Raw genomic sequence first — 93,917 nt, 5'->3', positions numbered from 1 at the left:
GTGGATACGGCGTGTTCGTCGTCGTTGGTGGCGATGCATTCCGCCGTGCAGGCGCTGCGGTCGGGTGAGTGTTCGCTGGCGCTGGCCGGTGGTGTCGCGGTGATGGCGACGCCGGGCAGTTTCGTCGAGTTTTCGCGGCAGCGTGGTCTTGCTCCGGATGGTCGGTGCAAGTCGTTCGCGGCGGGTGCGGACGGTACGGCGTGGGCCGAGGGCGTCGGGCTGTTGCTGCTGGAGCGTTTGTCGGACGCGCGGGCGAATGGGCACCAGGTCCTGGCCGTGGTTCGCGGTGTCGCGGTGAATCAGGACGGTGCGTCGAACGGCATCACGGCGCCGAACGGACCGTCGCAGCAGCGAGTGATCCGCCAGGCCCTCGCCAGCGCGGGTGTGTCGGCCGCCGATGTGGACGTGGTGGAGGCGCATGGCACCGGTACGTCGCTGGGCGACCCGATCGAGGCTCAGGCGCTGCTGGCCACGTACGGGCAGGAGCGTGCGGCGGATCGTCCGTTGTGGTTGGGGTCGTTGAAGTCGAACATCGGGCATGCGCAAGCGGCTGCGGGCGTGGCCGGTGTGATCAAGATGGTGGAGTCGATGCGGCACGGTGTGCTGCCCAAGACCCTCCACGTCGATACGCCGTCGCCGAAGGTCGACTGGTCCGCCGGTGCGGTGGAGCTGCTGACTGAGGCGCGTGAATGGCCGGAGCTGGACCGGCCCCGACGTGCGGCGGTGTCCTCGTTCGGCATCAGCGGGACCAACGCGCATGTGATTCTCGAATCCGTCGAGGACGAGGCTGCTGAGCCTGCGGTGTCCGATGGTCCCGTGCCGTTGGTGGTGTCGGCGAAGACTGCGGACGCGCTGGGAGCACAGGCGGAACGGCTGGCGTCGTATCTGGACTCCGACCGCGAAGTGAGCCTTGCTGATCTGGGCTTTGCACTGGCCACGTCACGGGCACAGCTTGATCACCGTGCGGTGGTCGTGGCGGAGTCCGCCGACGAGGCGCGGGACGCGCTGTCCGCCATGCGCGGTGAGGAAGTGGTCGCTGGCCGACTGGGTGTGCTGTTCACGGGTCAGGGTTCGCAGCGGATCGGGATGGGGCGCGGGCTGTACGCGTCGTATCCGGTGTTCGCAGAGGCGTTCGACGAGGTCTGTGCGGCCGTGGATGGTCTGCTGGAGCGGTCGTTGAAGGAGGTGGTGTTCGGCGAGTCCGAGCTGTTGGATCAGACGGGGTTCGCCCAGCCTGCCTTGTTCGCCGTCGAGGTGGCGCTGTTCCGGTTGGTCGAGTCGTGGGGTGTGCGGCCGGACTTCGTTGCCGGGCATTCGATCGGTGAGGTCGCGGCGGCGTTCGTAGCGGGTGTGTGGTCGTTGGAGGATGCGGCCGCGCTGGTGGTGGCGCGGGGCCGGTTGATGCAGGCCCTGCCCGAAGGCGGTGTGATGGTGGCCGTCGAGGCCACCGAGGATGAGGTCGCCTCGCTGCTGACCGAGGGCGTGAGCATTGCGGCGATCAACGGATCGACCTCGCTGGTGGTGTCGGGTACGGAAGACGCCGTTCTCGCCCTGACGGGGCGCTTTGAGGGACGCCGGGTCAAGAAGCTGCGGGTATCGCACGCCTTCCACTCGCCGCTGATGGACGGGATGCTGGACGACTTCCGCCAGGTCGTGGCCGGTCTGAGCTACGCCACGCCGCGACTGCCGGTGGTGTCGAACCTGACGGGTGAGCTGGCCGAGCCCGAGCGGCTGTGTTCGCCGGAGTACTGGGTCGAGCACGTACGTGGCACGGTCCGGTTCGCCGACGGCGTGGAGACCCTGCGAGGGCAGGGCGTGGCCACGTTCCTGGAGCTGGGCCCGGACGGCGTCCTGACCGCGATGGCGGGCGAGGGCGGCGTACCCACCCTGCGCCGCGATGTGGCCGATGAGCGCCGGGCGCTGCTCACCGCCGTAGGACGGCTGCACACGCGCGGCATCACGGTCGACTGGACGCAGGTGTTCGCGGGCGCGGGCGCGGGCGCGAGCGCGGGCGCCCGCCGCGTCGATCTGCCGACGTACGCCTTCCAGCGCCAGCGCTACTGGCTCGAAGGCGAAGCCGACACGGAACCCCACACCACCGACTCCGACACCGAGTTCTGGGAGGTTGTCGAGCGCGGCGACACCCACGCCCTGGCGCAGACGCTCAACGTCGAGACGGCGGCGCTGGATGAGGTTCTGCCCGCCTTGTCCTCGTGGCGCAGCCGTCGACAGGAACAGTCGATGGTGGACGGGTGGCGCTATCGCATCGCGTGGCAGCCGATCGCCGCGCCCGCGGCAGCCACCAGCACAGGCACCTGGCTTCTGGTGGTGCCCGCCGGATACGACGACCCGCTGGTGAAGTCCGTCGACGGCGCGTTGGCCGAGAGCGGCGGCCAGGTGCTGCGCGTAACGGTGGACCAGGAGGAGCGTCAGGCACTGGCCGATCTCATCGGTGCGGAACTCGCCACCGTGGCGGGCGGCCTGTCGGGGGTGGTGTCCCTGCTGGCCCTGGACGATCGTCAGTATCACCCGCACCCCACCCTGTCGGCCGGACTCGCCGCGACCGTGACGCTCGTGCAGGCGCTCGGCGACCGGGACATCACGGCGCCGCTGTGGTGTGTGACGGCGGGTGCGGTGGCCGTCAGGGACGACGGCGAGCTGACGAGCCCGTATCGGCACATGATGTGGGGCCTGGGCACGGTGCTCTCCCTCGACCACCCACAGACGTGGGGCGGTCTCGTCGACCTGCCCGCCGAGCCCGATCAGCGGGCGCTGGAACACCTGGTCGCGATGGTGTCCGGGGCGGACGGCGCGGACGTCGCGGACCGCGTGGACGGCGAGGACCAGGTGGCGATCCGCCCGGAGGGCGTGTTCGCGCGCCGGTTGGAACGGGCCAAGGCCGGTGCGGACGTGGTGCCGTCGTCGCCATGGACGCCGCGCGGTACGGTCCTCATCACGGGCGGTACGGGCGGTATCGGTGCCCATGTCGCGCGCTGGGCCGCCGGTCGGGGCGCCGAACATCTGCTGCTGCTCAGCCGTCGCGGGCGGGACGCCGAGGGCGCGGCCGCACTTGAGGCGGAGCTGACCGCGCTCGGCGCACGCGTCACCATCGAGACCTGCGACGTGTCCGATCGCGCGGCGCTGGCCGGGCTGATCGCCGATGTGCCGGACGGCCACCCCGTGACCGCCGTGTTCCACGCGGCCGGGGTCGCGCAGGAACCGCGGCGGCTCGCCGACACCACCATCGAGCGGTTCGCCGGGGTGGGCCTGGCGAAGGTGGCCGGTGCGGCGCATCTGGACGAGTTGCTGGCCGACCATGAACTCGATGCCTTCGTGGTGTTCTCCTCCGGCGCCGCCGTGTGGGGCGCCGCCGGGCAGAGCGCCTATGCTTCCGCGAACGCGTTCGTGGAGGCGCTCGTCCGCCGCCGCCGGGCGGCTGGGCGCCCCGCCACCGCCGTGGCCTGGGGCGGCTGGGCCGGTGGGGGCATGGTCGACGCGTCCGTGGCGGGCGAGTTCACCGACGCCGGAGTGGGGCTCATGGCGCCCCGGCCCGCCGTATCGGCCCTGGCCCAGGCGATGGACGCGGACGAAGGCCACCTGGTGGTGGCGGACATCGACTGGACCCGGTTCGCGCCCTCCTATCTGGTCGCACGTGACCGGCCGCTGCTGCGTGGTCTGCCCGAGGTGGCCGCGCTCACGGCGGCGGAGCCTGCCGGATCGGAGGAACGCGAGCGGGACGCCTCGGAGTTGCTGTCCCGGCTGATGGGGCTGCCCGCGCCGGAACAACACCGGACGCTGGTCGAGGTGGTGTGCGCCGAGGCCGCGAGCGTGCTGGGACACGCGCAACGGGACCTGGTGCGTGATGGTGTCGCCCTGCTGGACATCGGGTTCGACTCGCTGACCGGGCTGGAGCTGCGCAACCGGCTGAACCAGCTGTCCGGGCTGGAGCTGCCACCCGGATTGATCTTCGATCAGCCCACCGCGGGCATGATCGCCGACACCATGCTGGAAGCGCTGCAGCCCGGTCTCGCCGTCACACCGGCGTCCGTGGCGGAGGAGCTGGACAAGCTGGAATCCGCCATGTCGAGGGCCGCGCAGGACGACGACATGATGCGCGAACTCGTGGTCACGCGGCTGCGCGAACTGCTGGTCAAGTGGGACGACGTGACCGCGTGACGATCCAAGGGAAAAGAGAAAACCGCATGTTCGAGGTCGACACCTATCTGCGCCGCATCGGCTTCACGGGGGAGCCCGAGCCCACCATCGAGACCTTACGGGCGCTGCACAAGGGACACCTCATGTCGGTGGCGTACGACAGCAGCCACTTCATCAACAGCTTCACCGGCTTCCGGAACGTGGTCGACTTCGACGTCGACCAGGCGTTCACCGACATCGTGGTGAACGGCAACGGGGGAGTGTGCCATGACCTCAACGGCCTCTTCCGCCGACTGCTCGCGGACTTGGGCTACGAGGTCGAGCTGCTGGCCGCATCGCAGCGGTGGCCGAACGGCCGGTTCGGCCCCGACCTGGAGCACACCTTCGGCTGTGTGCGGCTCGACGGTGACATCTGGCTGGTCGACGTGGGCTTCGCCGGGCCGTCGTACCTGGAGCCGCTGCGGGTGTCCGACGAGGTCAGCCACCAGTACGGATGCGACTACCGGCTGACCGGACAAGGCGCCTACCACGTCCTGGAACGCAAGGACCGGACCGGGGAGTGGCGGCCGGTCTACCGCTTCGAACTCCGGCCCCGCGAGGTCGCCGAGTGGGACAGCCCGGAGGCCACGGGCGTGGGCGAGGTCGTCAGCGACTCGCTGTTCGCGGGCACCGCGCTGCGCGGACGCGCACTGCCCAACGGCCAGCTGGTGCTGACCGGGAAGCGGCTGCTGCGGGTCGAGGACGGCCACGAGAAGATCCGCACCCTGATCGATCCGGCCGAGTACGACAGCGTCGTCAAGGACATCCTGGCCGGGAACGGCTGAGGGCCGGGCGAGATGGAGACGACGATGCGACCCGACTCCGACGTGGCCGTCATCGGCTACGGGCCGGTCGGCCAGGTGCTGTCGATCATGCTGGCCCAGCGCGGCTGGCGGGTGACGGTCATCGAGCGCTGGCCCGAGCCCTACCCCATGCCACGCGCCGTCGGCTTCGACGACGAGGCCGCCCGGATCCTCGCCACCACGGGGATCGGGCAGTTTCTGGACAAGGTGGGGGAGAACTCCCGGGACTACGGCTGGCGCAACGCGGCGGGCGAAACGCTGGTCTACATGGAGAGCGCGGCGGACGGCCACTGCGGCTGGCCCCAGGCCACGGCGATGTATCAGCCCGGGCTGGAGTCGACCCTCATCACCCGGGGCGAGGACTTCCCCAACCTCCAGCTGATCCGCGGCCATGAGGTGGTGGAGCTGGAGGACCACGGGGATCACGTCGGCATCGTCGCGGAGGACACCGACGCGAACGAGCGCACCCTCACCGCACGCTGGGTCATCGGATGCGACGGCGCGAACAGCTTCGTGCGCGAGTGCATGGACACCTCGCTGACCGACCTGGGGTTCTTCTACGACTGGCTGATCTGCGATGTGGTGCTGCACGAGCCACGCGCGTTCCAGCCGAACAACCTGCAGATCTGCGACCCGGCCCGGCCCCGGACCGCGGTGTCCGCCGGACCGGGACACCGCCGCTTCGAGTTCATGCGGCTGCCCGGCGAGAGCATCGACGAGCTGAAGAAGACCGAGACCCTCTGGCGCATGCTCGCGATGTTCGACATTGGCCCCGAGGACGCGACACTGGAACGCCACGCCGTCTACACCTTCCAGGCGCGGTGGGCCGGGCAGTGGCGCGCCGGACGGCTGCTGCTCGCCGGGGACTCCGCCCACCTCATGCCCCCGTTCGCCGGGCAGGGCATGTGCTCGGGATTCCGGGACGTGGCCAACCTGTCCTGGAAACTCGACCTCGTGCTGCGCGGGCTCGCGGACGAGCGGCTGCTGGACACCTACACCGCCGAACGGCGCGCGCACGTCCAGAACGCCATCACCACCTCGGTGAAACTGGGCAAGGTCATCTGTGTCACCGACCCCGTCGCGGCCGCCGACCGTGACGCGATCATGCTTGCCGGGCGGGAGCGCAGCGGTGTGACGGCCCTGCCCATGTCGACGCCGATCCCGCTGTCCGAGGGGCTGCTGCACCGCACGGCGGAGGGCACGCCGATCCGCCCGGCCGGTGCCCTGACCCCCCAGGCCCGGGTGGCGAGCGGGGACCGGACCGGCCCGTTCGACGAGGTGATCGGGCTCGGCTTCGTGCTGCTGGCATCGGTTGACCCGAGGCCCCATCTCGACACCGGACAGCGGGAGTTCCTCGAAAGCCTCGGCACCCGGATCGTCCATGTGCTGCCCCACGGCACCGCGCCGGAGGGCCTGGACGCCGACACCGTGGTCGATATCGAGGACCGCTATCTGCCCTATCTGGCCGGGGCCGGTGTGACGGCCCTTCTGATACGCCCGGATTTCAACGCCTTCGGCGCGGCGGAGCACGCCGATGAACTGGGCCCGCTGGTCGACGAACTCCGCCGCCAGCTCCGGGACCAGGCGCCCGCCCCCACCGAGTAAACACAGCAAGAAGTAAACACAGCAAGAGAGGAAGACCATGGGTACACGCGAGGATATGTACGGACTGTTCACGAGCGTCAACGAGATCAACCTGAACGGTGAACGGAACCGGGGGGACGCCAAGGACGGGAAGCTCAAGAACAACATCGCCACCAGCTACGACCTGCAGGCGCAGATGTCGAAGAAGGGAATCCTGTGGAACTGGGGATTTCATGACGACCAGATCGCCAAGGAGATGAACGCGAGGATCCCGGATTTCCTGAACTACGACACCGACGGGTTCTCCGAAGAGCTCTACTTCTTCGCGCTCAAGCAGGTACCCTTCGATCTGGACGACTTCGCGGACAAGTCCGTGCTGGAGGTCGGCTGTGGTCTGGGCGAAGGGCTGAACTTCCTCTCCCGCGTCACCAAAGCGGCCGGAATGGTCGGCCTCGACCTGTCGGAGCAAGCCGTCAAGCGGGCCAATGCCTCGCTCTCCAGGGACGGGCTGAGCTACGTCCAGGGCGACGCGGAGAACCTTCCCTTCGAGGACGGGGAGTTCGATGTCGTCCTCAACATCGAGAGCGCGCACAACTATCCCAACCTGGAAAAGTTCCTCGCCGAGGTCGCGCGGGTTCTCAAGCCGGGCGGCTACTTCTCGCACGTCGATCTGTTCACCACCCAACGGCATGCGCACATGCAGGAGTTGAAGGAGAAGGACCTCGGTCTGGAATGGATCCACGAGCGTGATATCTCGGAGGAGGTCAGGGCCGCGGTTCACCGGCGGCTGGCTCCCGACGGCTCCTTCTACAAGGCGCTGCGGGGGCAGCGGATGGGTGTGGTCCAGCGTCATATGGCCAAGCGTGTGGGGCCGGAGGCCGTCGGCGGTTCCTTCGCCGGTTACTACGACAGCCGCTCCACCAAGCTGCTGAAGAAGATGGGCCTCCTGCCGGCGCAGTTCATGCCGCCGGTCGACAGCTACCGGCACATCGTGGCCAAGAAGCGATGAGGACCCCGAATCTGGCCACGATGGACCTGAATCTGCTGGTGCCGCTGCAGGCGCTCCTCGTCGAGCGAAGCGTGACGAAGGCCGCGGAGCGGCTTTCCGTGGGCCAGCCGACGATGAGTACCGCGCTGGCCAAGCTGCGTCGCGTCTTCGATGACCCGCTGTTGCTCAGGGACGGCCGCGAATGGGCTCTCAGCCCCCTGGCGGAATCCCTGGAGAAGCAGCTCGAAGAAGTCCTGTCACAGATCGGGTATTTGCTGGGCGGCACGGCGAGTTTCGACCCCGCCTCCGCCCGGCGGACCTTCACCGTGGTCGCCGACGACTATTCGGCGGTCCTCTTGATGGGACCGCTGCTGGAAGAGGCGGCCGACCTGGCGCCGCAGGTGCGGATCAATCTGATCTGGCAGCAGGACGGGCACCTGGACATGCTGCGCACGAAGAAGTGCGACCTCGTACTGCGGCAGCAGGCAGCGGATTCCGACGGAACCTCCGCCTTTCCCGGCGCCGTGCTGCTCTGCGACGACTTCGTCGGAGTGGTCACCGATGACCATCCCGACGTCGGTGAGCGGCTGTCCGCCGAGCACATGGCGCGCCTGCCGTATGTGCGGGTGACCGGATCCGCCATGGATCAGGCCGAGACGGGTTTCCCGAAGAACGCGCTGGCGGGAAACCCGGTGGCCACGACGGAAACCTTGACCTCTGCCCTGCATATGCTGCCGGGCACCCGGATGTTCACCATCACACAGCGGCGGCTGTTCGAGAGGTTCGGCCGGGCGCTCGGGCTTCGCGCGGCCGAGATCGAGGCGCCGACGCCCACCGTGACCGAAGTAATGTACTGGCATCCACAGTCCGCGGCGGATCCCGCGCAGCAGTGGCTTCGCTCGACACTCCGGCGAATCGCTGCGGAAGTCTCCGCATTCGATGTGTTCCGGCCTCAGGTATCGATGACAGTGATGTCAGCCATGGGAAAGTCATCGTTTTCAAACTGACTCGCGGGGCGCTACCGTAATCTTCGGTACCTGATCGATGAATTCGAGGTAGGTAGCAGCTCTTTCTCCGCAGCTCTTTCTCTGCGGAAGCGATGCAAATCCTTTATGAACCAGTGGATTTGGAGACTGGAATTGCGGCTATTAGTGAAGCGGTTGTCCGATCGGGTTACGGGACAACTCGCCGTTCCTACCTCGAAATATCATGCGCACCGGGCCCTGATCCTGGCGTCCCTCGCCCCGGGGGTCAGCCGGATCGTGGGGCTGTCGGACGCCGGCCATGTGCGGCACACCCTCACCGCGCTGCGGAGCCTCGGTACGCGGATCGAGGTGGACGGCGACGCCTTCGTCGTGCACGGCGGTCCGTACCGCCCGCGGCAGTCCGAGGTCTCGGTGGGAAGTTCGGGAACGACGCTCTACTTCCTCGCCGGACTCGCCTGCCTGGCGGAGTCGCCGGTGACCGTCGTGGGGCAGAAGTACTTCCAGCGGCGTCCGATCGGCCCGCTGCTGCGTGCGCTGTCCGACCTCGGCGTCGACCTTGACTCGCCCACCGGCTGCCCGCCGATCTCCGTACGGCCGAGCCGTCCGAAGGGCGGTCACGCGCGGATCCAGGGCACACTCTCGCAGTGGATATCGGGGCTGCTGCTGGTGGCGCCGTTCGCGACGGGGCCGAGTGTGATCACGGTCGAGGGCGAGTTCAACGAGCGGTCCTATGTGGACCTGACGGTCCGGATGATGAAGCAGTTCGGCCTGTACGTGGAGGTGTCCGAGGACGGGCGGCGGTTCGAGATCGCCCCGGACCAGCAGCCCACCCCGGCCACGGTGGTCCTGCCCCCGGACGTCGGTTCGGCGGCGTTCGGGCTGGCCGCGGCGGCGCTGCACCCGGCCGACGTACTGTTCCGGGGCCTGCCCGCCGTACCCGCGCACGAGGTGGACCACCCCGAGGCGGACGTGCTGCAGATCCTCGCCGACATGGGCGTGCGGATGACGTCCGACCCCGAGACCGGCATGGTGCGGGTCCGCCACGAGGGCACGCGGCTGAACCCCGTACGGATCGACTGCCGGGCCGTACCCGACATGCTGCCCATGCTGTCCGTGCTCGGGTCGGTGGCCGATGGCACCACCGTGTTCGACAACATCGGCCACGTCCGGCTCAAGGAGTCCGACAGAGTCGCGGCGATGACGCAGCTCAACAAGATGGGCGCCCGGATCGAACAGCGCGGCGAGCAGCTGCTCTGCCACGGTGTGGAGCGGCTGACCGGGGCGGATCTCTCCTCGTACAACGACCACCGGGTGCTCATGTCGCTGGCCGTCGCGGGCTCGGCGGCCGCCGGTGAGACCCGGCTGACCTACCCGAACGCCTACCGCATCTCCTACCCGCGCTTCCTCGACGACATGAACCGCATCGGGCTGGACGTGTCGGTGGAGAAGGGCGAGAAGGCCGAGAAGGCCCGTACGCCTCGCCAAGCGGATGCCCGCCAGACGGACTCCGGTCCGGCCGGATTCACCGCGCCCGCCCGCGCCGCCACCGTCCCCATCGGGGACCACCTGCGCCGATGGGCCGACACCCGTCCCGATGACCCCGCCGTGTTCGACCCGGGCACCGACGGGCGGCGGGAGCTGGGCTGGACCTGGCGGGACCTCGACCAGCAGGTCGACCGGATCGCCACGCTCCTGCTCGACCTCGGCGTACAGCCCGGCGAGCCGGTCGCCTACCAGCTGCCGAACCAGGCCGAGTTCGTCGCCCTCGCCCTGGCCGTGGCCCGTATCGGCGCGGTCAGCTGCCCGCTGATGCCGATGCTGCGGCAGCGGGAGACGGCCTTCATGCTGCGCCGCTCCCGGGCCCGGGTGCTGGTGGTCCCGGCGAGCTTCCGTGGCCGCGACTACCCGGGCGAAGTGGCGGAGCTGCTCCGCATGGACGAACCTCCCGCCGTGGAACACGTCCTGGTGATCGGCGGAAAGTCGGTGCCACCGAAGACGCCGGAGACGGCCGGGACGAGCTGGTACGACTTCGCCGAGGCCGTACGCCGCGCCCCGGACCGCGACCGGCTCGACGCCCGGCGCCCGGAGCCCGCCGCCCCGGCCCAGCTGCTGTTCACCTCCGGCACCTCCGGCGAGCCCAAGGGCGTACTGCACCGGATGGACGCGCTGACCAGGGCAGCGGCCATGGAGATCCACCACCTCGGACTGACCGGCGAGGACCGGGTCTTCGTCCCGTCGCCACTGGCGCACCAGACCGGCTTCCTCTACGGCATGTGGCTCGCGGTCCTGCGGGGTGTGCCGCTGATCCTGCAGCCGGTGTGGGACGGCAAGGCCGCCCTCGGCCTGCTGCGCCGGTACGAGGGCACCTTCGTCCAGGCCGCGACGCCGTTCCTCGGCGACCTCGTGGAGGCGGTCGAGGAGAGCGGGGAGCCCCCGGCCGCGCTACGGATCTTCGTCGCCACCGGGGCGGCGGTGCCACGCGCGCTGGCCGAGCGGGCGACCGAGGTGCTGGGCACGTCGGTGTGCGGCGCCTGGGGGACGACCGAGACGTGCCTCGGCTCGCTGTCCGCGCCCAGCGACGAACCCACGAAGATGTGGGGCACGGACGGCCGGGCCCTGGAAGGCATCCGGCTGCGCGTCACGGACGACGAGGGTGCCGTGCTGCCCGCCGGGCAGGAAGGCAACTTCGAGATCTCCGGCCCGTGCATGTTCGAAGGCTACTTCGACCGTCCCGAGTGGACGGCCGAGGCGCTGACCGCCGACGGCTGGTTCCGCAGTGGCGATCTCGCCGTCATCGACGAGTCCGGCTACGTGCGCATCAGCGGGCGGGTGAAGGACGTCGTCAACCGTGGCGGCGAGAAGGTACCCGTGGGGGAGATCGAGCAGCTGCTGCACACCCACCCCGCGGTGCGCGATGTCGCGATCGTGGCGATGCCCGATCCGCGGCTCGGGGAGCGGGCCTGCGCCTTCGTGGTGGCCGACGGGGACTTCGGCTTCGCCGAGATGCGCCACTTCCTGGACGAGCGCCAGGTCGCCAAGCCGTACTGGCCCGAGCGGCTGGAGTTCATGGACCGGCTGCCCCGCAACCCTGCGGGCAAGGTGCAGAAGTTCCTTCTGCGCGAACACATTCAGAAGCTGATGAGGAGCGGGGCGTGAGCATGGACGAGAAGGACTTCCAGCAACTGGCGGCGGACATCGAGGACTTCGTCCGCGGGCCCGGCGAGCGGTACGCGGCGGAGATCGAAGCCACGCACCGGGTGCCCGACGCGCTCAAGCAGGACCTGCGGGACCGCGGGTACCTGCGGCTGGCAGCGCCCCAGGAGTACGGCGGCCTGGGCATCGAGTTCCCGAGGTTCCTGGAGCTGATGGAACTGTTCTCGATGTCGCACGCGTCGCTGCGCATGCTCGTGCACGTCCACAACGGGGTGTGGCGGGCGATCGACCAGTTCGCCACCGACGAGCAGCGCAAGCAGTTCGTGCTGCCCCAGGTGTCCACCGACATCTCCGTCGCGTTCACGCTCACAGAGCCCACCGCGGGCACCGGCGCGGACCTGCGGTGCAGCGTCGTGCAGGAGGGCGACACGTACTTCCTGTCCGGGGAGAAGCACCTCATCACCTTCGGCGTCGAATGCGACTACTGGCTGCTGTTCGCCCGGCTGGAGGGCACCACCGGCAAGGACGGGACCGTCGCGCTGATGGTGCCGCGCGACACGACCGGCGTCACCGTCGACCCCATGTCGAGGACCATGGGCGTACGGGGGACCGACCACGCGCATCTGCGCTTCGACCGGGCACCGGTGCCGGTCGCCAACCGCCTCGGCGAGGTCGGCCGGGGCCTGGAGGTGGCGCTGGGCGGCTTCCTCACGCCCAGCCGGATCTCGGTCGCCATGACGTGCGTCGGCCTCGCCCGGCGCGCCCAGGAGCTGGCCGTCGACCACGCGAAGGGGCGTACGACGTTCGGCAAGCCCCTGGCCGCGCGGCAGGCGATCTCCTTCTCCCTCGCCGAGAACGCCACCGACATCGAGGCCGCCCGCCAGCTCACCCTGCACGCGGCGCGGCAGTGGCAGGCCGGGGACGCGGCGTCCTCCCGGCTGTCCTCCATGGCCAAGCTGAACGCCGTCGACATGCTCACCCGGGTCACGGACAAGGCGCTCCAGGTGCACGGCGGCATCGGCTACTGGGAGTCCAGCCCGATCGAGCGCGTGTACCGCGACGCCCGGGCGCAGCGGTTCGAAGAGGGCACCAACGAGATCCAGAAGACCGTCATCGCACGCGACGTGCTGGGAGAGGTTCGATGAGCGACGCCAAGGTCACCCTGATCACCGGAGCCTCGCGGGGCATCGGCCGCGCCCTGGCGGTACGCCTCGGGCGCGACGGCGGCAGCGTCGTCGTCAACTACAAGAAGAACGCCGAGCTGGCCGAGGAGACCCGCAAGCTGGTCGAGCAGGCGGGCGGGCAGGCCATCACCGTGGCCGCCGATGTCGAGAACCCCGAGGACATCGACCGGCTCTTCGACGCCGTCGGCGAGGAGTACGGCCGCCTCGACCACTTCGTGTCCAACGCGGCGGCCAGCGCGTTCAAGTCGATCATGGACCTGAAGCTGCACCACATCGACCGCTCCTACGCGATGAACGTCCGCGCCTTCCTGCTCGGAGCGCAGCGCGCGGTGCCGCTCATGCCGCAGGGGGGCCGGATCGTCACACTGTCGAGCTACGGCAGCACCCACGCCTATCCGACGTACGCCGCGCTGGGGTCGGCCAAGGCGGCCACCGAGGCCCTGGTCAGGTACATGGCCGTCGAGTTCGCCGGGCGGGGCATCAACGTCAACGGTGTCAGCGGCGGGCTCATCCAGTCCGACTCGCTCGACTACTTCTACGGCGTGCCCGGCATGGCCCCGATCTCCAGCGTGCTGTCGAAGATCCCCCAGGGGCGTCCCGGCACCTTGGAGGAGATGGCGGAGACGGTGGCGTTCCTGCTGTCCCCGGGGGCGGGGTACATCACCGGACAGACCCTCGTCGTCGACGGCGGCCTGTCCGTGGTGGCGCCACCGTTCACCGAAGACCTGACGGCGCCGCTCGCGCCGTGACGACCGAGCGATTGGGCCATGTCTTCCGGCCGTTCCGGATCGGCACGCTCACGTTGCCCCACCGCATCGTCATGGGCCCCATGCACCTGGGTCTTGAGGCCCGTGACGACGGCGGCGCCGCGCTGAGCGCGTTCTACACCGAGCGGGTGCGGGGCGGCGCCGGGCTGATCGTCACCGGCGGCGCCGCGGTCAGCCGGGTGGGCGCGGGCGGGGCCGGTTACGGCGTGCTGAGCGACCCCGCCTTCCGCACCCGGCTGGGCAGGGTCGCCGACGCCGTACACGAAGCGGGCGGACTGATCGCCCTGCAGCTGTTCCACGCGGGCCGGTATGCGAGCCCGGGCGCCTTCGGGCTGCACCCGGTGGCGCCGTCGGCGGTGTACAGCCGGGTCTCCCGGTGTACGCCGCGGGCGCTGAGCGAGGCCGAGATCGAGGCCACGCTCACCGACTTCGCGGAGGCTGCCGGGCACGCCCGCCGCCTGGGGTTCGACGGCGTCGAGGTGATGGGCTCTGAGGGGTATCTGGTCGACCAGTTCCTCTCGCCGCTGACCAACCACCGCGACGACGGCTGGGGCGGCGACGCCGAGCGGCGCACCCGGTTCGGCGCGGAGCTGACGGGCCGGGTCCGCGCCGCCGTGGGGCCGGACTTCCCGGTAATCGTGCGGCTCACCGGGGCCGACCTGCTCGACGGCGGCAGCGGCCCTGACGACGTCGCCCGGTTCGCGCGGAAGCTGGTCGCCGCGGGTGCCGACGCGCTCAACGTCGGCGTGGGCTGGCACGAATCGCCGGTGCCGACCGTGCAGGCTGTGGTGCCGCCCGGGGTGTGGACACCGGTGGCCGAGGCCCTTGCCCGCGCCGTGGCTCCTGTTCCCGTCATCACCGGCAACCGGGTCAACCGCCTTGAGCAGGCCGAGGCGATCCTGGCCACCGGGCAGGTGCAGTTGGTGTCGATGTCCCGGCCGTTCCTGGCCGACCCGGAGCTGGTGGCCAGGGCCCGGGACAACCGGTCGAGTGGCATCTGCATCGGCTGCAACCAGGCGTGCATCGACCGTTCCCTGTCCGACGCCGAGGTGAGTTGCCTGGTCAACCCGCGGGCCGCGCGGGAGCTGGAGTTCCCGCGCCTCCGCCCGCCACATCTGCCGCGTCCGCCGCGTGCCCCGAGGCGGCTGGCGGTGGTCGGCGGCGGACCGGCCGGTCTCCAAGCCGCGCGCACCCTCGCCGAGTCGGGGTGCCGGGTCGATCTATACGAGGCGGAAGCCGAGCTGGGCGGCCAGTTCCGGTTCGCCTGTCGGGTCCCCGGCAAGACCGACTACGCGGCCGCCATCGACCACCTCGGCGAGGAACTGCGCCACCTCGGTGTCACCGTGCGCCTGGGACGCCGTATCGCGGTTGCGGATCTGGACCTCCTGCGGTCGTACGACGGGGTGCTCATCGCCACCGGGGTCCGTCCGCGCGAAGTGTCGATTCCCGGGGCCGAACTGCCCCATGTCCTGTCCTACCCGCAGGCGTTCGCCCCCGGCGCGCTCGGCGAACGAGTGGTCATCATTGGTGGCGGAGGGGTCGCCGTCGACCTCGCCCATTTCGCCGCACACGCCGATGCCGGTTCCGGAGACCCGGCCGATCCGGCGGAGCGGTTCCGCCGCGACTACGGGCTCGTACCGGACACGGCGGAAGCGCCCACGCCGGAGCGGCACATCACGATCCTGCACCGTGGTGAACGTCTCGGCACCGCGCTGGGCCGCTCCAGCCGGTGGGTGGCGCTCGACGCGCTGCGCCGCCAAGGGGTGCGCACGGTGTTCGGAGCGCGACTCTCGCGGATCACCGTCGAGGGCGTGCACACGGTCGGCCCGGACGGGGAAGAAGCCGTCGTCGCGGCGGACACCGTCGTCATCGCGGTGGGGCAGGAACGCGAATCGGCCCTCGGCACGCTCGTCCGCGAGGCCGGGATCGACCACCGCGAGATCGGCGGTGCCCGCCTCACGAAGGGTCTGGACGCCGTGCTGGCCACCTCGGACGCCCTGTCCGTCGCCTCCGAGTACGCCATGAGCCCGCCGTGACGCGGTGGGTCCGGGCCGGGCTTACGGCAGCACCGACGCGACCTGGGCGAGCTTGTCGCGCAGCCACAAGTGCGCCGGGTCGGCGGTGTGATGGTGATGCCAGTACATGGTGTGGATCAGCGGCGGTACGTCCGCCTCCAGCCGCACCGCACGCAGCCCGCACGCCGGACCGATCAGCGAGAACAGCCGGGCCTGCGCCAGGGCCACCAGTCGCGTCCCGGCGACCAGGTGCATCGCGCCCGAGAAGTAGCCTGCGGAAATCATCCGTCTGACGCTCGTGTCGGGCGTGTCCGGATCCGGCTCCAGGAAGACCTGCGGGACCGCTTCCAGACACCCGAGCCGGTGAAGCTCCTCGACGCTGACGGTCTCACCGACGCGGTCGTTGCCCTTGTCGGCGATGACGAGCAACTCGTCGGTGAAGAGATCTCGCTTCCGGTAACTCAGGATCTCTTCCGGCACGATCGGGCTCGGCGCCACCAGCAGATCGCACTGGGCGCGCCGCACCAACGGCATGACGCCGTCGCGCGGCGCGACGATGTTCAGCCGCACCCCCGGCGCCTCGTCCGCGATCTCCTGCAGGAAGGGCTTCAGCAGGACGATGGCTATGTAATCGCTGGCGACGACGGTGAACGTGCGGTCGAGAAGGCCCGGATCGAAGGAGGACGTGGTGTCCAGCACCGCGTGAATGGACTCGATCGCCTGGGCCACCGGCCCCCGGAGGGACACCCCGAGCGGAGTCAGCGCCATCTTGCGGCCATCGCGCACGAGCAGGGGATCGCCGAAGTGCTTGCGCAGTTTCGCCAGCGACGCGCTCATGGCGGGCTGCCCCACCATGGTCCGCTCGGCGGCGCGGGTGACATTCGCTTCGGTCAGCAGGGCGTGCAGCGGAATCATGAGGTTGATGTCGATTTGCTGACGCATGTTTCTCCGTAACTGGCCGTCCAGCGTTCCCCTGCAGCAGTGCTCGCCTACAGCATTAAGGGGGCAAAGTCCCTAGTAGTTCCCTTAGACGGGAGCGATCGGCGCCCCGCCTCCGCGCGCCGGGGTCACCCGCAGGAGCCGCCCCCTCCGTCGGCCGGTGCCAACCACGCCTTGTTCGCGGGGAATTTCACGGGCTCCTGGGTGGCCTGGTCCCAGAGGACGACCGTGCCGCCCGCCACGCCGATGAGCAGGTAAGGCCGCCAAAGTACTGCGGTGGCTTCGTACCGTCCGCGGCCGCGCCCTTGATGCGTTCCGCCGCCCTGCCCGCCGAGTCGAGGGCGAACCCGCCCGCGACGGCCAGCGAAGCGACGAAGACGAGGGTGTGCAGGATGACGTTGGTGCGGTCGCCGGGTGCCGCGTAGAAGTGGTGGCGGTGCCGGGCCACACCCCACCACGCGGGCACCACGAGAGGTACGACCCAGGCGACCCACTCGCCCCACGTCCACTGCCGCACCAGAAGCCACCGCCAGGACCAGCAGGGCGCCCACCTTCCTGCCGTCGGGGAACAGCCGCCAGCCGGTACGCGCCGCTCCCGCGAAACCGGCGCACGCGAGGATGCCCCAGAACCACCAACTGGCCCGGACGGCATGGGCGGCGAACACCACGGTGCCGGTGACGATGCCACCGGCGTCGTAGGAGCCGCGCGCCAGCGACCAGCCCGCGACGTGCCTGCACCATGGCGAGCGCAGCGCGGCCCGTCTGCGCCGCGCGTCGATGACGCGCCACCGTGAGCGCGTCTCCCGGTCCCGGTGGAGGTGTTCGGCGCGCAGTACGTACGCCTCCAGCCGCGCTGCCCGCGCCACTTTGCGCACGCGCTCGGCGGCTCCCAGGTCGCTTCCTCTGGCGACGCCGAAGAGACGCACCTCGATCTCGTAGACACGTGCGTCGGGCCCGGGTTCGACACCGGCCCCCAGCGGGCCCTGTCCGGCGGGGCTGTGGGTGCGGACGGGCCAGCCGTGCCGCGTGAACCGGTCCTCGGCCTCCTGCCAGTCGTCCTGCCCGCCCCGGACCTCGACGAAGACGCGGACCCGCTGGTCACAGCGTCCCTGAGTCATCGAGCGCTCATCTCCCCCCTGTGCCGATCCCCCTGCGCCGAGCCATCGGGAACCGCACTACCCCCATGGCTCTTCCTGATGTGTCCTTCTGCCCGCGCCGCGCCGGATCTAGTGTCCAGCGGCACACGGTCCCTGCGGAAAAGGAGCCTCACTGTGCCTGTCGTCGATCTGGTGGCCGACCTCGGAGAGAGTTTCGGGGCCTACACCATGGGCAATGACGCCGCGCTGCTGAACCTGCTGACGTCGGCGAACGTGGCGTGCGGATTCCACGCGGGGGACCCGCGGGTGATGGACGCGACGGTGCGGGCCTGCGTGGAGCGCGGCGTCGGCGTCGGCGTGCATCCGAGCTTCCCCGATCTGGTGGGCTTCGGGCGCCGGGCGATGGATCTGACGCCGGACGAGGTGCGCACCGATGTGCTGTACCAGATCGGGGCGCTGTCCGGGTTCACCCGCGCACACGGCACCCGGATCAACCATCTGGCACCGCACGGCCGCCTCGGCAACCTCGTGGTCGTCCGGCGCGACTACGCCGAGGCGGTGGCGGACGCGGTGGAGGCCTTCGACCCGTCGCTCGTGATCCTCATGCAGGAGGGCGAGATGGCGGCCGTGGCACGGGAGCGCGGGCTGCGAATGGCCATGGTGGGCATCGCGGACCGGGCATACGAGGACGACGGCACGCTGGTGTCCCGGTCCGAGCCCGGCGCCGTGCTCCACGACCCGGACGAGGTCACCCGCCGGACCGTCCGGATGGTGACCGAGGGGGTCATCACCAGCCGGTACGGCACGGATCTGCCGGTCCGCACGGACTGCGTCCAGCTGCACGGCGACGGTCCCGCGGCGCTGGAGCTGGCGCGGCGGATCCGTGGCGAGCTGCTGGCCGCCGGAGTCGGCGTGGCGCCGCTGAACGAGGTGCTGGATGCCCGCGCTCAGGCGGCGTGACCCGGGCGGCATCACGGTCATGCCGACAGCGCCGCCGACAGCGCCCAAGATCGACATATCGCCGTGCGGCGACGCCGCGCTGCGGGTGACCGTCGTCGGCGACGACACCGACGAGGTGTGGGCGGCCGTGCACCGGCTCGCGGGATGGCTGAACCGTGGCGAGATCCACCCCACGGTGTCCGCCGTGCCGACGTACGACGCGGTGCTCGTGGAGTTCGACCCGTACCACACCACGGGCGACGCGATCATGTCGTACATCCAGTCCTGGGACGCCGCCCCCGGTGTGGGGAGCGCGGTGCCGTCCGGGGTGATCGACGTGCCGGTGCTGTTCGGCGGCGACGCGGGCCCGGACCTGGAGTGGGTCGCCGGTGTGGTCGGTGCGTCGGTGGCGGAGGTCATCGGCCTGGTCTGCGCGAAGGAGCACCTCATCCGCTGTCTGGGCGGGCCCGCCGCGTCGGCCATGACGGACGGGCCGGAGTTCGGCGTCCCGGTTCCCCGGCTCGCCACGCCCCGGCTGCGGGTGCCGCCGGGCGCGGTCTCCGTCGCGGGACGTCAGGCCGTGATCGGGCCCGTCGCCGCGCCGAGCGGCTGGCGGCAGATCGGCCGTACGCCGCTGACGATCCTGCGGACGGACGGGACCGGTGGGAGCGGTGGCGACGACGCCGTCGTGCCGTACCGGCCCGGGGACCGGGTCCGGTTCTTCCCGGTCGACGAGGCCACGTACGCCGGTCTGCTCGGCGTCCCGATGCGCTACCGGGACCATGACTGACCGCCCCGAGCTGTACGTGGAGGCCGCGACGGCGTGTGTGGTCACGGACCTCGGCCGCACCCTGGGCCCCGCGCGCGGTCTCGCGGTCAACGGCGCGCTCGACCAGTTCGCCGCGCGAGCCGCGAACGCCCTGGTCGGCAACGCGCCGACCGCACCGCTCATCGAGGCCGCCGGGTTCGGGGTCACGCTCCGGCCCAGCCACGACATCCTCCTGGCCGTCACCGGCGCGCCCGCAGAACCGGCCGTCGACGGCCTGCCGCACCCTGCCTGGTCACCGCTGTCTGTGCGGGCGGGGGAGACGGTGCGGGTGGGCATCTCGGATACGGGGCTGCGCGCGTATATCGCCGTGCACGGGTCGTTCGACGTGCCCCTGCTGATGGGGAGCTGCGCGCCGGACTCGATGATCGAGTTCGGCACCCCGGTGACCTCCGGAATGTCCCTCTCCCTGCACCGCTCCCATCGACCGCTGGTCAACCGGCACTTCGGGGCCACGGTCTTCGACTTCGGCATCCCCCGCGACATCGGCCGGGTGCCCATGGCGCTGGAGGTGATCGAGGGGCCCGACGCCGCGGAGTTCGGCACCGGGCTCCAGCGGCTCTTCGACTCCCCGTACACGATCACCCCACGGATCAACCATGTCGGCCTCCGCGTGGCCGGGCATGTGCCGCAGCGCTCCGTCACCGGGGAGGTGCTGTCGCGAGGCGTGCCGGTCGGCGCGGTCGAGGCTCCGGCGGGCGATGAGCTGCTCGTCCTGATGCGCGGCCGGGGGATCACCGCGGGCTACCCGGTGCTCGCGGTGCTCACCTCGCGCGCCCTGGATGTCGCGGCGCAGCTCAGGCCCGGGCAGGAGATCCGCTTCCGCCGGACCAGCGCCGCCGCCGCGACCGCCGCCTATCTGGAGCGACGGCGGCTCCTGGACCGGGTCGCGCTCCGCGCGCGCACCGCTTTCGCCGCACTGTCCTGACGCCCACTCCCGATCTCACCAGCGCCCACTGCCCCACGCACCATCGAAGGAGGAAAGGGATGTCCTTTCCCGACGTACTGCCGACCCCCGTACTGGCCGAGCGGATGTCGCGCGTCAAGGAATCACCGAGTTCCCGGGTCGCGGACCGGGTGCGCGCATTTCAGGCGGCGGGCCGCAAGGTACTTCCGCTGACGATCGGCGAGCCCGATTTCGATACGCCGGACCATGTGAAGGACGCGGCGATCGCGGCAATTCGCGAGGGCGAGACGAAATACACCTCGGCGAACGGCACGCCCGCCCTGCAGAAATCGATCATTTCCCGGCTGCGGCGCAAGACCGGACAGTCCTACGGCACCGGCGAGATCTGCCTGGGCGGCGGCGCCAAGCAGCTGATCTTCCTGGCGTTCGTGGCGACGCTCGACGAGGGCGACGAGGTGATCGTCCCGGCACCGTACTGGGTGTCCTATCCGGACATGGTCACCGTGAACGGCGGGCGTCCCGTGATCGTCGCCACCACGGCGGCGGACGGGTACAAGCTCACCCCGGACAGGCTCCGCGCGGCCATCACCGGCCGGACGAAATGGGTTGTGCTCAATACGCCCAACAACCCCACCGGCGCGGTCTACAGCGAGGACGAGCTACGGCGGATCGCCGACGTGCTGCGCGCGCACCCGCATGTCTCGCTGCTCTGCGACGAGATCTACGACGAGATCAACTTCGGCGCGCAGCCGGTCCCCAGCGCCGTGACCATAGCCCCTGACCTGCGGGAACGCGTCTTCCTGGTCAACGGCGTGTCCAAGGCGTACGCCATGACCGGCTGGCGGATCGGCTACGGCGCCGGGGCCGCGTCGCTGTGCGGGGCGATCGGGACGCTCCAGTCGCAGAGTTCGTCGTGCCCGTCGTCGGTGAGCCAGGCGGCCGCGGCCGCAGCGCTCGACGGCGGCCGGGAGTTCATCGACCGTACGGTACGGATCTACCGCGAGCGCCGGGACCTGCTCGTGGCCGGGCTCGACGCGATCGAGGGGCTGCGCCCGTCGGTCCCCGGGGGCGGCTTCTACGTATGGACGGACGCGTCCGCGCTCAGGGGCGCCGTGACCCCCTCGGGGGCGGCGCTCACCTCCGACGCCGATCTCGCCGAGCACCTGCTGGAGACCTCCGGCGTCGTGGTGATCACGGGTGACGCCTATGGCTGCCCCGGCCATTTCCGGGCCAGCTTCGCATTGGACTCCGACACCATTCGAGAGGCGGTCTCCGGGGTCGCGCATTCGGTATCCCTGCTGCGGCTCTCATGAATTCCGCCTGCCCTCTCCCTCCGGCGGCCCGACGGCCGTAAATTTCCTTCCGGTGGCCGTGGCGTCACCCATGAGAAAGGTAGTCCCCGTGAACAGCAAGGTCTCCGAAGCCCCGCCGGTCGGGCAGATGCCCCCGGCTCCGAAGACGAAAGCGACGAAGGCGACGAGAGCATCGATCTTCGGTGGCCTCATCGGCGTCTTCGTCGAGCTGTACGACAACGCCGTCTACGGCTTCGTGGCCGGGACGCTCGCGGTCGTGTTCTTCCCCAGCGACGCCCCCGCCACCAGCGTCCTGCTGACGTTCCTGGCCTTCGCCATCCCGTTCTTCTTCCGCCCGCTGGGCGCGGCCGTCGCCGGGTCCTGGGGCGACCGGATCGGCCGCAAGCGGGTCCTGCTGGTGCTCATCGTCCTGATGAGCCTGTCCACCGGCCTGGTCGGCCTGCTGCCGAGCTACGCCGTGGCGGGCGCCTGGGCGCCGATCATGCTGGTGCTGCTGCGCTTTGTGCAGGGGTTCGCGATGGGCGGCGAGGTCGGCAACGGCAACTCGTTCCTCGCCGAACACGCCGGAGACGGGCGCCGGGGGCAGGTGGTCGCGTACGCCAACGCCGCCACGTTCATCGCGATGCTGCTCGGCACCATGTTCACCGCCCTGCTGACCGCCGTGCTCTCCACCTCGGCCATGGAGTCGTGGGGCTGGCGGCTGCCGTTCCTGCTCGCCCTGCCGCTCGGCCTGGTGGGCCTGATCGTGCGACGGCTGGCCGACGAGTCGCCCGAGTTCGCCGAGGCCGAGGAGGAGGGCCGGGTGACCCGCAGCCCGCTCCGCGAGGCCTTCTCCTCCCGCGAGAACATCCGCGCGATGGCGATGACGGTCGTGCTGCCGCTGTTCAACAGCTCCGGCTACTTCATCCTGTTCATCTTCATGCCGTCGTTCATGAAGAACGACATGCACTTCTCCGCCCTGGAGGGCCTGCTCGTCACGGGCATCATGCTGGCCGTCGGCACGTTCGCCGTGCTCTACGCCGGGCGCCTCTCCGACCGGGTCGGCCGCAAGAAGATGCTGTCCATCTCGGCGTTCGGCATGGTCGTCATCGGCTTCCCGTGTTACTGGCTGCTGACGCAGGGCTCCTTCGCCGTGGCGACGGTCGGCGCGGTCCTGATGGCCCTGTGTTTCGCCGGGACCAACGGCGTGATGCAGGTGACGCTCGCCGAGCTGTTCCCCACCCGCATCCGCACCGTGGCGTACGGCTTCGGCTACAACATCGGCACCGCGATCTTCGGTGGCGCCGCCCCGCTGCTGGTCTCCGCGCTCATCGTCGCGACCGGCAGCACCTGGATCCCGGCCTGCTACCTCGTGCTCACCTCCGCCGTCGCCGGGATCGCCGCGCTGCGCATCCGCGAGACGGCCTTCGAACCCCTCAAGCGCTGACCCCACCCGTAGACATCCGAAAGGACGGTGGTCCCGTGGCGACAACGGCCACGAGCCAGGCCGGAGCCGGGCTGGACCGGCTCCGCGAACAGATGGACAAGGCGGGCCTCACGGCCCTGCTGCTGACCTCGCCCGGAGGGCGCCGCCACGCCCTCGGGTCGGCTCCCGGCCTCGCCGACGCGGCCGCCGTCCTGCTCACCACCGACGGCACGGTGACGCGCGTGGCGGACGGCGACCTCACCACCGCGCTGAACGCGGGCGGGGTGGCACACGGCGCGGTCGGTGTCGACGCCGCCCCGCCGTGGGATGCGTCCGGACAGGCCGACGCCACGGGGATACGGCTGCGCCCCGCCGCCGACCTGCTCTTCGCCGAGCTGGCGAGCTGCGAGCCCGGCGAACTGCCCGCGGTCGCCGCGGCCGCCGACCTCGCCGCCGTCGGCTACACCGCGGTCATGGACCACCTGTGCGTCGGCATGGACGTACGGGAGCTGTCGGGCAACGTCGACCGCTCGATCCGCCGGGCCGGTGGCCTGCTGGGCTGGTACGACCCGTACGGCACGGATGGCTTTTCCGGTACGGACGACCGGGCGGCCGGAACGGATCTGGTGACCGTCCGGGGCCACGACCCCGGCACCGCCCGGCTGATCACCGGGACACCGGTCCGCTACGTCCTGCACCCCCTGCTGGCGGGCGTCGCCGGATACGCCGCCGCGAGCGCCGTACTCGGCAAGCCGGACGGCCCGCTGCGCGCCGCCGGGGACAGCTGCGGCGCCGCGACGGCCTCGCTGCTGGCCGCGCTGCGGCCCGGCGAGCCGCTCCGCGCGGGCTACGAGGCGTTCGACCGCGAGGCCGCCGGGCACGTTGCGGCGTGCCGCATCGTCACCATGCGCGGCGGCGCGGCGCCACCGCTGCCCCGCGACAGCGCGGTGGCCGCCCAGCCCGGCATGGTGCTCGGCGTGCGGACCAAGGTCGCGGTGCCGGGCGGTGGCGCGGTCGAGCTGGCGGAGACCGTCGTGGTGACCGCCTCGGGCGCGGAGCCACAGGCGCGGACACCGCTGCGGCTGGTCGAACTGTACTGAGCCACCGACCCGCCACCACCGAACGAGGAGAACAGTCATGGATACGACCCTCCAGCCCGGAGCGGGCGGGATGATCCCCACGGCCGACGCGGGCGGCCGCGTCATGCCCCTGCTCGGCTTCGGCACCCATCCGATGCGCGGCGACCAGGCCACCGAGGCCGTGCTGACCGCGCTCTCGGTCGGCTACCGGCTCGTCGACACCGCCACCCGCTACCGCAACGAAGCGGCCGTCGGCGCGGCCCTCACGGCGTCCGCCACGCCCCGGTCCGACCTGTTCGTGACCACCAAGATGCCGCCCGACCAGGTCGGCCGGGAACGGCTGACGCTGGAGCAGAGCCTCACCGCGCTCGGCTGCGACTACGTCGACCTCTGGCTGATCCACTGGCCGCCGGGCGGCTTCCCGGGCGTCACCAGCTGGCGCGAGTTCATCCGCGCCCGCGACGAGGGGCTCGTACGGGCCATCGGCGTCAGCAACTACTCCATCGAGCTGATCGACGCCCTGCACGAGGCCACCGGGGTGTATCCCGCCGTCAACCAGGTGCAGTGGGGCCCCGGCGACTACGACCCGGACTTCGCCGAAGCGCTGCGCCGCCGTGGCGTGGTGCTCAGCGCGCACAGCCCGCTGCGCAGCACCGACCTCGACGCGCCCGTGCTCGCCGATATCGCACAGCGGTACGGCCGTTCGGCGCGCGATGTGGTCCTGGCCTGGAACCTGCACCACCAGGTGGCCGTGACCGTGAAGTCCGCACACCGGGACCGGATGGAGCGGAACCTGTCCGCCGTCGACCTGACACTCGCCCCGGCGGACATCGAGGCGATCGACGGCCTCGCCACCGCCGCCGGCTCTCAGGGAAACGGGTGACAACGTGGCGTACCAGGTCGTGGTCACCCGGGGCTATGCCGAGCCGGACGGGACGACCGTCTTTGGCGACATCGGACTCTCCCGGCTGACCGACGCCGGGCTGGCGTGGCGGGTGCTGGACGAGGAGGTCGAGGAGCTGCGGCCCGACCAGCTCGAAGAGGCGGACGCGGTCCTCGTACTGGGCCATGAGCGGGTCTCGGCCGCGTCGCTACCGGGCAACGGGCGGCTGCGCCACGTCGCGCGGTTCGGCGCCGGGTTCGACGCCGTGGACACCGAGGCCTGCGCCCGGCGCGGGGTGCTGGTGACCAACACGGGCGCCGCCGTACGAAGGCCGGTGGCCGACTCCGTGATCGCGCTGCTGTACGCGCTCTCGCACCACCTCGTGGTCAAGGACCGCCTGGTACGGGAAGGGCGGTGGGCGGAGCGCGGGGTGTGGCGCGGTCCGGGGCTGACCGGCGCGACGGTGGGCATCATCGGACTGGGCGGCATCGGCCTGGAGACCGCGCACCGGGTCCGTGCGCAGGGGCTGCGGGTGCTTGCGTACAACCGGAGCGACCGCAGCCGCGAGGCGGCCGAGGCCGGGGTCGAACTCCGGTCCCTGGACGGCGTGTTGGCGGAGAGCGACTACGTCGTGGTCACCGTCGCCGCCAACCCCGGCACGCGGCATCTCATCGGCGAACGCGAACTCTCGCTGATGCGGCCGACCGCCCGGCTGATCAATGTCTCGCGTGGCGTGGTGGTCGACGAGGGGGCGCTCACCGCGCGGCTGTCGGACGGACGGCTGGCCGGGGCGGGCCTGGACGTGTTCACCGAGGAGCCGCTGAAGGCGGACAGCCCGCTGACCGCGCTGGACAACGTCACCCTCGCCCCGCACTCCCTCTGCTGGACGGATCACTACACCGCCGCCGTCTCGGCGAGCGTGATGGCGTCGCTGATCGCGGTGAGCCGTGGCGAGCAGCCCGACGAGACGGTCAACGGCCCTTTTCCGTACGGCACTTGCGTTCATCACACCGAACACGACGACGAGAGGGACAGCACATGACGGACGACCCTGGACATCGCGGCACGGCGGTGCACGGCACGGCGGTCATCACCGGCGCGGCCTCGGAGCGCGGCATCGGCCGCGCGCTGGCGGCGCGGCTGGCCGCCGCGGGCTGGAGCCTCGGCCTGCTCGACGTCGACGCGGAGGTCGAGAAGGTGGCCGCCGCGCTGGGCGCCGAGCACGGCGTCGCGGCGGCCGGTGTGGTCGCGGACATCGCCGACCCCGCCTCCGTGGACGCCGCCGTCGCCACGTTCGAGACGGACCTGCCGCCCGTCGCCGCGCTGGCCAATATCGCGGGCGTCAGCTCACCGGTGTCCTTCCTGGACACGGACCTGGCCACCTGGGAACGCGTCATGCGGATCAACGCCACCGGCACCTTCGTGGTGAGCAAGCGGGTCGTGCCCGGCATGGTGGAGCGCGGCTACGGCCGGGTGGTGAGCCTCGGGTCGACGGCGATGCAGAACGGAGGCGGTACGTACAGCAAGTCCACCTACGCCGCGTCCAAGGGCGCGATGGAGGCGTTCAGCCGCGCGCTCGCCCTCGAAGTGGCCGCGCACGGAGTGACGGTCAACGTGGTGGCACCGGCCACCATCGACACCGACATCATGGGCGGCCGGATCACCGACGACCGCAAGCCCGCGTTCCTGGCGCAGTTGCCGGTCGGGCGGCTCGGCACGACCCGTGATGTCGCCGCGCTGATCGAATTCCTCTTCGGCGAGGAGGCCGGGTACATCACCGGCGCCACGTACAACATCAACGGAGGTCTTCGCATTGGCTAGGCCCGCCGTATCCCCGGTGTCCGCCGTGCACACCGAGCGGCCGTCCCTGGTGGTTCCGTCCGAACTCCCCGTGCCGCACACGCCCGAGGCGTGGCCGATCGCCGCCGCCATGCTCCAGTTCCCACCGCACGCGGCGGACGGCACCCCGGTGGAGAAGCTGGACCCCGACGAGTGGCGCCGCCTCCTGCAGCCCGTCGTGGACGAGGGGTTCACCCACCTGGAACTGTCCACCGCCTGGCTGCCGCTCGGCGACCTGGACCGGGCCCGGCTGACGGCGCTCGGCGAGGTGCTGGACGACGCCGGGCTCGCGGTGCCCGGGGTGGGCGTGGTCCGGCAGAGCGTCATCCATCCGGAGCGGGGAGAGCGCAACCTCGCCTTCTCCCACCGGACCATCGACGCGGCCGCCGCCCTCGGCGCGGACATCGTGTGCCTCGGCCTCCACGACACCCTGACCCCGGAGCAGCAGCGGGCGCTGTGGTTCTGGACCGTGCCGGGGGACGTGGCACCCGGCGATCCCGAGGTGCGCGAGCTGGCCGTACGCCGGTTCCGGGAACTCGGCGACCACGCCGCCGACATCGGCGTCGAACTGTCCCTGGAGCTGTACGAGGACACGTACCTGGGCAGCGCCGACGAGGCGATCCGCTTCCTCGACGACATCGGACACCACGCGGTGGGGCTCAACCCCGACCTCGGCAACCTCATCCGGCAGCAACGGCCGGTCGACTCCTGGGAGTACCTGGTGTCGGTCACCGCGCCACGCACCAACTACTGGCACATCAAGAACTACGCGCGGCTGGAGGACCCCGCCACCGGCACCGTCCTCACCCACCCGGCCTCGCTCGAACTCGGCATCGTGAACTACCGCGCCGCCGTCCGGTACGCGATCGCCCACGGGTTCGGCGGGGCGTTCGTGGTCGAGCACTACGGCGGCGACGGCCTGAGCGTGGGTGCCACCAACGCCGCGTACCTCCGACACGTCCTGCCCCGCACACGCTGACCGCCCGCTTCGCCGACCGCCCGCTTTGTCTACCGTATGGCAGGAGAACCGTGACATTCCCGTCTGAACGCACCGCGATCGTCACCGGAGCCGCCTCCGAGCGAGGGATCGGCCGGGCCACCGCCTCCTGGCTCGCGGCCGAAGGCTGGTCGGTCGCCGTGTTCGACCTGGACGAGAACGCCTGCCAGGACCTCGCCACCCGGCTCCAGGACGAGCACGGTGTGCCCTGCCTGGGGATCGGCGTGGACATCCGCGACCGGGGCGCGGTGCAGGCGGCCGTGGACCGGGTGGACGAGGCGCTGCCGCAGCTCGTCGGCCTCGTCAACAACGCCGGGGTGAGTTCGCCCGTACCGTTCCTGGAGGTCTCGGAGGCCGAGTGGCACCGGGTGATCGACGTCAACCTCAACGGCACCTTCCACGTCACCCACGCCGCGGCGCAGATCATGGCCGGGCACCGGCTCGGCCGCATCGTGAACGTCTCGTCCGCCTCGGCCGAGCGCGGCGGCGGTGTGTACGGGCGCGCCGCGTACTCGGCCTCGAAGGCGGCGCTGCTGGGCTTCGCCCGCACGCTCGCCCGGGAGCTGGGCCCGTACGGCATCACCGCCAACTCCGTGGCGCCCGGCTCCATCGACACCGACATCATGGGCGGCCGCCTGTCCGACGAACGCAAGGCGGTGCTGCTCCAGGAGCTGCCCGTGGGGCGGATCGGCACCGTACGCGATGTGGCGGCGGTCATCGCCTTCCTGCTGGGCGAGCACGCGGGCTATCTCACGGGCGTCACCTACGACGTCAACGGCGGATCGCACATCGCATGACACATGATGAGGAGACCACCGTGGACACCACAGTGGACAACGACGTTCCGTTCACCGCCGACCTGACCGGCAAGACCGCCGTGGTCACCGGTGCCAGCAGTGGCATCGGGCACGCCATCGCCGACCTCTACTTGCGCAACGGCGCCACCGTGGTGGGCATCCACCGCCGCGAGACCGCCTCGCACGAGGGAAAGTACGTACCGGTGGTGGCGGACCTCGGCGACCCCGCGCGGGTACGCGCCGTCGCGGCCGAGGTGTTGCGGGAGCACCGGGTCGACATCCTGGTCAACAACGCGGGGCTCAACCTCCGCCACCCCGTAGAGGATTTCCCCCTCGAGGACTGGGACCGGGTGCAGCAGCTCAACGTCCGGACGGTCGTCGAGCTGACGCAGCTGTTCGGCCGCCCGATGCTCGAACGCGGGGCAGGGGTGATCGTCAACCTGGCGTCGATGCTCTCCTTCACCGGCGGGTTCACGGCCTCCGCGTACGCCGCGTCCAAGGGCGCCGTCGGGCAGTTCACCAAGTCGGTGGCCAACGAGTGGGCGCCGAAGGGCGTACGGGTCAACGCGATCGCGCCGGGGTTCATCGCCACCGAGATGAACACCGCGCTCGTCGCCGACGAGACCCGCAACCGCCAGATCCTCGAACGCATCCCGGCCGGGAGGTGGGGCACGGCGCAGGACATCGCCGGGGCCGCGCTCTTCCTCGCCTCCGACGCCGCCCGCTTCATCCACGGAACGGTGATCCCCGTCGACGGCGGCTACCTCGGCCGGTGAACCCGGTGAACCCGGTGAACCCGGTGAACCCGGTGAACCCGGTGAACCCGCACTGACGAAAGGAGTATCACCGACATGAAAGCCGTCGTCGTCCACGGACCGAAAGACCTGCGCGTGGACACCCTGCCCGACCTCCAGGTGGCGCCGGACCGGGTCGCCGTCCGCATCGTGTACGGAGGCATCTGCGGCTCGGACCTGCACTACGCGGCGGACGGCCGCAACGGGCCGTACACCGTCACCGAGCCGCTGGTGCTCGGCCACGAGGTGGTCGGCGTCATCGAGCGGCATGGCCGGGACGTACGGGACGACGCACCGGCCGTCGGCACCCGCGTCGCGCTCCACCCGGCCACCCCCTGCGCGCCGCCCGGCGCCACCGGCGCCACCGGTCTCCATCTGCGCCCCGGCGGCACGTACTTCGGCAGCGCCTCGACCCAGCCGCACACCCAGGGCGGGTTCGTCGAGCTGCTGGAGGTGCTGCCCGGGCAGCTGCGGCCGCTGCCCGACGGGCTCCCGCTGCGCCGGGCCGTGCTCGCCGAACCCCTGTCCGTCGCCCTGCACGGGGTGGCGCGGCTCGGCGAGCGGGTACGCGGCGCGCGGGCGCTGGTCAGCGGCGCGGGCCCGATCGGCGCCCTCGCGATCGCCGGACTCCGCCACGCGGGCGCCGCCGAGATCGTCGCCGCCGACCTCCAGGACTTCCCGCTCATGGTCGCGGCGGCGGTCGGCGCGGGGGAGACCGTGAACCTGTCCCGGGGCGGTGCCGTCCCGGAGTCCGCGTTCGACGTGGTGGTCGAGGCGGCGGGTGCCGTGCCCTCGCTCGCCACCGCCCTGCGCGCGGTGCGCCCCGGTGGCGCCGTGCTCCAGCTCGGCATGCTGCCGAGCGAACCGGTGCCGGTGGCCATGTCGGCGGTCATCGCCAAGGAGATCGCCCTGTACGGATCGCAGCGCTTCGACACCGAACTCGACACCGCGATCGCCGTCCTCGCCGCCGACCCGTCGCTCGACGCGGTGCTCAGCCATGAGTTCGGCATCGACGACGCCACGGAGGCCTTCGGCTGTGCGGCGGACTCGTCCCGGTCGTCCAAGACGGTGCTGCGGATGTCCGTAGACCCCGAGAAGTGACCCCACCGCACGAAGCCCCGAACGAAGGGAAGCCCGCCATGATTCACGTCCGTACCAAGATCGACCGGCCGTCCGCCGATGTGGTGGCCGCGCTCGGCCAGTTCTCCGCCGCCACCATCCACGAGGCGCAGGGCCGCAAGGGCGCGCTGGCGCACCGGCTGAAGCCCGTCGACCCCGCCATGTCGTTCTGCGGCCCCGCCTTCACGGTCGACGCGCAGGCGGGCGACAACATCATGGTCCAGGTCGCGATCTCGTACGCGCAGCCCGGTGACGTCGTGATCGTCGCCGGTTCGGAGTTCGCGCAGGCGGGCTCCTTCGGGGATGTCCTCGCCACCGCGTGCCAGAGCAAGGGGCTGGCCGCGTTCGTCACCGACTCCGGTGTGCGCGACAGCGCGGACCTGCGGAAACTGGGCTTTCCCGTGTTCTCCGGCTCGGTCTGCATCGAGGGCACGGTCAAGGAGACCCTGGGCCCGGTGAACCGCCCGATCTCCATCGGCGGGCAGATCGTCCGGCCCGGCGACATCCTGCGCGGCGACGCGGACGGCATCGTCGTGGTCGACCCGCTGGAGGCGGAAGACGTCGCACGGCTCTGCCAGGAGCGCGAGGACCACGAGGCCGGAATCCGGGCGCGGCACCGGCGCGGCGACGCGACGCTGATCGAGGTGCACGGCCTCGTGGAGAAGCTGAAGGCCAAGGGCCTGGTCGTCGAGGAGTGAGAGGCGTGAACGGGCCTGGACCCGCGGGGACCGGGCCGTCGCACACCCCGGGGAGCTTCGCGCGCGGATCGTGCTGTCCGCCCTGCCGGACATCGACCACTTCGACGCGGTCGCCCCCGACCCCGTGGTGCGCCGCTGGGCCGAGCACGGCACCACGCATGTGGTCGTGCTCAGCACCACGTCCCGGGAGAAGGCCCACGGGCTCGCCGAATGGCTCGGCCGGTCCGGTGTCACGCTGGCCGACGCGTCGATGAGCGGGGGTGACGCCGGGGCCCGCGCGGGCACGCTGAGCCTCATGGTCGGCGCGAGCCCGGAGGCGTACGGCCTGGTGGAGCCGGTGCTGCGGGCCTTCGCCACCACCGTCGAGCACATGGGCCCGCCCGGCGCGGGCACGGTGGCGAAGCTGTGCAACCAGGTGATCGTGGCGGCGACGCTGGTGTCCGTCGCCGAAGCCCTCGACCTGGCCCGCCGGGCCGGGCTCCGTGGCGAGCAGCTGGTCCGCGTACTCCAGGGCGGCCTGGCCGCCGGGGCCGTGCTCGACGCCAAGGCCACGAAGATCCTCGACCGGGAGTACAGCCTCGGCGGAAGCGCGGCCAACCAGGTCAAGGACCTCCGGTACGCGGCCGAAGTCGCCGACGAACTGGGCGCCGGGCTGCCGCAGACGCGGCGCACCGGGGCCCTGTTCGAGGAGCTGCTCGACCGTGGGCTCGGCGGCGCGGACCACGCGGCCGTCTACGAGGTGATCTCGCGGGCGACCTCCACACCCGTTCCCCGGACCGGCCACGGAGGGTAGGTTCACCGCATCGACCGGCGAGGAGGAGAGCGATGGACACCCGCAGGCTCGCCTACTTCGTCCGGGTCGTGGACATCGGCAGCATCACCAGGGCCGCGGACTCGCTGCACATCACGCAATCGGCGCTCAGCCAGCACATTTCGGCGCTGGAGCACGACGTCAAGACCCGCCTGCTCGAACGCACCGGACGGGGTGTGGAGGTCACCCCGTCCGGGCGTTCCCTCTACCGCTACGCGCAGGGCATCCTCCGGCTGGAGCAGGCCGCACGGATCGACCTGCACGCGGGCGGCGACACCCCGGCCGGGCTGGTGACCGTCGGCCTGGCCTCGTACAGCATGGCGCCGGGCCTGGCCGTGCCGCTGCTGCGGATGGTGCGCGAGCGGTATCCGAACATCCACCTCCAGCTGATCCAGAACCTGACGGTGGTCATGAGCCAGGCGGTGCTGCTCGGCCAGGTGGACATGGCGCTGATCTACGACCCCGGCTATGTGAAGGGGCTGGCGGTCCAGCAGGTCCTGGAGGAGGACTTCCACCTGATCACCAGCGCGAAGATCCCGACCGTCGCGAGCCGCGGGGACACCGTCACGCTCAAGGAGGCGAGCCGGCTGGGGTTCATCCTGCCGAACGAACTGCACACCGTCCGGCGGATCACCGACGCCGCCTTCCACGCCGCCGGGCTGCACTGCTCGGTCGTCGCGGAGATCGAGACGGGCATGGTGCTGCGGGACGCGGTGGTGAGCGGCCTCGGCGCCACGGTGCTGCCGCTCAGCGCGGCCAGGACCCACTTCGCCCCCGACGAGATACGCGCCTACCGGTTCGCCGACGGCCGGGTGCGCACCGCCATGTCCCTGTGCACCCCCGAGGTGCAGCCCCTCTCGGACGCCGCCGCGCTGGTGGCGGACCTGCTGCGCACGCTCATCCCGGACCACCTGGACCGCTCGGGTGGCGAGCAGGGCGGTCAGCGCCGCCAGGCGCCCGCCGCCGCCACCCGCACGACGTAGTCCTCGAAGGTCCGGGGCGCCCGCCCCAGCAGAGTGGCGAGGTCATCCGTCGTCCCGGCGATCAGCCCGCGTTCCATCATCACGAACATCTCGGCGACGTGGTGGGCGTCGTCCTCGCTCAAACCCTCCTTGACCAGCGTCGCCGCGTACTCGTCGGGGGAGATCCGCCGGTAGGCGATGGGCTGCCCGGACGCCCGGGAGATCAGCTCGACGGCCTCACCGAAGGTGATCGCACGCGGTCCGGTCAGCTCGTAGATCCGTCCGGCGTGGCGACCGGGCTCGGTCAGCACCGTGGCCGCCGCGTCGGCGAGGTCGTCAATGTCGATGAACGGCTCGGGGACCGCACCGGCTGGGAGCGCCAGCTCCCCGGCGAGCAGCGGGGCCCGGAAGACGTCCTCGTCGAAGTTCTGCGCGAAGTTCGACGGGCGCAGGACGGTCCACTCCAGCGCCGAGCCCCGTACGGCGTCCTCGGCCGAGCGCATGTCCAGCCCGAACGGGGAGTCGCCCCAGGTGTCGGCGCCGTGCCCGGAGAGCAGCACCAGCCGCCGCACTCCGGCGGCCTCGGCCCGCGCCACGAACTCGTGCACCGGACCCGGCACCTGCGGGGCCACCACGTAGACGGCGCCGACACCCCGCAGGGCCGCGTCCCAGCTGTCGGTATCCGACCAGTCGAACCGGGTTTCGCTCGACCGGGAGGCGGCCCGTACCGGCGTGCCGCGCAGCCGCAGCCGGGGGATGATCCGGCGCCCGGTCTTGCCGGTCGCGCCGAGGACGAGGGTGGTGTCGTTGTCGTTGCTCAAGGTGTCGTTCATGGCGTCGTTGCTCATGACCTCGATTGAACACGGCCGATCCGGACGATCCCATAGGCGAGAGGCCGGATCGCCTGTGCGTTCGTCCAAACCGTCTAGACTCGCCGAGGTGGACGCCTTCAGTGACCTGATCCGTGGGGTGCGGGCCCATGGCTCGTTGTTCGGCAGCTCGACCCTGTCCCCGCCCTGGGCGCTGCACTTCGTGGACGGCGCGCCGCTGACCCTGTGCGCCGTCCTCACCGGGGCGGGCTGGATCGTGCCGGAGCACGGCCCGCCCGAGCCGCTGCGCGCCCACGAGACGGTCGTCGTACGCGGCCCCGCCACGTTCACCTTCGTCGACGAGGTCGGCACCCGGGCCGAACCGATCGCGTGCGGCGAGCACTGCGCGACCCCCGAGCAGGGCGGGACCCGCCACCGGCTCGGCTGGAACGACGACGGCGACGCCGTTGATGGCCCCGGTGCGACCACCCTGATCGTCGGCGCCTATCCGGTGCGCGGCGAGATCAGCCGCCGACTGCTGGACGCGCTGCCCGTCGTACTGCGCGTGGACGCCGGGGGCACGGCCGACCCGGTACTGGACCACCTCGCCGCCGAGGTCGCCGTCGACACACCGGGCCAGCAGGTCGTCCTCGACCGGCTGCTGGACTGGATGCTGGTCTGCACGCTGCGCGAATGGTTCGACCGGCCCGGCGGCGCGCCCCCGGCCTGGTGGGCCGCGCAGCGGGATCCGGTGGTCGGCCACGCGCTGCGCCTGCTGCACGCCGAACCGGCGGCGCCGTGGACGGTCGCCGCGCTGGCCGAGCGCACCGGGGTGTCGCGCTCCACGCTGGCCAAGCGGTTCGCCGACCTGGTCGGCGAACCGCCGCTGACCTACCTCACCCACTGGCGCATGACCCTCGCGGCGGACCTGCTGGTCGAGCGGCGGGCCGCGACCGTCGCGGACATCGCCCGCACCGTGGGCTACTCCGACCCCTTCGGCTTCAGCGCGGCGTTCAAACGGGTCCGGGGCGCCAACCCCAGCGAGTTCCGCCGCACCGCGACCACCGTCGCCCCGGCGCGGTGAACTCCGGGCGCCGTCGGTGCAACCCGTGGCGCGGCCGCGGTGTTATCCCTTCGGAAGACTCCGCTGAAGGCTCCCATGGGCTGAAGGCTCCGATGGGCGCGTCGGCGGAAGGTGACGGAGGGAGACGACGGGATGGGGAGCGAGTCCGCGGGCCGGGCAGGCCGGGCGGCATTGCTGACGGTGCTCCTGGTGGGTCAGTTCATGGCCAACATCGACACCGCGATCGTGAACATCGCGGCTCCCTCGATCCAGGCCGACCTCCACGCCTCCGCGGCCCAGGTGGACCTGGTCGTCTCCGGCTACATCCTGGCGTACGCCGTGCTGCTGGTGACCGGCGCCCGGCTGGGCGACACCCACGGGCACCGGCGGATCTTCCTGCTCGGCCTGCTGGGGTTCGTCGTCACCTCCCTGGCGTGCGGCATCGCGCCCGAGCCGGTCACGCTCATCGTGTCCCGGCTGTGCCAGGGGGCTTCGTCCGCGCTGATGGTCCCGCAGGTGCTGAGCGGGATTCAGCTGCACTTCACCGGCCAGGCCAGGGTCCGGGCCATCGGGTATTACACGCTGGCCCTGTCCGGCGGCGCGATCGTCGGCCAGGTCCTGGGCGGGCTGCTGGTCTCGGCGGACATCCTCGGCACCGGCTGGCGGCCGGTCTTCCTGATCAACGTGCCGATCGGCGTCGTCCTCCTGCTGGCGGGGCTGCGCGCGCTGCCGCCCGACGCGGTGACGCGGCGTCAGACGCTGGATCTGCACGGGGTGTGCGCGCTGTCCACCGCCGTGTCGCTCGCCATCGTCCCGCTGGTGTTCGGACGCGATCAGGGCTGGCCGGTGTGGAGCTGGTTGTCCCTGGTCGCGAGCGTGCCCGCGTTCGTCTGGTTCGTGGTCGTCGAACGGCGGCTGGGAGCCGCGGGCGGCCGCCCCCTGGTGCGCCTCGACGTGGTGGGCCGGGCTCCGGTCCGCTGGGCCCTGATCGCGCACGGGCTGACCACGCTCACCTATCTGGCCCTGCTGTTCGTCCTGGCGCTGTACCTTCAGCACGGTCTCGGCCAGAGCCCGGCCCAGGCCGGGTTGGCCATGGTCTCGTGGGTGGCCGCCTTCGGCATCGCCGGACCGGTGCTGCCCCGCCTGCCCCGGCGTGCGCAGCGGTTCATGGCCGCGGTCGGGTGCCTGCTGCTCGCCCTCGGGTACGCCGCCGTGAGTACGTCGGTGGCCCTGGGCCATGAGGACGGAGCGCTGCTGCTGGTGCTGCTGGGCCTCGGCGGGCTCGGACTCGGCGTCAGCTCCCATTCGCTCATCAGCCATCTGACGAGCGCGGTGGAGCGGCGGTACGCGACCGACCTCAGCGGTGTGATCAGCACCAACGCCCAGCTCGCGGGCACCGTCGGCGTCGCCGTCTTCGGCACCCTCTACTCCGGTCTCGCCCCGCACCCCGGGGCGGCCGACGCCATGCGGGCGTTCACCACGGTCACGGCCGTCTTCGCGGTGCTGGCGCTGACCTCGGCGGGGGCCGCGCTACGGGCCACGCGCCAGGTCGACGCCGCCCCGGCGGAGGCCCTGCGGGACGACGGCCCCCGGCACGCCGTCGCCGAACCGGGCCGCCCCGGCTGACGCGCCCACTCCTCCGGCAGCCCGGCCACTTTCCTGCGGTGGGTACCGCCGCACCCCGTCAGCTCCGAGGCCCTGCACCGGGTGCGGCGCCGCGTGATCGGGGCGGGCGCGGTCAGGCCGCCTCGGGCAGGCAGCTCTTGCAGCCTCGGTAGCCGGAGGCGACGGCCTCGCCCGCCGAGCGGAACGGGACCTGGTGGACCGGGGTGATCCGGCGCGCGTGCGCACAGGTCGGATGGCAGTAGATACGCGTCGTATCGCTGCCCAGATACCGGACCTGCCGCTCGGCGAACCGGCTCACCCACTCCACGTCGACCCCCTCCGCGACGCGCAACGCCAGGCCCACCTCCGGCGGGTACGGCCCCGGGGCGCCCCCGGGCGCGCCGCGCCGCACCTCCACGCGGTGGCACGGGACGAGCACGGGCGCGGGGTTGCGCGCCAGCAGCGCCACCACCGTCTCCTCCGCGGCCGACACCCCGGCCCGGGCCGAGACCCAGGAGGCCGGGCGCAGCTGCCCCGGCGGGATCGAGCGGACGGCACCGAGCAGCGCCTGTTCCGCGTCGGTCAGCCCGGCCAGGGCGAACGGGAGCTTCCCGGTGCGCCCGGTGCGCAGCGCGGAGGACAGGCCGGGTGGGGACGCGCTGACGGGGAACACCGGGCGCCCCACCCGCGCGTGGTACGCCGCCTCGAAGGACTCCGGACCGCCCACCGCGGCCGGGAGGGCTGAGCCGGTGATCGCCCTGTGCTCGTCGCAGGAGACGTACAGCGGCCCCACGGGGCCGTCGGCGCGCACGTAAGCGTCGTAGTGCCGCGCTGGAATGCCGACGGCTCTCAGGATCCTGACCGCGTGCCCGGCCGATGGTGGCTCGGCAAGCCCGGTCAGCCGGGTGGCCAGGCCATCGGCGCCGTCGCGCAGGGAATCCGCGCCGCCTCGTTCGTCGTTCATGGTCTCACCTCCTCCGCTTCCCGCACCTGCGGTTCCAGCTCGGCCCGTAACATCTTCAGACCCCGTGACACCTGCGCCTTCACCGTGCCCACGGGGGTTCCCTGGGCCTCGGCCACCTCCTGGTAGCTCAGACAAGCGATATGCCGCAGGACCACCGGCACCCGGTACAGCTCGGGTAACCGGCCGAGCGCGGCCGTCAGCCGGGAGCGGTCCTCGGCGAGCGCGGTCCGCTCCTCCGGCCCCGGGGAGTCGTCCGCCAGGGGCAGACAGGACTCCTCGATCCGCGCCGTCACCGAGGGGCGGCGCGATCTGCTCCGCACGTGGTTGCGCCAGACGTTCATCGCGATCGCCATGAGCCATGGTCTGACCCGCAGTTCGCGCCTGCGCTGCGCCGAATATCCCTCCAGAGCTGTGTAGGCCCGCAGAAAGGTGTCCTGCCCCAGGTCCTCCGCCTCGGCGGCGGAGCCCGACACCCGATGGAGAAACGCGTGCACCGCACCGAGGTGGACCCGGACGAGTTCGGTGAATCCCGCGTCGAGATCCGCTGCCAACTGCTCGGTGAGCCGCTCGTTTGTTTCATCCATCACCCGGTAGAACACCTCCCGCCCCGGATCGGTTGCGTGGCGCAACCGCATGCCCCGGCCCGGTGTTCTTCATGCCGAGAGGCGGTCGGCGGCCCCGGACGGAAGGAGACACGGCTCGTGGAGGATCTCGCATCGACGACGGCGACCACCTTCGTGACCGTCTGCCACGAGGAGGCCCTGGTCGCCGCCGGACGGGCCGAGCGCGCCCTCATGGCGGGCGAGGAGGCGGGGCCGCTGCTCGGCGTGCCGTCGCCGTCATCGACCTCGCCCCGGTCACGGGGGTGCCGATGATGCGCGGCTCGCGGGTGTTCGCCGACGACGTGCCGACGGACATGGCGCCGTGCGTGGAACGGCTCCAGCGGGCCGGTGCGATCGTGGTCGGCAAGACGAACAGCTCCGAGTTCGGCTTCAAGGCGACGACGGACAACGCGCTGCGCGGGCCCACCTCGACGCCGTTCAACGTGGCCATGAACGCCGGGGGCTGCTGCGGCGGCAGCGCGGCCGCGGTCGCGGCGGGCATGGTGCCGCTGGCCCAGGGGTTCGACGCCGGGGGTTCGCTGCGCACCTCCGCGGCCTTCTGCGGCGTTTTCACGATGATGCCCACGTCCGGCAGGGTGCCCGCCCCGGCCCGGCCCAACGCCTACCGCTGGCGCGACGCCATGGGCTGCTACGCCCCGGTGGCCCGCACCGTCGAGGACGCCTCGCTCGCGCTCGCAGCCCCGACCTCGGCGGCTATCCGGTGGAACCGGAGGCCGAGGCGCTGGTGCGGGCGGCGCTGCCCGGGCTGGAGGAGCGCGGCGCCACCGTGCGGGAGACCCGCTTCCGGCTCCCGGTCCGCCATGACGAGCTGACCGCCGCCGACATCCGGGGCTACGACCGGCTCCGTACCCGGCTGCTGGACGCCTTCGTGAGCGTCTTCGCCGAGGCGGACCTGCTCATCAGCCCGGTCAACGCGGTCACCGGCGTACGCAACGACCCCACGGGCAACACCGTGGGGCCCCGTCGGCCGCGCGGCGAACGGCGTCCCGGTGGGGATGCAGTCGCGGCCCGGCGGCACAACGACGCCACCGTCGTGCGCGCGGCGGCGGCCCTGGAGGCCCAGTCGCCGTGGCACGGCGACTACCAGCGCGTCTGGCGCTCCCTGGCCGCCACCGGCTGATCCGCCGGAGCGGCCGGAGCCCTCAGCACAGTTACTCGGAAAGGTCTGAACGGACATGAACTCAACTGCGGCGCTCTTCGACCTCGACGGCACCCTGGTGGCCACCGAGCACCGGAGCCGGGCTGCGTGGACCCGGCTTTTCCGGGCCCATGGGCTGCCGGTGGACGACGCCCTGCTGGCGACCTTCGTGGGGCGCCGTGGCAAGGAGGCGCTGGCCGACCATGTGCACCGGTTCCCCGGCGGAACGGTGGACGAGCTGTTCGAGGAGGCCGTCGGCTATCAGACCGGGCCGGACAGCCCGCCTCCGTACGCCGTGCCGGGCGCCGAGGCCCTGGTCAAGTCCCTGCACGCGGAGGGCGTCCCCATGGCGGTCGTCACCTCGGGGCTGCGGGACCACGCGGGGGAGCTGCTGGAACTGGTCGGCGGCGCCGGTCTGTTCGCGGCGTTCATCACCGCCGAGGACGTGAGCCGGGGCAAGCCGGACCCCGAGGGCTTCACGGCCGGATGCGCGGCGCTGGGCGTGGCCCCGGCCGACGCGATCGCCTTCGAGGACGCTCCCGCGGGCATCGCGGCCGCCCGCGCCGCCGGGCTGCGCTGTGTCGCGGTCACGACGACGCACCCGGCGGCCGCGCTCGACGGTGCCGACCTCGTACTGCCCGATCTCACCGGGGTCGCATGGCCCGCGCTGCCGCTCACGTCCGCGCGCTGACCGGGAGGACCGACCCATGACGGTCTACACGACCCTCGACAGCCCGCTCGGCGAACTGCTGCTGGTGGGCGAGGCGTCGGCCACCGCCCCCCGGCGGCACCGCGCTCGCCTCCCTGTCCGTGCCCGAGTACGTCACCGGCGGCACCGACTTCCGGCGCCGGGCGTGGCAGGCGCTGGAGACCATCCCGTACGGCACGACGCTCACGTACGGCGGGATCGCCGAGCTGATCGGCGCGGGCGGGGCGCTGTCCGGCTACGCGGGCGGCGTCGAGCGCAAGCGGCAACTGCTCGACTTGGAGGGAGCGCTCGGGCCGGTCGGTGCGTAGGACGTCACCCAGCGGTCCCGTACGGCCCAGGTGCCGCCCTCGGCGGTGGCGCCGCGCAGCCCGTGCAGCGTGTCCGGCCCGGTCAGCGCGGGGAGGCGGGAGTCCCTGAGGGCGGCGAACGCGACCGTGCGGGCCGGGTCCCAGTCGGTGGAGTGCCGCAGCCGCCGGGCCAGCTGGACGAAGCCGAGCGGGGCCGCGGCCATCACCCAGGCGTCGGGCTCCCCGGCGGTCAGACGGCGTGCGGGCCGCAGCCAGGACGCGGCGCTCTCCGGCCAGTCCACCGTGGCCAGGACCCTTCCGTCCCGCGCCTGCCACGCGGCCGCGAAGGCCTCGGCGGCGGAGCGGGAGGCCGTATCACGGCTGTGGCCGATGGCGACGGTCTCGACGCGGCCCTTCGCCGCGACCAACAGGCCCAGCAGCGCGCTGAGTTCGGGGCCGGTGTGCGGGTCGGGGCTCGGCAGATCGCCGTACGCGGCCAGCTCCTGCGCGCGGATCAGCGGCGAGCGGGACGCGGGTTCGGGTGTCATGCGGCGTCGTGGAAGACGAGGCCGAGGGTGCGGCGCTGTCCGGAGCGGACGGTGCTCACACCGTGCCGCATGGGCCCGTTCGCCCAGCCGCGTTTGGAGGCCACGGGGCGGTCCCGGGTCGTGAAGATCAGCCCATGGCCCTTGGGCAGGGTGGTGGACGATCCCCTCGACTGCGCCCGGGGGCGTTGCTCGGTCATGATGAACTCGCCGCCGGTGAAGTCCTCGCCGGGGGCGTCGAGGCCGACCACCACCTGCAGCGGGAAGAGCATGTCGCCGAACACGTCCCGGTGCAGGGCGTTCCAGTCGCCGGGGCCGTACCGCAGCAGGATCTGGGCCGACTTGGCCTGCCCCGCCTCGTGGCACATCGTCAGCCACTCGTCGAGGGTGTCCGGCCAGGGCGCGGGGCGGCCCAGCTTTCCGGCCCAGTCGCGGGCGATGGGGAGCAGCCGCGGATAGAACGCCTCGCGCAGCTCGCGCACCAGGTCGGGGAGGTAATGGGTGAAGTAGCGGTACTGGCCGGAACCGAAGCGGTAGCGGGCCATGTCGATGGTGGAGCGGAAGCGCTCCGTCTCGTCGTACAGCCCGGCAATGCGGTGGCATTCGGCGTGGGTGAGGAGCGGGCCGGTGAGCGCGTTGCCGTACGCGTCGAGTTCGTCAGTGAGCGCGGCCCAGTCGTCCGCCGCGACGCGGTCGGCCACCGGGTGCGCGTGGCGGGTGGTGTCGGTCATGACGGTCATCGGCCTTCTTCCTTCCCTGAGGGGCACGGTGGTCGGGCGGCGCGGGTCACATGAGGGTCGGCTGCAGCGCGCCCTCGTGGGTGAGGAGCCGCACCTTGCGCTCGACGCCTCCGGCGTAGCCGCGCATGGTCCCGTCCGCGCCGATCACCCGGTGGCAGGGCCGCACCAGCAGCAGCGGATTGGCACCGATCGCCGCGCCCACGGCCTGGACCTGCCCACGGGGTACGTCCAGCCGTTCGGCGAGCTGCCCGTAGGTGATCGTGGTGCCGTACGGAATCTCCTCCAGCGCGTGCCACACGCGCTGCTGGAAGTCCGTGCCGCCGCCGGGTGTGAAGGGGATGGCGAAGGCGGTGAGACCGGCGTCGAAGTAGGCGCTCAGCTGCCGGGCGGTCTCCGCGAACGCGCCGGGTGCGTGGCGCCAGTCGGGCCGTACGGCCGGGGCGTTCTTCTGCCCGGGCATGGACAGCGAGGTCAGCGTGGTGCCGTCCGGTGTCTCGTCGCCCACCAGCAGCAGTTCGCCGAGGGGGCTGTCCACGGTGGTGTAGATGGTCATCGCTGTGCTCTCCCGTGCCCGTGCTCTTTCGCTTCACGGTCAACGATGGGGGGTCGTGGTCCGGAATGCTGGCGGTATTCGGACATGACGTTGAGGAGTGGCGCGGCTTGGTGCCATTCGGGGTTGCGTATGGCGCCATCGTGGTGCCACCATGACGCCATGGACCTCACCCCGTATGTCGACACCCTCCGCCGCGAACTCGCGGTGGCCGCCGAAACCGGAGGGGACGACGCCCGCGCGCTGGCCGAGCGGCTCACCGCTCCGCTGGAGTCGGCGACCCGGCTGGCCATGCTCAACGTGCTCTCCGCCGCGATGGACGAGATCACCCGCGAGCTGGCGCCCGGCTCGGTCGACGTACGGCTGCGCGGGCTCGACCCCGACTTCGTGGTGACACCGCCGCCCGTCGACCACGCCCCCGCGGAGGTGGCCGCCGCGCCCCTCGAACCGCTCACGGCCACGGCACCCGCCGACGGCGACGAGGGTGGCACCGCCCGCGTCAATCTGCGTCTTCCGGCCCACCTCAAGGCCCGCGCCGAAGAGGCCGCGAACCGCGAGGGCCTGTCGGTCAACGCCTGGCTGGTACGGGCCGTATCGGCCGCCGTCGACGGCGGCGCCCGGCCGCGCACGGCGGAGAAGACCCAGACCGTCGGACAGAGCTTCACGGGCTGGGTGCGCTAACCGCACCCCCGCCCGTACCACTTCACTCCACACCACGTCCCACCAGCGGGGACGCCCTGAAGACCCAAGAGGACGGGACAGCCATGCCTTCTTTCGACACCCCCGAGCCCATCTCGGCCACCGCGCATGTGGAGGCCGGTTCCCTCCAGTTCACGGCGGGCGACCGCCCCGACACCGTCGTCGAGGTGCGGCCCCGCGACCCGAAGAAGGACCTGGACGTGCGGACGGCCGACCAGACCGACGTCTCGTACGCGAGCGGCGTACTGACCGTCAGGACACCCAAGCCCAATCTGTTCGGCCTCGGCCGCACCGGCGCCGTCGATGTGACGGTCGAGCTGCCCACGGGCTCGCGTATCGACGTGACCGGTGCCTGGACCCAGGTGCTCGGTGAGGGGCGGCTCGGCGAGGTCCGCGTGAAGACCGCCACCGGTGACGTCCGCCTCGACGCGACCGGCCCGCTGCGGCTGACCGCGTCGCACGGCTCGATCACCGTGGGCCGGGTCGACGGCACGGCCGAGATCACCACCAGCTCCGGCAGCCTGCGCGTCAACCTCGTCGACGGCCCCGCCACCCTCAGGAACTCGTTCGGCACCACGACCGTCGGCGCCGTGACCGGCGAGCTGCGGGTGCGCGGCGCCCACGGTGACATCGACATCCGGCGCGCCGAGGACTCGGTCACCGCCGTCACCGCCCATGGCACCCTGCGGGTAGGTGAAGTGGCGTGCGGCACCGTCCAGTTGGAGACCGCCTTTGGCGCCATCGAGGTTGGCATCCGCGAGGGCACGGCCGCCTGGCTCGACGTCAGCTCGCACTCCGGCCAGGTGCGTAACTCGCTCAGTGCGTCCGATGCCCCGGAGAAGACCGAGGACACCGTCCAGGTCCGCGCCCGCGCCCGGTACGGCAACATCGATGTCCGCCGCGCCGCTGTCTGAGCCACCCCACCCCCGTACTCCTCCCGCCACGTCACCCTTCGATCGGAGGGCTCCATGCCTGCATCTGTCATGCCCACGTCTAAAAGTTCCGCGCCCGCCGCCGTCTCCGCCATCGGTCTGCGCAAGGCGTACGGCGACAAGGCCGTCCTCGACGGCATCGATCTGCGCATCCCGGCGGGCACGGTGTTCGCCCTGCTCGGACCGAACGGCGCGGGCAAGACCACCACCGTGGAGATCCTGTCCACGCTCATCGCCGCCGACGGGGGACAGGCCCAGGTCGCGGGCCACGACGTCGCCGCCGCGTCGGACGCGGTACGTTCCGCGATCGGTGTCACCGGGCAGTTCGCCGCGCTCGACGATCTGCTCACCGCCGAGGAGAACCTGCTCCTCATGGCCGACCTGCTGCGCCTCGGCAAGCGCGAAGGCCGCTCCCGCGCCCGGGCGTTGCTGGAGCGGTTCGGGATCGCGGACGTGGCGGACAAGCGGGCCGCGACCTTCTCCGGCGGGATGCGGCGCAGGCTCGACCTCGCCATGACGCTGGTCGGCGACCCGCAGGTGATCTTCCTGGACGAGCCGACGACCGGGCTCGACCCCCGCAGCCGCCGCACCATGTGGGAGATGGTGCGCTCGCTGGTCGCGGGCGGCACCACGGTCTTCCTCACCACCCAGTACCTGGAGGAGGCCGACCAGCTGGCCGACCGGATCGCCGTGCTGGACGGCGGCCGGATCGTCGCCGAGGGCTCCGCCGACGAGCTGAAGGCGCGGATCCCCGGCAGCCACGTCCGGCTGCGGTTCACCGAACCCGCCGAGTACGAGCGCGCGGCCGCCGCCTTCCCCGGCGCCGCCCGCGACGAGGAGAACCTCGCCCTGCGCGTGGCGGGCGACGGCGGCATCGACGCGCTGCGCGCCCTGCTCGACCGGCTGGACGCCGCCGGGACCCGGGCCGCCGACTTCTCCGTGCACACGCCCGACCTGGACGACGTGTTCCTCGCCCTGACCGGCGACGGCGCCGCCGCCACTCCGCTTCCCGTCAAGGAGACCCTGCGATGAGCACCCTCGCGTACGCCGTGCACGACTCGATGACGATGCTGCGGCGCAACCTCAAGCACGCGATCCGCTACCCGGCCGTGGGGTTCGGCAGCGCCATGACGCCGATCCTGATGCTGCTGCTGTTCGTCTACGCCTTCGGTGACTCGATCGGCGCCGGGATGGGCGGCGACCGGGACGCGTATCTGACCTATCTGACGCCCGGCATCATCATCATGGGGGTGGCCGCCGGTTCGATGTCGACCTCGGTCGCGGTGTGCTCCGACATGACCGAGGGCATCATCAACCGTTTCCGCACCATGAGCATCACACGCTCGTCGTTCATGACGGGGCATGTCATCGGCAGTGTCATCCAGACCATGGTGTGCGCCGTCCTCGTCGTGGGTGTGGCACTCGCCGTCGGCTTCCGGTCGGACGCGACTCCGCTGGAGTGGCTGGCCGCCACCGGTCTCCTCGCGGCCATCGCCTTCGCGGTGACCTGGCTGTCGGCCGCGCTCGGCCTGATCTCCAAGACCGTCGAATCGGCGAGCAACAAGCCGCTGCTGGTCCAGTTCCTGCCGTTCCTCGGCTCGGCGTTCGTACCGGCCGACTCGATGTCACCGGGCCTGCGCTGGTTCGCCGAGTACCAGCCGTTCACACCGATGACCGAGACCCTGCGCGGCCTGCTCTCCGGCTCCGCGATCGGCGACAGCGGCTGGATCTCGCTCGCCTGGTGTGCCGGGATCACCCTGGTCGGCTACCTCTGGTCGCGCTCGCTGTTCAACAGCACCACCAAACGCTGAGACCCACCCCGGCTCCGGCCTACGGCCCTTACCCGCGAGGTAATCGACCGTCCGCGCGGGTGGCGGCAAGGTGAGGGTCGTGGGGCCCCGAACCGGCGCACTCCGGCTCGGGGCCCGGCGTTGACCAACGCCCCTTTCCCTGACGGAGGTTGATTGCCATGTCCGCAACCCACGTGGGCCGTACCGCACCCGCCGACGCCTCAGCGGCCCGCCTCTGGCTGCGCCGCTTCCTGGCCCTCGACGCCGCCGTCACCGGTGCCAACGCCCTCGCCTACCTGGCCGCTTCGGGGCCTCTCCGCGATCTGCTCGGCGTCGACCGGGCGATGCTCGTCTGTGTGGGAGCGTTCCTGCTCGTGTACGCGGCGGGCGTCGGCTTCCTCGCGTCCCGGCGGCACCCGCCGGTCCTCGCGGTGCGGTGTGTGGTGGAGGCGAACGTGGCATGGGCGGTGCTCAGCGTCGCGGCGCTCGCGCTGTGGCTGTCGCCGTCCACCACCGGGACCGTGTGGATACCGCTGCAGGCCACCGTGGTGGCGGGCTTCGCGGCGCTCCAGTACGGCGCGCTGCGAGCCGCCACCGCGCGCGGCTGAGCCACGAGCGCGACTCCCCGTGGCGGGTGTTGTGCCGCGAGGAAAAGTTAGGTAAACCTAAGTGCAGCGTGGAAGTGAGGCCGCGCGCCTGTCCCGACCGGGGGCCGGGACAGGAAACGGGCCGGGGTGCGCGAGGCGCCCCGGCCCGTTGGGGTGTCCGGGTCAGGAACCGGACAGCTCACCGCGGACCGTGCGGGCGGCGGCGACCAGGTTCTCCAGCGAGGCGCGGGTCTCGGGCCAGCCGCGGGTCTTCAGACCGCAGTCGGGGTTGACCCACAGCCGCTCGGCGGGAATGGCCTCAAGCCCGGCGCGCAGCAGTTCGGACGCCTCCTCGGCGCTCGGCACGCGTGGGGAGTGGATGTCGTAGACGCCCGGTCCGGCCTCGCGCGGATAGCCGTGGGCGGCCAGTTCGCGCGCCACCTGCATATGGGAGCGGGCCGCCTCCAGGCTGATGACATCGGCGTCGAGGTCGTCGATGGCCTGGACGATGTCCCCGAACTCGGCGTAGCACATATGGGTGTGGATCTGCGTGTTCGGGCGCACCCCGGTCGTGCTGAGGCGGAAGGCCTCGGTGGCCCACGCCAGATACGCCGCGCGGTCGGCGGCGCGCAGCGGCAGGGTCTCGCGCAGCGCGGGTTCGTCGACCTGGATCACCGAGCTTCCGGCCGTCTCCAGGTCGCCCACCTCGTCGCGCAGGGCCAGGGCGACCTGGCGCGCGGTGTCGGCGAGCGGCTGGTCGTCGCGGACGAAGGACCAGGCGAGCATGGTCACGGGGCCGGTGAGCATGCCCTTGACCGGGCGGTCGGTGAGGGACTGGGCGTACGTCGTCCAGCGCACCGTCATCGGCTCGGGCCGGGAGATGTCCCCGGCCAGGACCGGCGGGCGGACGTAGCGGGTGCCGTAGGACTGCACCCAGCCGTGCTGGGTGGCCAGATAGCCGGTGAGCTGTTCGGCGAAGTACTGGACCATGTCGTTGCGCTCGGCCTCGCCGTGCACCAGGACGTCCAGTCCGGCCTTCTCCTGGAAGGTGACCACCTCCTGGATCTCGGCCTTGATCCGCTCCTCGTAACCGGCCGTGTCGATCCGGCCGGTGCGCAGGTCGGCGCGGGCGGCGCGCAGCTCGCCGGTCTGCGGGAAGGAGCCGATGGTGGTCGTCGGCAGCAGCGGCAGGCCGAGGTGGGCGCGCTGGGCCGCGCTGCGCTCGCCGTACGGCTGGGAGCGGCGGGTGTCGGCGTCCGTGACCGCGGCGGCGCGGGCCCGTACCGCCGGATCGTGGGTGATGGGTGAGTCGGCGCGGGAGGCCAGCGCGGCGCGGTTGGTGGCGAGTTCACCGGCGATGGCGTCGGTGCCCCGGGCGAGGCCCTTGGCGAGGGCGGTGATCTCGGCGGTCTTCTGCTTCGCGAAGGCCAGCCAGCGCAGGATCTGCGGCTCGATGTCCCGCTCGGCCGCCGCGTCGAGCGGCACATGGAGGAGGGAGCAGGAGGCGGCCACGTCGACCCGGTCGGCAAGACCCAGCAGGGTGCCCAGCGTGGACAGGGACTTCTCCAGGTCGTTGACCCAGATGTTGCGGCCGTTGACCACGCCCGCCACCAGGCGCTTGCCGGGCAGTCCGCCGACGGCGGCCAGCGCGTCCAGGTTGGCGGCCGCCGCCTCGGTGAAGTCCAGCGCGAGCCCGTCGACCGGGGCCTTGGCCAGCACCGGCAGGGCGTCGCCGAGCCGGTCGAAGTAGGAGGCCACCAGCAGCTTCGGCCGGTCGGCGAGGGCGCCGAGGTCGCGGTACGCGCGCTCGGCGGCGTTCAGCTCGGCCGGGGTGCGGTCCTGGACGAGGGCGGGCTCGTCCAGCTGCACCCACGCGGCGCCCGCCGCGCGCAGATCGGCCAGCACCTCCGCGTACACCGGCAGCAGCCGGTCGAGCAGGGTGAGCGGGTCGAAGTCCGCGGCCACGCCGGGGGCGGGCTTGGCGAGCAGCAGGTAGGTGACCGGGCCGACCAGGACGGGCCGGGCGGTCAGGCCCAGGGCCACGGCCTCCTTCAGCTCCGCCACCTGCTGGGTGGAGTCGGCCGAGAACACCGTGTCCGGGCCCAGCTCGGGCACCAGGTAGTGGTAGTTGGTGTCGAACCACTTCGTCATTTCCAGCGGCGCCACGTCCTGGGTGCCGCGCGCCATGGCGAAGTAGCCGTCCAGGGCGTTCGCCTCGACGGCGGCGCGGTGCCGGGTGGGGATCGCGCCGACCATGACGGTGGTGTCCAGGACGTGGTCGTAGAACGAGAAGTCGCCGGTGGGCACCTCGTGGATGCCCGCCCCAGCCAGCTGCCGCCAGTTGGTGGCGCGCAGCTCGGCGGCGGTGGTCTGGAGGGCGTCGGCGGTGACCCGGCCCTTCCAGTAGCCCTCGATCGCCTTCTTCAGTTCCCGGTTCTGGCCCTGGCGCGGGTAGCCGTACACGGTGGCCCGTGCTGCCGCGGCTGCGGTCTTGCTGGTCACGGAGATCTCCTTCGCGAGATGAATCCCTGAGATCCCGGCGACGGGACGAGAGCGCGAAGGGTGACGGAACCCGGCGGAAGACGACCCCGCGCGGCACAGCGCGGTCATCCGCCTGGTAGGTACGCCGACCCGCCCTCGAGGTCACCGAGATGCCGCGCACGAGTGGTTCGTACGCGGGCCACTGGCAGGTCTTCGGACTCGCGGGCACGTCCTCCGGGGGAGGACACCTACTGGCCGTCGCTTCCCAGGCCCGATATCGCCGGGCCCAGTGCACATGACGGCGGTCGTTCCCGCTCACCGCTGCGGGGCAGTCCCGGATTCCCACCGGGTTCCCTCTTGCGACGCGTCCCGCCTGGCGGACGGGGCGAACCAGCTGCACCGGCCAGCCTACGGGGTGGGGCGCGGGAGGGAAGGGGGCCGTCCACCATCCGGATGGTGAGGTGGGCCACCATGAGGGTGCGGGCGCGGCACCGTCACGCCTGGTCGGAGGTGTGGAACCGCCGTCAGGCGCCGAAGCGCTGGCGCGCGTCCTCGATGCGGTCGAGGTACTGGTGGGTCCAGCCGCACAGGGCGTCGACCGTGGTGCGCAGGGCCCGGCCCGGTTCGGTGAGGGTGTACTCGACGCGCGGCGGCACGGTGGGGTACACCTTCCGATCGACCAGGCCGTTGCGCTCCAGCATGCGCAGGTTCTGGGTGAGCATCTTGTGGCTGACGCCCTCGACCTCGTTCCGCAGCTCGCTGAAGCGCAGGGTGCGCTCGCCGATCGCCTCGATGATCAGGAGTGCCCACTTGTTGGCCACGTCCGAGAAGATCTCCCGGGCCAGGGAGTCCGCGCGCCTCAGATCCGCGTCCTCGGGCAGGCCGTCGAGCTGCTGTTTGGTTGCCATCAGGGCACTCTCCTACGGTTTCCCAGTCACCGCAAGAGAGTGCTGGAGCCTCGTGGCGCCGCCGATGGAATGTCACATTCAGATAACGCGGTGTCCTTGGGTGAACTTCCTTGTAAGCGCAGGCATCTCACGGGGCGTCAGTAACTGAAAGGTGTTCATTAATGCTTCGGAAGCGCTCACGTTTGATCGCCGTGCCGCTCGCGGCCGCCGCCCTGACCCTGACCTTCGCCGGTTACCAGGCCGGGGCGGCCGAGCCGTCGGCCCCGTGCCTGGCCGACGCGACCACGCTGCTCGGTGACCTCGACGGCGACACCTACCCGGACAAGATCACCAACCCCGGGCACACCGGCACCGAGATGACGGTCCAGTGGGGCGCCAAGAACGGCTCGTTCGGCAAGAAACTCCCCGTCAAGGACCTTCTCGGCGCCAAGAAGGGCGAGATCGCGACCGCCGCCGTCGCCGACTTCCAGGACGACGGCACGCTGGACATGGTCGTCAACATCGTCGAGCCGTCCGGCGGCGACGACCCCTCGACGGCCCGCCTCGCGGAATACCGTCCCGGCCCGCTGGACCGGACGAACCTGCGGTCCGCCGACGCCGAGCACTCCGACATCGGCGACCACGGCGAGGCCAGGCAGCTCACCATCGCCCGGTACAACGACGACGCCTACCCGGACCTCGCGATCCGCAACAACGGCGGCGACGGGCAGATGGACCGCGACGTACGGCTCTCCAAGGCGGGCGGCGGCCTCGCGGACTTCGACTACGAGGCGTTCCAGAAGTACGGCGAGGCCGGGTCCTGGGCCGAGCCCCCGGCCATGCCCACCGACGGCTGGAAGCAGTTCTACAAGCCCTGCTCATAACCACCACCGGGCGCCGCGGCATGTCTCAGGACACCGCGGCGCCCGGTGCGCGTTCTTTCACCGCTCAGCCGACGTGGACGTGCGGCCTGCGTGCCCGGTCGGGTTCCGCCTCGCGGAGGACTTCGCGGGTGACGGGGGCGACCTCGCCCTGGCCGAACAGGAAGAACCGCAGGAACTGGGCGAACGGGCTGCCCTCGGTCCACTCGAAGTAGATGTGCGGCCTGCACCCGGTCTCGTCCCGTACGTGCAGCAGCAGGGCGGCCAGCGAGTTGGGGATGCTGGAGCCGTCGAGGGTCAGGACGCGGTAGCGGCCGTGCAGCACCTCGCCCCGTACCCGTACCGCGGATTCGAAGTCGGAGGGGTCGCGGACGGTGACCTCGACGAAGATGAGGTCCTCTTCCGCCGGGATGTCGTTGTCGGCCCGGATCTGCTGGGTCTTGTCGCGGTACTCGCCCACGTCGCGGTGGTCGGGCTCGTTGGCGATGAACCGTATCCGGCGGGTGGCGCTGTCCCGGACGAAGCGCTCGGCCATGGTGTCCAGCTCCATGTCGGTGACCCGCAGCTCGAAGGCGCGGGCGAGCCGGGAGAGCAGGGACACCGCGATGATGCCCGCGATGAAACACGCGCCGATCTTGACGCCGTCGGGGCGTTCCACGACGTTGACCGCCGTGGTGTAGAGGAAGACCACGGAGATGGCCCCGAAGGCGATGGTCCAGCCGCGCTGCCGGGCGCGGCGGGCGGCGATGGTGACGGCGACGGCGGCGGACGTCATCAGGACCAGCACTCCGGTGGCGTAGGCGCCGCCCTGGACGTCCACGTCGGCGTCGAAGATCCAGGTCACCAGGAACCCGATCAGGGTGAAGATGAGCACCATGGGGCGGACCGCGCGGGCCCAGTGCGGTGCCATGCCGTAACGGGGCAGATAGCGCGGCATGAGGTTGAGCAGCCCGGCCATGGCGGAGGCGCCCGCGAACCACAGGATGCCGATGGTGGCGGCGTCGTAGAGGGTGCCGAACGCCGAGCCCAGGTAGTCGTGGGCGAGATAGGCCAGCGCACGTCCGTTGGCCGGGCCGCCCGGCTTGAACGCGTCCTGCGGTATGAGCAGGGTGGTGATGAAGCTGGTGCAGATCAGGAAGCCGCTCATGATCACCGCGGCGGTGGTGAGCAGCTTCCGGGTGTCCCGGATCCGGCCGGTGGGCCGCTCCTCGGTGTCGCCGGGGTCGCCCTTCACATGCGGCATGACCGCCACACCGGTCTCGAAGCCGGACAGGCCGAGGGCGAGCTTGGGGAAGACCACCAGCGCCAGACCGACCATGATCAGGGGATTGCTGTGCTGGGCGGTCAGCGCCTGCGACCAGTCGGTGACCACATGGGAGGCGGTGGCCACATGCCACAGCCCGACGACCACCACGACCGCGTTGAGCGCCAGATACGCCCCCACCAGGGCCACCGCCACGCCGATGGCCTCGGTGAACCCCTTGAGGAAGACGGCGCCGAGCAGGGCGACCAGACCCATGGTGATGGCCACCTCATGGCCGTGCAGGGTGCTGGTGAAGTGCGGGTTCTCCACCAGGTGAGTGGTGGCGTCGGCCGCTGAGAGGGTGATCGTGATCAGGAAGTCCGTGGCGGCGAAGCCCAGCAGGGTCAGGACGAAGAGCTTGCCCTTCCAGAACGACAGCAGCCGCTCCAGCATGGCGATCGACCCCTCGCCGTGCGGGCTCTCCTTGGCCACCCGCCGGTACACCGGCAGCGCCCCGAGCAGGGTCACGGCCACCAGGACGAGCGTGGCGATGGGGGAGAGCAGCCCGGCGGCCAGGGCGGCGATACCGGGCTGGTAGCCGAGCGTGGAGAAGTAGTCCACGCCGGTCAGGCACATCACCCGCCACCAGCGCTTTCCCTGGTGCTCCTCGGAGGGCTGGGCGTGCGGCCCCGGCTGGCGCTTGGCCATGTCGGACAGGCCCACCAGCATCCAGGACCGCAAGCGGCCCGAAGCCCGGCGGCGACCGCCCGCACCGTCCTGGGGAGGGGCCGCCACATCGGAGGAGGTGGCCATCGTGTGCTCCTGTCCCACGCTCGATCGAACACATCACCGAAGAGAATCGGCCAGATCAGAGTAAGCGGGGCGATCGGTGGCCCATGCGGCGGTGGCCCGTCCCCCCTTTCGGCGGTGGCCGTCCACCTTTTCGGCGGTAGCCAGTCCACCTTTTCGGCGGTAGCCAGTCCACCTTTTCGGCGGTAGCCAGTCCACCTGTTCAGCGGTGGCCCTGTCACACCGGACGGTCAGCCGATGGGATAGGAGCTGCTTCCGCCGGTACGCGGGACACACCAGGACCACCGCCGCTTTCGAAAGGCCCTTGATCGCCATGCCGCGTCCACGCCCATTCGCCCAGGTCGACGTGTTCTCCACGACCCCTACCGGGGCAACCCGGTCGCCGTCGTCCTCGACGGGACGGACCTGGCCGACGAGGAGATGCGGCAGCTGGCCCGCTGGACGAACCTGTCCGAGACCACGTTCGTCCTGCCTCCCACCACCGCCGAGGCGGACTACCGGCTGCGGATCTTCACCCCTGGCGGCGAGCTGCCGTTCGCCGGGCACCCCACTCTCGGGTCCGCGCGCGCGTGGCTGGATCACGGCGGCACACCTCGGCACGCCGACCACATCGTGCAGGAGTGCGCCGCAGGCCTGGTCCGGGTGCGCCGTGGCGATGGTGTGCTGTCGTTCGCCGCCCCGCCGCTCGTCCGCGACGGCGCGCTCGACGAGGAGTTCGTCGGCCGGATCGTCGCCGCGTTCGGCATCGAGCGCGACCGTGTCCTCGCCCACCAGTGGGTCGACAACGGACCCGGCTGGGCCGTGGTCCAGCTGCCCACGGCCGGGGACGTCCTCGCCCTCGAACCCGATCTGTCGCTCATCCCGACCGCCATGGTCGGCGCGGTCGGCGCCTACCCCGACGGCTCCGAGCAGGACTTCGAGCTGCGCACCTTCGCGCCCGGCGCCGGAGTGGCCGAGGACCCCGTGTGCGGCAGCATGAACGCCTCGGTCGGGCAATGGCTCACCGCCACCGGCGCGGCGCCCGCCACCTACCGGGTCTCCCAGGGAAAGCGCCTGGGCCGGGCCGGGACCATCGAGATCACCGCCGACGCGGACGGCACGCTCTGGGTCGGCGGCGCTGCCACCGGCTACATCCACGGCACCATCACCCTCTGACCCGTTCAGCGCCAACCCCGTGTGTCCGGGGCCCGGTTACGCCGGTCCCCTGTCATCCGTACGCAGCATTTCGTGCTCCTCCCTGAGGAGGACGGCGGCGCGTCGGCTCGTGCAGCGCCACCAACTCGGAGTGCCAGCACGCGCACGATGCCACGGCGCCCCTGTCCGGCCAGGCTGGTGTTCCCCTCGCACTCAGACCTGGAGACCCGTTTCTCGTGGCTACGTTCCTCTATCGGTTGGGCCGGATCGCCTTCCGGCGGCGCCTGTTGATGACGCTGTTGTGGGCGGTGATCCTCGGCGCCGTCGGTCTCGGCGCCGCCAAGGCGCCCGCCGCCTCCGACGACGGCACGTCCTTCATGCCGGGCATCGAGGCACAGAAGGCCTTCGACCTGATCGGAGAGCGTTTCCCCGGCCCGGCCGCCAATGGCGCCAGCGCCCGGATCGTGTTCGTCGCACCCGATGGGGAGAAGGTGACGGCGGCCGACCACCGCGCCGCCGTCGACACGTTCGTGGCTAAAGCGGCGGGCGAGCCGAAGGTCAGCGGCGCCGTCAGCCCGTTCACGGCGGGCGCGGTGAGCGAGGACGGCTCCACCGCCTACGCCACCGTGAACTACGAGGTGAAGTCCGGCGATCTCACCGATGCCGACAAGGCCGCGCTGCGGAAGGCCATCGACGGGGCCGGGGACTCCGGTCTCACCGTCGAGGTCGGCGGCACCGCCCTCGCCACACAGCCCGCGGCGGGCGGCTCCTCCGAGGCCATCGGCATGGCCCTGGCCGCGGTCGTCCTGCTGATCACCTTCGGATCGCTCGCGGCCGCGGGCCTCCCGCTCCTCACCGCCATCGTCGGCGTCGGGATCAGCATGGCCGCCATCATGGCCCTGGGCAGCACCTTCGGACTCTCCCTGACCACGGGGACGCTCGCCACCATGCTCGGGCTGGCGGTCGGCATCGACTACGCCCTCTTCGTGGTGTCCCGTTACCGCGAGGAGCGCGCCAACGGACACGACCCGCGCGAGGCCACCGGTCTCGCCGTCGGTACGGCGGGCTCCGCCGTGGTGTTCGCCGGGCTGACGGTCGTCATCGCACTGGCCGGACTGACCGTGATCGGCGTTCCGATGCTGGCCAAGATGGGGCTGTGCGCGGCCGGTGCCGTGGTCGTCGCCGTACTGGTCGCGCTCACCCTCGTCCCCGCGCTGCTCGGCATGTGGCCCGACGCCGTCCTCTCGCGCCGTACGCGCAAGGGCGGCCACGTAGCTCGGGCGGCCGACAACGGCGGTACCCGGTGGGCCCGGTTCGTACTGCGCCGCCCGGTGACCGTGCTGGTGGCGTGCGTCGCGGGCCTGGGCGTGCTGGCGCTGCCCGCCGCGCAGCTGGAGATGGGCATGCCGGGGGCCGAGTCCAAGCCCGTCTCATCGACGGAGCGGCGCGCCTACGACGCGCTCGCGGACGGCTTCGGCGCGGGCTTCAACGGGCCGCTGACGATCGTGGTGGACGTCAGGGGCGCGGACGAGCCCAAGGCGGCGGCGCGTGCGATCGCCGAGAAGATCGGCGCGACCCGCGGGGTCGTGTCCGTCTCTCCCGCGCGGTTCAACCAGGCCGGTGACGCCGCCCTCTTCTCGGCGGTCCCGGCCACGGGCCCGAACGACGAGGACACCAAGGGCCTCGTCAAGGACATCCGCTCGGAACGCCCGGGCCTGGAGCGGGAGACCGGGGCGACGTTCGAGGTGTCCGGGAGCACCGCGATGGACATCGACGTCGCGCAGGCCCTGCAGGACGCGCTCGTGCCCTACCTGGCCGTCATCATCGCCCTGGCCCTGGTCCTGCTGCTGGTGGTCTTCCGTTCCGTCCTCGTGCCCGTCAAGGCCGCACTCGGGTTCCTGCTGTCCGTGCTGGCCGCCATCGGCGCGGTCGTGGCGGTCTTCCAGTGGGGCTGGGGCGCGGAGTTGCTGGGCGTGGAGCAGGCCGGTCCGATCATGAGCCTGATGCCGATCTTCCTGGTGGGCATCGTGTTCGGCCTCGCGATGGACTACGAGGTGTTCCTGGTCTCGCGTATGCGAGAGGCGTACGTGCACGGGGACCGGCCCGTCCAGGCGGTCGTCACGGGCTTCCGGTACAGCGCCCGGGTGGTCGCGGCCGCGGCGGTGATCATGATCGCGGTGTTCTCCGGATTCGTCGGCGCCGACGAATCGATGATCAAGACCATGGGGTTCGGCCTCGCTGTCGCGGTGCTGTTCGACGCCTTCGTGGTCCGCATGGCGCTCGTGCCCGCCGTACTCGCCCTGCTCGGGGACAAGGCGTGGTGGATGCCGCGCTGGCTCGACCGGCTGCTGCCCCGCGTCGACGTCGAGGGCACCGGGCTGGCTCCCTCGCCTGTTGACGAAACCTCACCGGCGGCCGGTGAGCCGGTGGGTCAGGAACCGGCCCGCGCCTGACACGGCCCCCTGGCGGAGTGTTTTCTTGGAGGGTGATGAACAACAGCTGGCAGCGCCGGGCGGCGGCCCACCCCACCGCCGTCGAGGCCACGACGGTGGCCCTGCTGTTCGCCTGCACCGTCGCCTCCGTCCTCCTCACCCGGTCGTTCATGCCCGGGAAACCGGCCCTGTGGCCCGGTATCGCCCTGGCCGCCGTCGCCTGCGCCGCACTGCCATGGCGCGGGCGGCGGCCCCTGTACGTCCTCGCCACGGCCACGTTGTGCACCATGGCGCTCGGAGCCCTCGGCTACCTCGTGACTCCCGGGCTGATGGGGCCGCTCCTGGTCGCGCAGTACTCCACGAGCGTGCGGACTCCGCGCCGTACCACCTGGAACAGCGCGCTGGCGGCAGCCTCGGGCATGGTCCTCACCGGGGTGTTCGTCCCGTCGTTCCTCGACTCACCGATCATCTCGATCGTCAACCCGGCGGCCTGGGTGCTCCTGTCGGCGGCCCTGGGCGCCTACCTCCGGGTGCGCCGGGAGTACGCGGCGGCCCGCGCCGAACACGCCGACCGGCAGCGCGAGGAAGAGGCCCGCCGCCGGGTGATCCAGGAACGCATGCGGATCGCGCGGGAGTTGCACGACGTGGTCGCCCACCACCTGACGCTGGCCGACGCGCAGGCGGGCGCGGCGGCACACCTCGCGCGGGCCCACCCGGACCAGGCCCTCGGGATCATCGCCAAGCTGCCGGACACCACCGCGGCCGCGCTGCGCGAACTCAAGGCCACCGTAGGGCTGTTGTACCAGGACGACGACACCGCCGACCTCGCCCCCGCGCCGGGTCTTGAGCAACTGACCGAGCTGGTCGACACCTGTGCGACGGCCGGGCTGGAGGTGATCGTCACCGTCGAGGGGCAGCGGCGTCCGCTCTCTCCGGTGCTCGACCTGACGGCGTACCGGATCGTCCAGGAAGCGCTCACCAACGTCACCAAGCACGCCGCCACCCGCACCGCCGAGGTCCGGCTCCGCTACGCGCCCCGCTCCCTGACTCTGACGGTCACCAACGACACCGGCTCCGGCCGCCCCCTGGTCACGGCCGCTCCCGGAGGCGGCTTCGGCCTGCTCAGCATGCGCGAACGCGCCACCGCAGCGGGCGGCACCTTCCACGCGGGCCACCGGTCGCGGGGCGGCTTCGAGGTCGCCTGCGGCCTTCCGCTTCCCGCCCCGCTCGACAGCCACGCCCCGGTCCACAGCCACGACGAGGGTCCTGCCCCGCTCCACAGCCACGACGAGAGTCCCGCCCCGCTCCATCACCACGACGAGAGTCCCGCCACATGACCATCCGCGTCCTGCTCGCCGACGACCAGGCCCTGCTCCGGGCCACCTTCCGCATCCTCATCGACTCGGTCGAGGACATGACCGTCGTCGCGGAGGCGGCCGACGGACAGGAAGCCGTCGACCTCACCGCCGTGCACCGGCCCGACGTGGTCATCATGGACATCCGTATGCCGAACCTCGACGGAGTGGCGGCCACCGCGGCCATCTGCTCCCGGCCGGAGCTGTCGGAAACCCACATCCTCATCCTCACCACCTTCGAGAACGACGAGAACGTGGCCAAGGCCCTGCGCGCGGGCGCGAGCGGCTTCCTCGGCAAGGGCGTCCGCCCCGACGACCTGATGTCGAGCATCCGCACCGTGGCGGCCGGGGACTCCCTCCTCTCACCCACCGCCACCCGGGCCCTCATCACCCGCTTCCTGGCCACCCCGGACACGGACGGCTTCCTCGCGCTCCCCGACACCGTCAAGGCCCTGACCGACCGCGAACGCGAGGTCACGGCCCTGGCCGCGTACGGCAAGTCCAACGCCGAGATCGCCGAACGGCTCGTCCTGAGCCCGCTGACCGTACGCAGCCACATTCAGCGCGCCATGACCAAAGTGGGCGCCCGGGACCGCGCCCAGCTCGTCGTCATCGCCTACCAGAGCGGCCTGGCCACACCGCGCCCACACCCCGGCGGCTGACCGGCGCTCAGACCACCCTCGCCAGCGCATCAAGAGACGCCAGGTAGTCGCTCCCCACCGGCGCGAGGACGGCGCTGGTGACACCGGCGTCGAACAAGCCCGCCAGCGTGGCCCGCGCCTGCTCCGGCGTACCCGCCACGGCCAGCTGCCGCACCCACGCGTCCGGCATGGCGCGGGCGAACCCGTCCGGGCCGTCGCAGCGCGAGCGCAGGGCGGCGAGATCGCCGTAGAAGGGCAGCGGAGCGACATGGGCCCGCCAGTCCGGCTCCCCGACCACACCGAGGGCGGGCCGGACAGCCGCCAGCGCCACGGCGGGATCGTCATCGACCGCCGCGATGTTGTACGCCACCAGACGGTGCGGGCGGGTGGCGGCGATGTGCCGGAGCGACTCCCGTACGTAGGCGGGCGTCACCGGTTCCGCGAGAAGTGTTCCGTCGGCCACCTCACCCGAAACAGCCAGCGACTTGGGCCCCCGCACCCCGGCCAGAACGGGCGGCACGGTTGGCGGTACGGCGCTCTCCTCCAGCCGCACCCCGTCGACGCGTACGTACCGCCCCTCGTACCGCACGAGTTGGCCGCCCAGCAGCGACTTCAGCACGGTGATGTACTCGCTCAGCAAGGCGAGCGGACTCCCGGGCCACGCCCCGACACTCCGCATCCAGGACGGCATCCCATGGCCGACGGAGATGTCGACGCGGCCGGGATACAGCTGCGCGAGGCTCGCGACCTCCATCGCGCCAAACGCCACGTTCCGCGCCCCCGCGGGCAGCAACCCCACCCCGACGCGAACCCGCTCAGTGGCACCGAGCACGGCAGCCGCCTGAACCAGCCCTCCCCGATACCCGAGGTCTTCCACCACCCACAACTCATCGAAGCCATGCGCCTCCGCACGCCGCGCGAAGGCGACGATGTGTCGCGCCGGAATGTCACGCGGCATGAGGACGCCGATGGCGCCTTCCCGTCTCGTCATGCTGATGTCATGCCCAGCGGGCCCACCTTCCATGGCTGCGGTCACTGACGCGCACCGGTCAGCCGCTGGGTGTCAGTGGCCATGAGATCAGGTGACGGCCGACTCGACGGTCAGGGTTCCTGCGTCGGTGTCCATCGTGGCCCGGGTGCCGAGTGGGATGGTCGGAGGGTGCGGGCCATGTCCGGCTGGGATCCCGCCGAGGACAGGAACGCCCAGGCGGGTCAGCCGGTCGCGCAGGACGTCGGCGATGCCCCATCCTCCCAGCGTCGGGTCCGCGGCTTCCTGCTCGAAGCCGCGGAACTGGCCGAGTACGACACCGCACAGCCCGTCCAGGACCCCGGCGCGAGTCAGCTGGGTCAGCGCGCGGTCGACCTCCCCCAACCCGGTGCCCCTTTGGTGTTCGAGAAAGAGGATGGCCCCGTTCAGACTCGACAGCCCGGCTCCGGCCTCGGTTCGCATCGCATCGAGGTTGCCGCCGACCAGGACGCCGGTCGCGGTGCCGTCGACGGTGACCGCGGCACTGGCCTCAGCCCGGTCCCGGTGGAGGGTGACGGGACCCGTCGTCATCAGCGCGCGGCGAAGCGCCTCAGCCGACGCGGGCCCGGACCATTCGTCGCTCCAATTGGCGAACGGACCATGCAGGGAAGCAACACGGCAACGCGCCCACAGGGAAAGGTGGATGTGCGTGATGTCGCTGAAGCCGACCAACGGCTTCGGGTCGCGACGCACGGCGTCGGTATCCAGGTCGTCGACGATCCGGTACGCGCCTTTGCCGCCACGGGTGGCGATCACGGCGCGGACGCCAGGGTCGCCGAACGCGGCGTTCAGGTCGCTGGCGCGGTCCTCGTCCCGACCAGCCATATATCCCCATTGGTCGAATACATGCTCACCCAGCTCCACCTGGAGCCCCCAAGACGCCAGGAGCTCGACGCCACGGGCGACCCGCTCGCGGCTGGGCGGACTGGCCGGAGAAACGATCCGCACACGATCCCCGGGCCGTAAGCGCGGTGACCGCACGGTGTGATGACTGCCGAAGGTACCCATGCGGAGATTCTCACCATTCCGGAGGACGGACGGTATCGCTCACCCCAGCCCGAGAAATGCCTAGGACTGGTAAGGCCAAAGAGCGATGCTGTCCCCCGCGACGCGGATCTCCAACCAGGTTCCGTGGGCACTTTCGGGAAGTGGCGCGGCGAGGTCGAACAGGATGTGGGAGTCGCCCATCTCGAAGATCGCTGTGCTGCCCTCGGCAAGGTTGAGTCGGCCGCGCAGGACGACGTGATCGTGCTCCTGCCAGAGTGCCGGTGTGGTAAAGGACGCGGACTGTGTGTTGTGCCCCCAATGGATGTCTTCATCGACAGACCACTCGACGTGGTGCTGGCCACTCGCCCTCTGCGGATCACCGCGCCAGAGCACCTGGGCAGTTCCGACGGGCGAGTGGACACGAACGATCAGTGGCTGCTGCAGGGTTTGCGGCGTCTGCGGGGACTTCTCTACACGGACCAGCATCCCTCGATCATGCATGCCGCCAGCATGACCGGGCTGTGCTGGCGGCGATTATCTTCGTCGCGACTTCCGCCACATGCCCGTGCCATCTCGCCGGACCGCTAGGCCTGGGGCGACGGTGCGGGTTCGCGGCGGTGCTCCAGCCAGGTGCGGCTGAGGTCCTCCCAGATCGTCTGGTACCGGCCGAAGATCTCGCTCAGCTGATCGAATGTGAGGTCGTCGGCGGACGTCGACGCCAGGAGGTATTCGAGGTCGTCGGCAAGCCGCTGGAACCGATACTGCGCGTCCTCCATCAGCACCCACCGGGAGCGCCAGTTGAAGAACGGTTCGACGGCTCCCAGCAATGTCACCAGCGCCACACAGGCCAGGGCCAGACCAGCCCACGCGTTGAGATTCTGCAGGCCCAGGATGACGGTGGACGCGGCGGACAGGGCGAGCGTCGCCACCTTGGTGGCGGAGGCGCTTCGGCCGAACCGCTTCTTCTTGCCGCGGGCGTAGTCGTTGCCCTGACGAATCTTGTCCAGCAGGAAGGCGGCCGCCTCCCTCGGGCTGGGACCGACACCTGGTCCACCGTCCGGCTGCACTCCGCCCCCAAAGCTCCGTCGCCACCTTGCAGTTCGCCCCCGGCAGGCGCTGCCCTGGTGTCGCCCACGATAGCCCCCTGCTACGGAAGGTGATCAAGGCGGTCACGTCGCCGCTCAACTATGCCCAGACACCGTTTTGGTCAACGGCAGTGACGTCGCATCGTCCGTTCTGGTGATTGTCGGCCTGATCGCCTCCGCCGAGGAACTGGCGTCGTAACACTCGCGGCGTGACCGATACAGCAGCGCCGGAGCCCCGCTCGGCAGACGTGCCCGTCGCTACCGGGCGGATTCGCTTCCCGCTTGTGCGCTGGGCGCTCGCTCCGCGTACGACGTGGCGGGCGCGCCGCCTGGCGGCCGACTTCGGGCCCGGCATGGATGCGCGCACTGCTTGGGCCATGGCGCGGCTGCGGCGGCATCCGGAGGAGTACGCGTTCGCGATGCGGCACCTGTCGGATGTGGATTCCAAGGGTTGAGGCTCCGGCACGCGGGCGGACACCTCGTCGGGTGCCTTCATCTCCTCACATGTAGGGGGTGGCGGGGGCGGTGGGGCGTTTGCGGGTGCCGGTGAGGTACGCGGCTGGCGCTATCGTCACGGCGAGCGCGATGAGGCCGCACACGCCCGGCCAGCCGAGGTGGGTGTACGCGCGGGTGCCGAGCCACGAGCCCGCGCTCGCGCCGAGGAACGAGCAGGTCATGTAGCCCGTGTTGAGGCGGCTACGGGCCTCGGGGCGGAGGGCGAAGATGCGGGCCTGGTTGGCCACCTGACCGCACTGCACCGCCACGTCGATCAGCAGCAGCCCGGCGCCCAGGGCCACGAGCCCGGCGGCGCCGCCCAGGGAGCCGCCGGTGAGAACGGCCGCCGCGGCGAGAGCGCCCCCGATGCACCAGAGGTTGACGCGGTCGGCGCCGTACCGGTCGACCCAGCGCCCGGCCGCCGGAGCGAAGAACATGCTGCCCGCGCCGACCAGGGCCAGCACCCCCACGGCCTGCGTGCCCATCCCGTACCGCGGACCGGTGATCAGCAGGGCGACCGCGGTCCAGGCCGCGCTGAAGCCTCCGAAGACGGTGACCTGGAAGAACACGGACCGACGCAGCTCCTTCTCCGTACGCAGCATGCGCAGGGTGTCGGCGAGTAGCGTCGGATAGCGGTCCCGGACAGCTGGGGTGGTCGTGGGCAGGACGAGGCCCAGCGCGACGGCGAGCAGTGCGGTGAGGGCGGCGGCGATCAGATACGGGGCGCGCCACCCCAGGTGTTCGCCCAGGACGCCACCGAAGGCGCGGGCCAGCAGGATGCCGCCGATGAGCCCGGCCTGCAGCGTGCCGATCACGCTGCCGCGCCGCTCGGGCTCGACCAGCCCGGCCGCCATGGGCAGGAGGACCTGCGGGACCACGGTGGCCAAGCCCACCAGGGTGCCCGCGGCGAGCAACAGACCGGTGGCCGGGGCGAGCCCGGCGGCCAGGAGGGCCAGGCTGGTCACGGTGAGCAACACGGTGATCAGGGGGCGGCGGGGCAGGCGGTCCCCGAGGGGGACAAAAAGAAAAATCCCGGCGGCGTAGCCGAGCTGGGTCACCGTCGCGAGGGCCGCGGCCGTGGCGGGGGAGACGCCGAGACTCTGGACGATGAGCGGGGTGATGGCCTGCGGGAAGTAGGCGTTGGCCACGGTGATGCCGCAGGCCAGCGCCATGAGGAGAGGCAGTCTGCGCCCCAGGCCCGCCCCGGTGGGCGATGAGGTGTGCGGGGACATGACGTACGAACTCCTGTCGGTCTTCGCGGGCGGCGGCTATCACCGAACGAACCAGATGGTTCGAACCGCCGCCCAGGGTCGCACGGCGCACCACCGCGGTCAAACGAACCGGTTCGTTACCCTGAGACACATGGCATACGACTCGACGGCGACCAAAGAACGCATCCTCGCGGCCGCGGCCACGGAGTTCGCCGCGCATGGCGTCGCCGGTGCCCGGGTGGACCGTATCGCCGCCCAGGCCAAGGCCAACAAGCGCGCGATCTACGACTACTTCGGCGACAAGAACAAGCTGTTCGCCACCGTTCTGGAACGCGTCCTGGCCGACCTCGCCGAGGCCGTACCGCCGAGCGACGACCTGCCCGGCTATGCCGAGCGCCTCTTCGACTACCACCGCGCCCACCCCGAGGCCCTGCGCCTGGTGATGTGGGAGGCCCTGGAGATCGGCGACCAGCCCGTCCCGGCGGAAGAGGCCCGCACCCGCCACTACCAGGACAAGGTCGACGCTGCCGCGTCCGACGGCCGGGGCGACGACGCGCGCGCCCGGGTGTTCTTCACGCTCGCCCTGACCGGCTGGAGCATCGCCATGCCCCAGCTGCGCCGCATGCTCCTCGGCGCCGATTACCCGCTCGACGACCTCCGCGCGGACGTCTCCCGGGCCGTGGCGGCCCTGCCACCCGCTGGAAGCATGGGGGGTTGACGCGTCCGGGGGAGATCCGATGATGGCGAGGTGAGGACACAGAACGGCGAGTCGGTCCTGGCGCGGGCCGTACGGATCTTCGAGGCGTTCACGCCGGACGAGTCGGCCCTGACCGTCTCGGAGATCTCCCGCCGTACAGGGCTGCACGTGGCGACCGCGTCGCGGCTGGTGGCCGAGCTGGTCTCGTACGGATTCCTGACCCGGGACGCCGACCGCCGGGTCCGGGTCGGCATGCGCATGTGGGAACTGGCCACCCGGGCCTCGCCCACCCTGTCGCTGCGCAACGCGGCCATGCCCTTCATGGAGGGCGTCCATGACGTCGTCGGACACCATGTGCAACTCGGGGTGCTGGACGGCGACGAGGTGCTGTTCCTGGAGCGGCTGACGGCACCGGGCGCGGTCATCAACTACACGCGCGTCGCGGGCCGCCTTCCGCTGCACGCCTCCTCCAGTGGCCTGATCCTCCTCGCCCACGGCCCCGCCGAGCTGCGGCGGCGGCTGCTCGACGAGCCCCTGCACCGCTACACACCGAACACCCCGGCCACCGCCACGCGGCTGCGCGCCGTCCTGGCCGAGGTCCGCCGCCAGGGATACGCACACTGCCCCGGATACGTGCACCCGGACGTCCTGGGTATCGCCGCGCCGGTGCGGGACGCCCGCGATGCGGTGGTGGCGGCACTGGCGGTGATCGTCCCGAACGAGGCCGGGGCCACGTCCGTCGTACCGGTGGTACGGACCGCGGCGCGTGGCATCTCCCGGACCTTGGGAGCGCCGGGCGGCCGCGCGACGGCTGGCTGAGGGGCGAGTTCGTCTCTCACTGATTGAGAATGGCCTCGCGACAGCCCGTGGTGGCCGCGCATCCTGCCTGCAACCCCAACGACGGGAGGCGGCACCGTGGTCGGAATCGGCGTGGTTGCGGAGAAGGAGCGCGTCGCCGAGGGCGTCGTGGCACTCACCCTCGTACGTCCGGACGGTGGCCGGTTGCCGGACTGGACACCGGGTTCCCACATCGACCTGGTGTTGCCAGGGGGGTCCCCCCTGCTCGAGCGAAGCCGAGAGCTTGGGGGAGGGACGGTCCGGCAGTACTCCCTGTGCGGCGACCGGTGGGACGCGTACGCCTACCGGATCGCCGTCCTGAGGGAGCCTACGGGGCGTGGCGGATCCGCGTATGTGCACGACCGGTTGGGCCCGGGGGATCGCGTCGGGGTCGGCGGCCCGCGCAACCACTTCCCCCTTGTGCCGTCGGAGAGGTACCTGTTCATCGCCGGTGGCATTGGCATCACTCCGCTGCTGCCCATGGTGCGTCAGGCCGAACTGCTGGGCGCCGACTGGCAGTTGGTGTACGGAGGCAGGAGCCGGGCGTCGATGGCCTTCCGGGAGGAGCTGACGGAGGCCTACGGGGAGCGGGTGCGCGTCGTTCCGCAGGACGAGCTGGAGCTTCCCGACCTCGCGGGTCTGCTGGACACACCGCGACCGGGTACGAAGGTGTACTGCTGCGGCCCCGCCCCGCTGCTGGCCGCCGTCGAAGCGGCCTGCGCCGCGTGGCCGCCGTACGCCCTGCGCGTCGAGCGCTTCACCGGTGCCGCGCGGACCGCGCCCGTGCGGGAGACCTCCTTCGAGGTCGAGCTGCGTCGCACCGGGCGCACCGTCACCGTCGCCCCGGAGGTCTCGGTGCTGGAGGCGGTGCGTCGCGCGGGAGCGGACGTGCTGTCGTCGTGCGAGCGGGGGACCTGCGGCACCTGTCTGACGCCGGTGCTGGAGGGGCGGCCCGACCACCGGGACTCGATCCTCACCGACCATCAGCGGGAGGCGGACGACTGCATGGTCGTGTGCGTCTCCCGGTCCGGCGGCGACCGTCTCGTCCTCGATCTCTGACACGTTTCCCAAGGTGTTTCCCAAAGTGTTTCCCAAGGAGCCGCCATGTCCGAGGCACTGGAGCACACCGTCGCGCCGCCCGTCAGCGACGCCGACCCGTTCGCCCATGACGTCCTGCTGGACCCCGAACCGCTGCAGCGGGCCCTGCGCGAGGCCGGTCCGGTCGTCTATCTGCCGCGCTACGACGTCCACGCGCTGGCCCGCTACGAGCAGGTGCGCACCGCGCTGGCGGACTGGCAGCACTTCGCGTCGGGCTCCGGCGTGGGCCTGGCCAACTTCCGCCACGAGAAGCCATGGCGGCCGCCGAGTCTGCTGCTGGAGGCCGACCCGCCACGCCACGACGCTCCCCGCCGGGTGCTGAGCGAACTTCTCGCCCCGCCCGCCCTGCGCCGACTGCGCGCGCGGTGGGCCACGGTGGCCGAGGAGCTGGTCGACCAAGTCCTGGGCGAGGCAACCGAGTTCGATGCCTTCGCGGCGCTGGCGGAGGCGTTTCCGCTGCGGGCCTTCCCCGACGCGGTGGGCCTCGGCCCCGACGGCCGGGACAACCTCCTGCCGTACGGAAACATGGCCTTCAATGCCTTCGGCCCGCGCAACGACCTCGTCGCGGCCGACGCCCACCGGGGGCCAGAGCTTTCGGCGTGGGTGAACGCCCAGTGCGCCCGGGAGGCGCTGAGCGAGGATGGCTTCGGCGCTCAGATCTGGGCGGCCGCCGACCGTGGCGATCTCACCCACGAACAGGCGCCGCTGGTGGTGCGGTCCCTGCTCACCGCGGGCATCGACACCACCGTGCACGGCCTGGCGGCCTGTCTGTACGCCTTCGCCACCCACCCCGGCGCATGGCAACGGCTGCGGGGGCGACAGGAGTTGGCGCGGACCGCCTTCGACGAGGCGGTCCGCTGGCAGTCACCCGTGCAGACCTTCTTCCGCACCGCCACCACCGATGTCACCCTCGCCGGGACGGTCGTCCCCGAGGGCACGAAGATCCTCATGTTCCTCGGCGCGGCCAACCGCGATCCGCGCCGCTGGCACGACCCCGACCGCTTCGACCTCACCCGTGACCCCTCCGGCCACGTCGGCTTCGGCATGGGCCTGCACCAGTGCGTCGGCCAGCACGTGGCCCGTCTGGAGGCCGAGGCGTTGCTGACCGCCCTGGCCCGCCGCGTCCAGCGGATCGAACTCGACGGCAGACCGCTCCGCCACCCCAACAACACGTTGCGCTCGTGGACCTCCCTGCCCGTACGCGTCCGGACGGCGCCCTCATCGGCCGGTCACCACTGACTCGACGGGTCGGCACCCTGCCACGCGGCGCGCAACAGCCGCCGCAGATCATCGGCGGTCACGGCACGCGGATTGTCCGCCGGGACCACCTCCAGGATCGCGCGCACGGCATCGTCGATGTCGGCCTCGTCGAACCCGTGGTCGCGCAGTGCGATCGGCGCGTCCACCGCACGGCGCAGCCGCCGCAGGCCCTCCAGCGCCGACGTGGCACCGAACGCCTCCGCGATCCGGCGCTCGGCCTCCGGCGCGGCGGGCGCGTTGAACGCCAGCACATACGGCAGCACGACCGCATGGGTCTGCGCGTGCGGCAGCTCGTACGCGCCTCCCAGCACATGACAGATCTTGTGATGCAGCCCCGAACCCGCCGAGGAGAACGCCACCGCCGACAAGTACGCCCCGTACAGGACCTGTTCGCGGCCGTCGAGCCCGGCCGGGTCGGCCACGACGGACGGCAGCCCGGCCGCCAGCGCGCGGATGCCCTCTCCCGCCAGCGCCCGGTCCACCGGGTCGGCGCGGGGCGCCCACATCGAGTCCACGCAGTGGGCGAGCGCGTTCAGCCCCGACGCCACGCTCATCGCCACCGGCAGCGACCGGGTCAGCGTCGCGTCGTAGACGACCGCCCGAGGCAGCACCCGCGCGTCCACACCGGTGTTCTTGCGCGCCCCCTCGGTCAGCCCCCAGACGCTGGTGGCCTCCGATCCCGCGTACGTCGTGGGGACGGCCACGATGGGGAGCCCGGTGGTCAGCGCGACCGCCTTGGCGAGCCCGGTGGTCGAGCCCCCGCCGACGCTGACCAGCAGGTCCACCTCGTGCGCGGCCGCCACGGCGCGCGCCCGCTCGGCCGACGCGACCGGAACGTGCATCACCACCTCGTCGTGGCGGACCACGACCGGCACCTGGGCGGTGACCTTCTCGGCGAGGCCCGCCGCCGTGCGCGCCGCGATCACCATTACCCGTGAGCCGCCCAGCCGCTCCACCTCGGCGCGCACCGCCGCCGGAGCGTCGCCGGGTGCGAAACACACGCGCTGCGCCAGGGTTTCATGCTCGAACCGCACGAGAACCGCTCCTTCCGTAGGTCATGCCCGCTGCGGGGCGAGCCGGATGTCGAACCGCACCCGGGACCAGCTCCGCCCCGGCAGATCGCGCCCGTCGGGTGTCGGTGTGCCGACCGGCTGCCGTTCGAAGCGTTTGACGAGGGATTCCTTGACGCCGAACACGGCGTCGGAGCCCAGCAGCTCATCGCCCTCGACAAAGATATGGGTGACGAGGGTGCGCAGCCCGGGTGCGGTGGCCTTGAAGTGCAGATGGGACGCGCGCAGGGGCGAGCGCGCGGTCTTGTCGAGCAGGTCCCCCACGGGTCCGTCGTGGGGGATGGGGTACGGGGTCGGGGTGAGCCCCCAGAACGCGTAACCGCCCTGGTCGTCGGTGTGCAGATGGGCGCGGCCCGCCAGCTGGTCGCCGTCGCGCTGCACATCGTAGAGGCCGTCCTCGTCGGCTTCCCACACCTCGAGGCGCGCGCCGGACACGGGGTTGCCCTCGGTGTCGGTGACGGTCCCCTCCACCCAGCAGGGCTCTCCCGGGGCGCCCGCGGCCATGTCGCCGCCCAGGGGGATCTCGGGGGAGCCCGCCACGAAGAACGGGCCGACCACGGTGGCCTCGGTGGCGCCCGCGGTGGCCTCGTGGTTGACGTTGATGGTCTGCATCGAGGCGCCGAGGACATCGGACAGCAGCACGAACTCCTGGCGGCGGTCGGTGGTGATGTGTCCGGTGGCGGTCAGGAAGTCGATGGCCTGCTGCCATTCGGCTTCGGTGAGGCGGACCTCGCGGATGAAGGCGTGCAGATGGCGCACCAGGCCCTGCATGAGGTCCTTGAGCCGGGCGTCCGGCGTGTTCTCGAACGAGGCGAGCACCGTGCGCAGCAGCTCGTCCTCGATCCGACGCTGACGCTGCCGGTCCGGCTCCGCGGGGGTGGGGGCGGTCATGGTGAGGTCCCTCCTGACGTGGGCGTGGTGGTTGTCCTACCCGGAGGTGCGCCGGGTGTGCCGCCCGTTGTGGACGACGATGGCGAGCAGGCCCCCGGCGAGGGCCAGGTTCTTGAGGAAGTCGCCTTTCTGGTGGGCGCGTTGGGGACCTTCGGGCTGGGTCCAGAAGGGGAAGGCGGCGAGCGTCGTGGGGACCAGCGAGCCGGTGAGTGCCGTCGCGCAGGCCGCGGGGGCGATCCCGGCCGCCAGCGCGGCTCCCGCGGTGACATGGACGGCCGCGTTGGCGCGGACCAGCTGCCGGTCGGTGAGCCGGTCCAGGAGCGGCACCGAGCGACGGCATCGCTTGAGGAAGGTTTCCGCCCCCTGCGCGGGGCCGTCCGGGTGCCGCCACACATGGCGGCCTCCGGAGACGAAGACGGCGGCCAGCGCGAGACGGGAGAGGGCTCGGCCCATGTCGTCCAGGCGCGGCGGGGTGTCAGACATGCCAGGGGTCCGTTCGCAGATGGCGGTCGAAGAAGCGCTCGATCAGGGCGGGGGTCAGGGTGACGGAACGTTCGGTGTCCGGGGCGCGGGACGACAGCGCGGTGGCCGTCCTCGGGTGTATTTCCCAGTCGCCGGTGTTGAGGAAGCCGTGGCCGGCGCCGTGGACCAGCAGCAGATGGGACTCGGCGCCCGCCGTGCGCAGCGCGTCGTGGAGCCGCTGGCTCTGGGCCGGTCCGATGAGGAGGTCGGCGTCGCCGTGCAGCAGGAGCACGGGCGGTACGCGCGGGTGGACCTGCCGGGCCGGGCTGGCCTCGACGGCGGTGGCGGCCCGGTCCGCCGGGCGTCCGCCCAGCAGACCCCAGGCCGGATCGGATGAGTCCACGCCCAGCACCCCACCGGGCAGGGCGTCGTCGTTGAGACACAGCAGATCGGTCGGCGGATAGCCCGCCACCACGGCGCGTACACCGGGCGCCTCGGGGGAGCCGTCGGTGTCGGCCGCGAATGCCGCGAGCAGTGCCAGATGCGCACCGGCCGAGCTGCCCCACAGCCCGATCGACGCCGGGTCCAGGGCATAGATGTCCGCGATGCCCCGCAGGTGGCGCAGCGCGGCGAGGACGTCGTGCAGCTGGGCGGGCCAGGGGGACACCTCGGAGGACCGGTAGTCGATGTCCGCCATGGCGTATCCGCGTTCGGCGAAGAGCCGGGTCAACCGTGGCCCGTAACCCCGTCGTTGGTTGCGCCAGCCGCCGCCCGCGAGCCACACGATCACCGGTGTGGGCGTCGGCGCGGCCTGCGGCAGATACAGGTCCATCCGCAGGTCCGTGCCGTACGCGAGGTCGCGCACCACCCGGACGTCGGCCGGGGCGGCCGTCTCGGGGGGACGCGGCGCCTGACTGAGTCCTTCCATGAAACGGCCCATGACGTCGGCGTTGTTCGCCCGCACCCGCGTGAGGTCACTGGTCACGGTCACCGGCTCGCCCCGGCGCGGTCACGGCCAGCAGAGGGAGCGTACGGCGCCTTCGCTCGCGGTGTTCGTCGAGCCGCCGCTGATAGTGCGGGGCGAGCATGTCCGGGGTCCACTCCATCTCATGGTCCAGCGTGACGTCGACACCGGTGACACCCGGCAGCGCGGCGAGCCGTTCGCGTGCCTCGTTGGCGAACGAGCCCAGCAGCATGCAGGTGGGGTCGGTGAGCCCGAACAGCACACTGACCCGCTGCCCGCCCGCCCCGTCGTCGCCCACCTGAATGTCACTGATCAGCCCCATGTCGTCCATCCCGGCCGGGACACCGGCGGTGATGCTGCACGGGTCGGTGATGCCGTTGAGCACCTCCCGGACCCGGGCCTCGGTGACGCCACTCATCAGGCCACCACCGCCGCCGCGGACTCGGTCTTCCCACCCCAGGGCTCGGCCAGCTCGGTGGTGTCGAACTCGTCGCCCGCGATCGTGGCCCGCAGCGTGTCCTCGTCGATGCCGTGCAGCCGCAGGAAGTTGCGGCCGAGGATGTTCTGCTTCGCTTCCCTGGTCAGCGGCTCGATGCCACGTTCCTCGATCAGGTCCCGCGGTGTTTCGAGATCCCAGAACGCCTCGATCAGCGGGCGCGGATGGGCCGCGATGACCCCGGTGCCCCAGATGACGCGCTCGGCCCCGCCCGGGACCGCGAGGAAGGCCCCGATCGCTTCGGCGAACCGGCGCGGCGCGGTGCGTGCCAGGGCGGAGGTCACCTCCAGGTTGACCACGACGTTCGGGGCGCACTCCATCAGCATCGCGGTTTCCTCGACGAACGCCAGCCCGCCGTGCACCACCTCGAAGGTCAGATCGGGGAACGCCGCCGCGGCGCCCTCGATGTCGTCGATGCGCAGCGCGTGGGCCGGGCCGGGGCCGACCGGGAGCGCCTTGTGGATCCCCACGACCTTCAGCCCGCGCTCCAGGGCCCGCTCGAACACCGGGTAGCACACCTCCGGATCGCTCATGTCCAGCGAGGTGACCCGGCCCTCGACCAAGTCGATCGGGTAGAGCTTGAGCGCGTTCACCCGGTGCTCGTCGACCAGTTCGTCGACCCGGTCCACCGCGCCCGGCCGCAGCGGGGACACCGCGCCGTAGACCAGCACCCGGTTCGGCCACAGCTCCCGCATCGCCAGGCCGCTGGACAGGCGTGAGCCGCCGTCGCGGAAGTGTCCGTAGATCGGGGTCTCGTGGTAGACGATGACGTCGGACTGGCTCTCCGCCAGGATCGACCGCCCGATGGCCTCGGCGCCCGCGCCGTGGTCCAGGTAGAGGGACTTCTCGATGGCGTACTCGGGCCCGCCGAACTTCTGGTGCTGGTGGTACATGTGCTCGCCGATCGCGCGGCCGAAGGCCGGGTCGACGCAGTTCTCGGGCAGGAAGTTGTAGTCGTGGGCCACGCCCTCGACCACCAGGACATCTTCGATCATCGTGTGCTCCTTCGGCTGTAGTTCTCTGAGGCGGGCTGGTGCGTTCGCGCTTACGCCAGCAGCCCTGTGATGCTCTTCAGCGCCTCCACCGCGAGGCGGTCGTCGGTGGCTCCGTCGGCGCCACCGACGCCGATGCCACCGATGACCTCGCCGTCGTCCACGACCACCGGCTGTCCCCCGGGCACCGGCAGCAGATTGCCGTCGACCAGCTGGGGCGGGGCGGCGGCCATGGCCGGGTCCGTGGCGAGCGCCGCGAACGCGGAGGTGGCCATGCCGGTGACGGCGGCGGTGTAGGCCTTGCGCCGCGCGGTCTCGACCCCGATGGGGCCGACTCCGTCGTCACCGAGCAGCACCTTGGTGATGCCACTTCGGTTGACGACCACGACGCAAATCCGCGCGCCCTCGGCCCGGGCCGCCGTCAGCGCGGCCTCGGCCGCGCCATGCGCGATGGCGTAGGTCAGGGGTTCCCTCATCCTGCGGTCCTCTCGGAGAGCGGGGCGGCGTACGTGGCGGATGCGGCCGGGACCGCCGGGGCCGCCGGGACCCCGCGGATCAGGTCCGACGCCTTCTCGGCGACGGCGATGACGGTGGCGTTGATGTTCGCGCCGGGCACGCTCGGCAGCACCGACGCGTCGACGACCCGCAGCCCCTCGACGCCGCGGACCCGCAGAGCGGGGTTGACCACGGCGTCCTCGGAGGTGCCGATGGCGCAGGTGCCGCAGGCGTGGTTGGCGGAGTAGCCGGTCTCCCGCAGATAGCGGTCGAGATCCTGGTCGTCGCGTACATCGGGGCCCGGTGCGAGTTCCGCCCCGATCATCGGGGCGACCTCGGGGCTGCGCAGGATGGCCAGCGTGGTGCGTACGGTTTCCCGCAGGGTGGCCATGTCCTCCGCCTCGGTGAGCAGGTTGAACGTGATGCGCGGCGGCGCCGCCGGGTCGGCGGACCGCAGCCGGACCTCGCCCCGGCTGCGCGGGGTGGCGACGGCGTTGAGGGCCATGCAGTGGCGGTTGCGCAGCGGCCGGACACCGGGAAACCACGGCCGGGCGTCGAAGCCACCGGCCAGGATGCCGAGGAACCCGTCGGGCCGGTCCAGTTCGGGCCGGGTGCGCACGTACGCCGACAGGAACTCGGGCATCTGGGCCAGCGGTCCGCTCCCGGCGACGAGCCAGCGCAGCGCGTGGCGCACCAGACGGTCCGCGCGCAGGTGCTCGTGGAAGGTCACCGGGTCCTTGACGTCGAAGAGCACGGGCGCGGCCGGATGCTCCCGCAGATTGGCGCCGACGCCGGGAAGGTCCACCACCGTGTCCACGCCATGCTCGCGCAGGTGGTCGGCCGGGCCGATGCCCGAACGCATCAGCAGCTGCGGCGAGTTGTACGTGCCACCGCAGAGCACCACCTCGCGGGCCGCCCGGACCACCCGGCTCCGGCCGTCTTTCACGATCCGTACGCCGGTGGCGCGTCCGTTCTCCACGATGAGCCGGTCCGCCAACACCCCGGTGAGCAGGGTGAGATGAGGTCGCCGCCGCAGCGCGGGACGCAGATAGGCGGCCGCGGTGCTGTGGCGCCTGCCGCGGTGGATGGCGGTTTCGTCCTGGCCCGCGCCGGTGGGGTCGCCGCTCTGGGTGTCGTCGGGGAACGCGATGCCCAGCGACCGGGCGGCGCGGTCGAGCCGTCGGCCGAAGGTGGTTCGTCCGGGGGAGGTGGACACGGTGACGGGCCCGTAGCCGCCGTGGTGGTCGGTGTCGCCGCGCCAACTGTGCTCGGAGCGGCGGAAGTAGGGCACGAGGTCGTCCCAGCCCCAGCCGGTCGCGCCGGACGCGGCCCAGTCGTCGTAGTCGAGCCGGTGGGCGCGGACATGGGTCGAGCCGTTGATCGAACCGGTGCCGCCGACCAGCCGTCCACGGGGCACCGGAACGCGTCGCCCGTTCAGCCCCGGCTCGGGCTCCGTCTCGTATCCCCAGCCGATCCCCTTGCGGCCCGACAACAGGCCGACGCCCAGGGGCATTTGGACCAGCAGGCCGCGGTCCGCGGGCGGACCGGCCTCGATCAGCAGCACACGTGTCCCGGTGTCGGCGGACAGGCGTGCGGCGAGGACGCAACCGGCCGTGCCCGCTCCGACGACGAGGTAGTCGTACTCGGCGCCGTGTCCGGCGCTCATGCGGGGGATCCAGACATCATCGTCTCCTTCGGCTGTGGTGCGGCTCTGGAGGAACGCGTGCGGGAAGCGGGCGTGGGGAAGCACGGAAGGCCGTCGCTCGCGCGGCGCGTTCGGGGGGTGCGAGCACGAGACGGCGGTGCTGGGTGAGCGGCTCGTCGCCTCGGCGCGGAGCCAACGTAACAGGACGTCCTGGCGACCCGAAAGGGTCTGCAAGTAATTCATCAAAGCAGGTCAGCGCCGTTGACAGTTTTTCATCAGGGACGTACAACGGTCAGCATGACCGACACCACCGCGACCGACACGGGAACCGGCTACGGTCGCAAACCCTCCTCCCACGACGCCCGGCTGACCGAGGTCGGCCCCGGCACCCCGATGGGCGAGGCGCTGCGCCGCTACTGGCAGCCGATCGCCAGCTCCACCGCGCTCACCAGCGATGTACCGCACCGCGCCCGCCTCCTGGGCGAGAACCTGATCGTCTTCCGGGACGGCCAGGGCCGCCCCGGCGTGGTCTTCGAGCGGTGTGCGCACCGCGGCAGCAGCCTCTTCTACGGCCGCGTCGAGGAGGACGGCATCCGCTGCTGCTACCACGGCTGGAAGTTCGACGTCCGCGGCCACTGCCTGGAACAGGCCTGTGAACTCGACGGCGGCCGCCGCCGCAACCTCGCTCGCCAGCCGTGGTACCCGGTGGAAGAGCGGTACGGACTGGTCTTCGTCTACATGGGCCCGCCCGAGCACAAGCCCCCGCTGCCGCGCTTCGACAGCCTGGAGCCACTCGGCGAGGGGGAGAGCTACTACACCAGCTGGACGGTGCCCGGCGCCGAGGTCATCGGCATGGAACAGGACTACAACTGGCTCCAGTTGTACGAGAACGCCGTCGACCCCGTGCACGCCTCCTGGCTCCACTCCACCCACAGCGGCTTCCAGTTCCAGGGGACCGGCACCACCGGCTTCCCGGAGGACTTCTACGACCCGGGCACCGTCGCCGAGCGCCTGACCTACCACCGCACCGACCACGGCGTGAAGTACATCCAGCGCTACCAGGACACCAAGGGCCCCGACGGGGTGCTGGTGGACATCGACTGGTCGGTGGAGCTGCATCTGCCGAACATCATCGCCCTGCCCGACTTCGTCCGGGTGACCCCCGACGCCCGCCACGACATGCTGATCTGGGTGGTCCCCGCCGATGACACCCACCACCGGCTGGTCTTCTCCATCCGCTCCGCCGACCCGAGCCGCCTCGAGTCCTTCGTCTCCGGCATCAAGCAGAACGGCAAGGACAACTGGGAGATGACCGACGAGGAGCGTCAGCGCTTCCCCGGCGACTACGAGGCCCAGTGGTCCCAGGGCGACATCACCCAGCACTCCGAGGAGACCCTGGCCCCGTCCGACCGCGGCGTGGTCATGCTCCGGCGCATGCTGCGCACGATGATGGACGACGTCGAGGCGGGCCGGACACCGCTCGGTGTCGGGGCGCCCGGCGATCCGGTCCGCCACGTGGAAGCCGGTGCCGTCATCCGGCGCGAGCCCGGGGACGACACCCCGGACGCGGCGGCCACGCCCACGGCGGCGGGGGCGTGACCGCGGCGTGAGGAACACCTGGACGGACGCGGTCGTGGTGGCCCGCTACGACGCCACCCCGCGCATCGCGGTCTTCGACCTCGCCCGGGCCGACGGCGGCGAGCTGTGGGAGTACGAGGCCGGAGCACACATCGACATACACATCGGCGAGCCGGGGCTGATCCGCCAGTACTCCCTGTGCGGCCCCCCGGGCAGCCGTAAGCAGTACCGGCTCGCGGTGCTCAACGAGCCCTCGTCGCGCGGTGGTTCACACGCCATGCACGCCCTCGCCGAGGGCGACACGCTACGGATCGCCCCGCCGAGGAACCGCTTCGGCCTGGCGCCCGCGCGACGCCATCTGCTCCTCGCGGGCGGCATCGGCATCACCCCGCTGCTGTCGATGGCACAGACCCTCGACGCCACCGGCGCCGACTACCACCTGCACTACTGCGCCCGCAGCCGGACCGACGCGGCGTTCGTCCCCGAGCTGGAACACCATCCACGGGTCACCCTCCACTTCGACGACCAGGCCCCGGACCAACTCCTCGACCTGGCACGCGACGTGGGGGAACCCGTCCCCGACACCGCGGTCTACGTCTGCGGACCCGGCGGGTTCATGGACTACGCCCTGGGCCGGGCGGCCCAGCTGGGATGGCCCGCCGCCGCCCTGCACACGGAGCGCTTCAGCGCCACGGCTCCCGCCACGGCGGCCACCGAGGCGCCGGGCGGGGGAGACGAGGGCGGATTCACGGTCCGGCTGGCCTCGACGGGAGCGGAATACCCCGTCCCCGAGGACCAGAACATCCTCGACGTCCTCCTGGCGAACGGGGTCGACGCGCCCTACTCCTGCGGGCAGGGCATCTGCGGCGAGTGCGTCGTACGGGTGCGCTCCGGCGAGCCCGACCACCGCGACGACGTCCTGACCGACGGCGAGCGCGCCGAGGGCCTGTTCGCCCCGTGCTCATCGCGGTCCAAGTCCCCGATCCTGGAGCTGGAACTGTGACCACCTCATCGCCGGGGCCGACCGGCCACCCCGCCGCCCCGGCCACGGTCGAGGAGGCCGAGGCCGCCTGGCTCGCGGCGCAGACCCTCCCGGACCCGGAGCCGAGTCTGCGCGCCCTGATGCGTCCCGACTGCGTGGTCGTGCACTCGGCGGTCGGCCATATCCACGGGGTGGACGACTGGCTGCGGTACGCGGCCCGGCTGGGCCGGACCAGCCGGGTGGACACCTACGACGTGACCGTCCAGCGGTTCGCCACCACGGCCGTGGTCAGCGCTCTGCAGGAGATGCGCGTGGCCTTCGTACCCGAGCTGACGCCGTTCGTCATCCAGGCCGCCGTCAGCCGGGTCTGGGTGACGGCGGCGTCGGGCGGCTGGCAGCTGGCCCATATGCAGCTGGCCCGGCGGCTCCCGCCGGGCTGAGCGCCCGTCACTCCCCGGGCTCGCCGTCCTCCACCGCGCTGCCCTCCGCCGCGCCGTTCACCGCTCCCGCCGCCCCCGGCGCCTCGGCGAGCGCGGAGATGATCCGGGCCACCTGCTCGGCGTAGTGGTCGATGAACTCCTGCGACGCGGGGTCCTGCTGGGTGAACTCACGCGCGATCCAGGGGAGGGCCACCGGGGCGATCGAGGCCGCGAAGAAGGCGAGGGACACCGCCCCGACGTCGAGGTCACCGCGGAACTCGCCACGCGCCTGCCGCGTGCGCAGCTCCTGGACACTTTTCAGCAGCTCGGCGGCCCGTTCGTCCTCCGCGGGCGGCGGGGTGCCGGGCTCTTCGCGCGTCAGCGTATGGACCCACCCCGGATCCTCACGGGCCATATAGACAAAGCGCCGCACCGCCTCGGCGTAGGGGAGGGCGTGGTCGAGCGGCATGGCGGTCTCCAGCCACTGCTCGCTCAGCGCCTCGTACAGCCCGCGTTTGCTCCCGAAGTAGTAGGTGATCAGCTGATGGCTGACCCCGGCCGCCTCCGCGATACGGACGACCCGGGCGCCGTCGAAACCATGGGTGCCGAACTCCGTACCGGCCGCGGTCAGAATGGCCCGCCGCGTGCCCACGGGGTCCCGCCGACGACTGGGATCCTCGGGGCGCCTCCGGCGCTGCTGTCTGCCGGACGGTGCCGCCGACTTTCCTGACGTCGTCTCCTCCGCTGTCACACGGACGACCTTACAACCGCCCTCCGCTCCGCCGAGCGCCCCAGGTCAGGAGGTGGGCGCCGCCTCCGCGTCGTAACCGTAGATCCAGCCGTTGCCCACCAGGGGGTCGGACCCGGCGAGCGCTGCGTCGCGCTCCCGCTGCGCGGGCCCGTCGGGCAGGTGGTTGACGTCCCGGCGGGCGTGGCTGACCTGCTGGAGGCGCGTCGTACGGTCGATACGGGCCGCCTCGTACCGCAGCAGCGCCTGCCCGGGGTCGTCCGGCGACGCGGCGAGGTGGCGCGCCAGCACCGCGGCGTCCTCGATGGACTGGGCCGCGCCCTGGGCGAAGAAGGGGAACATGGGGTGCGCCGCGTCACCGAGCAGGGTGATCCGGCCCCGGCTCCAGCGCCGCAGGGGCGCCCGGTCCAGCAGCGCCCAGCGCCCGGGGACGCCGCCGGAGGCGATGAGGTCCGTCACCCGGGGGTCCCAGTCGGCGAACTCGGCACGGAACTCCTCGATGGTGGCCGTCGCGCTCCAGGACTCGTCGAGGCCGTCCCCGGCAGGGGCGGCGGCGAACACGTTGACCGCCCGCCCTCCCGCGATCGGGTAGTGCACGAAGTGCCGACCCGGGCCGAGCCAGAGCGTCTGGGCGGGGCGCAGGGCGAAGTCGGGCGCGTCCTCAGCGGGCACGATGGTACGGAAGGCACAGAGGCCGGAGTACTCCGGCGGCGCGGGCTCGGCCACCGCGCCGCGGACGACGGAGTGCACACCGTCGGCGCCGATCACGACATCGGCCTCGGCGTGGCTGCCGTCGGCGAAGCGCAGCAGCGCGCCGTCCGGGTGCGCCGCGACCGAGGTGCAGCGCGCGCCCAGCCGGATCCACGCGCCGGGCACGGCCGCCCTGACGGCGTCGAGCAGATCGGCCCGGTGGGTGACGTACGTGCGCTCGCCGTAGAGCCGCTCGCACACCCCGTCCAGATGCTCCACCGAGAGCACGCTCCCGTCCGCCCAGCGCCGGAACTCCCAGCCCCAGTCGAGCGGTACGGCCCGGCGGAGGAACCGTTCCATGGTGTCGAGACGGCGTAGCAGCCGTACGGCGTTGGGCGCCACGACGAGCCCGGCGCCGACCTCGGCGAGCGCGGGGGCCTGCTCGTAGACGGTGGCGGTCAGTCCGGCGCGGCGCAGGAAGGCGGCCGTGGCGAGACCCCCGATGCCACCTCCGATGATCGCGATCCGCGGGCCGGGTGCGAGGTCGGGCATGCGGCGGCTCCTCAGCCTCAAGGTGAACGTCCTGGTGAGACCCCGATCCTCATCGATGCGCCGCACCGCCGGGAGCGGCTATGTTCATTCAATGGACGTCCTTTTCCGGCCGCCGTCCTGGGGAGCGGAGGCCTGATGCCGCGTACGAACCAGCCCGGGCGCAGCGTGAGTTCCCGGCTCTTCGATGTGCTCTTCGCGTTCCGGCCCGGCCGGTCCCGGCTCACCCTCGCCGACCTGGCCCGGGAGACGGGGCTGCCCCATGCCACCGTGCGCCGGCTGGCGCTGGAGCTGGTCGGCGCCGGGGCGCTGGACCGGGCGCCGGACGGCGGTTTCACCGTCGGGCTGCGGCTGTGGCAACTGGGCACCCTGGCGCCGCTGAGCGTGCCGCTGCGCACCGTCGCGCTCCCCTACATGGACGACCTGCACACGGCGCTGCGCCAGCACGTCCAGCTCGCGGTGCTGGAGGGCACCGAGGCGCTGCTCGTCGAGCGGCTGTCGTCGGGCCACGCGGTGGACGTCATGTCGAAGATCGGCGGCAGGCTGCCGCTGCACTGCTCCGGCGTGGGCAAGGTGCTGCTGGCCCACGCCGGTCCCGCGCTGCTGGACCAGGTCGTCGCGCGGGGTCTGCGGGCGTACACCGAGCGCACCGTCACCGATCCGGCGCGGCTGCGGGCGCTGCTGGCCGAGTGCCGCGAGACCGGCGTGGCCGTCGTCCGCGAGGAAACGACCCCGGGGGTCGAGTCGGTGGCCACGCGCGTCATCGACGCCGACGGCGAGGTGGTCGCGGCCCTGTCCGTCGTCGTGAGCGCCGGATCGGTCGACCTGCGGACGGTACGCCCGGCCGTCATCGCCTCCGGGCTGGCCGTGTCCCGCAGGCTGGGATGGCGCGCATCGGCCGGGGTGCGAATCAACGGCGCCTCATACTGAGCGAACTGACGATCCGTATTCCTGAGTACGAGGTGAGAACCATGACCACAGCCGCAACCGCGACCGCAGCACGCTTCCGCGCCGCCGTCGACAACCGCGACCTGGCCGCCCTGGACGACCTGTTCACCGACGACATCCGCTTCTACAGCCCCGTGAAGTTCACCCCGTTCGAGGGCAAGCCCCTGGTGCTGGGCCTCTTCGGGGTCCTGCTGCGCACCTTCGAGGACTTCCGCTACACCGGCCACCACGACGGCACCGCCGAGACGAGCGCAGACGGCGGTGTCTCCGACTCGGCGGTCCTGCTCTTCCGGGCCGCCGTGGGCGGTAAGCAGATACACGGCATCGATCTGCTGCACTTCGACGACACCGGCCGGATCAAGGAGTTCACGGTCATGGTCCGGCCGCAGTCCGCCGTCCAGGCCCTGAGCGAGGCGGTCCTCGCCGGGCTGGTGGCGGACGGTCTGGTCCCGGCCCCCGCCGAGCGGTGACGGGGCGGCGCGTCGTCGGAAAACCTCCATAAGCCCGCTTCGGATGTCGGTTTTCCCGGTCCTGGCGGGTGTGGCTGGATCTGGCGGAGGCGGTGGCCGGAAGGTGGCGGCGGTGCCAGTCGAGTGCGGCATCGCCGCGCCGCCAAGGGAGAGGTCCGTGAACGCCACACCCACGATGAACGAGCCGAGAGAACGGCAAGTGGCCACGCTGGTCATGGCGTGCCTCGGGATGTTCGTCGCCTATCTGCCAGTGACCACCGTCTCGGTGAGCCTGCCCGCCATCCAGAACGCCCTGCACGCGTCGACCACCCAGCTGACCTGGGTGCAGTCGGCGTTTCAGCTGCCCATGGCCGCGTTCATCCTCACCGCCGGGGTCTTCGGCGATGTACACGGCCGCAAGAAGGTGTATCTGGCCGGTCTGGTGCTGGCCGCCGCGGGAGGGGCCATCGCGCTGTCGGCCGATTCGGTCGAGGTGCTGTGGGCCGGGCAGGCGTGTGCCGGTCTGGGCGCGGCCGCGCTGCTGCCGTCGACGCTGGCGCTGATCAGCCATGCCGTGCCCGACCCGCGCAAACGCGCCACGTTCGTCGGGCTCTGGGCGGCGTCCCTGATGGCCGCGCTGGCCATCGGGCCCATGCTCGCCGGTGTGATCCTCGACCACACCACCTGGCGCTGGATCTATCTGCCCGCCATCCCGGTCGCGGTCCTCACCCTCCTGGTCGCGGCACCGCTCGTGACCGACTCCCGCGCTCCCGGTGGGCGCAGGCTGGACTGGCCCGGTCAGATCACCGCGGCGGTGACGATCACCGCGCTGGTCTACGGCGTCATCGAGGGCGGCGCCACGTCGTTCTCCGAGGGGCGGGTGCTCGCGGCCCTGTCGCTGGCGGCGCTCAGCGCAGTCGCCTTCGTCCTGGCCGAACGGCGCAGCGCCAGCCCGATGCTGGACCTGTCGCTCTTCCGCAGCGCGGCCTTCAGCGCCACGACCCTGATCGCCATGATCACCTTCCTGGGGCTGATCGGTTTCTTCTTCGTCCTCAGCCTCTACTTCGGCCTGGTGCAGCGCCTGGACACGCTGCACGCGGGGTACCGGATGCTGGCCGTCACCGTGGTCTGCCTGATCGTGGGCGCGCTGGCGGGACGTCTGATGCACCGGATCTCGCCTCGCGTGATGATCACCACCGGTCTGCTGGCCACCGTGGGCGCGCTGCTCTCCTTGACCGCGATCGACGCCGGGACCGGCTTCACCCCGCTGGCCTGGCGGCTGGCCCTGCTCGGCCTCGGCCTCGGCATGGTGATCACCCCCATGACCGCCACCGCGGTCGCGGCGGTGCCACACCACCTGGCCGGTATGGCGTCGGCGGGCAACAACGCCTTCCGGCAGGTCGGCGGCGCGCTCGGACCGGCCGTACTGGGCACCCTGCTGACCACCAAGAGCACCGACACCCTGCCCGGCCATCTGCACGACGCCGGGGTCACCGGGCCGGTGGTGGACCGGATCACCGACGCCGTGAACGCCGACGGCCTGGGAGCGGCGGCCCGGCTGAACCTGGGCGCGGACACCGGCCGGGCCATGGGCGCGCTGGGCGAGGCGTTCCTCGACGGCCTCCAGCTGTGCCTGATGGTGGCCGGGGGCCTGGCCCTGCTCGCCGCGCTCGTCGGGGCCGTACTGCTGCGCACTCCGCCGCGCACGGCGCCTGCCACCGCCGAGCCTGCCGCCGAGTTCGAGCCGGTGTTGGAGTCGGAGTCGGAGCCGGTGTCGGTGTCCGTGTCGGAGCCGGAGCTGGTCGGTGCTCAGGCCCGGGGGCGGTCCGGCGCGGTCGGCTCGGCGGGGAGCGGTGGCGCGTTCGCTCCCGACAGCGGTTCGGGATCCGTCCTCTACGGCCGGATACTGGGGACCGCCGGGGTACCCGTCGAGGGAGCCACGCTGACGTTGATCTCCCTGGCCGGGCGGCAGCTGGGCCGGGCCGTGGCGCGCTCCGGCGGCCGCTACCGCCTGGACGCGCCGGGTGCGGGATCGTACGTACTGATCGCGGCGGCGGAGGGCCACCAACCGCAGGCGTCCACCGTGGTGGTGGGCGAGGAGCCGCTGTCCTACGACGCCCTGCTGTCCGTGATCAGCGGGCTGGTCGGCACGGTGGTCACGGCCGGGGACGAGGCGCCCGTGGAGGGCGCCACGGTGGCGGTGATGGACGTACGGGGAGAGGCGCTGGCCGCTGAAACGACCGACGCCGCCGGTGAGTTCGCGTTCGGCGAGCTGCCGGAGGGCGACGTCACGGTGGTGGTGAACGCGGCCGGACACCGGCCCGCCGCACTCCCGGTGCGGGTGTCGGGGGCCAGGCTCGCCCGGCTGAACGTGGCGCTGCGTACGGGCGCCACGCTGCGGGGCACCGTACGGGCGGGCGCCGACCGCGAGCCGCTGGGCGACGCGCGGGTCACGCTCGTGGACACGGCGGGCAACGTGATCGGCACGGCGACCACCGGGCCGGACGGCGTCTATGCCTTCACCGACCTGGACGCGGGGGAGTACTCGCTGATCGCCAGCGGCTATCCGCCGGTCGCGGCGCCGCTGGCCGTGGACGGCCCGGGGGTCACGTACGACGTGGAGCTGGCCCACGCGGAGGGCTGAGCCCGGGGGCTGAGCGCACCGGCCGTCCGGTCAGCGCTCCGGTTCGTACGTGAGCTGCTTGACCTGACGCAGGACGAGAGACGACTCGACCGCCTGGACGCCGTCGAGGGCGCCGATCGTCCTGCTCAGGTAGGTGTACAGCTCGTCGGGGCTCCGGAATCCGGCGGCGACGACGATGTTGGCCTGGCCGGTGGCGGCGGACGCGAAGTGCACTTCCGGGTGCGCGGCCAGGCTGCGGCCGACATCGTCGAGCGCGCGCGGCGCCACCGTGAGCCAGAGCATGGCGCTGACGTCCTGCCCGATCGACTCGCGGTCGTACTGCACGTCGAAGTACAGCACGCCCGTGGAACGCAGCGCTTCCAGCCGCCGCTTGACCGCCGATTCCGACTGCCCGGTGACTTTTTGCAGGTCGGTGAGGGTGGCCCGGCCGTCGCGGCGGAGCAGCGCGAGAAGCGCCTCGTCGGCCGCGTCCAGGGTGACGGGGGCGTCGAACGGCTCCGGAGCGGGCGGCCGCAGAGCGGACTCCTGCTCGGGGGTGAGCGCGTTGGCCTTGTTGAGCCAGCCCGCCGAGCCGCCGAAGAAGGGGTGCAGAAGACACTGGGCGGTCACGCTGACGATCTGCCGGGTGCGTTGCAACCGGCCGAAGAGCAGCTCGTCCCGCTCCTTGCGGCTGCGGGGCTTCATGCCGCAGACGACCTCGGTGCCACCGGAGATCAGGGTCACATGGAGGGTATCGGAGCGTTTGGCGAGCGCGTCCGCGAGGTTCTCCGCCACGTCCGGCACGCAGCGCAGCCGGACGATCCAGGTCTGGCGGCCGAGCCGGTTCTCGTCCGTCATGCCGAGCACACGCACGTTGACGGTGTTGTGCAGCCGCCGGTACCGCCGCGCCACCGTCTGGTCGGAGACCCCGAGGACATCGGCGATCCGGCTGAACGGCGCGCGCCCGTCGAGCTGCAGCGCCTGCAGAACCTTCAGGTCGAGGGGGTCGAGCACGGGGACGGACCCGCCGCGTGCGGAGCCGCCCGAGGCCGTGGGATGGGACCGGTCACGCATCCCGGACCACATCGGCCACCGCCTGCGGGGTGACGTTCAGCCGCCGGGCCTGCACGGCCCACTCCGCCCTCCGCCGCGCCCAGGTCACCCGCCCCAGGGCATCGGCGGCGACGGGTCCCTCGTCATCCCGTCCCACACTCACGCTCACACTCACGCCGCGAGAATACGACACCTGGATCACCATCAAGCTCCTGGCTCCGCCATGCAACGGCGGAGCCGCCCGCGACGTACCCGGCGCCACGTCCACGGAAAGGTTTACGCTCCTCCCGACCGCCATCTGTCGGGAGGGAGCACCATGCGCACCGGGAACCCACCGCCATCCCTCGTGTACATCCTCGACGACGACGAGGAGCTGAGCGAGTCCCTGGCCTGGCTCCTGGAGTCGGTCGGCATCCGCTCCGAGCGCTTCCAGGACGCCCGGACCTTTCTGCGCTCCTACGACCGGGACCGGCCCGCCTGTCTGATCCTCGATGTGCGCATGCCGGAACTCAGCGGTTTCGACGTCCAGCAGCTGCTGAACGAGACGGGCGCCCCGCTGCCCGTGGTCTTCGTCTCCGCGCACGGCGACATCCGCATGTCGGTGCGCGCTATGCAGAACGGCGCCGTGGACTTCCTGGAGAAGCCGTACGACCCGCAGCACCTGCTCGACGTCGTGCAGGCCGCGCTGCGCACCGCGCGGGAGCGCTTCGAGCGGGACGCGGTCCAGCGCGAGCTGCGCGGGAAACTGGACAGCCTGACCTCCCGCGAACGGGAGGTGCTGGAGCTGGCCGTCGACGGCATGCCGAACAAGCAGATCGCGGCGCGGCTCGGCATCAGCGCCAAGACCATCGACGTCCACCGCGCCCGGATCCGGGAGAAGACCGGTGCCCAGAGCATGGCCACGCTCGTGCGTGATGTGCTCAGGCTGGGGCTGCGGCCCGCCGCCGACCGATGAAAGGTGCCCCATGAGCACTGTCGACATGAGCACTGTCGAACCGGCCGACTTCCGGGCGCTGATGCAATCCCTCAAGTACTGCGTGCTGCTGCATGACGCCGACACCTACGAAATCCTCTGGGCGAACCGGGCGGCCTGCGATCTGCTCGGCTGGTCCGTGGACGAGCTGAAGCCGCTCAAGGCGCCGGACATGAGCCGGAACGCCCGCGAGTACAGCCGCGAACTCGGTCTCCGCTGGCTCGGGCGTGCCGTCGAGGACGGGGTCAGCGCCACCGAATGGTGTTACCGGGCCAAGTCCGGCGAGGAGTTTCTCACCGAGGCGATCGCGATCCGTGTCGACCTGCCGGGGCGGACGGTGGTGATGGTGCAGTTCCGGGACATCGCCGACGAGATGGCGGTCCGGCGCGATCTGTGCCGCACCGAGAGCAGGCTGCGCACCTTCCTGGGAAGTCTCGCCGAGGGCATCGTCGTCCTCGACGACGCGGGCCGGGTCGTCTTCGCGAGCGAGTCGGCCGTCCGGCAGCTCGGCGAGGGTCTGCGCGGGGCGGATTTCGCCGACTACTGCGTGGATGGGCCCATCCCGGCCGCCGAGGGGCGCTACCGCTTCGCCGCACCCGGTGGCGGGCCCAGTGGCGTACCCCGCTGGTACGCGTCGACCTGCCAGCACATCGACATCGAGAGCGATCTGCGCGGCCGGATGCTCCTCTTCCACGACATCACCGACCGGGTCCGCGCGGAGGAGGAACACCGCCGCGAAACCCAGCACCTCGACCACCTCGCCCGGTACAACGCCATGGGCGACATGGCGATGGCGATCGCCCACGAGGTGAGCCAGCCGCTCGCTGCCGCGTACAACTTCGTCGAGGGAGCGCGCGGCCGCCTCGGCGGCGGAGACGGCGACGCGTCCGTGGCCTGGGGGCTGGACAACGCCGCCCGGCAGATCGAGCGGGCCCGCCGGATCCTGGGCAGCCTGCGGAGCTACGTGGGCAGGCTGGAACAGTCCGAGCGGCTGACCGACCTGGGCGCCATCGTGCGCGACTGCGCGTACTTCATCGAGCTGCGGGCGCGGGAGCACTCGGTGGCCGTGTCGTTCGACCTCACCGACGAGCCGCTGCCGGTGCGCTGTGAGAACGTGCTGATCGGGCAGGTCGTGATGAACCTGGCCTTCAACGCCGTTGACGAGATGGCGCGTTGCCCGGTTGCCGAGCGCAGGGTGTGCGTCGCCACGCGTCCGGCGGAGGACGGGGGCGCCGAAGTGTCCGTACGCGACTGGGGGCACGGTCCGCCGCCCGGCGACCGGGTCTTCGACGGGGTGTTCACGTCCAAGGAGAACGGCAGCGGCATCGGCCTGGCGCTGAGCCACCGCATCATCACCCGCCACGGCGGCCGGATCGACGCCGGTCCGAACCAGCCGCATGGCGCGGTCTTCCGCTTCACGCTGCCGGTGGCCGAGCGGTTCGGGTAGGGGAAATCCCCTACGGGACGCCTCCGAATCCCCCATGGCAGAGGGCCCGTTGCCGGGCGTAGCGTCGTCGCCAGGCGGGGGAGGCAACCGCCGGGCTACGCGAGGAGCATCGTCCATGACGCAGTCGCTGGATTCCCCGGACATGACCCCGGACATGACCCCGGACATGACCCACATCGACGAAGTGCTGGCCGTGGTGGCCGAACGGCAGCCGGAATTCGAGGAGAAGCGGCATGTCCCACGGGATGTGATCGACGCGTTCAAACGCGCGGGCATCTACCGGGCGAGCACACCGAAGCGATTCGGTGGCGACGCCCTTCCGCCCCCACGATTCCTCTCGCTCATCGAACGGATCTCGGCCGTCGACGGCTCGGCGGGCTGGGTCGCCAGTTTCGGCTCGTCCCTCGTCTACCTGGCCGCGCTGCCACTGGAGACCCAGGCCGAGCTGTACGCCGACGGCCCCGATGTGGTCTTCGCCGGGGGACTCTTCCCGGTGCAGCCCGCCGAGCGCGTCGAGGGCGGCTACCGGGTCAGCGGCCGGTGGAAGTTCGCCAGCGGCTGCACCGGCGCGGATGTCCTGGGCGTGGGTATCAAGGCCGGTGAGGACACCACCGGTCGACCGCTGACCGCCGTGCTGCGGCCCGGGCAGGTGCGGATCGCCGAGAACTGGGACGTCGTCGGCCTGCGCGGCACCGGCAGCCACGACCTGGTGGTGGACGGCGCGATCGTCCCCGAGGAGTGGACGTTCGTACGCGGTGGCGAACCCACCGTGGACGAGGCGCTGTACCACTATCCGGCCGTCCCGTACGCCGCCCAGGTGCTGGCCGTCGTCGGCCTCGGCGTGGCGCGTGCCGCGCTCGACCAGGCCATCGCCGCCGGGGGCCGCGCGGGCTACACCGGCGCCCCGAAGCCCGCCGAACGCGCCACCTACCGCATCGCCGTCGGCCAGGCCGAAGCCCAACTCCGGTCCGCGCGCGCCTTCTTCTACGAGGCCACCGAGGAAACCTGGGACACGGTGCGGGCGGTCGGCCACGCGAGCGCCCGGCAGATCGCACTGCTACGGCTCGCCTCCACCCATCTCGCGAAGGCGTCCTTCGAGGTCGTCCGGGCCGCGTATCAGCTCAGCGGCATCGCCGCCATCGCCGACGGCAGCCCCATGCAGCGCTATCTGCGCGACGCCTCGGTGGTCCCGCAGCACGCCTTCCTCCAGGAGGGCATGTACGACGGCGCGGGGGCCGTGCTCATGGGCGTCCAGCCCTTCCCCGGCTTCCTGTAGAACACCAACTCCACGAGAAACAAAGGAACCTGTCCCATGGCGGATGCCACTCCCGCGCCCCTGCGCGTGCTCTTCTGTATCGGCGTCAACCAGAACTTCTTCGACCTGCCCACCGGGCGGGGAAAGATGGTCTGGGACGGCTTCATGACCATGCTCACCCGGCTGCGCGAGCTGCCCGGGGTGACCGTCCTCGGCACCATGGACGACGACCAGCACATGGTCGGCCCCTCCGGCTCCTGGCCGTGGACCTCGTACGTCCTCGCCGACGTGGCCGACCAGCCCACGGTCGCCGAGGCCTGCAACCTCTTCCGGACCGTCCAGGTCGGCGAGTACGGGCTGTGGCGCTACATGAAGATCGAGGCACGCGTCGGCCGCCCGCTGCCGGAGCCGGAGGCCACCCGATGACCCCGGCCCCCGGACGTGTCGCGCTCGTCACGGGCGCGGCCCGTGGGCTCGGCGCCTGCATCGCGGGCCGGATGTGCGCCGCGGGCTACCGCGTCGCCCTGACCGACCTGGACGGGGAGGCCGCCGTCAAGGCCGCGGCGGACCTCGACCCGACCGGGCGGAAGGCCATCGGCCTCGGCCTCGACGTGCGCGACAAGGACGCCTTCGTACGCGTCCGCGACCAGCTCGTCGAGCGTTGGGACGCCGTCCACGTCCTGGTCAACAACGCCGGGCACTCCAAGGTCGAGCCACTGATGGAGATCACCCCCGACAGCTTCGGCTCGGTCGTGTCGTCCAACCTCGACGGCACGTTCTTCGGCTGCCAGGTCTTCGGCGCCTACTTCGCCGGGCGCGGCCATGGACGTATCGTCAACATCGCCTCCCTCGCCGGTCAGAACGGCGGCTCCGGCACCGGTGGCCACTACGCGGCCGCCAAGGGCGCGGTGACCACCCTGACCAAGGTCTTCGCCCGCGAACTCGGCCCGCAGGGGGTGACGGTCAACGCGATCGCCCCAGGAGCGCAGGATCTGCCCATCGTGCGCGAGCTGATGCCGCCGGACCAGCTCGCCCGCATCGAGGAGTCGATTCCCGTGGGGCGGCTCGGGCGGCCCGAGTTCATCGCGGACATGGCCGTACTCCTCGCGGCGGAACACGCGGACACGGTCACCGGAGCGTGCTGGGACGCCAACGGCGGCATGTACATGCGCTGATGGTCCGGATGACACAGGAGAGGAGCGGCACCGCTGTGACCCCCAATCAGATCCCCGGTCAGACCCCCAGCCAGGCCGATTTCCGGGAGGCGATGGCGCACCTCCCGGCGGCCGTCAACATCCTGACGACGGACGGACCGAACGGCCGCTGCGGTATCACCGTGAGCGCCGTGTGCTCCGTCACCGACGACCCGCCGACCGTCCTGGTCTGCGTCAACCGGGGCAGCGCCATGCACGATGTGTTCCGGGCCAACGGCCGGGTCTGTGTGAACGTCCTCGGTGGCGAACAGCAGGACCTGGCCCTGCACTTCGCCGGTGCCACGAAGGTGTCCATGGCGGAGCGCTTCACCTGGGACATCTGGGACCCCACCCAGGAGGTCCCGGTCCTCAAGGACGCCCTGGTGACCGCGACCGGCACGATCACGCACACGGTCCCGATGGGCACCCACAGCGTGCTCTTCGCCACCATCGACGGCATCCGCACCCGAGCGGACGGCCAGAGCCTCGTCTACTTCAACCGGGCGTTCCACCGGCTCGGGCGCAGCGGGCCTGGCTCGGCCGAGCCCGACCCGGCGCCCGCAGCCGCCACCATCCGCCGGTAGCGATCTCCATGGAGATACTCCGGCCACGGATCCCGTGCAATGGGTGCTCCGGGCCGCGGACCTGGTGGCGACGCGGGTCAGACGCCGCGTGCACCGGCTGTGCTGTACGCGGCGCGCCAGGCAGCCGGGGGAGTGTTGACCTGGCGTCGGAAGAACGTGGTGAAGTTGCCGACGTCCCGGAAGCCGAGGCGCCGGGCGCAGCTGCGGACCGGCACATCGGTGTGGGCCAGCAGCCTCTTGGCTTCCAGCAGGATGCGCTGGTCGAGGAATTCCTTGGCGCCGGTACCGGCGGCGGCGTGCGTTGCCCGGGTGAGGGTGCGCACGTCGTAGCCGAGTGCCCGCGCGTAGTCGGCCACGTGGTGCCAGTCGGTGAAGTGCTCTTCGACGCTGGCCCGGTAGACGCGAAACACCTCGGCGCGGGGGCCGCCGGACCGTGTCGCGCCGGTTGCGGCAGGGGTGTCGGGGAGCGCGCGCAGGATCAGGGCCGCCAGCAGGTGGGAGAGCAGCGCGGGGGACGCCAGGCGTGGCGTGTGCACCGCCGCGCCGTGCTCGTGGCCGAGGTGGTCGGCCGCGAGCAGCGCGAGGGGCAGGCGTTGCCGGTCCAGCTGCCAGCACACCGGTGTGCTGGCCTCCGCGGTGGTGAAGCCGTGCAGAGCACCGGGCCGGAAGAGGATCAGTGGGCCGTCGCAGCCGTCGATGTCGCTCCAGCGGTGCACCATGCCCGGCCGGATCCACACGGCGCTGCCTTCCCCCAGCCGGTAGTCGTGAAAGTCCGCCTCATGGGCGCCGGCTCCGGAGCCGACCAGCGCGAACACATGGAAGTCGGGGCGTTGCGGCTGGACGCGACGCTGGTGGACGTCCATCGCACGCAGCGCGGCGAAGGTGAGCGTCTCCACCCCGTACGCCGATCCGACGGCGGGCAGGTAGCGCAGTTGCCGCACGGCGCCGTGTCCGTTTTCCACAAGGAATGCGTTCCTTTCCGCCAAGGGGCGGGCATGCCCCCGCCTACCGTCGGGGCTGCATCTTACGGACGGCGGGAGCCGCCTTCCGCAGCCCACAGGAAAGGCGCGATGATGACGGAAAAGACAAGGACGGTTCCCGTGGCGGGCGGGTCCCTCGATGTGCGCACGGGGGGCCACACGGGGCCGACGCTGGTGTTCGTCCACTATTGGGGCGGCTCCGCGGACACCTGGAACGGTGTGCTCGGACACCTGCCGCCCACACAGGCGACGGTCCGCTACGACCAGCGCGGCTGGGGCACCTCGCGGGCGCTGCCCGGGCCGTATCACCTCGACCAGCTCGCCGACGATCTCGCCCGGGTGGCCGGGACGCGGGTGCCGGGGCCGTTCGTCCTCGTCGGCCACTCGATGGGCGGCAAGGTGAGCCAGCTCGTCGCCGCCCGCAGGCCGTCCGGGCTGGTCGGCCTGGTGCTCGTCGCCCCCGCACCGCCGCAGCCGCCCGCCACGGTGACCGAGGAGTACCGGCAGGGCCTGTCACACGCTTACGACTCGGCCGAGACGGTGCGGCACGCCCTCGACCACGTCCTGACCGCCACACCACTGCCCGCGGCGGTGCGGGCCACCGCGGTGCGCGACAGCCTCGCCGCGGGGCCCGAGGCCCGGCAGGAGTGGCCCCTGCACAGCATCGCGCACGACATCACCCTCGCCGCGCACGACATCGAGGTCCCGGTGACGGTGCTGGCCGGGGAGAACGACCTCGTGGAGCCGCCGGGCGTCTTGCGTGACCACCTCCTGCCGCACATCCCGCACGCGACCCTGACGACGGTCCCTGACGTCGGCCATCTGCTGCCGGTGGAAGCCCCCGGAGCCGTCGCGACGGCTCTCGGGGACGTCCTGGCGGCCCTTCAGCACTGACCGATTGACCAGGAGTTTCGTGGGTAGGGGCGGAAGTGATGGCACGAAAGATGATCTCCACGCCGCCCACACCGCCCACCTCGTTCGCCCGTGAGGAGCAGTCCGGCGATATCGCCATCGTCGGGCTCAGTTGCCGGTTGCCGGGTGGCATCACGGCGCCCGAGGGGCTGTGGCCCGCGCTCGCGGCCGGGCGCGATCTGGTCGGTGAGATACCGGCGGACCGGTTCGACGCGCGCCGGTTCGTGGACACCGATCCACGGCGGCCGGGCAAGGCGTACTCGGCGGCGGGTGGATTCCTGGAGGACATCACCGGATTCGACGCCGCGTTCTTCGGGCTGTCGCCCCGCGAGGCGAGCCGGATGGACCCGCAGCAGCGGCTGTTGCTGGAAATGGCCAGGGAAGCCCTCGACGACGCGGGTATCGACCCGGGGACCCTCACCGGATCGGACTCCGGGGTCTACGTCGGGGTGAGCAACGCCAACTACGGCCAGCTGCAGTACGCCCGCCCGGAGGCGATCACGGCGTACACCATGGCGGGGGCGGCGCTCTGCAACACCGCCAACCGGATCTCGCACCTGTTCGACCTGCGGGGGCCGTCCATGGCGGTGGACACCGCCTGTTCCTCCTCCCTGGTCGCCCTGCACCAGGCCTGCGCACAACTGCGTGAGGGAAACGGCGGCGTGGCTCTCGCGTGCGGGATCAACCTGCTGCTGAGTCCGGGGGACTTCATCGGGTTCTCGAAGGCGTCCATGCTCTCCCGGAGCGGCCGTTGCCGCTCCTTCTCCGCGGATGCCGACGGATACGTGCGCGCCGAGGGCGGCGGGGTGGTGGTGCTCAAGCGCCTCGCCGACGCCAGGGCGGACGGGGACACCGTGCACGCCGTGGTCCTCGGCACCGGAACGGGCGCGGACGGGCGCACCCCCGGGCTCTCGCTGCCCAGCGCACAGGCCCAGGAGCAGCTGATGCGCCAGGTGCACCACCGTGCCGGGGTGCGCCCCGAGGACGTGTCGTACGTGGAGGCGCACGGCACCGGTACGCAGGCGGGCGACCCGATCGAGTGCCGGGCGCTGGGCCATGCGTTCGGCGCGGGACGGGAGACTCCGCTGCCCATCGGCTCGGTGAAGTCGAACCTGGGCCACCTGGAGTCCGGGGCGGGCATGGCCGGGCTGCTCAAGTGCGTACTGATGCTGCGCCACGGGGTGATTCCGGCGTCGCTGCACACCGAACCGCTCAACCCCGCCATCGACTTCGCCACGCTGGGCCTGGAACCGGTGACCGCGCCACGGTCCTTGGCACCGGGGGCGCTGGCGGTCAACTCGTTCGGGTTCGGCGGGGCCAACGCACACGCCGTCCTCGGCCCGCCGCCCGTGCCCTCCGTACCCCCGTCGCCGTCGCCGGGGGTGACGTCCCTGCCGGTGGTGGTCTCGGCGGCCACTCCGCAGGCGCTCACCGAGGCGGTCACCCGTACCGCCGCCCGGCTCCGGGACACCACCGACGCGTTCTACGACATCGCCTTCACCAGCTGCCGTCGGCGCGGACACCACCGCGAACGGGCCGTCGTACTGGCGGACAGCGCCGACGGGGCCGCCGCGCTGCTGGAGACGATCGCCGAGGGCACTCCCGTGGGCGGGGGCGCGGCGGCGGCCGCGAGCCCGGGGCCGGTGGCGTTCGTGTACTCCGGCAACGGCGCCCAGTGGGCGGGCATGGGCGCGGAACTGCTGGACGCCGAACCGGTGTTCCGCGCGGCCGTCACCGAGGTGGACGCCGAACTGGCCGGGCATCTGGGCTGGTCGGTACTGGCGGAGCTGCGGTCCGCGGAGCCCGAGCTGCACCGGACGGAGATCGCCCAGCCGCTGCTGTTCGCGGTGCAGGTCGGGCTGACCGCGCTGCTGCGAGAGCGTGGCATCCGGCCCGCCGCGGTGGCGGGACACTCGGTGGGCGAAGTGGCCGCGGCACACGCCGGTGGGGCACTGGACCTGGCGGCCGCCTGTAGGGTCATCGCCGAACGCGGCCTCGCGCAGGCGGACACGGCGGGTGGCGGGCGGATGGCGGCGGTCGGGCTCTCCGCCGACGAGACCGCCGCGCTGATCGCCGACCGGGGCCTGGGGGCGGACCTGGAGCTGGCGGGGGTGAACAGCCCCACCGATGTGACCCTGGCCGGGTCCGCCGAACAACTCTCCGCGCTCGGCGACGAGTTGCTGCGTCGCGGTGTGTTCTTCCGGGAACTGGATCTGGATTACGCCTTCCACAGCCGGTCCATGGACCCGATCCGGGACCGGCTGCACACCGGACTGGCCGGGCTGGCATCGCGGTCCGGCACCGCGGCGTTCGTCTCCACCGTCACCGGTGGCACGCTGCCGGGCACCGAGCTGGGCGCCGGATACTGGTGGCGCAACATCCGGGAGCCGGTGCTGTTCGGCCCCGCCGTCACCACGCTGGTGGCCGAGCACGGCTGCGGCACGATCGTGGAGATCGGCCCCCATCCGGTGCTGCTCGGCTATCTGCGCAGGCAGTGCGCCACCGCGGATCGGCCGGTGACCACGGTCGGCTCGCTGTTCCGCGCGTCGGCCGGAGCGGCCGCGGTACGGACCACCTGCGCGGCCGTGCTCGCGGCCGGGGCCGACGCCGACTGGGACGCTTGGTTCCCGGTGCGCGGCCGGGTCGTACCGCTGCCCGCCTACCCCTGGCAGCGGGAACACCATGTCAACGGCGACCCCACCTGGTGGTCGGCGGGACCGGGCGCCGGGGAGGATTCGGGACACCCGCTGCTCGGCGACCGGCTGCCGAGCGTGGAACCCACCTGGCAGACACGGGTCGAGCCGTCGCGGCACGGCTGGATCGGCGACCACCGGGTCA

Annotated in this window: 89 protein-coding genes, 2 pseudogenes and 1 riboswitch (1 of these 92 running past the window's edge); of the genes and pseudogenes, 62 read left to right on the top strand and 29 right to left on the bottom strand. The window is 71.7% G+C overall.

Annotated features, from left to right (window positions below; all coding sequences use genetic code 11):
• The 9 genes from ACWC5C_RS31975 to ACWC5C_RS31935 all read left to right on the top strand — a co-directional run.
• On the top strand, nucleotides 1-4,176 hold a 4,176-nt coding region (locus ACWC5C_RS31975), incomplete at its 5' end, for a type I polyketide synthase (RefSeq protein ID WP_450881109.1).
• A 26-nt stretch (nucleotides 4,177-4,202) separates the two neighbouring features.
• Nucleotides 4,203-4,979, top strand: coding sequence for an arylamine N-acetyltransferase family protein (locus ACWC5C_RS31970; RefSeq protein ID WP_450881107.1), 777 nt, complete (start codon nucleotides 4,203-4,205; stop codon nucleotides 4,977-4,979).
• A 24-nt stretch (nucleotides 4,980-5,003) separates the two neighbouring features.
• Complete coding sequence (gene mhpA, locus ACWC5C_RS31965; RefSeq protein WP_450881105.1) at nucleotides 5,004-6,602, top strand: bifunctional 3-(3-hydroxy-phenyl)propionate/3-hydroxycinnamic acid hydroxylase MhpA; 1,599 nt, start codon at nucleotides 5,004-5,006, stop codon at nucleotides 6,600-6,602.
• Between the two features lie 37 nt (nucleotides 6,603-6,639).
• Nucleotides 6,640-7,590 (top strand): class I SAM-dependent methyltransferase, encoded by a 951-nt coding sequence (locus ACWC5C_RS31960; RefSeq protein ID WP_450881103.1) that lies wholly within the window; start codon nucleotides 6,640-6,642, stop codon nucleotides 7,588-7,590.
• 20 nt (nucleotides 7,591-7,610) lie between these two features.
• Nucleotides 7,611-8,576 carry a LysR substrate-binding domain-containing protein gene (locus ACWC5C_RS31955; RefSeq protein WP_450881101.1) on the top strand — a complete coding sequence of 322 codons (966 nt, stop codon included), beginning with the start codon at nucleotides 7,611-7,613 and terminating at the stop codon, nucleotides 8,574-8,576.
• 132 nt (nucleotides 8,577-8,708) lie between these two features.
• Nucleotides 8,709-11,711, top strand: coding sequence for a 3-phosphoshikimate 1-carboxyvinyltransferase (gene aroA, locus ACWC5C_RS31950; RefSeq protein ID WP_450881127.1), 3,003 nt, complete (start codon nucleotides 8,709-8,711; stop codon nucleotides 11,709-11,711).
• Between the two features lie 2 nt (nucleotides 11,712-11,713).
• Nucleotides 11,714-12,853 (top strand): acyl-CoA dehydrogenase family protein, encoded by a 1,140-nt coding sequence (locus ACWC5C_RS31945; RefSeq protein ID WP_450881125.1) that lies wholly within the window; start codon nucleotides 11,714-11,716, stop codon nucleotides 12,851-12,853.
• Nucleotides 12,850-13,641, top strand: coding sequence for an SDR family oxidoreductase (locus tag ACWC5C_RS31940; RefSeq protein WP_450881099.1), 792 nt, complete (start codon nucleotides 12,850-12,852; stop codon nucleotides 13,639-13,641). Before ACWC5C_RS31945 ends, ACWC5C_RS31940 begins: the two co-directional genes overlap by 4 nt.
• The gene (locus tag ACWC5C_RS31935) at nucleotides 13,638-15,695 is read left to right on the top strand and encodes an oxidoreductase (RefSeq protein WP_450881097.1); all 2,058 of its coding nucleotides are present in this window, start codon (nucleotides 13,638-13,640) and stop codon (nucleotides 15,693-15,695) included. The genes ACWC5C_RS31940 and ACWC5C_RS31935 overlap by 4 nt, the downstream gene beginning before the upstream one ends.
• 21 nt (nucleotides 15,696-15,716) lie before the next feature.
• Here the strand turns inward: ACWC5C_RS31935 and ACWC5C_RS31930 are convergent, their stop codons facing one another.
• Both ACWC5C_RS31930 and ACWC5C_RS31925 read right to left on the bottom strand, forming a co-directional pair.
• Complete coding sequence (locus ACWC5C_RS31930) at nucleotides 15,717-16,616, bottom strand: LysR family transcriptional regulator (RefSeq protein WP_450881095.1); 900 nt, start codon at nucleotides 16,614-16,616, stop codon at nucleotides 15,717-15,719.
• A 125-nt stretch (nucleotides 16,617-16,741) separates the two neighbouring features.
• On the bottom strand, nucleotides 16,742-17,731 hold the full coding sequence (locus ACWC5C_RS31925) for a hypothetical protein (protein ID WP_450881093.1): 990 nt from the start codon (nucleotides 17,729-17,731) through the stop codon (nucleotides 16,742-16,744).
• Nucleotides 17,732-17,863: 132 nt separating this feature from the next.
• Here ACWC5C_RS31925 and ACWC5C_RS31920 point away from each other — a divergent pair, with 132 nt between their 5' ends.
• From ACWC5C_RS31920 to ACWC5C_RS31840, 17 genes and pseudogenes are all read left to right on the top strand, one after another.
• Nucleotides 17,864-18,670 carry a LamB/YcsF family protein gene (locus tag ACWC5C_RS31920; RefSeq protein ID WP_450881123.1) on the top strand — a complete coding sequence of 269 codons (807 nt, stop codon included), beginning with the start codon at nucleotides 17,864-17,866 and terminating at the stop codon, nucleotides 18,668-18,670.
• Complete coding sequence (locus ACWC5C_RS31915; protein WP_450881091.1) at nucleotides 18,648-19,439, top strand: 5-oxoprolinase subunit B family protein; 792 nt, start codon at nucleotides 18,648-18,650, stop codon at nucleotides 19,437-19,439. The genes ACWC5C_RS31920 and ACWC5C_RS31915 overlap by 23 nt, the downstream gene beginning before the upstream one ends.
• The gene (locus tag ACWC5C_RS31910) at nucleotides 19,432-20,403 is read left to right on the top strand and encodes a 5-oxoprolinase subunit C family protein (RefSeq protein ID WP_450881089.1); all 972 of its coding nucleotides are present in this window, start codon (nucleotides 19,432-19,434) and stop codon (nucleotides 20,401-20,403) included. The genes ACWC5C_RS31915 and ACWC5C_RS31910 overlap by 8 nt, the downstream gene beginning before the upstream one ends.
• 59 nt (nucleotides 20,404-20,462) lie before the next feature.
• Nucleotides 20,463-21,695 (top strand): aminotransferase class I/II-fold pyridoxal phosphate-dependent enzyme, encoded by a 1,233-nt coding sequence (locus ACWC5C_RS31905; RefSeq protein ID WP_450881088.1) that lies wholly within the window; start codon nucleotides 20,463-20,465, stop codon nucleotides 21,693-21,695.
• Between the two features lie 88 nt (nucleotides 21,696-21,783).
• Nucleotides 21,784-23,121, top strand: coding sequence for an MFS transporter (locus tag ACWC5C_RS31900; RefSeq protein WP_450881087.1), 1,338 nt, complete (start codon nucleotides 21,784-21,786; stop codon nucleotides 23,119-23,121).
• A 35-nt stretch (nucleotides 23,122-23,156) separates the two neighbouring features.
• Entirely contained in the window at nucleotides 23,157-24,200 is a 1,044-nt protein-coding gene (locus ACWC5C_RS31895) for a M24 family metallopeptidase (RefSeq protein WP_450881085.1), read from the top strand.
• Nucleotides 24,201-24,237: 37 nt separating this feature from the next.
• Nucleotides 24,238-25,062, top strand: coding sequence for an aldo/keto reductase (locus ACWC5C_RS31890; RefSeq protein WP_450881083.1), 825 nt, complete (start codon nucleotides 24,238-24,240; stop codon nucleotides 25,060-25,062).
• Nucleotides 25,063-25,066: 4 nt separating this feature from the next.
• Entirely contained in the window at nucleotides 25,067-26,104 is a 1,038-nt protein-coding gene (locus tag ACWC5C_RS31885; protein WP_450881081.1) for an NAD(P)-dependent oxidoreductase, read from the top strand.
• Nucleotides 26,101-26,883, top strand: a complete 783-nt coding sequence (locus tag ACWC5C_RS31880; RefSeq protein ID WP_450881079.1) for an SDR family NAD(P)-dependent oxidoreductase — start codon at nucleotides 26,101-26,103, stop codon at nucleotides 26,881-26,883. The genes ACWC5C_RS31885 and ACWC5C_RS31880 overlap by 4 nt, the downstream gene beginning before the upstream one ends.
• Nucleotides 26,876-27,880 carry a sugar phosphate isomerase/epimerase family protein gene (locus ACWC5C_RS31875; RefSeq protein WP_450881077.1) on the top strand — a complete coding sequence of 335 codons (1,005 nt, stop codon included), beginning with the start codon at nucleotides 26,876-26,878 and terminating at the stop codon, nucleotides 27,878-27,880. The genes ACWC5C_RS31880 and ACWC5C_RS31875 overlap by 8 nt, the downstream gene beginning before the upstream one ends.
• 50 nt (nucleotides 27,881-27,930) lie before the next feature.
• Nucleotides 27,931-28,695 (top strand): SDR family NAD(P)-dependent oxidoreductase, encoded by a 765-nt coding sequence (locus ACWC5C_RS31870; RefSeq protein ID WP_450881075.1) that lies wholly within the window; start codon nucleotides 27,931-27,933, stop codon nucleotides 28,693-28,695.
• Nucleotides 28,692-29,471, top strand: coding sequence for an SDR family NAD(P)-dependent oxidoreductase (locus ACWC5C_RS31865; protein ID WP_450881073.1), 780 nt, complete (start codon nucleotides 28,692-28,694; stop codon nucleotides 29,469-29,471). Before ACWC5C_RS31870 ends, ACWC5C_RS31865 begins: the two co-directional genes overlap by 4 nt.
• A 75-nt stretch (nucleotides 29,472-29,546) precedes the next feature.
• Entirely contained in the window at nucleotides 29,547-30,590 is a 1,044-nt protein-coding gene (locus ACWC5C_RS31860; protein ID WP_450881071.1) for an L-idonate 5-dehydrogenase, read from the top strand.
• Nucleotides 30,591-30,628: 38 nt separating this feature from the next.
• Nucleotides 30,629-31,306, top strand: coding sequence for a 4-carboxy-4-hydroxy-2-oxoadipate aldolase/oxaloacetate decarboxylase (locus ACWC5C_RS31855; protein WP_450881069.1), 678 nt, complete (start codon nucleotides 30,629-30,631; stop codon nucleotides 31,304-31,306).
• Nucleotides 31,307-31,325: 19 nt separating this feature from the next.
• A pseudogene (locus tag ACWC5C_RS31850) lies at nucleotides 31,326-31,670 on the top strand (NAD(P)-binding domain-containing protein); the annotation flags it as partial.
• Between the two features lie 6 nt (nucleotides 31,671-31,676).
• A complete protein-coding gene (locus ACWC5C_RS31845; RefSeq protein WP_450881121.1) occupies nucleotides 31,677-32,099 on the top strand; it encodes an NAD-binding protein in 423 nt (140 codons plus the stop codon).
• Nucleotides 32,100-32,131: 32 nt separating this feature from the next.
• Entirely contained in the window at nucleotides 32,132-33,100 is a 969-nt protein-coding gene (locus ACWC5C_RS31840; protein WP_450881067.1) for a LysR substrate-binding domain-containing protein, read from the top strand.
• On the opposite strand, the gene ACWC5C_RS31835 is transcribed toward ACWC5C_RS31840, so the two are convergent.
• Nucleotides 33,058-33,927 (bottom strand): NAD(P)H-binding protein, encoded by an 870-nt coding sequence (locus ACWC5C_RS31835; RefSeq protein ID WP_450881065.1) that lies wholly within the window; start codon nucleotides 33,925-33,927, stop codon nucleotides 33,058-33,060. The two genes, ACWC5C_RS31840 and ACWC5C_RS31835, sit on opposite strands and share 43 nt — an antisense overlap.
• Before the next feature lie 91 nt (nucleotides 33,928-34,018).
• On the opposite strand from ACWC5C_RS31835, the gene ACWC5C_RS31830 reads away from it, so the two are divergent.
• Together ACWC5C_RS31830 and ACWC5C_RS31825 are read left to right on the top strand one after the other, a co-directional pair.
• Nucleotides 34,019-34,972: a cupin domain-containing protein gene (locus ACWC5C_RS31830; RefSeq protein ID WP_450881063.1), complete on the top strand. Its 954-nt coding sequence runs from the start codon at nucleotides 34,019-34,021 to the stop codon at nucleotides 34,970-34,972.
• Between the two features lie 132 nt (nucleotides 34,973-35,104).
• Complete coding sequence (locus ACWC5C_RS31825; protein ID WP_450881061.1) at nucleotides 35,105-36,577, top strand: MFS transporter; 1,473 nt, start codon at nucleotides 35,105-35,107, stop codon at nucleotides 36,575-36,577.
• A 112-nt stretch (nucleotides 36,578-36,689) separates the two neighbouring features.
• Here ACWC5C_RS31825 and ACWC5C_RS31820 read toward each other — a convergent pair whose 3' ends face one another.
• Nucleotides 36,690-37,520 carry an MGMT family protein gene (locus ACWC5C_RS31820; protein ID WP_450881059.1) on the bottom strand — a complete coding sequence of 277 codons (831 nt, stop codon included), beginning with the start codon at nucleotides 37,518-37,520 and terminating at the stop codon, nucleotides 36,690-36,692.
• Nucleotides 37,517-38,104 carry an RNA polymerase sigma factor gene (locus ACWC5C_RS31815; protein WP_450881057.1) on the bottom strand — a complete coding sequence of 196 codons (588 nt, stop codon included), beginning with the start codon at nucleotides 38,102-38,104 and terminating at the stop codon, nucleotides 37,517-37,519. Before ACWC5C_RS31815 ends, ACWC5C_RS31820 begins: the two co-directional genes overlap by 4 nt.
• Before the next feature lie 117 nt (nucleotides 38,105-38,221).
• Here ACWC5C_RS31815 and ACWC5C_RS31810 point away from each other — a divergent pair, with 117 nt between their 5' ends.
• The 5 genes and pseudogenes from ACWC5C_RS31810 to ACWC5C_RS31790 all read left to right on the top strand — a co-directional run bounded on the left by ACWC5C_RS31810 (nucleotide 38,222) and on the right by ACWC5C_RS31790 (nucleotide 40,298).
• Nucleotides 38,222-38,395, top strand: coding sequence for a hypothetical protein (locus tag ACWC5C_RS31810; protein WP_450881055.1), 174 nt, complete (start codon nucleotides 38,222-38,224; stop codon nucleotides 38,393-38,395).
• Complete coding sequence (locus ACWC5C_RS31805) at nucleotides 38,392-38,955, top strand: amidase family protein (protein WP_450881053.1); 564 nt, start codon at nucleotides 38,392-38,394, stop codon at nucleotides 38,953-38,955. The genes ACWC5C_RS31810 and ACWC5C_RS31805 overlap by 4 nt, the downstream gene beginning before the upstream one ends.
• Nucleotides 38,910-39,263 carry a hypothetical protein gene (locus ACWC5C_RS31800; RefSeq protein WP_450881051.1) on the top strand — a complete coding sequence of 118 codons (354 nt, stop codon included), beginning with the start codon at nucleotides 38,910-38,912 and terminating at the stop codon, nucleotides 39,261-39,263. Before ACWC5C_RS31805 ends, ACWC5C_RS31800 begins: the two co-directional genes overlap by 46 nt.
• Nucleotides 39,264-39,318: 55 nt before the next feature.
• Nucleotides 39,319-39,972, top strand: coding sequence for an HAD family hydrolase (locus ACWC5C_RS31795; RefSeq protein ID WP_450881049.1), 654 nt, complete (start codon nucleotides 39,319-39,321; stop codon nucleotides 39,970-39,972).
• A 16-nt stretch (nucleotides 39,973-39,988) separates the two neighbouring features.
• A pseudogene (locus ACWC5C_RS31790) lies at nucleotides 39,989-40,298 on the top strand (methylated-DNA--[protein]-cysteine S-methyltransferase).
• Here the strand turns inward: ACWC5C_RS31790 and ACWC5C_RS31785 are convergent.
• Genes ACWC5C_RS31785 through ACWC5C_RS31775 form a run of 3 tightly spaced genes read right to left on the bottom strand, consistent with a single transcriptional unit; the run spans nucleotide 40,226 to nucleotide 42,115 of the window.
• A complete protein-coding gene (locus tag ACWC5C_RS31785) occupies nucleotides 40,226-40,825 on the bottom strand; it encodes an ABC transporter substrate-binding protein (protein WP_450881047.1) in 600 nt (199 codons plus the stop codon). The pseudogene ACWC5C_RS31790 and the gene ACWC5C_RS31785 overlap by 73 nt on opposite strands.
• Complete coding sequence (locus ACWC5C_RS31780) at nucleotides 40,822-41,562, bottom strand: 2OG-Fe(II) oxygenase (protein WP_450881045.1); 741 nt, start codon at nucleotides 41,560-41,562, stop codon at nucleotides 40,822-40,824. Before ACWC5C_RS31780 ends, ACWC5C_RS31785 begins: the two co-directional genes overlap by 4 nt.
• Nucleotides 41,563-41,608: 46 nt before the next feature.
• Entirely contained in the window at nucleotides 41,609-42,115 is a 507-nt protein-coding gene (locus tag ACWC5C_RS31775; protein ID WP_450881043.1) for a methylated-DNA--[protein]-cysteine S-methyltransferase, read from the bottom strand.
• Nucleotides 42,116-42,274: 159 nt separating this feature from the next.
• Here ACWC5C_RS31775 and ACWC5C_RS31770 point away from each other — a divergent pair, with 159 nt between their 5' ends.
• The 5 genes from ACWC5C_RS31770 to ACWC5C_RS31750 all read left to right on the top strand — a co-directional run bounded on the left by ACWC5C_RS31770 (nucleotide 42,275) and on the right by ACWC5C_RS31750 (nucleotide 46,141).
• Nucleotides 42,275-42,793, top strand: a complete 519-nt coding sequence (locus tag ACWC5C_RS31770; protein WP_450881041.1) for a hypothetical protein — start codon at nucleotides 42,275-42,277, stop codon at nucleotides 42,791-42,793.
• Nucleotides 42,794-42,876: 83 nt separating this feature from the next.
• Nucleotides 42,877-43,725, top strand: coding sequence for a DUF4097 family beta strand repeat-containing protein (locus tag ACWC5C_RS31765; RefSeq protein WP_450881039.1), 849 nt, complete (start codon nucleotides 42,877-42,879; stop codon nucleotides 43,723-43,725).
• Nucleotides 43,726-43,779: 54 nt separating this feature from the next.
• On the top strand, nucleotides 43,780-44,775 hold the full coding sequence (locus ACWC5C_RS31760) for an ATP-binding cassette domain-containing protein (protein WP_450881037.1): 996 nt from the start codon (nucleotides 43,780-43,782) through the stop codon (nucleotides 44,773-44,775).
• Nucleotides 44,772-45,554, top strand: coding sequence for an ABC transporter permease (locus ACWC5C_RS31755; RefSeq protein ID WP_450881035.1), 783 nt, complete (start codon nucleotides 44,772-44,774; stop codon nucleotides 45,552-45,554). The genes ACWC5C_RS31760 and ACWC5C_RS31755 overlap by 4 nt, the downstream gene beginning before the upstream one ends.
• A 158-nt stretch (nucleotides 45,555-45,712) precedes the next feature.
• Entirely contained in the window at nucleotides 45,713-46,141 is a 429-nt protein-coding gene (locus tag ACWC5C_RS31750) for a hypothetical protein (protein ID WP_450881033.1), read from the top strand.
• A 162-nt stretch (nucleotides 46,142-46,303) separates the two neighbouring features.
• On the opposite strand, the gene metE is transcribed toward ACWC5C_RS31750, so the two are convergent.
• Both metE and ACWC5C_RS31740 read right to left on the bottom strand, forming a co-directional pair.
• On the bottom strand, nucleotides 46,304-48,622 hold the full coding sequence (gene metE / locus ACWC5C_RS31745) for a 5-methyltetrahydropteroyltriglutamate--homocysteine S-methyltransferase (RefSeq protein ID WP_450881031.1): 2,319 nt from the start codon (nucleotides 48,620-48,622) through the stop codon (nucleotides 46,304-46,306).
• 166 nt (nucleotides 48,623-48,788) lie between these two features.
• Nucleotides 48,789-49,012, bottom strand: a riboswitch (cobalamin riboswitch).
• Between the two features lie 113 nt (nucleotides 49,013-49,125).
• Nucleotides 49,126-49,509 (bottom strand): winged helix-turn-helix transcriptional regulator, encoded by a 384-nt coding sequence (locus ACWC5C_RS31740; protein WP_450881029.1) that lies wholly within the window; start codon nucleotides 49,507-49,509, stop codon nucleotides 49,126-49,128.
• A gap of 161 nt (nucleotides 49,510-49,670) precedes the next feature.
• Here ACWC5C_RS31740 and ACWC5C_RS31735 point away from each other — a divergent pair, with 161 nt between their 5' ends.
• Nucleotides 49,671-50,372 (top strand): FG-GAP repeat domain-containing protein, encoded by a 702-nt coding sequence (locus ACWC5C_RS31735; RefSeq protein ID WP_450881027.1) that lies wholly within the window; start codon nucleotides 49,671-49,673, stop codon nucleotides 50,370-50,372.
• Nucleotides 50,373-50,436: 64 nt separating this feature from the next.
• On the opposite strand, the gene ACWC5C_RS31730 is transcribed toward ACWC5C_RS31735, so the two are convergent.
• Nucleotides 50,437-52,425, bottom strand: a complete 1,989-nt coding sequence (locus ACWC5C_RS31730) for an APC family permease (protein ID WP_450881025.1) — start codon at nucleotides 52,423-52,425, stop codon at nucleotides 50,437-50,439.
• A gap of 246 nt (nucleotides 52,426-52,671) precedes the next feature.
• On the opposite strand from ACWC5C_RS31730, the gene ACWC5C_RS31725 reads away from it, so the two are divergent.
• The 4 genes from ACWC5C_RS31725 (at nucleotide 52,672) to ACWC5C_RS31710 (ending at nucleotide 58,005) form a co-directional block, all read left to right on the top strand.
• Nucleotides 52,672-53,577, top strand: coding sequence for a PhzF family phenazine biosynthesis protein (locus ACWC5C_RS31725; RefSeq protein WP_450881119.1), 906 nt, complete (start codon nucleotides 52,672-52,674; stop codon nucleotides 53,575-53,577).
• A gap of 215 nt (nucleotides 53,578-53,792) precedes the next feature.
• Nucleotides 53,793-56,009 carry an MMPL family transporter gene (locus ACWC5C_RS31720; RefSeq protein WP_450881023.1) on the top strand — a complete coding sequence of 739 codons (2,217 nt, stop codon included), beginning with the start codon at nucleotides 53,793-53,795 and terminating at the stop codon, nucleotides 56,007-56,009.
• A gap of 35 nt (nucleotides 56,010-56,044) precedes the next feature.
• Nucleotides 56,045-57,325: a sensor histidine kinase gene (locus ACWC5C_RS31715; RefSeq protein ID WP_450881021.1), complete on the top strand. Its 1,281-nt coding sequence runs from the start codon at nucleotides 56,045-56,047 to the stop codon at nucleotides 57,323-57,325.
• Nucleotides 57,322-58,005: a response regulator transcription factor gene (locus ACWC5C_RS31710; protein ID WP_450881019.1), complete on the top strand. Its 684-nt coding sequence runs from the start codon at nucleotides 57,322-57,324 to the stop codon at nucleotides 58,003-58,005. Before ACWC5C_RS31715 ends, ACWC5C_RS31710 begins: the two co-directional genes overlap by 4 nt.
• Before the next feature lie 7 nt (nucleotides 58,006-58,012).
• Here the strand turns inward: ACWC5C_RS31710 and ACWC5C_RS31705 are convergent, their stop codons facing one another.
• The 4 genes from ACWC5C_RS31705 to ACWC5C_RS31690 all read right to left on the bottom strand — a co-directional run bounded on the left by ACWC5C_RS31705 (nucleotide 58,013) and on the right by ACWC5C_RS31690 (nucleotide 61,065).
• Nucleotides 58,013-58,975, bottom strand: coding sequence for an LLM class flavin-dependent oxidoreductase (locus ACWC5C_RS31705; protein ID WP_450881017.1), 963 nt, complete (start codon nucleotides 58,973-58,975; stop codon nucleotides 58,013-58,015).
• 87 nt (nucleotides 58,976-59,062) lie between these two features.
• Nucleotides 59,063-60,019: a S66 peptidase family protein gene (locus ACWC5C_RS31700; protein WP_450881015.1), complete on the bottom strand. Its 957-nt coding sequence runs from the start codon at nucleotides 60,017-60,019 to the stop codon at nucleotides 59,063-59,065.
• A gap of 60 nt (nucleotides 60,020-60,079) precedes the next feature.
• Nucleotides 60,080-60,484, bottom strand: a complete 405-nt coding sequence (locus ACWC5C_RS31695) for a hypothetical protein (RefSeq protein WP_450881013.1) — start codon at nucleotides 60,482-60,484, stop codon at nucleotides 60,080-60,082.
• A 98-nt stretch (nucleotides 60,485-60,582) separates the two neighbouring features.
• Nucleotides 60,583-61,065: an SLATT domain-containing protein gene (locus ACWC5C_RS31690; protein ID WP_450881011.1), complete on the bottom strand. Its 483-nt coding sequence runs from the start codon at nucleotides 61,063-61,065 to the stop codon at nucleotides 60,583-60,585.
• A 227-nt stretch (nucleotides 61,066-61,292) separates the two neighbouring features.
• Between ACWC5C_RS31690 and ACWC5C_RS31685 the strand changes: the two genes are divergently transcribed.
• Nucleotides 61,293-61,538 (top strand): hypothetical protein, encoded by a 246-nt coding sequence (locus tag ACWC5C_RS31685; protein WP_450881009.1) that lies wholly within the window; start codon nucleotides 61,293-61,295, stop codon nucleotides 61,536-61,538.
• Nucleotides 61,539-61,583: 45 nt separating this feature from the next.
• Here ACWC5C_RS31685 and ACWC5C_RS31680 read toward each other — a convergent pair whose 3' ends face one another.
• The gene (locus tag ACWC5C_RS31680) at nucleotides 61,584-62,810 is read right to left on the bottom strand and encodes an MFS transporter (protein ID WP_450881007.1); all 1,227 of its coding nucleotides are present in this window, start codon (nucleotides 62,808-62,810) and stop codon (nucleotides 61,584-61,586) included.
• A 130-nt stretch (nucleotides 62,811-62,940) separates the two neighbouring features.
• Here ACWC5C_RS31680 and ACWC5C_RS31675 point away from each other — a divergent pair, with 130 nt between their 5' ends.
• From ACWC5C_RS31675 to ACWC5C_RS31660, 4 genes are all read left to right on the top strand, one after another.
• The gene (locus ACWC5C_RS31675) at nucleotides 62,941-63,507 is read left to right on the top strand and encodes a TetR family transcriptional regulator (RefSeq protein WP_450881005.1); all 567 of its coding nucleotides are present in this window, start codon (nucleotides 62,941-62,943) and stop codon (nucleotides 63,505-63,507) included.
• 30 nt (nucleotides 63,508-63,537) lie between these two features.
• Nucleotides 63,538-64,305, top strand: a complete 768-nt coding sequence (locus ACWC5C_RS31670) for an IclR family transcriptional regulator (RefSeq protein ID WP_450881004.1) — start codon at nucleotides 63,538-63,540, stop codon at nucleotides 64,303-64,305.
• Nucleotides 64,306-64,401: 96 nt separating this feature from the next.
• Nucleotides 64,402-65,382, top strand: coding sequence for a PDR/VanB family oxidoreductase (locus tag ACWC5C_RS31665; protein ID WP_450881002.1), 981 nt, complete (start codon nucleotides 64,402-64,404; stop codon nucleotides 65,380-65,382).
• A 45-nt stretch (nucleotides 65,383-65,427) separates the two neighbouring features.
• Entirely contained in the window at nucleotides 65,428-66,660 is a 1,233-nt protein-coding gene (locus ACWC5C_RS31660; protein ID WP_450881000.1) for a cytochrome P450, read from the top strand.
• On the opposite strand, the gene ACWC5C_RS31655 is transcribed toward ACWC5C_RS31660, so the two are convergent.
• Genes ACWC5C_RS31655 through ACWC5C_RS31620 form a run of 8 tightly spaced genes read right to left on the bottom strand, consistent with a single transcriptional unit; the run spans nucleotide 66,651 to nucleotide 73,717 of the window.
• Nucleotides 66,651-67,715 (bottom strand): maleylacetate reductase, encoded by a 1,065-nt coding sequence (locus ACWC5C_RS31655; RefSeq protein WP_450880998.1) that lies wholly within the window; start codon nucleotides 67,713-67,715, stop codon nucleotides 66,651-66,653. The genes ACWC5C_RS31660 and ACWC5C_RS31655 overlap by 10 nt on opposite strands.
• Nucleotides 67,716-67,736: 21 nt before the next feature.
• Nucleotides 67,737-68,642 carry a dioxygenase family protein gene (locus ACWC5C_RS31650; protein ID WP_450880996.1) on the bottom strand — a complete coding sequence of 302 codons (906 nt, stop codon included), beginning with the start codon at nucleotides 68,640-68,642 and terminating at the stop codon, nucleotides 67,737-67,739.
• Nucleotides 68,643-68,678: 36 nt separating this feature from the next.
• Entirely contained in the window at nucleotides 68,679-69,125 is a 447-nt protein-coding gene (locus tag ACWC5C_RS31645; RefSeq protein WP_450880994.1) for a hypothetical protein, read from the bottom strand.
• The gene (locus tag ACWC5C_RS31640; protein ID WP_450880992.1) at nucleotides 69,118-70,089 is read right to left on the bottom strand and encodes an alpha/beta hydrolase fold domain-containing protein; all 972 of its coding nucleotides are present in this window, start codon (nucleotides 70,087-70,089) and stop codon (nucleotides 69,118-69,120) included. The genes ACWC5C_RS31645 and ACWC5C_RS31640 overlap by 8 nt, the downstream gene beginning before the upstream one ends.
• The gene (locus ACWC5C_RS31635) at nucleotides 70,079-70,486 is read right to left on the bottom strand and encodes a metal-sulfur cluster assembly factor (protein ID WP_450880990.1); all 408 of its coding nucleotides are present in this window, start codon (nucleotides 70,484-70,486) and stop codon (nucleotides 70,079-70,081) included. The genes ACWC5C_RS31640 and ACWC5C_RS31635 overlap by 11 nt, the downstream gene beginning before the upstream one ends.
• On the bottom strand, nucleotides 70,486-71,559 hold the full coding sequence (locus ACWC5C_RS31630) for an amidohydrolase family protein (RefSeq protein ID WP_450880988.1): 1,074 nt from the start codon (nucleotides 71,557-71,559) through the stop codon (nucleotides 70,486-70,488). The genes ACWC5C_RS31635 and ACWC5C_RS31630 overlap by 1 nt, the downstream gene beginning before the upstream one ends.
• Nucleotides 71,560-71,609: 50 nt before the next feature.
• Nucleotides 71,610-72,032: a GlcG/HbpS family heme-binding protein gene (locus ACWC5C_RS31625; protein WP_450880986.1), complete on the bottom strand. Its 423-nt coding sequence runs from the start codon at nucleotides 72,030-72,032 to the stop codon at nucleotides 71,610-71,612.
• On the bottom strand, nucleotides 72,029-73,717 hold the full coding sequence (locus ACWC5C_RS31620; RefSeq protein WP_450880984.1) for a GMC family oxidoreductase: 1,689 nt from the start codon (nucleotides 73,715-73,717) through the stop codon (nucleotides 72,029-72,031). Before ACWC5C_RS31620 ends, ACWC5C_RS31625 begins: the two co-directional genes overlap by 4 nt.
• Before the next feature lie 276 nt (nucleotides 73,718-73,993).
• Here ACWC5C_RS31620 and ACWC5C_RS31615 point away from each other — a divergent pair, with 276 nt between their 5' ends.
• From ACWC5C_RS31615 to ACWC5C_RS31605, 3 genes are read left to right on the top strand one after another with little or no spacing between them, the layout of a single operon-like run.
• Nucleotides 73,994-75,295 carry a Rieske 2Fe-2S domain-containing protein gene (locus tag ACWC5C_RS31615; protein ID WP_450880982.1) on the top strand — a complete coding sequence of 434 codons (1,302 nt, stop codon included), beginning with the start codon at nucleotides 73,994-73,996 and terminating at the stop codon, nucleotides 75,293-75,295.
• A 7-nt stretch (nucleotides 75,296-75,302) separates the two neighbouring features.
• Complete coding sequence (locus tag ACWC5C_RS31610; protein ID WP_450880980.1) at nucleotides 75,303-76,277, top strand: PDR/VanB family oxidoreductase; 975 nt, start codon at nucleotides 75,303-75,305, stop codon at nucleotides 76,275-76,277.
• A complete protein-coding gene (locus ACWC5C_RS31605; protein ID WP_450880978.1) occupies nucleotides 76,274-76,696 on the top strand; it encodes a nuclear transport factor 2 family protein in 423 nt (140 codons plus the stop codon). Before ACWC5C_RS31610 ends, ACWC5C_RS31605 begins: the two co-directional genes overlap by 4 nt.
• Nucleotides 76,697-76,703: 7 nt before the next feature.
• Here ACWC5C_RS31605 and ACWC5C_RS31600 read toward each other — a convergent pair whose 3' ends face one another.
• Together ACWC5C_RS31600 and ACWC5C_RS31595 are read right to left on the bottom strand one after the other, a co-directional pair.
• Nucleotides 76,704-77,327: a TetR/AcrR family transcriptional regulator gene (locus tag ACWC5C_RS31600; RefSeq protein ID WP_450880976.1), complete on the bottom strand. Its 624-nt coding sequence runs from the start codon at nucleotides 77,325-77,327 to the stop codon at nucleotides 76,704-76,706.
• 144 nt (nucleotides 77,328-77,471) lie between these two features.
• Entirely contained in the window at nucleotides 77,472-78,665 is a 1,194-nt protein-coding gene (locus ACWC5C_RS31595) for an FAD-dependent monooxygenase (RefSeq protein WP_450880974.1), read from the bottom strand.
• Between the two features lie 135 nt (nucleotides 78,666-78,800).
• Between ACWC5C_RS31595 and ACWC5C_RS31590 the strand changes: the two genes are divergently transcribed.
• From ACWC5C_RS31590 to ACWC5C_RS31580, 3 genes are all read left to right on the top strand, one after another.
• Entirely contained in the window at nucleotides 78,801-79,592 is a 792-nt protein-coding gene (locus ACWC5C_RS31590; RefSeq protein WP_450880972.1) for an IclR family transcriptional regulator, read from the top strand.
• A 41-nt stretch (nucleotides 79,593-79,633) separates the two neighbouring features.
• The gene (locus ACWC5C_RS31585) at nucleotides 79,634-80,080 is read left to right on the top strand and encodes a nuclear transport factor 2 family protein (RefSeq protein WP_450880970.1); all 447 of its coding nucleotides are present in this window, start codon (nucleotides 79,634-79,636) and stop codon (nucleotides 80,078-80,080) included.
• 175 nt (nucleotides 80,081-80,255) lie between these two features.
• Entirely contained in the window at nucleotides 80,256-82,703 is a 2,448-nt protein-coding gene (locus ACWC5C_RS31580) for an MFS transporter (RefSeq protein WP_450881117.1), read from the top strand.
• 30 nt (nucleotides 82,704-82,733) lie between these two features.
• Here the strand turns inward: ACWC5C_RS31580 and ACWC5C_RS31575 are convergent, their stop codons facing one another.
• The gene (locus ACWC5C_RS31575) at nucleotides 82,734-83,756 is read right to left on the bottom strand and encodes an Lrp/AsnC family transcriptional regulator (RefSeq protein ID WP_450880968.1); all 1,023 of its coding nucleotides are present in this window, start codon (nucleotides 83,754-83,756) and stop codon (nucleotides 82,734-82,736) included.
• A complete protein-coding gene (locus ACWC5C_RS31570) occupies nucleotides 83,749-83,910 on the bottom strand; it encodes a hypothetical protein (protein ID WP_450880966.1) in 162 nt (53 codons plus the stop codon). The genes ACWC5C_RS31575 and ACWC5C_RS31570 overlap by 8 nt, the downstream gene beginning before the upstream one ends.
• A 141-nt stretch (nucleotides 83,911-84,051) precedes the next feature.
• On the opposite strand from ACWC5C_RS31570, the gene ACWC5C_RS31565 reads away from it, so the two are divergent.
• The 6 genes from ACWC5C_RS31565 (at nucleotide 84,052) to ACWC5C_RS31540 (ending at nucleotide 89,187) form a co-directional block, all read left to right on the top strand.
• On the top strand, nucleotides 84,052-84,690 hold the full coding sequence (locus ACWC5C_RS31565) for a response regulator transcription factor (protein ID WP_450880964.1): 639 nt from the start codon (nucleotides 84,052-84,054) through the stop codon (nucleotides 84,688-84,690).
• 10 nt (nucleotides 84,691-84,700) lie between these two features.
• Complete coding sequence (locus tag ACWC5C_RS31560; protein ID WP_450880962.1) at nucleotides 84,701-86,155, top strand: ATP-binding protein; 1,455 nt, start codon at nucleotides 84,701-84,703, stop codon at nucleotides 86,153-86,155.
• Nucleotides 86,156-86,270: 115 nt separating this feature from the next.
• Nucleotides 86,271-87,431, top strand: coding sequence for an acyl-CoA dehydrogenase family protein (locus ACWC5C_RS31555; RefSeq protein ID WP_450880960.1), 1,161 nt, complete (start codon nucleotides 86,271-86,273; stop codon nucleotides 87,429-87,431).
• Between the two features lie 36 nt (nucleotides 87,432-87,467).
• Nucleotides 87,468-87,836: a hypothetical protein gene (locus ACWC5C_RS31550; RefSeq protein ID WP_450880958.1), complete on the top strand. Its 369-nt coding sequence runs from the start codon at nucleotides 87,468-87,470 to the stop codon at nucleotides 87,834-87,836.
• Entirely contained in the window at nucleotides 87,833-88,585 is a 753-nt protein-coding gene (locus ACWC5C_RS31545) for an SDR family NAD(P)-dependent oxidoreductase (RefSeq protein WP_450880956.1), read from the top strand. The genes ACWC5C_RS31550 and ACWC5C_RS31545 overlap by 4 nt, the downstream gene beginning before the upstream one ends.
• A 35-nt stretch (nucleotides 88,586-88,620) precedes the next feature.
• Nucleotides 88,621-89,187: a flavin reductase gene (locus tag ACWC5C_RS31540; protein WP_450880954.1), complete on the top strand. Its 567-nt coding sequence runs from the start codon at nucleotides 88,621-88,623 to the stop codon at nucleotides 89,185-89,187.
• A gap of 77 nt (nucleotides 89,188-89,264) precedes the next feature.
• Here ACWC5C_RS31540 and ACWC5C_RS31535 read toward each other — a convergent pair whose 3' ends face one another.
• Entirely contained in the window at nucleotides 89,265-90,149 is an 885-nt protein-coding gene (locus ACWC5C_RS31535) for a helix-turn-helix domain-containing protein (RefSeq protein ID WP_450880952.1), read from the bottom strand.
• A 108-nt stretch (nucleotides 90,150-90,257) separates the two neighbouring features.
• Between ACWC5C_RS31535 and ACWC5C_RS31530 the strand changes: the two genes are divergently transcribed.
• On the top strand, nucleotides 90,258-91,061 hold the full coding sequence (locus ACWC5C_RS31530) for an alpha/beta fold hydrolase (protein WP_450880950.1): 804 nt from the start codon (nucleotides 90,258-90,260) through the stop codon (nucleotides 91,059-91,061).
• Nucleotides 91,062-91,099: 38 nt separating this feature from the next.
• On the top strand, nucleotides 91,100-93,917 hold the 5' portion of the coding sequence (locus ACWC5C_RS31525) for an SDR family NAD(P)-dependent oxidoreductase (RefSeq protein WP_450880948.1). 4,511 nt of this gene lie beyond the right edge of the window; the window shows 2,818 of its 7,329 coding nt (coding positions 1-2,818); its start codon is at nucleotides 91,100-91,102; the stop codon falls past the right edge of the window.

Source organism: Streptomyces sp. NPDC001700 (assembly GCF_053596435.1).
This window is presented reverse-complemented; position numbering and strand designations above follow the sequence as displayed.

What these genes read in the sequence shown, in the direction of transcription:
- ACWC5C_RS31555 (WP_450880960.1), top strand. Translation starts at nt 86,271, where the DNA reads ATGACGCAGTCGCTGGATTCCCCGGACATGACCCCGGACATGACCCCG.
- ACWC5C_RS31905 (WP_450881088.1), top strand. Translation starts at nt 20,463, where the DNA reads ATGTCCTTTCCCGACGTACTGCCGACCCCCGTACTGGCCGAGCGGATG.
- ACWC5C_RS31730 (WP_450881025.1), bottom strand. Translation starts at nt 52,425, where the DNA reads ATGGCCACCTCCTCCGATGTGGCGGCCCCTCCCCAGGACGGTGCGGGC.
- ACWC5C_RS31890 (WP_450881083.1), top strand. Translation starts at nt 24,238, where the DNA reads ATGGATACGACCCTCCAGCCCGGAGCGGGCGGGATGATCCCCACGGCC.
- ACWC5C_RS31695 (WP_450881013.1), bottom strand. Translation starts at nt 60,484, where the DNA reads ATGCTGGTCCGTGTAGAGAAGTCCCCGCAGACGCCGCAAACCCTGCAG.
- ACWC5C_RS31615 (WP_450880982.1), top strand. Translation starts at nt 73,994, where the DNA reads ATGACCGACACCACCGCGACCGACACGGGAACCGGCTACGGTCGCAAA.
- ACWC5C_RS31775 (WP_450881043.1), bottom strand. Translation starts at nt 42,115, where the DNA reads ATGACCATCTACACCACCGTGGACAGCCCCCTCGGCGAACTGCTGCTG.
- ACWC5C_RS31815 (WP_450881057.1), bottom strand. Translation starts at nt 38,104, where the DNA reads ATGGATGAAACAAACGAGCGGCTCACCGAGCAGTTGGCAGCGGATCTC.
- ACWC5C_RS31770 (WP_450881041.1), top strand. Translation starts at nt 42,275, where the DNA reads ATGGACCTCACCCCGTATGTCGACACCCTCCGCCGCGAACTCGCGGTG.
- ACWC5C_RS31915 (WP_450881091.1), top strand. Translation starts at nt 18,648, where the DNA reads ATGCCCGCGCTCAGGCGGCGTGACCCGGGCGGCATCACGGTCATGCCG.
- ACWC5C_RS31650 (WP_450880996.1), bottom strand. Translation starts at nt 68,642, where the DNA reads ATGACCGCCCCCACCCCCGCGGAGCCGGACCGGCAGCGTCAGCGTCGG.
- ACWC5C_RS31700 (WP_450881015.1), bottom strand. Translation starts at nt 60,019, where the DNA reads ATGGGTACCTTCGGCAGTCATCACACCGTGCGGTCACCGCGCTTACGG.
- ACWC5C_RS31860 (WP_450881071.1), top strand. Translation starts at nt 29,547, where the DNA reads ATGAAAGCCGTCGTCGTCCACGGACCGAAAGACCTGCGCGTGGACACC.
- mhpA (WP_450881105.1), top strand. Translation starts at nt 5,004, where the DNA reads ATGCGACCCGACTCCGACGTGGCCGTCATCGGCTACGGGCCGGTCGGC.
- ACWC5C_RS31590 (WP_450880972.1), top strand. Translation starts at nt 78,801, where the DNA reads ATGCCGCGTACGAACCAGCCCGGGCGCAGCGTGAGTTCCCGGCTCTTC.
- ACWC5C_RS31595 (WP_450880974.1), bottom strand. Translation starts at nt 78,665, where the DNA reads ATGCCCGACCTCGCACCCGGCCCGCGGATCGCGATCATCGGAGGTGGC.
- ACWC5C_RS31760 (WP_450881037.1), top strand. Translation starts at nt 43,780, where the DNA reads ATGCCTGCATCTGTCATGCCCACGTCTAAAAGTTCCGCGCCCGCCGCC.
- ACWC5C_RS31625 (WP_450880986.1), bottom strand. Translation starts at nt 72,032, where the DNA reads ATGAGGGAACCCCTGACCTACGCCATCGCGCATGGCGCGGCCGAGGCC.
- ACWC5C_RS31620 (WP_450880984.1), bottom strand. Translation starts at nt 73,717, where the DNA reads ATGAGCGCCGGACACGGCGCCGAGTACGACTACCTCGTCGTCGGAGCG.
- ACWC5C_RS31820 (WP_450881059.1), bottom strand. Translation starts at nt 37,520, where the DNA reads ATGAACGACGAACGAGGCGGCGCGGATTCCCTGCGCGACGGCGCCGAT.
- ACWC5C_RS31910 (WP_450881089.1), top strand. Translation starts at nt 19,432, where the DNA reads ATGACTGACCGCCCCGAGCTGTACGTGGAGGCCGCGACGGCGTGTGTG.
- ACWC5C_RS31835 (WP_450881065.1), bottom strand. Translation starts at nt 33,927, where the DNA reads ATGAGCAACGACGCCATGAACGACACCTTGAGCAACGACAACGACACC.
- ACWC5C_RS31715 (WP_450881021.1), top strand. Translation starts at nt 56,045, where the DNA reads ATGAACAACAGCTGGCAGCGCCGGGCGGCGGCCCACCCCACCGCCGTC.
- ACWC5C_RS31840 (WP_450881067.1), top strand. Translation starts at nt 32,132, where the DNA reads ATGGACACCCGCAGGCTCGCCTACTTCGTCCGGGTCGTGGACATCGGC.
- ACWC5C_RS31645 (WP_450880994.1), bottom strand. Translation starts at nt 69,125, where the DNA reads ATGTCTGACACCCCGCCGCGCCTGGACGACATGGGCCGAGCCCTCTCC.
- ACWC5C_RS31680 (WP_450881007.1), bottom strand. Translation starts at nt 62,810, where the DNA reads ATGTCCCCGCACACCTCATCGCCCACCGGGGCGGGCCTGGGGCGCAGA.
- ACWC5C_RS31960 (WP_450881103.1), top strand. Translation starts at nt 6,640, where the DNA reads ATGGGTACACGCGAGGATATGTACGGACTGTTCACGAGCGTCAACGAG.
- ACWC5C_RS31955 (WP_450881101.1), top strand. Translation starts at nt 7,611, where the DNA reads ATGGACCTGAATCTGCTGGTGCCGCTGCAGGCGCTCCTCGTCGAGCGA.
- ACWC5C_RS31705 (WP_450881017.1), bottom strand. Translation starts at nt 58,975, where the DNA reads ATGACGAGACGGGAAGGCGCCATCGGCGTCCTCATGCCGCGTGACATT.
- ACWC5C_RS31780 (WP_450881045.1), bottom strand. Translation starts at nt 41,562, where the DNA reads ATGACCGTCATGACCGACACCACCCGCCACGCGCACCCGGTGGCCGAC.
- ACWC5C_RS31635 (WP_450880990.1), bottom strand. Translation starts at nt 70,486, where the DNA reads ATGAGTGGCGTCACCGAGGCCCGGGTCCGGGAGGTGCTCAACGGCATC.
- ACWC5C_RS31545 (WP_450880956.1), top strand. Translation starts at nt 87,833, where the DNA reads ATGACCCCGGCCCCCGGACGTGTCGCGCTCGTCACGGGCGCGGCCCGT.
- ACWC5C_RS31575 (WP_450880968.1), bottom strand. Translation starts at nt 83,756, where the DNA reads ATGCGTGACCGGTCCCATCCCACGGCCTCGGGCGGCTCCGCACGCGGC.
- ACWC5C_RS31750 (WP_450881033.1), top strand. Translation starts at nt 45,713, where the DNA reads ATGTCCGCAACCCACGTGGGCCGTACCGCACCCGCCGACGCCTCAGCG.
- ACWC5C_RS31755 (WP_450881035.1), top strand. Translation starts at nt 44,772, where the DNA reads ATGAGCACCCTCGCGTACGCCGTGCACGACTCGATGACGATGCTGCGG.
- ACWC5C_RS31740 (WP_450881029.1), bottom strand. Translation starts at nt 49,509, where the DNA reads ATGGCAACCAAACAGCAGCTCGACGGCCTGCCCGAGGACGCGGATCTG.
- ACWC5C_RS31710 (WP_450881019.1), top strand. Translation starts at nt 57,322, where the DNA reads ATGACCATCCGCGTCCTGCTCGCCGACGACCAGGCCCTGCTCCGGGCC.
- ACWC5C_RS31945 (WP_450881125.1), top strand. Translation starts at nt 11,714, where the DNA reads ATGGACGAGAAGGACTTCCAGCAACTGGCGGCGGACATCGAGGACTTC.
- ACWC5C_RS31585 (WP_450880970.1), top strand. Translation starts at nt 79,634, where the DNA reads ATGACCACAGCCGCAACCGCGACCGCAGCACGCTTCCGCGCCGCCGTC.
- ACWC5C_RS31560 (WP_450880962.1), top strand. Translation starts at nt 84,701, where the DNA reads ATGAGCACTGTCGACATGAGCACTGTCGAACCGGCCGACTTCCGGGCG.
- ACWC5C_RS31660 (WP_450881000.1), top strand. Translation starts at nt 65,428, where the DNA reads ATGTCCGAGGCACTGGAGCACACCGTCGCGCCGCCCGTCAGCGACGCC.
- ACWC5C_RS31785 (WP_450881047.1), bottom strand. Translation starts at nt 40,825, where the DNA reads ATGACACCCGAACCCGCGTCCCGCTCGCCGCTGATCCGCGCGCAGGAG.
- ACWC5C_RS31845 (WP_450881121.1), top strand. Translation starts at nt 31,677, where the DNA reads ATGGGCCCGCCCGGCGCGGGCACGGTGGCGAAGCTGTGCAACCAGGTG.
- ACWC5C_RS31550 (WP_450880958.1), top strand. Translation starts at nt 87,468, where the DNA reads ATGGCGGATGCCACTCCCGCGCCCCTGCGCGTGCTCTTCTGTATCGGC.
- ACWC5C_RS31580 (WP_450881117.1), top strand. Translation starts at nt 80,256, where the DNA reads ATGAACGAGCCGAGAGAACGGCAAGTGGCCACGCTGGTCATGGCGTGC.
- ACWC5C_RS31795 (WP_450881049.1), top strand. Translation starts at nt 39,319, where the DNA reads ATGAACTCAACTGCGGCGCTCTTCGACCTCGACGGCACCCTGGTGGCC.
- ACWC5C_RS31865 (WP_450881073.1), top strand. Translation starts at nt 28,692, where the DNA reads ATGACACATGATGAGGAGACCACCGTGGACACCACAGTGGACAACGAC.
- ACWC5C_RS31530 (WP_450880950.1), top strand. Translation starts at nt 90,258, where the DNA reads ATGATGACGGAAAAGACAAGGACGGTTCCCGTGGCGGGCGGGTCCCTC.
- ACWC5C_RS31735 (WP_450881027.1), top strand. Translation starts at nt 49,671, where the DNA reads ATGCTTCGGAAGCGCTCACGTTTGATCGCCGTGCCGCTCGCGGCCGCC.
- ACWC5C_RS31930 (WP_450881095.1), bottom strand. Translation starts at nt 16,616, where the DNA reads ATGCGTCAGCAAATCGACATCAACCTCATGATTCCGCTGCACGCCCTG.
- ACWC5C_RS31805 (WP_450881053.1), top strand. Translation starts at nt 38,392, where the DNA reads ATGATGCGCGGCTCGCGGGTGTTCGCCGACGACGTGCCGACGGACATG.
- ACWC5C_RS31675 (WP_450881005.1), top strand. Translation starts at nt 62,941, where the DNA reads ATGGCATACGACTCGACGGCGACCAAAGAACGCATCCTCGCGGCCGCG.
- ACWC5C_RS31970 (WP_450881107.1), top strand. Translation starts at nt 4,203, where the DNA reads ATGTTCGAGGTCGACACCTATCTGCGCCGCATCGGCTTCACGGGGGAG.
- ACWC5C_RS31765 (WP_450881039.1), top strand. Translation starts at nt 42,877, where the DNA reads ATGCCTTCTTTCGACACCCCCGAGCCCATCTCGGCCACCGCGCATGTG.
- ACWC5C_RS31825 (WP_450881061.1), top strand. Translation starts at nt 35,105, where the DNA reads ATGGGGAGCGAGTCCGCGGGCCGGGCAGGCCGGGCGGCATTGCTGACG.
- ACWC5C_RS31630 (WP_450880988.1), bottom strand. Translation starts at nt 71,559, where the DNA reads ATGATCGAAGATGTCCTGGTGGTCGAGGGCGTGGCCCACGACTACAAC.
- ACWC5C_RS31880 (WP_450881079.1), top strand. Translation starts at nt 26,101, where the DNA reads ATGACGGACGACCCTGGACATCGCGGCACGGCGGTGCACGGCACGGCG.
- ACWC5C_RS31940 (WP_450881099.1), top strand. Translation starts at nt 12,850, where the DNA reads ATGAGCGACGCCAAGGTCACCCTGATCACCGGAGCCTCGCGGGGCATC.
- ACWC5C_RS31565 (WP_450880964.1), top strand. Translation starts at nt 84,052, where the DNA reads ATGCGCACCGGGAACCCACCGCCATCCCTCGTGTACATCCTCGACGAC.
- ACWC5C_RS31855 (WP_450881069.1), top strand. Translation starts at nt 30,629, where the DNA reads ATGATTCACGTCCGTACCAAGATCGACCGGCCGTCCGCCGATGTGGTG.
- ACWC5C_RS31925 (WP_450881093.1), bottom strand. Translation starts at nt 17,731, where the DNA reads ATGACTCAGGGACGCTGTGACCAGCGGGTCCGCGTCTTCGTCGAGGTC.